Origin of the sequence: Candidatus Njordibacter sp. Uisw_056 (assembly GCF_047730085.1) — a bacterium.
GTDB lineage: Bacteria > Pseudomonadota > Gammaproteobacteria > Pseudomonadales > Balneatricaceae > Njordibacter.
The window spans coordinates 342,501-457,843 of the sequence record NZ_CP159830.1 but is presented as its reverse complement, the minus strand read 5'-3'; the positions used below and the strand labels follow the sequence as shown (position 1 = coordinate 457,843).

The window sequence follows — 115,343 nt, the reverse complement described above, 5'->3', positions numbered from 1 at the left end:
ATTATTAGTATTACTTGCAGCTCGTGCGTGTGGCTACCAGCAAGATCAACACATTACCCTTGCTGCGGTGGTTGAATTTATCCATACAGCCACATTGCTCCACGATGATGTGGTAGACACTTCCGACCTGCGAAGAGGTAAACCAACCGCAAATAATAAATGGGGCAATTCTTCAAGCGTACTCGTTGGTGATTTTTTATACTCCCGCGCCTTTCAATTGCTAGTTGCTATTGGCCAAGTAGATGTTATGGACACCTTATCCAACGCAACTAATGTGATCGCAGAAGGCGAAGTTCTGCAACTACTTAACGCCAAAAATCCAGACGTAAGCGAAGCTGACTACTTGCATGTTATTCTCGGTAAAACAGCGATGTTGTTCGAGGCAGCAAGCCAAACTGGAGCTCAATTAGCCCACGCTAGCGCTGAACAAGTAGACGCCTTGAGACGTTTTGGTCGCCACCTAGGCATTGCATTTCAGCTGATAGATGACCTTATGGATTACGCAGGTAATGAGGCTACTATGGGCAAAAATGTTGGAGATGACCTTGCTGAAGGAAAACCTACCCTACCCCTCATTCATGCCATGGCTTGCGCTACAGATGACGAACGCACGCTGATTCGTCAATCTATCCGACAAGGCAGCTGTGAACACATCGATGAGATCCAAGCCATTCTCATCCGCTGTGGGTCGCTAGACTATACCCGAGCAAAGGCCTCACAAGAAACCCAAGATGCTCTTACCTGCCTTAAAATAATTGAGGACTCTGCGTATAAAAGGTCCTTAATTGATTTATGCACCCTAGCCTTAGCCCGAGAAAACTAATAATGGTATAATGATACATTAATCAGTTATTATCCTTAGTTACCATATAGTTAGTACCTAAAAAGTTACCATACGGAAATATAATCATGAGCAGACCTTCTTCCTTTAACCGTGACGAGCTATTGTCCTGTGGCAATGGCGAGATGTTCGGCCTAGGCAACGCACGTCTGCCCGTGGGCAACATGCTTATGATGGATCGCATTACTCACATTTCTGAAACTGGCGGTAGCAACGATAAAGGCCAAATTATTGCTGAATTGGATATTCATCCGGAACTATGGTTTTTTGATTGCCATTTTCCAACTGACCCAGTGATGCCTGGCTGCCTAGGTTTAGATGCTATGTGGCAAATCGTTGGCTTTTACCTTGGCTGGAAAGGTAACAAAGGCCGTGGCCGAGCACTGGGTTGCGGTGAGGTTAAATTTTTTGGGCAAGTTTTGCCCACGGCTAAAAAAGTAACTTACAAAATTGATATCACGCGCTGTATTGAACGAAAATTAGTCATGGGCATTGCCAATGCCAGTATGGAAGTGGATGGCAGAGAAATTTATACCGCCAAAGATTTACGCGTGGGATTGTTTACTAGTACAGACGATTTTTAAGCTATTGATTGCGCCTAAGGCCCATTATTTAACTGCACATTAACGAGGTCTATTATGCGACGTGTTGTCGTTACCGGATTAGGAATTATATCTTGCATTGGACACAATCAAGATGAAGTTTTAGCGTCCCTAGAAGCAGGTAAATCAGGTATCAGTTTTCAGCCTGAATACCAAGAAATGGGATTTAAAAGCCATATTGCTGGCAGTGTTGAAATAGATTTCGCTAGCTTAATTGACCGCAAGCTTTTGCGCTTTATGGGCGACGCTGCTGCTTATGCCTATTTATCTATGCAACAAGCTATAGCTGACTCTGGGTTAACAGAAGACCAGGTGTCTAACCCCCGCACGGGGTTAATTGCTGGCTCTGGTGGAGCATCTAATGGCAACGTTGTAGAAGCTGCAGATGGTATGCGAGAAAAAGGCCTCCGTCGCGTCGGTCCTTATCGTGTTACGCGCACTATGGCTAGTACTGTGTCTGCATGCCTGGCGACACCATTTAAGATTAAAGGCTGTAATTATTCCATTACCTCTGCCTGCTCCACCAGTGCGCATTGCATTGGCAATGCTATGGAGCAGATCCAGCTTAATAAACAAGATGTCGTGTTTGCTGGTGGCGGTGAAGAGCTGCACTGGAGCCAAAGTGTGCTGTTTGATGCGATGGGGGCATTATCTAGCAAGTACAACGAAACACCAACAAAAGCATCTCGTGCTTACGACGCAAACCGCGATGGGTTCGTCATTGCAGGGGGCGGTGGTATGCTAGTACTAGAGGAGCTCGAGCATGCTAAGGCTCGTGGTGCAAAGATATACGCAGAGTTAGTTGGCTACGGCGCCACTTCAGATGGTTACGACATGGTTTCGCCCTCAGGTGAAGGCGCTATGCGCTGCATGCAACAAGCCATGAGCACCATTGATAAGCCTATTGATTACATCAATGCCCATGGTACAAGCACCCCCGCTGGTGACATACAGGAACTCAAGGCCGTGAAGGCTGTATTTGGTGACCAGTGCCCGCCGATTACTTCTACCAAATCACTTACAGGCCACTCTTTAGGTGCTGCGGGCGTGCAAGAAGCTATCTATAGCCTGTTAATGCAGGCCAACAACTTCATTGCTGCCTCTGCTAACATAGACCAATTAGATGACGGTGCAGAGGGTATGCCCGTTGTGACTAAAAAGCAGGACAATGTAAGTTTAACTACAGTGATGTCTAACAGCTTTGGTTTTGGCGGCACTAATGCGAGTTTGGTGTTTACTAAGTACGTGGCGTAACCACCCAAGTTGCCAAGCTCTGCACTTGCAAAGATTGATTGAATTACCACGCTGCGTGGTAATTCAATGTTATAGAACTAAGAAATCTCTGCTAAATTTTCTGTCATCCAACCAACCATCTGCGCATGCATCTCTTTTGTAGTCACGTCAGCAATGATAGGCTTGCCAATTCTGACATCCACTTTTCCTGCGTGTTTCAGCCATTTGTGGGGTGGGGATAAATGGCCACTATTTTGTACTATAGGTAATATGGGCACACCAGCTTGGTGAGCGAGCATGGCAGCGCCTTTGGTACAGGGGCCTAGTTTCCCCGGAGGGCAGCGGGTGCCTTCAGGAAAAATGAGTACAGAAATACCTGCACCCAAACGTTCACAGCCCTGCTGGGAAAGTTGCTTCAGTGCATTGGTTTTGCGTTTACGATCTATGGCAATAGGGTTTAGCATTGCTAGTGCCCAGCCAAAAAATGGAATGTACAACAGTTCTCGTTTAAGGACTGTGCTAACCGGCAAACCCATGGTCAGAAGATAAAATGTTTCCCAATCACCTTGGTGGTTGCAGGCCACAACCAGGGGTTGATCCTTAGGTATATTGTTTAACCCCTTTATTTCGAAGGTTACACCACAAGTTATTTTCATCCAATGCAATACTGTGCGATTACAATAACCAACGAACTTGAATCTAAAATGACGCTTTACCACTGGGGAGGTAACAACTAACAGCGTTGAAGCCACGATGGAGATGACACCTAAGCCGATATAAAACAGCACTGCTCTAAGGATTAAAATAGGCTTAGCCTCCTGTTACTGGTGGGAAAAAAGCCACTTCTGAAGACTCTGATACCAACGTACCTGGTTTAGCCATTACTTGATCGACTGCAACCAGAAGGTTTTCATTATTCAGATGTTGAGCCCAGTGAGGGTGAGTTTGTATGATACGCTCTAGGAACTGTGCTACCGTGAGGCCTCGCTCTGTATACAATTCAGTGCCAGCCACACCCAATTGTTCTTTAAGTTGTCCAAAAAAAAGCACCTTAATCATGTACTAGCTCCTGCCTGTGTATCCACCGACCAATGACCACTTTTACCACCTTGTTTTTCCATTACTCTTATGCCAGTAATAGTCATGCCGCGGTCAACTGCTTTGCACATATCATAGAGCGTTAGAGCTGCAGTAGATGCGGCACACAAAGCTTCCATTTCAACACCTGTGCGGCCATTGAGCTTGCACATGGTTTCAATACGAACACGATTTAAGTCTACTTCAGGTGTTAACTCCACGCTGACCTTTGACAGCATAAGAGGGTGGCACAAGGGGATCAAATCACTACACTTTTTTGCTGCCTGAATACCTGCTATGCGCGCTACTGCTAAAACGTCTCCTTTGTTATGTTTACCTTGAGTGATCAAGGCCAATGTTGCTGGCAACATTTCCACAAAGCCTTCTGCTCTAGCCACACGGGTGGTAATCTCTTTTTCAGACACATCCACCATGTGGGCATGACCTTCGCTGTTTAAGTGAGTTAATTCTGACATAACGTGACTTATCCTAAATCTACAGACACTTCATTAAATTGCTGTTGCCGCAATACTGGGTTGGCATACATCGCTAGAGCATATTCTTGTTGTTTGGCAGTAAGGTCTGCAAAACGCTGCTGTAAGGCATCTTCAGATGGATGAGATTGTCCGACACTCATTGCATGAGCGGCAAGGTTTGTACTATGTAGTTGATAGTTCTTGGCGATGCTTGAATCTATGGCCGTGGCAATTTCTTCTGGCGTATTAAACTGGCCTTCCAAGAGTTCACCGAAGGTAATGTGCACCTTACCTTTGTATCCTAAAATGCCCTTAACAATACTTGTCATATCTTCAAATTTAGCTTTAACGTATTCACCACTGCTCGCCAAAGCAGCCAGTTCACATGCTTTAGCTTTGTCACAAGGATCAAATTCATAGGCGATAGACACTGGAACGATGTGCAGGCTATTAATATAATCAGCGTAACTTTGACCTGACTTCTTTTTGCTCATGTAGAGCATTTTCATCACTGCTGCATCGGTGGCGTCAATGCCATCCTTGGCACGGCCTTCTCGCTGAGCGATCCATATGTTGTGCCCCGTATGGACAGATTGATCAATATAAGTCGACAAATCCATATAGGCTTTCATTTTTTCACGCACACCAGTGGCTGAACGCTTGACCACAAAACTTTTATTCAAGCGCATAATGTCGCTAACATAAGGCTTTTGCAGTAGGTTATCACCAATAGCCACACGAGCGGTCTCTAAGCCTTGTTGATCTAAACCATAACTCACCAAAGCTGCATCTATCGTAATATCACGGTGATTAGAAATAAATAGATAACCTCTACCTGGGTGTAGCTTGTCCAGCCCACTGTAGGTTAGTTCAGAGACACTGCGCTTAAGCATTTTGCCCATATATTTGGAAATCATCTTCTGCCATGACGCGACATCTGTTACATGGCGAAATTCTCGTTTTAGAGCCCACTGGATGAGTGGATTTAAAGTTGGTCCTAAAAAAGCCTTTGCACGAGGAAATTTGAAACGTCCCAAAACGTCTAATAGCTCTTTATTATTCACAAGGGCATCTATTACCGGCCTAACTTCGTCATCGTTATAGGGCCTGATGTCGTGGAACGGATCAATGTCGTTAGTCATTTTATGTAATTCTTATTATCCGCCAGTGGCGTTCATAAATCGGAGGATTTGCGGTTTCTCGTGCAAATCAAAATAATGTTTTTCTGGCTTTAAAGCCATTGACGCAATAATGGCCTGCTTTAAAGGCTCCACCTCTCCGGGCTGGCCACGCAATATAGGCATAAGATCAATGCTGTGTTCATTACCTAAACATAACAACAATCGCCCCTCTACAGTAACCCTTACACGGTTGCAGTCACCGCAAAAATTATGGCTGTGGGGGGAAATGAAGCCAATGCGGGTACCATGGTTAGGCATACTATAATAGCGAGAAGGCCCTGCCGTTTTTTTAGGGTGGTGGGTTAAAGGATAACGCTGCTCAATAATTTCACGTACATCATCGCTGGAACAATAAGTAATAGCGCGATCATGGCTTTTAATTGTGCCTAGTGGCATTTCTTCAATAAAAGCAATATCAATAGCTTTATCTCGAGCGAACTCTACTAAGTCGAGCACTTCATCATCGTTACTACCGCGCATCACCACAGCATTAATTTTTATACGTTCAAAACCTTCTTCAATCGCTGCATTAATACCCTGTAATACCTGTGGCAACTTTCCAGTGCGAGTCATGGCTTTAAACTTAGCCTCATCTAAAGAATCCAAACTTACATTTAAACGCTTTACACCCGCATTTTTAAGAGCTTTTGCATGACGGACTAATTGAGACCCATTGGTAGTGATCAGTAATTCATCTAGGCCTTTGAGGCGGCCTATATGATGTAAATTGTCGACTAAACCTCTACGAACTAGAGGTTCCCCACCAGTTAAACGTATGCGACTCACGCCCAACTCCACAAACGCACGGGCGACCAAATGAATCTCTTCAATGCTCATAATGCTTTCACGGGGCAGAAAAGTCATTTCTTCTGCCATACAATACACACACCGAAAGTCACATCGATCGGTAACGGATATACGCACGTAATCGACTTGGCGTCCAAAATCATCTATTAACTGATGTTGCATAAACTCACTCATGGCCATAATGAATGACCGTTTACAAAATAATTACAGGCTATTATACCTGCCCTTGTCCATCTCTTCTAACTTAGCGTCAGGTCTTTTTCGATTGCCATTAGTTTAAGTCGTAGTTGGCGGCTTTTAGAAGAGCTATTTGATTTATTTTACTGGCTTAAACACCTGATCGATTACCTTCACCAGCCCAGAACGCCAAGGCCTTTGGCGTATACCAAAAGTGGACAGTATTTTGCTACAGTCCAGCACGCTGTATGCAGGCCTGGGAGCGTTAGCAGGCCATTCCAGGCTTGTGACTGCCTCAATCGTTTTAGCCTGAGTAACGCCGTGTTTTTTTGCTGCAGCAAGAATGGCTTCAGCAAAACCTTTCCAGCTTGTCACTTCTGCACCACTATAATGATAGGTTCCCCAGACATTAATATCACATCCTAGCTGCTGAATGATTGCAATCAATACGCGAGCCACATCATTGGCGTAGGTAGGGCAGCCCTGTTGGTCTGAAACAGCCTTCACATGATGATGTTCTTGCAATTGCCTCAAGGTCCTTAATACAAAGTTATTACCGTAGGCACTAAATATCCACCCCACACGAAGAATAATATGTTTAGCACAGTGTTGCTTTATCGCTTTCTCTGCTGCAAGTTTGGCTTCACCAAAGCGATTGACTGGAGCCGTATAGGCGTCTTCTTTGTAAGGGACGCGCTGCAGGCCATCAAACACATAATCACTGGACAGGTGCAGTAATGGCAGGCCCAATTCATCACACGCCTGGGCCAATACTAAGGCCACATCATGGTTAGAAACGTGAGTTTTTTGTGGGTTTTCCTGAGCTAAATCGACCACCGAATAACTTGCGGTATTCACCACGTAGTCCGGCTTAGAACTGGAAATAACAGCTTGAATGGATTCTAGTTGCATGCTGTTAAGTAGATTGTCGTCAAAACCAACCACAGTCATCCCAGCATTGACTGCTCTTGTACATAGGGCAGAACCCACTTGACTGGAGGCACCAGTAACCAGAAGTTTTATAATCTTCATAGTCTACTGGCTGTCCATATAGGCTTGCAGTTGTTGATGTAGTTCTAGCTTTCGTTCTAGGCCACAAAAGCTAGCATCTATCGCATTGCAGGTGAACTGGCCTAATTCTTTTTGACTTAAGGTATGAGCGCAGGCTACTGCAGTGAAATTGTCATTCATATAGCCACCGAAATAAGCCGGATCATCCGCATTGATACCCACACTAACACCTTGGCGCAGCAAATCAACAATAGTGTGCTGCTCCATAGACTGAAAAACTTTTAGCTTGGTATTTGATAATGGACAAACAGTTAGATGCACTTTTTCTTCAATGAGCCGAGACACCAATTGAGGGTCATCAACACAACGCACTCCGTGATCAATTCGGCTTACTTGAAGAATATCTAAGGCATCTGTGATATTACTTGATGGCCCTTCTTCTCCAGCATGGGCAACCGCAAGGTAGCCTTGTTTTCGAGCAGCAGCAAATACTCTGGCAAACTTTTCTGGCGGATGTCCCACTTCTGACGAGTCCAGGCCTACGGCAACAATACTGTCTTTCCACAATTGCGCTTGCTGCAGGGTATCAAAAGCACTTGCTTCATCTAGATGCCGCAAAAAACATAGAATAAGTTGGCTACTAATACCCAATTGAGCTTCCGCATCAGCCAAGGCATTGGTAAGCCCCTTCATAACCGTATCAAAACTTATGCCTCTGGCCGTGTGGGTTTGTGGGTCAAAAAATAACTCAGCATGAAGCACGTTATCGGCCTTGCAACGCAGCATATAGGCCCAGGTTAAATCATAAAAATCCCTTTCTGTAATGAGTACTTGTGCACCCTGATAGTAGATATCTAAAAACGATTGTAAATTTGAAAAATCATAAGCTTCACGAACCTCATCAGGGTTGGCAAATGGAATTTCTATATTATTACGTTGCGCTAGTTTGAACATAAGTTCGGGTTCTAAGCTACCTTCAATGTGCAAGTGTAACTCTACTTTTGGTAAGCCAGTAATAAATTGATACAAGATAGGATTCCAATTAAACGAATATAATATGATTTCAATTCTACCATTAATTAATAACCTCAAGGAGTTTCACAAGATATATGACTGCTTTTCAGTTGCCAATGGATTGGTTAAACTGACCGTTGTGAATAAGCGCCAAAAAAACATAATAACAGGCACGAGAAGCAAATTATGAACTCACCTAAGCCTCACCCAAATAGCTATCCCAAAAATGGTGGCTGGAACAGGATGTATACTGCCACCATTTTTTCTCTCAAAGGAATGGTTTATTGTTTTAAAAATGAAGCCGGTATGCGGGAATATACTGCCATCTTTCTGGTGAGCATACCCTGTGCTATTTACCTAGGTGAATCTCCAGTAGAACGAATCCTCATGCTTGGCGCAGGTTTGTTGGTCATGTTAATGGAGTATATTAACTCTGCTTTAGAGGCCACGCTAGATCGCATTAGCACCGAACACCACGATCTAACAGGGGCCGCAAAGGATATGGGATCAGCAGCAGTGTTTGTTGCTGCTTTGTTTTTCGTTTATGTTTGGGGAGAGTTTGTTTATCGCAGTTTTGGTTAATAATTTATAACTAGGCATAAAAAAGCCCACTTGTACGCGGGCTTTTTTGCTAGCTATTTCAATCCAAACTAGAACCTAAAGTGGTCTTCATTTAAATCTTGTAATGTGCCAGCACCGGCGAGCATGGTAGTGGCATGAGTTTGAGTACGAGGTAACAAACGGGCAAAAAAGAAACGTGCAGTAAATAATTTTGCTTGGTAAAAATCTGTTTCAGAAGTCTTCCCAGCTAGCACCTCTTGCGCCACCTTTGCCGCTCGAGCAAAAAAGTATGCTTGAGTGACATAACCTGAGTACATTAAGTAATCTACGGAGGCGGCACCGACCTCATTACGATCTTTCATGGCCGCCATGCCCACCTTCATAGTCAGCTCACCCCATTCTTTATTAGCTGCCATCAGTGGCTTGATAAATTCAGCCATAGCTTCATTTTCTGCTTCTGCCTTGCAAAAGCGGTAAATTATTTTAGTGAACACTTTAAGGCTTTCACCTTGAGTCATAAGCACTTTACGACCCAGAAGATCAAGGGCTTGAATACCAGTAGTGCCTTCATAAATGGTAGCAATACGTGCATCACGTACAATCTGTTCCATGCCATATTCGCGGATATAGCCGTGGCCACCAAAACACTGAAGGCCTAAGTTGGCAGACTCTACACCCGTTTCAGTAATGAAGGCTTTAGCAATAGGTGTTAATAAAGACAATAACACGTCTGCCTCTTTACCCTCATCACTGTCACCGTTGCGACTAACTGTATCATTTAACTGAGCTAGAAAATAAACCAACATACGGCCACCCTCAGCAAAAGATTTCGCTGTTAGCAGCATTCTGCGTACATCTGGATGCACAATAATTGGGTCTGCAGCTTTTTCTGGAGCAACCGGGCCTGCCAAGGAGCGCATTTGTAAGCGTTCTTTGGTGTACTCTAAGGCCCCCTGAAAGGCACCTTCAGCTGCACAGAGCCCCTGCGCGGCTGTGCCAATTCGAGCAATATTCATAAAGGTGAACATACAGTTCAAACCTTTGTTGGCTGGACCAATAAGATAACCATTAGCCCCATCAAAGTTCATCACACAGGTGGCATTGCCATGGATACCCATTTTGTGCTCCAAGGAGCCACACTTCACTTGATTACGTTGACTAAGACTACCATCATCATTGACATCAAATTTAGGTACGATAAATAATGAAATACCTTTTGTACCTAAAGGCGCACCTGGTAGGCGGGCAAGTACGATGTGCACAATATTATCTACCATGTCGTGCTCACCAGCAGATATGAATATTTTGGTGCCAGTAATAGCATAACTACCGTCTGCTTGGAGCTCAGCTTTTGTGCGCAACAAACCTAGGTCAGTTCCACAATGAGACTCAGTCAAGCACATGGTGCCCGTCCAGCGGCCTTCAACCAGTGGCAATAGGTATTTTTGCTTTTGTTCTTCGGTACCGTGGGCTTCTATGGTGTTCATAGCACCATGGCTGAGTCCGGGATACATGCTCCAAGACCAGTTGGCCGTGCCACTGAGCTCATTAATCATGGTGCCTAAAGATTCGGGCAAGCCTTGGCCACCTACATCTGGGCTATGGGACATAGACGGCCAACCACCCTCTACGTATTGAGTGTAGGCTTGTTTAAATCCAGAAGGAGTGGTCACTACACCATCATTCCAACTACACCCTTCTTCGTCACCAGAGGCATTGATTGGCGCAAGTATATTTTCAGAAAACTTAGCCGCTTCTTCAAGAATAGCATCAATCATTTCTGCATCAATGTCTTCGCCACCTTGCAAAGTTTTATAGTGATCTGCCATGGCTAATACTTCGTGCATTACAAATTGAATATCGCGACGTGGCGCTTGATAATTAGGCATGATGACTCCATTGATTTTTAGCATGAACTTATTTATTTTCAAACACTTGTTTGAAAAATACCTTGTTTAATGCCCTTAGGTCAATTCTAAGACTTTACAGTCATCAAATCAGGGAATTAAAGAAGGTAATCACAAGGCTATCGTGTGGTGCATTAACACGCTAGTTAAGCAGCATTTCAAGGTCTAAATAGGTTTGGCAAGCTGCCATCCTTGCTGACGCTTTTTCGATATTGGCTAGGTTTGGCACCACACCTAACATGGGTGCCTGAATCCGATGTTGCAGCGTCATTATATTAGCATCTAGTTCGGCCATTTGGGGATCAATACAGTTGGCCACCCAACCGGCAAGTGTTAACCCATCTCTAGTAATTGCCTCTACAGTTAACAGCGTATGGTTAATGCAACCCAAACGCATACCTACGACTAATACAACCGGTATCCCTAAGGCTATCGCCAGGTCTGCCAAAGTTTCTCGCTCGTTCACTGGCACCCGCCAACCACCAGCACCCTCCACAAGCGTAAGGTTTGCACCTTGCATTAGCACACCGCGAGTAAACCCAGCCAGGCGATCCACTTGCAGTCTCTGGCCCTGTTGTTGAGCAGCAATATGAGGCGCAATAGGAGCTAAAAAGGCTACTGGATTAACTTGTTCATAGTACAAGGGCATGGTGCACTGAGCTAACAATTGCTCCGCATCGTTATTTCTTAAACCTTCTTTGGTCTCAATACACCCAGCTGCCACAGGCTTAACAGCTGCAGTACTCAAGCCCTGATTTCTGGCTTTAGCTAACAAAGCACAAGCCACCGTAGTTTTCCCAGCGTCAGTGTCTGTGCCTGCTATAAAAAACCGTTTTTTGATCTGCGTCATATCGCTGCCTTAGTTTTAGCCTTTATATAGTAAATTTCATAGCTGACTGGCAATTGACCCTCGTCATCACGCAAGGATTCGTAGGCCTGCACCATCTTACGTAAACGCCCTACTCCCATTAGTCCTTGCGCTGCCTGAGCGTTGTGATTACTGGCACCTAACTGCTTCAAATCCTGCGTAAGCTGCTGCACTGACTGATATTTGAGCTCAATAGTCTCACATACAATGTCTACTTCTACAAAATGGTTTTTAAGTGTATCTCTCAGAGTGTCTAGCGCAACGAATTCATTAACGTGTTGGTAATCATCTACTTGGGCCCAAGCCCATTTAAGTTGATGTAAGGTTTTCGGGCCTAGGGTAGCACAATGAAAAGCCCCCTCCTCTGCAAGGCAATGGGCTACACCAGAAAAAACGGCATCCAGGTTTTTACACCACTGGATGGCTAAAGACGAGATGACTAAATTATACTGCTGGGCGCTATTTAACAAAACATGTGGTATTTGTTGTGCATCACCGAGTTGCCAGCTTAACTTACTGCTGTGATGACGCGACCGGGCATAGGTTAGCATGCCTTCGGCGATATCTAATCCCGTTACTGCAGTAACCAAATTAATACCTGCTAACTGAGCACTCACATAACCTGTACCACTGCCAATATCGAGCACCCTACCTCGATGAAGGTCGACCCCCTTATTTAATAGCCGGTCTGCAGCAATGCGTTGCAAGCCTGCAACTTGGTCATAGGTTTTTGCCGCTTGGCTAAAGGCTTGCGCCACTTGTTGCACGCTAGGTAAAAAGTTTGAATTCGGGTTCACCTAGCCACCCCAGGATGCATAAATTTGGCCATTTTTCTACTAATGCTCTGTTGTTCTAGTAAGTAGCCGTGGCCGCCTTCAACATAATTAACCTGCACATTGTTGGGCAGTTGTAACTCATCAACCCATTGACAGGGGACCAACTCATCATTTTTAGCCAGTTCAAGGTAACAGGGCTGCCAAAGTTGGCAAAGGTGTGCGCGCTCATCTAATACTTGCAATAAGTTAAGGCCGAAGGCTTTTTGAGTTTGCACTGGCATGAGTTGGATTATTTGCGCTGCCAACAACTTTGGATTTACTGAACCTTGTGCCTGCAAACTCGCAAAACGGCGCAACGTTTTAGTAGCCAATGCCTGATAACCTTGCATAAACTGAAGCAGCATTTCGGGCACCATTGCTGTTGGCCAGCCATCACCAGTAATGAACTTAGGGTTCACAGCCATCAGTATTAAGCGCTTTATACGAGGGTCATTATGAGCCATACGAATGGCTATCTGAGCACCCAAGGACCAAGCCATTAAAGTATACTGGAGGGGAAGGTATCGTTTGGTGGCGACTATCCACTGGTCTAGTTGTTCTAACGTATTACGTTGATCTGCAACATAGGTATCTTGCCCATGCCCTGGTAAATCTAACAAAATAAGGTTGTAGCTAGATTTCAACTGCTCCAGCAAGTATTCAGGCCAACAATTATTATCATAGCCCCAGCCATGCAGTAATACCAAAGCAGGCTTGTGCGTATCTAGTTGCACTTGGATAACAGTCCCTTCTGGAAAAAGCACTTAACCCTCTACCGAGGCTAGTAAGCCTTGCTGTTGCAACTGAGCCAGTGCCTGCAGTAACTGATGGAGGTGACTTTCAGTGTGCGCAGCAGACAATGTAATCCTTAACCGGGCAGTGCCTTTTGGTACCGTTGGAGGGCGTATAGCCGTGACCAAAAGCCCCTGTTCTTTGAGCAGTTCACTCAACTGAAGTGCTCCCTGTGACGAACCGACCATAAGTGGCTGGATTGCGGTATCACTTGGCATTAAGGGTAAGCCTAAGCTTTTAGCCTGTTGCTTAAATAAACTAATGAGGTGATTGAGATGTTGTTGCCGCCAAGCCTCATCCTTTAACAGTTGCACAGCAGCGAGGCTTGCAGCCGCAATGGCTGGCGGCAGGGCAGTGGTATAAATATAATTGCGGGAGAACTGGATTAGGCTTTCGACCAGTGCATCACTACCGGCTACAAAAGCGCCATAGCTGCCTAAAGCCTTGCCAAGTGTGGCCATATAAATCGGGCATTCAGCCGTAGTCAAGTCTTGTGCGAGCGCACTACCACCACCATTAGGTCCAAGCACTCCAAAACCATGGGCATCATCAATCATCAACCATGCCTGCTGTTCATTACAGAGCTGGCTCAGGGGTTTCAACAATGCACTGTCACCGTCCATACTAAATACGGCATCGGTGGCAACCAAATGCCGTCTGGCTTCGGTACTAGTTAACTGACGTGCTAAATCGAGCATATCATTGTGTCGATACCGCTGAAATTTGGCGGAACTAAGCAGCCCACCATCCAGCAGTGACGCATGATTCAGACGGTCTTGATAGACTGCATCTTGACGATCTAAAAGGCTATTCATCACCCCAATATTAGCCATATACCCACTAGAGAATAACAACGCTCTGGGCCGTTGGGTGACTTCGGCTAACACTTCTTCTAGCTGATGATGAAGGTCTGTATGCCCCACCACAAGGTGGGACGCTCCAGCACCTACGCCATAATCTGCACACGCTTTTTGAGCGTTACTAATAAGTTGGGGATGATTGGCTAAACCTAAGTAATCATTACTACAAAACGCTAACAGGGCTTGGCCATTTATATTCAGTTCTGGGGTTTGTGGCCCCCTATGTGAAAGTCGCCTGCGGTAAAGGTGATTGAGCCTTCGCTGATTAAGATCAGCACCTAGAGTGTGTTCTAAATTGTGCATTAGAGACTAGCATCAACAAACATTTGCTCCGGCTTGGCATTTTCAATAGCCTGTTCAATAGCACCTCGATGGGCTTCGTCAGACACGTCTTGACGTTTTTCTGGGCGAATGCCCAACTTTACAAACAATGCTCTGTCTTGTTCTGCAGCTGGGTTGTCTGTAGTGAGCAGGCGCTCTCCATAAAAAATTGAATTGGCCCCTGCAAAGAAACACATGGCCTGCATTTGCTCATTCATTTGTTCCCGGCCCGCAGACAATCGCACGTGAGATTGCGGCATTAATATGCGAGCTACGGCTATGGTGCGGATAAAATCAAACGGCTCAAGGTCTTCAACTTGGTCAAGGGGAGTGCCCTCAACTTTTACCAGCATATTAATAGGGACACTTTCTGGGTGTTGCGGCATATTAACCAGCTGTTGCAGCAGGCCCACACGGTCTCGCAAATTCTCACCCATACCAACAATACCACCAGCACAGACTTTCATACCCACATCACGCACATTGCTTAAGGTATTTAGGCGATCTTGATAGGTTCTAGTTGTGATTATAGAACCATAAAACTCTGGTGACGTATCAAGGTTATGGTTGTAGTAATCTAACCCTGCATCTGCCAGTTTTTGTGCTTGATCTGGTGCTAGCATACCTAAAGTCATGCAGGTCTCAAGGCCCATAGCTTTTACTTCTTTCACCATCTCCAATACGTAAGGCATATCTTTAGCACGAGGATTCTTCCACGCAGCCCCCATACAGAAACGGGTGGCCCCTGCCGCTTTAGCCGCAACAGCCTCTTCAATTACTTCTTTTACCTTCATTAACCGTTCAACTTCTAAACCCGTATCGTTGTGAACACTTTGTGGGCAGTACTTGCAGTCTTCAGGACAGGCGCCTGTTTTTATAGAAAGCAATGTACTTACCTGCACCTCATTGGGGTCAAAATAGGCACGATGGATCGTTTGTGCCTTAAACAGAAGATCGTTTAGCGGCAAGGCGAATAGCTGAGTAATTTCATTAATACCCCAATTATGCCTCTGACCATTGTCACGCATTGGACTAAACTTAGGGTCTGTGTTCATAGAAAAGGTTGCAGTAGCAGTTGATGTCATGGCATTTCCAGCTTAGAAGGTCAGCAAGCATATTAAAAGCTAGGTGATTTTAGTCAACCAATTAACCCGTAGAGGTTTACATGTGGTCAATAATTAACCAAATAAAATCTGCTTTTCAACCACCCTGCATTCTTTGTGGCTCACACCCCCACCAACAAGACAACCTATGTGCCCAATGCCTAATTGATATGCCATGGAGCAAGCAAGGTTGTAGCCTATGCGCTGAACATATGGGGATCATGGGTCTAGATGGAGATCAAATGTGTGCCAACTGCTTGCAACAAACGCCTCCTTATACTAGAACGGTGTGTGCGTTTAATTACCTGGTGCCTATCAGCGGTTTAGTTAACCAATTCAAACATCAACATAACCTTGCTGCTGGTCGTTTATTAACATCATGCCTTAGCCAAACTCTGTTTACAAAAATAACACAAGGCCAAATTACTATTCCCCAGCTAGTCATCCCAGTGCCACTGCATAAACGAAGGTTGAGACAAAGGGGGTTCAACCAAGCACAGGTTATTGCAATGGGAATTAGCCAATCATTGAATTTAAAGATCAATACACGATTATGCCACCGTGAGGTGTATCACTCCCCCCAACAAGGGCAAAGTCGTCAACAACGGATAACGCAAATGAAAGGGGTTTTTAATATAGCCCCAGCAGAGGTGGACCAAAGGATCAATAGTATCGCTATTATTGATGACGTTATGACAACCGGGGCTACGGTCCAAGCGTTAAGCAAAAAATTAATCACCGCTTGGGGCGGCCCCTTAGACATTCAAATTTGGTGTGTTGCCAGAGCGCAACCGCCTGACATCTTGCTTGATTGGTAACCAAACTACTCGTCTTCAGTGGGTTGCTCAGGTAGGGTTTTTTCATCTTGGATGCGTTGGTAGATCTCTTCACGATGAACTGCAACATCCCGTGGGGCGTTTACACCAATACGCACTTGATTACCTTTTACACCTATCAGCGGTTTAGTTAACCAATTCAAACATCAACATAACCTTGCTGCTGGTCGTTTATTAACATCATGCCTTAGCCAAACTCTGTTTACAAAAATAACACAAGGCCAAATTACTATTCCCCAGCTAGTCATCCCAGTGCCACTGCATAAACGAAGGTTGAGACAAAGGGGGTTCAACCAAGCACAGGTTATTGCAATGGGAATTAGCCAATCATTGAATTTAAAGATCAATACACGATTATGCCACCGTGAGGTGTATCACTCCCCCCAACAAGGGCAAAGTCGTCAACAACGGATAACGCAAATGAAAGGGGTTTTTAATATAGCCCCAGCAGAGGTGGACCAAAGGATCATACGGTGTATTGACTTGGCGCAACCGACACAATGCCACTCCCAATGCCCTTTTAGCAGGTAGACCCATATTATAAGAAAAATTTCTGACGGCGTCGTAAACACCGTAAGTCAACATAATCGAGTTGATACGTTTATCGATTAAGTCCACATGGGATTTATCAGTAAAATGCGAGCGCCCTCGATTCACTAGGTATTCACAGGCTCTTGCTGGATCACGACAACTCATGTTTATTGCACACTGCTTAAAATAACAATCGAGAGTTTCTTCAACACGATCGTCTAAATTACCGATCGCTTTAAGTAAATTACCGATAACAATATTATGGAAGCCAGTTGTCTTTTCACTTAACTCAACATCTTGGTCGACGCGGTTATCTTTGTTATCTGATAAGGCGGCAGTAACATCTTCAATACGGTGGATGGGGGTAGAGCTGCGCGTGGCAATTATATGGGTAACAACAATTGCACTGGCATTGATAAAAAGATTTCGAGGAACCCCAAATTATTTAGGATGAATTTTCTTTAAATCGAGGATGTAGTCGGCGACGCTACCCTGTCCATAAGCCTCGGCAACTTCGCTATGAATACGCTCGATGATGACTAGTAGCGCTTGAGTATTTAAGGATTAATTAACCAGTTGAAAATGAAATTCAGATGCCATAATACCTTACTGTCTTATACGTTTTTAACATTATCGATTAAAATAAAAAAGTGACAAGCCACGGCAGCGCCAGCGCGCTAATTAACGTTGACAAAGCCATCGCTAAGCCTGAAAAAGCACCCATCTCAGCGCTTATCTTAAAGGCTCGCGCGGTGCCAATGCCGTGCGCGGCAACACCCACCGCTATGCCTTTAACACTGTTATCTTTGATACCTAGCAAGCTAAATAGAAGTGTACAAATTAGCGCACCGGTAACACCCGTCATCACCACTAGCGCCGCCGTGAGTGAAGGTAGTGCCCCTATTTTTTCTGCAATACCCATGGCAACGGGCGCAGTCACTGATTTAGGCGCTAAAGAGAGTTGTGTTTGGATATCGGCACCTAGCCATTTAGCAATAAAGACCGAGCTTACCGCCCCTAACACTACGCCCGTGCTAATAGCGACCATAGCTGAGAACCAAATCTTTTTGAGCTTAGAGACTTGATGATAAAGTGGAATAGCCAAGGCAACTGTGGCCGGTCCTAGCAAAAAATGAATATATTGAGCACCCGAAAAATAGAGCTGATAATCTGTTTTGGTCAGCGCTAAAAAAGATATCAATAAGGTTATCGATATGGCAACAGGATTGAGAAGCGGATTCGCATTAGACCACTCGTAAAGTTGAGACGCTGCGCAGTAAACAATCAGCGTTACTGTTAGCCATAACAGTGGGCTAGTAGAAAGGTAGACCCATACACCTTCATTTACACCGTTCATATTTTAGTTTCGCTTTGACTATCAGTATCTAATTTCAACAATCGATTAAGCAACATCATCACCCCAGCCGTTACCGCCATTGTGATTATAGAGCCTAAAACAATGGCGGCGATAATGGGCAGCCACTGATCTTCAAGTCGATCAATATGCACAATCAGACCGACACCAGCGGGAATAAACAACAGAGATAGATGGTTTAAAATAGCAGCTGCGCTATTGCTCAGCGCATCATTTTGCGGTTTTTTCTCAGCATTGTTGTTTTTGATTTTATAAAAAACTAGCAGTGATAAAAATAGTAATGACATACCAATAACGGGGCCAGGAACGCTTAAAGTGAAAAAAAGCGATAGTCCCTCACCTATTAATTGATAGATAAGCAGCAGTGTTAGGCCGTACAGAAAATTCATAATAAATCCAAAAAAACGTCACCCTAAAACTTATCAGGGCATTGTGAATAAAGATCACGGTTAATCACCCAAGGACGCTTAATCGACAAGAGGAATCGATGACAAATGATCTATACCAGGTCACATAGTATCGCTATTATTAATGACGTTATGACAACCGGGGCCACGGTCCAAGCGTTAAGCAAAAAATTAATCACCGCTTGGGGCGGCCCCTTAGATATTCAAATTTGGTGTGTTGCCAGAGCGCAACCGCCTGACATCTTGCTTGATTGGTAACCACACTACTCGTCTTCAGTGGGTTGCTCAGGTAGGGTTTTTTCATCTTGGATGCGTTGGTAGATCTCTTCACGATGAACTGCAACATCCCGTGGGGCGTTTACACCAATACGCACTTGATTACCTTTTACACCTAGCACGGTGACCGTAACTTCATCACCAACCATCAGTGTTTCACCAACACGTCGAGTTAAAATCAACATATCAAAGCTCCATTTTTCGGGCCGATAAACCAACCACAGCTGATTTTCGAACACCTTTATTATTCCTACAAAACTTGCTTTCTAGCGATGCAAATAAAACCCTAGCCATCACTAGTGTTCCACTTACCCTGTGATGATAGATGTAAATATATTATTCTTCAAGACTTTGCGGCTTATCCATTTCAAAAGTTGAATGTAAGGCCCGCACAGCTAATTCTAAATATTTTTCATCAATAACCACAGACACCTTAATTTCTGACGTAGATATCATTTGAATATTAATATTTTCTCTAGCTAAACTCTCAAACATACGGCTGGCTACACCTGCATGAGAGCGCATGCCTACCCCCACAATTGAGACCTTGGCGATTTTCTCACTACCAATGGCACCTTTTGCATTAAGGCTTTGGGCGACACCTTTTAGTGTAGTCAGTGCTAAATCATAATCGTTCCGATGAACAGTGAAGGTGAAATCTGTGAGACCTTCAGCACTCACGTTTTGCAAAATCATGTCCACTTCTACATTGGCATCGCTTATAGGGCCCAAAATTTTTGACGCCACACCAGGGACGTCAGGCACTCCAGTAACAGTAAGCTTAGCCTCATCGCGGTTAAAGGCGATGCCAGAAATAACGGGTTGTTCCATGGTATTTTCACTCTCAGTTGTAATCAGTGTTCCTGGGCCTTCTTGGAAACTATGTAGCACGCGAAGCGGAACATTGTATTTGCCAGCAAATTCTACGGCTCGTATTTGTAAAACCTTTGAACCCAAGCTAGCCATTTCCAGCATTTCTTCAAAGGTAATTTCTGTAAGACGCCTAGCGTTATCTACCACCCTTGGGTCTGTAGTATAAACCCCATCGACATCTGTATATATTTGACACTCATCAGCCTTTAAAGCAGCTGCTAGGGCTACACCAGTAGTGTCTGAACCACCTCGCCCTAGGGTCGTAATGTTGCCTTGGTCATCAACGCCTTGGAATCCTGCAACCACAACCACACGACCCTCATTAAGGTCGTTACGCATATTCTCCACGTCAATGTTTTGAATACGGGCTTTAGTGTGCGAGGAATCTGTTTGAATTTTTACCTGAGTACCGGTATAGGATCGCGCGGGACAGTCCTTTGCTGCTAACGCCATACACAGCAGGGCAATAGTGACCTGTTCGCCGGTAGAGACAAGAACATCCATTTCACGAGGTAGTGGCCTATCTTGCATCTCATTGGCCATCTGGATCAAACGATTAGTCTCTCCGCTCATCGCAGATACAACGACCACAATATCATGACCTTTATCTCGAAAGCCTTTCACTTTATCTGCTACTTGCTGGATACGCTCTACTGAACCAACAGAAGTTCCACCAAATTTTTGTACATACAACGCCATCTTCATTCCTTAATCGCATTCTAAATCGTTTGCTGCTTTACCTTGTATTTAAGCGTAACAACCTTATGCTAGGCTAGGATGCCTTGCAACCAAGCCTGAGCACTTTCTAAAGCCAAGGGGAGTTGATCTGCTTGACCACCACCTTGTGCCATATCAGGGCGACCACCACCTTTGCCAGACATGTTAGACGCTGTATGACGAATGAGATCCCCCGCTTTTACTTTACTTGTAAGATCTGGTGTTACACTGGCAACAATACTGGCTTTGTCACCTTGTGTAACTGCTAGCATCACCACACCAGAACCTAACTCGCTACTTAATTGGCCTATGGCGTCACGTAACGACTTAGGCTCCACCCCCTCAAGCTGACTAATGAGCACTTTAACGCCATTAATGTCTTGCGCTTGCGAGATGAGATTAGCACCTTGTGATGCTGCCATTTTAGCTTTTAGCTGGTCGAGTTCACGCTCTAGCAGGCGATTTTTTTCAATTAAGGCCTGCACTTTGTCAGTGACTTGTTCCCTACTTGCTTTAACGAGGCCAGAAACTGCTAAAAGTGTGTGGCCAGTATTTGCTAACCATCCACTGGCTGCTGCGCCAGTTAGAGCTTCCACTCGCCTTACTCCAGCAGCCACACCAGCTTCTGAAGTAACCACAAAAGCGCCGATATCACCTGTACGGTTGACATGGGTACCGCCACAAAGCTCTAGAGAAAATATTTGCTCATCCTGCCCCACTGTTCCAGGTTCGGTATGCGTGCTGCCCATGGTAATGACACGCACCCTGTCACCATATTTTTCACCAAATAAAGCCATGGCTCCCGCTGCTTTAGCGTCATCAATGGCCATAGTTTCTGAGGCGACGACTGTATTACCACGAATTTCTTGATTGACTATGGTTTCAATATCAGCCAACTGCGCCGTTGTAACAGGTTCAGGGTGAGAAAAGTCAAACCTAAGCCTATCTGGGTCAACTAAAGAGCCCTTTTGCGTAACATGGTCGCCTAATACTTGGCGCATCGCCTCGTGAAGAAGGTGAGTTGCAGAGTGGTTTTTTGCAGAATTAGCGCGCAAACTGCCATCTACTAAAGTTTCTACGGTATCCCCTAAACTGACCTGACCACTAATAAGCTGTCCATGGTGAATAAAGTGCTGTCCTTGTTTTTGCGTGTCTGTAACTTGAATACGGCCACCCTGCCACTCAATAACGCCATGATCTCCTGTTTGACCACCTGCCTCAGCATAAAAAGAGGTTGTATCCAAAACGATCTGGATAGCACCAGACTGGGTTACACTTTGACATAGCTCACCTTCAACAATCAGGGCCATAACCTTGCCAGTGTGAGTTAATTTTTCATAGCCTTGGAAATGGGTCTGGCCTGCTAACTCTAACTTTTGAGTATAGTCCACTACAAAACTACTAGCTGAGCGAGCACGGGCACGTTGCTCTTCCATAGCAATTTCGAAGCCGTCAATATCCATCTGCATATTCTGCTCACGAGCAATATCAGCAGTAAGATCAACTGGAAAGCCATAGGTATCGTAGAGCTTAAAAATTGTATCCCCTGGAATAATATCCCCGCTGAGCTTGGCTAGATCTTGATCGAGAATACGCATCCCCTGATCTAGGGTTTTAACAAATTGTTTCTCTTCTTTGGTAATCACTTTTTCAATATTAGCCTGTGCTGCTATCAAGTCTGGGTAGGCTTCACCCATTTCGGTGACCAAGGGTTTTACTAGTTGGTTTAAAAAGCTGCCTTTGGCGCCCAACTTATTACCATGGCGAATTGCACGCCGCATAATACGACGAAGTACATAGCCACGGCCTTCATTAGACGGCGTCACTCCGTCTAAAATCAGAAAAGATACCGAGCGAATGTGGTCCGCAATAACACGTAACGATTTGCTTTCTATATCGTCAGTGCCAATAACTTCCGCGGCAGCCTTTAATAAGTGCTGAAAAAGATCAATTTCGTAGTTTGAGTGGACATTTTGTAGAATTGCTGCAATGCGCTCTAAACCCATACCCGTATCGATTGATTGCTTTGGCAAGGGTGTCATTGTGCCGCTGGAATCGCGGTTAAACTGCATGAACACCATGTTCCAAATTTCGATATAGCGATCACCATCTTCTTCTGGAGTGCCTGGAGGGCCGCCCCAAATATCTTCACCATGATCATAAAATATTTCAGAACAGGGGCCACAAGGGCCAGTGTCACCCATAGACCAAAAGTTATCTTCGTCTAAACGGGAAAATCGCTGCTGATTGATACCAATTTCTTCAAACCAGATTTTTTCGGCTTCAGCGTCACTGTGGTGCACTGTAACCCACAGCTTATCTTCAGGAAGACCTAGCTCTACCGTTAAAAAGTTCCATGCGAACTTAATTGCGTCTTGCTTAAAATAATCACCAAAGCTGAAGTTTCCTAACATTTCAAAAAAAGTATGATGGCGGGCTGTGTAGCCCACGTTTTCAAGGTCATTATGCTTGCCACCAGCGCGCACACAGCGCTGAGAAGAAACAGCACGTTGATAGGATCGCTCTTCGTCGCCTAAAAAAACATCTTTAAACTGAACCATTCCCGCATTAGTGAATAACAAGGTCGCATCATTACCAGGCACTAAAGAACTACTAGGCACGACTTGGTGCCCCAAGTTTTGGTAATAAGTAAGGAACGCCTGACGGATAGCCGCTATTTTCATGGTCAGTCTCGCTGTTAAGACAAAAGGGCAAGTATATACTGAACCACTAATATCTTTCGACCATTGCAGACGATTTACACTCTAAATTACCTATTTATTGAACATTTTTATATAAATGGGCAGACTCACGGTTGCTTGTCTGGGTGCATATCCAAGGCATAGTAAATATGTTCTTGGGCAAAACCACGTTGGTATAAATATTTTGCTTGCTTGGATCTTTCTTTAAGACTGCTGGCCAATGCCCAACCGCAGTGCTTGCGCTTTTGCTGTAATGCCTTTTCAAACCAATCAAACTGCTGTTCCTGCATTTGCCTGAACACCAAATCACGGTCTAATCCATATTGCACACCCCATTGATAGAGCCGTGATGGACCATAACCCACATTCGCCTTTGATCGAACTAGCACTTCCGAGAAGCGCAAGTCCGATTGCAAACCCAAACGCTGAAGATCGTCAAGCAAACTTTCTAAGTCAACTATCCAACCGTTTTCGACTGCCTTAATATGAAGCTTTCGCTGCAACTCATTGCGAGATTGCTCACGACGAGCCAACAAACCTATCGCTTTATAACGTAAGGCTGAAGTTTGTTTTTTTTGCTCTGTAGCCACATTCTGATTTTGCATAACCAACAAAATTTAAAATAACAATTTAAAAGGTCAGTGGTGTAACTACATCTCCTGCTGCTTCTTTAGCTTTAGGGATACTCAAAAGAGCTTCCCTAATTTGCAGTTCAATCTCTTCCCCAATCTCTGGGTGATCTAACAAGTATTGCGCAGCATTGGCTTTACCTTGACCAATCTTGTCACCTTTATAAGCGTACCAAGCGCCGGCCTTATCCACCAAATTTTGCTTCACACCCAGATCAATAATCTCTCCCATACGGTAAATACCTTTACCGTATATGATTTGAAACTCTGCTTGCTTAAAAGGTGATGCTACTTTGTTTTTAACAACCTTAACTCGCGTTTCATTACCTACAATCTCATCGCCACTTTTTACTGCACCTATGCGACGTATATCCAAGCGGACCGAAGAGTAGAATTTTAATGCATTACCACCAGTTGTAGTTTCTGGGCTACCAAACATTACGCCAATTTTCATCCGAATTTGGTTGATAAATATTACCAAACAGTTCGCATTTTTAATATTTCCAGTAATTTTACGCATGGCCTGAGACAATAAACGCGCCTGCAATCCTACGTGATGGTCACCCATTTCGCCTTCAATTTCTGCCTTAGGTGTCAACGCGGCTACAGAGTCGATAATAATCACATCAACAGCATTTGAACGTACAAGCATGTCAGTAATTTCAAGCGCCTGCTCACCTGTGTCTGGCTGACTCACTAATAAGTCGTCAACATTAACGCCCAACTTTTCTGCATAGCTTGGGTCTAAAGCATGCTCAGCGTCAACAAAAGCACAGGTTTTACCAATTTTTTGAGCTTCAGCTATCACCTGTAGGGTCAGCGTCGTTTTACCAGAAGATTCTGGACCATAGATTTCACAAATTCGTCCAAATGGTAAACCACCTATGCCTAAAGCAATATCTAAGCCAAGTGAACCAGTAGACACTGATGGGATAGCTTCTCTAGGTTGGTCGCCCATGCGCATTACTGCACCCTTACCAAATTGGCGTTCGATTTGACCTAGCGCCGCATCGAGGGCTTTTTGTTTGTTTGCATCCATGAGGTTCACCTTGTTTTTTTGGGTCTTAAGCCCAAGCTTTGAGTCTTTTTTGACACTGTAGTTACATACAGTAACTGTTTGTATGTACAGTATTAAAACATACCTACAAAAAAGTGCAAGGCTTAATATTTAAAAAGCTATTACTACTGACTAATTAAGGCCTTTAGAGCCATACACACCGCGTCATTTTGGATTTTTTTTCGACTACCTTTAAAATGGTGAAGTTGACTAGTCACCACCAACCCGCCTTGAGACCATGCAATCCAAACACTTCCCACAGGTTTTTCTGTAGTACCTCCATCAGGCCCAGCAATGCCACTCACTGCCACACACACACTTGCAGTCATTGCCTGACAACCACCTATTGCCATGGCTTCAACCACTTCCTTACTAACCGCCCCATGGGCTTTAATTGCCTCCGCTTCAACGCCAAGTAGATTAATTTTGGCACTATTACTATAGCTAATAATACCCCCGTTAAACCATGCTGAGCTTCCAGGAAGCGAAGTCAGTGCAGCACCAATCGCACCCCCGGTGCACGACTCTGCTGTGGCTAGGGTAAGGCCCTTTTTTACAAATAAGCGGGCCACTTCAATAGCTAGATCTTCGGTTTGGGTCGGGTCTAAAACTAATTTACTTTGCATGAGCATAAACACCATTATTACAACAGTAGTATTGGCTGCTGCCAATATGGAAGTCACTATGAACCCAGATTGCACTTGAGAGCAAGTTTAAATTGCTCGAATTGGGGTGCTTCTAGTAACATGGTTCTTTTAGCTTTCGTCATCTTACCCGCGAGATTATCTTCATGGTAGTCACTAGTACAATTAGCAACCATACCCCCATGATGCATAGGTATACTATCCCTTTAAATACAACAACTTGAAAACATGCATAAAAATAATATACACCATGCCCTACACTAAAGCTGACGATACATAATACTTCTTGGACAGTAAATAGCTCAACGAGCTAAACCATACCCCCATCTCAATTGCCAGAATCATTATTTGTTTCACCCCTATTTAATAGAAACTCACTAATAGCTAATTGAACGATTGAACGATCTAATTGATGCCCTTGATTTGGCATTATTTGCACTTGGTCAGCGTCTATTAACTCACTAAACTTGCGCACCATAATCGGGCTACAGGAACCAGCATCTAATTCTCCAGAACATACAGCCAAGTAGCTAGGTTTAGCAATCCTGCCCTGCTCTAGAGCCTCTGACCAAAGTCTTTGATTCGGTGGTCTTGAGTAGAACATTTCTTCTTCTACTAACGTTAAGCCTAGCGCAGGTGACAACAGTAACACTTGGCTAGCTATTGATGACCGATCGATGAATGCAGACATTAGCAAATACGCACCATAGGAGTTAGCAATAATGCTGGTGTTAGGGCCATCAAACCTATGTAACAAATCAGGAATGGTTGATATTTGTTCCTCAAACGGCAACGATAAAAAGATGCTGTTAACTGAAAGGCCTATGCGATGAGGCTCGATGGTTTTTAGGTATGCCCCCAACCCTTCATTAGCATCGCCACCACGGCCTGTAATATAAATGACCAGTTGATCTGTACTCATATCGTTTAGACCCTGCGAGGCTTGCTGACTGACCAATTATCAGCATTATTGTAGTGATGATTATCCCTCTTTGAAAGCCACCTTTGTACCCACTGATTTGCTGCCTCAACCATGACAGGGTCTTTCGCATACTTGGTACACAGTAATTGTGGTTTGACTTGAGTAAAGACTCGCGGCAAGTCCAATCTATCTGCGCCCCAGCAAGTAGCTACCGTTTGATTAGGAGCATAAGTGCCACCCGTATGCTGCTGACAGGACATCTTAAGGAGCTTTAAATCATCTAAATTGCGAGTTAGCAGCCCATCATAACTATTTCGATGACGATTACCATAATCACGCTGAACCATATTTTAATTACTTAATTCGACCATACTTTAGAGGTATGTAACCTAATTTTGCTGAGTTATAGTGTCTATCTTTCGCTGCGCTAATGACTATGATTCGTGAGTTGTCCATATCCATTGCTATCACCTGCCCGTTGTAACCAAGCATTACCATTATTTTTTGACCATTTAAGCCATAGACATCTGTCCAAAACTGGCCAGCATAGCTCTTTGCTGTATGACCAAAAGTCGGATTTCCCCACTTTAGATCTGCCGAATCCCAACTACTAATCCTTCTATTAGTAGGTACCCGACGATTATAAATCTCTTTCAGATAACGACCCTCGCAAGTATCGCCTTGCCAATCATCCACCATAAGCTTTGCTATTCGTAAGTAATCATACCGTGTAGCTGAAATACCATATCTACCGGCTCCTTGATCAATCCTTTCTTGCATAGATGGGTTATAGGAGTTTTCTCTACCTATTCTATTTGTCGCTAGATACACTGGATTTTGAATTCTCACTTTGGCCTGATAAAAATTTTGGATGAAAGGCTCAAAGTCCGATCCGACCCGATGCATTATGTAATTAAATAAAATATCTGCAGTCAAATTGCTGTATTTAAATTTTGCGTTTTTAATAGGTTTGGAGTTTTTTAGTTCATTAATATCTTGTGTGGCGCGTTTTAACGGATCCGAGTCATGGATGTGCCGCCCTGTTTTGGTAAAACGAATAGTCATATCATCAAGGACACTTGAATCACCAGCTTTCATATTAAGAAGATTTATAATTGGCTGACCAAAATACAGCGTATTAGACATTAGCGGCCAATCGTTTATCGGTGCATCAATTGACTCAATGTACCCTTCACATATGGCGTGGCCAATTAAATATGAGGTAATACTTTTACCCATTGAATGGGATGAAAAGTATGATTTGTCATCAAAAACTATGTTAAACCGTTCAGACGGCGCCACTTCATCGTAAACAATCTCTCCGTTTTCAAAATATAAGTAGCTCAAAATTGTTTTGGTATTCATCTCCAATTCAATGTCTTTATTGCGTTCAATATTCCTATTGAATGCATAAGAAGTAGAAGCTGGTTGAATCTTATAAAACTTGTTAGCGTACCTTCGTTGAGAGTCATTTTTCACATAATAATGGGCAATGGTTGCATCGTTTGGTTGGTAATTCAGATTATCGGGTAGTTCATATGGAGAATTTTTGAATTCTTGAATTTTATTAGACTTATCAATGTCCCCGTTCGCATTGATATATTTGAAGGGTAGTACTGATTTAGATACGTTTTTCTGGGCGCTACCACATCTAAGGCTTCTACTAATAACCTCTTCAAGATACGTCGGCTCATCTGGCTTACTAAGTAGCAAACGACAAACTGTCTTGTCACTCCATCCACTCATGTCTTGGGCGCTAGCCTCTGCCGCCATTACACCTGCTAGTATGAAACACAATAAGGTGTATATTCTATATATAGTTTTATTCATGGCCTTTCCTTGTCCCTACTTTGATGCCTCTGTTCTAAAACTTAGCATACCTCACAATTGTGCTAGTGCGCATAGGACTTATAACGGCTTCAGGCATACATCTACCTAAACTTAGCCTGTGTATGCCACCAACTGTATTTTCGTAGGCATTAAGGGTGCATTAACTTCAAGCAATGTCGTTTTTGTGGGCCTGCCATACCCCCGATCGAGTATCGCAGTAGCAGCAGCAATTCGAGCTGAATCGCTCTGGCTTGTATTCATAACGCCCACGAGCGCGCTCAAGGCGTCATTGGTGTACTCGCGAGCCAACTCTGACAGGTTCAACTTAAGCTCTGAGGTTGCCTTATTACCAGCCCCTGCTGGCCTACCAGAACCTTCTCTCATTCCGCCATGTGATGCCATGTTGATTTCCTTTTGGTAAATCTATCAGGTGTATTTTACCACATTAGGTTATTCGCATACATGGCCAGCCTAGCATCTACCTCGAGCTATAGGCACCACTCTTAACCCTCCGCTCTAACATCGATTAAGCACCTTACAGCCACACTCTAAGCTGCGTTCGCTCTTCCAGCACTACATTGCTACCAATACTCACTAGCGCTGCTTAGAAATTGCTGTAAGGCTTAAATCAAAACCTTTCCGAGGAATTAAATGGTACTGTAGTCTTAGAATTAAATTGAAGATTTAGGATGGGTTATAGTGAATTGGAATATTCGGGTAGTCTTGGTACTCACTGCATTAGTAATGGCAGCAAATGCTTTGGCTCAAGACCTATCTGGTTGGTCTGATAAGACTGTATGCCGCTTAGTCGAAACTAATGGTGTCGCAGTTTACGTAGAAGAGGCTAGCAGTCGTGGCCTTGCTTGCAAAGCTCCAATTAAAGCCAAACCTACCAAACCCAAGTCTAAGAGTTCTAGTGGAATTGATACTTATGGCGGTAGTGGCTATATATTAGAAAATGAGAGTCCAAATTTTGAAAGCTTAAGGTGGTCTCTTTATAGAAAATTACATTACAGACCGCTGCAAGGTCTAAGGTTTTATTCGGTTCAAGCGTCAAATCCTTTCAACTTTGAGTTTGATCTTCGAGAGGACACATTCATAAAACAACAAATGCAAACAACCCCATTGTTGAGTTATCTATTATTTGAAGATGGAAAAATTGTAATAGATGAAATCACTCCTAAAGACAGATTTGGAGATATGTTCACAGAAAAAACTATATATCACTCAATGTCTATGGGTAAAAGTATGACTTCATACATAGCAGGTCATGCTATATGTGAGGGGAGAATCAAAAGTGTCGATTCAAGATTAGATTGGCCGATACTTCAAAATACACTTTATCATAATCAAAAATTAATTAATCTACTCAATATGGCATCGGGTGACCAAGCTTATAGTCAAAATGATGAAAGTGGTTTATCTATTCAAAGCAGGATGGCAACTGAGTTTAAAGGCTCAAAAAAATCTAACACTCGATACCATTATACAAATATGAATACAAATCTAGTACTGTCCTACCTCCTCTTTAAATATGGCGATGAAGGTTTTAAGGCACTATTTGATGATATTTTTCAGAAAAAAGCGGGGATCAAAAATGAAGTGCTTTTGAACAAAACAAATAATGCATTTAAACATGAAAACTCTCTAGGACATCAGTTTTTTATAACTCGATATGACTATCTAAGGATAGCAAAAGCGATGCTCGATGATTGGCAAAATGATACTTGTGTTGGACAATATTTAAAAACCATTCATGAAAGAAGAATACCAAAAAATGGCACTCAAGGCACTAAAGGCAGAGTTGGCTTACCTCTGAGTTATGGCGGTTTTTTTCATACTGGCTACAAAGGAATGGAAAATAGACCAGTAATGGGCATGGATGGAAATGGAGGTCAAACTATATTAATTGACTTTGAAAGAGGAAGAATTGTTGTAACACAAGCAGTTTTTGATAATATGAGATTTCCTGATAAGGCCAGTTATAATTGGGAAAAAATAGCTTATGAAACAATTAAATATGGCAAGCCAGCTTCAAAAGCAAAAGCAAAAAAGCCTACAGAAGCTGTCATCAATCCTCAGCAGCTAATTTTACATAATGAAGCCAGACGACAATCTGATAGAAAATCAAAAGCATACTGGGATGATTACTATGACAGGATTTTCTTTGGAGCTTCAGATGACAGCTCAACGATGTTTAGTGAAGACTTTGAGAATCTAGATCAGCGTGACATCCGAGTAGGTGACGAAAATCATAAATGGTACATAAAACAGGATAATGATGGTAACTCAGTCTATTGCAACAATGTAACAAATGGCTGGACTCATTTTATTTTTGGAAGTGCTAATTGGTCTGACTACTCCATTTCATACAGAATGAAATTTTCTGCTGGTAAAGGAGGTACGGCAGAAACGCACATCAGAAAGACACATGGTAGTGATTACAGGGCAAGAATTGGTTCGTATGGAGGTGTCGAAATACAGTTTGCTGGGAACGCTGACATATTTCCTGACAATATAGCTACAGGTTATGTATCAACTAAAACAGGTGAATGGCTGGACATTCAGTTAACTGCATCAGGTGACAATATAAAGTATCTCGTTGATGGTGAAGTTGTTGCTAGCGCCATAGATGATAGAGCAAAAAAAGGCTCTGGATTCTTGGCAGTCTCTGCTAATTCAGAAGTTTGCATAGATGATATTGTTGTCAATAAGATGTAAAAAAGATTGGGTGGAAATTTGGGCTTAAGCAGCTGCATCTTTTGAAACCAGTGAGTTAATGGATACCATTAACTTTATTAGCCAGCTTTAGCCTCACCCGACTACCTGAATAGTTATTAGCCCCAAGCTGTCAAAGCCCTTATCTAGCAACTTAGCCAAATATGAGTATCTGTAAAATGGTTCTGCTTTAGTTATTACCCTTACTCCACTTCACACCCGCTCTAACATCGATTAAGCACCTTACAGTCATACTGTAAGCTACGTTCGCTCATCCAGCACTACAATGCTACCAATGCCCATTAGCTCTGCTTAGAAATTGCTGTAAGGCTTTAAACCAGAACATTTCCTAGACATTAAATGGTACTGTAGCCTTAGAATTAAATTACAGATTTGAGATGGATCATAATGAATTTGAATATTCGGGTAGTCTTGGTACTCGCTGCATCATTAATGGCAACACACGCGCTGCCTCAATACATGGCGGAGTGGAGTGATGGAACAGTTTGCCGCTTAGTCGAAAGTGATGGCGGCGCAGAATATGTGGAGGAGGCAACCAGTCGTGGCCTTGACTGTCATCCCCCCATTAAATCTGCTAACGCCAAGCCGACTAAACCAAAAATCGAAGTGATAACCTATTTTGGTAATCGTGGAGACACTGATATGCCGAACAATATTGAGTGGCAGCCAAACGATGTAACACTTTCTCATTACTACAAAATGACCGATAGGTTGCGGTTTGATAGGGAGCGTACTTACACGGTAGAGCCATCTGACGACCCTGTCGTATTTGTTAAAAAAATTGAACAACATAAAGTTATAGCCCGTGAAATGGCGACTAAAACCGCGTTTAGCTATCTGTATTATGAAGATGGCGTAGTGATTTATGATGCTATGCCTCCAGAAGGCCGCTTTACAATGGCATTAGATAACAGCTCTTACTTCCAATCTCATTCAATCGGTAAAAGTATAACGTCCTATATAATTGGCCATGCCATTTGTGAAGGCTACATTAAATCTATAGATGCCCCCATAACAGATTGGCCTTTCATGGAAAACACACTTTATTATGGCCAACCTTTGATCCAACTATTAAATATGTCTGCTGGGGATGGTAACGTCATAAAGAGTGGTGAAATAAATTTTATTAAAACAGGACGGAGCGCTCATGGAAATGCTCCTCTAAGTACGGCGGCGAAAAACCCACTTGAACTGGCAAATACAAAACCGATTAGTTCTCCTAGATTTTCATACAGCGACTTAACAACGGACGTTTTGTTTAGCTACATGATGTATCGTGTAGGTTCAGACTTTGACAACTTCATGGATAACTTTTATCAAAATAAAGTTAGAATCAAACACCCAGTTTATTTAGACATGAATCCGCTAGAGGGGCGACCATATTATCAACCAACTGAAGACCGAATAGAGCAGGGTGCCGGTCGTTTTGGGGTAAGTGCCACACGATACGACTATCTCCGTATAGCAAAGGCAATGGTGGATGATTGGAAAAATGATACTTGTGAAGGTAAGTACCTAAAAAGCATTTATGATCGCCGAGTATCAACTAACCGTCGTACTGACACTTGGAACAAGAAGGATCGCAGATGGGGGGAGCCTGATTTTCACAGACTATCTAAAAGATACGGGGGGCAGTTTTGGACCGATATTGTGGGCCTTCATAGACGTCATGTCTTGGTGATGCTTGGACTTGGTGGAAGTACAGTTGCTATGGATATGGATAACTCTCGGATCGTAGTCATAAACGCAATTAAACAACATCACGTCAACATCAAAAAACTAGCCTACGAACCATTAAAATATGGTCGTATTCGTTAACCTAACTATTATTGTGGAATGCAGTGTTAAGGGTTTTGGCTTTACTCGACTGCCAGAATAGTTATTAGTACTCAAGCTGCCATAGCCCTTACCTCGCACCTTAGCCAAGTATGAGCATCTGTAAAACGCCTCACCAAATGCTTTGTCATCACCACGGTGTACCTTATAAAAACAGTGCTTTGGCACGTATGGTCTAGGATGCCCTCTAACAGACCATCGATCCTGTAACCAACCTAGCAATGCCGAAGGATGCTGTATTTTGTTAGCGTCGATTATAAGCATTACATGATAATGCTGGCTCTTTGAACGCTCCTGCTCACGTACCCATAGGTAACCAAAACGCGTGCATTTGTAGTAACTGTAGAGCCGTTTTCTGATCTTACACATGAATCTAGATAGCTCACTGTTACAAGGTGTGTATTTGTCACAGTGTAAGTCGACCCGCACCACGATTACTTTATTGTGGTGACTGAGCATTGCCTGCATTTGACCGTGCATAGCGTTCAGAATGTCCGTGAAACACGAATGTTTATTATTGCCTGTATTGATGCCATACGAGTCTGAGCCAATTATGTATGGGCTTTGGTTTGTCGTAACCATTGGTTAGTCCTGCTATAAGATAATATGAAACACCTACCAAATTACAAAATAGACGAACCAAGCCAGCCATAGCCTGATCCGCATTATTGCTAAAAATTATTGTGGTGGGATCTTTTCAGATATCTGATAGGGTCTAAAAAAATACAATGCGCAAGACAACGCAGTGCAGTTACGAATTTCCTTCTTAAAGCCCTTTTCTAAGTGGTCTTTAGTACAACCCATACATTCGGCACACTTAGCCTCGATAGCTCGTGTACGGGTAGGTGCAAGGCTATAAAAACGTGCTACAGGGTTATGATTTCGCATCAGAGCCACCCCTAAGAGCTGCAACTGACTCTATATGGATTCTTGCAGAACGACCGACATTATATTTGTGCAGCATTCCTTTTTTAACCAACCGCCAAATAGTTGGATGAGATACCTGTAAAACCTGACTGGCCTGAGAAATCGTCAGATCTTGTAGGTGGCGATACTGTTCTGGAACATTTTTTGAGCTGGTTTGATTCTTCATGATACTGCCTATTGCTTATTGGAAAAACCAATTACAACAGGCCGTTTCAGGGTTATTCGGAAACCCTGAAGATAATTTTATAAATTAATTTTTTTTGCTTTCGAGATTCGATTCCGAAACTCTCCAAAGCCAGTTTTGCGCAACTCACCTTTGTAATTTACCCATCCAATTTCTTTTTCATCATGATCAATGTATTCGATAGTTGGGTTAACAGGGCTGTCATAAACTTGCAGTTGATCTAATACCGTACGCCAAGTCGGTGGATTATCCGCGTTCAACTTATTTAGCCTATGCACACATTCAGACACAAGAACGGTAAGGTTGGTGACCTTGGCCCCAGCACCCGTTAGGTTTTTGGCTTGCATGTATCCTCGACGAGCGTAATCTCCAGCCAGATGATATATGCCATTCTCTGGCTCCATGTCCGATGCCCATCTAACATGAGCAACAAAGCCAACAGTTTCAGTAAAGTAATCTGGCTCCATTACCCTTCCACAGGGGTATAACGCTGGATAATCCCATTTTGAGTCACCTACAAAAAGACCCACCCAATTATTTATTTCTGCCTCACAATATCCCCAGTCATTTCTCATCTTCAAAATACAGTTAAAATATCTAACTTTTGTAGGATCTGGCACCCAACTGCTCAACTCTCCCATTACAAGAGCAACATCCTGTTTTTCCCGCAGCAGGATCATCTTTGCTGCTTCATCTAACGTTAGCTCATTCATGGGTTTGCCCCCCTAACCTATCAAAATGATCGCCTAAGGTAGTAAGCCACTCTCGCCGCTCTTCTTCATAGTTGTATTGATTGTATAATCCAGCAACCCCTAGCAGCTTATGGTGTAATATTTTTTCACCAATTTCGTATGGACATTTGAGCTTTGCTAAATGCGTTCTTGCAGTTTTACGAAGGTCGTTAGGTGACCAGTCAATTACTGGGCATATAGTTTGCGCTTTATAGGTTTTAGCTTTTGAGCGACCTGAATGGCTATAAACTTCAACACCAAGCACCTTTTGCTTAATATGCCCTCCCGTGCGAGATTTAAACCAATACCCACTACCCCTTCTTTTTCTAGCTATCTCCAACGCTCGACCAACTAGTGGAACAACATGATCAGCATGCGGTATTTTCATTTCATGGGACGGTATTACGATGCTCCAAGCTTCAACACCCTCGACTAACCAATCATCTCTGAGCCGACACACTTCGCCACTTCTCAAACCAGTGTATAGCGTTAACGTCAGCACATCACGCACGGTTTCAGAGTAGTTATGCATCCATGGTAGCAGCTCAGACAATTCATCATCAGTCAGTACCCTGCGCCGCTGGCCCTGCTTCAACTTACCACCAATATCAGAATTTATTGGGCAGGGGATGTTTGTGTACCCTGTATTAAATGCATATTGCCAAGCGCACTTAAGCTCGCGCCGAAAGACTCTAGCAACGTCTTTTGATCGCTTTGATATTTCAAAAATATGATTATGTATTGTAGTTTTCAGACCATCACCAACAACCACCGCAGCCAAGACACCTAGGTCTTTCTCCATTATTCGTTGTACTTCACGGGTACCCTTGGGTTGGCGGGTGTTTTCTAACTTTTCTACAATGTACCGCTCAATCATCCGTTGAAAGGTATGACCCTCAACATCACTTTTTCCAATACTTCTCTTAAGTAGTTCTTTATCTTGTTGCTGTGAAATCTTTGGATCTATGTTTGTGTCTCTAAGCTTCTTGAATTTACGATATTCTTCCCGAGCTTCTGCTAAATCCATAGAAGGATAAGAACCAAGGGTAATCTGTCTTAGTTTATTGCCTACCCTATAACGGTAATACCACGACTTCGAGCCACTCTTGTTGGCCTTTACTCTCAAACCTTCGTGAGGTGGCACGTCAGCCAAGTCAGCCATCTCCCATTTAAGACCTTTCACAGCCAAACTAGAAAGCGGCTTACGATGTTGAGGTTTGCGTGAAATCACTACTGACCGTACAATTGTATTTTGCGTCATGATATTCCTGAAACAGGACGGTTACCTGCTCTTTAGTTATTTACCTAGGATAACCCTTACTCAAGATACTAATCATTTGAGCTAAAAGCCTACACTAGAACCTACACTAAAGAATGAACCCTCTTAATACAAGCATTTACTTCATGACACTAATTGATAGTTAAAGCGATTGAATTTAATTTCAATATAAACATAGAGTTATGATTAATTAATGAATATTTCTAACAAAAACAAAGAACTAAACAAGAGCATTAACTCTAACCACACCCCCATGATGCAACAGTATTTGGGCATTAAGAGTGATCATCCCACCGATCTGGTATTTTATCGTATGGGCGACTTTTACGAAATGTTTTATGACGATGCAAAAGAGGCTTCACAGTTACTCGACATATCCTTGACGTCTAGGGGACAGTCTGCGGGGCAACCAATACCTATGTGTGGTATTCCATACCATGCGGCTGAAGGCTATATCGCCAAAATCGTCAATGCTGGTCGCTCCGTAGCGGTCGCGGAGCAAATTGGCGACCCCGCTACCAGTAAGGGACCTGTAGATAGAAAAGTGGTTCGTGTAGTTACCCCCGGAACCGTGACAGACGAAGCCTTAATGGATGCTAACCGGGATCACTTACTCACTGCCGTTTGCCAGTTAGATGACACCTTTGGCATTGCCAGCTTAGACATGAGTAGTGGGCGCTTTACTTTAGTAGAAGCCAACACTGTAGACCAATTACAGACCCAATTACAACGCTTGAGACCTGCAGAGCTGTTGTTTGAGGAGACCAGCCATGTAATTGATCACATACAAGAATGGGCCTGCCGTCGCTCACAGCCCAGCTGGAACTTCGTCTTTGACACGGCTCAACGATTACTTTGCAACCAGTTTAACACCCGTGATTTAAGCGGCTTTGGTTGCGATGGGATGAAGGCGGCTATCTGTGCTGCGGGGTGTTTGTTGAATTACGCTAAGGAATCCCAAAAAGGGGACCTGCCTCATTTACGCAACTTACAAGTAGAGCTGCCTCAAAATACTCTAATTCTTGATGGCCCGAGCCGAAAAAATTTAGAAATAGATCACAACATTAACGGGGGTGAACAATATACTCTTGCTGCAGTATTGGATACCACAGCCACACCGATGGGAGGAAGACTTTTACGTCGCTGGCTTAATAACCCTTTAAGAGACATTAGTATTCTTGAACAGCGACAAGATTTTATTAGCCATGCCATTGCTAGTGAAAACCCAGAAGATCTGCAGCGAAGCCTTAAACCGATTGGGGACATGGAGCGCATCTTGTCTCGCATCGCTCTAAGGTCTGCACGCCCTCGAGATTTATCTCGTCTTTGTGTCAGCCTCACTGCGCTGCCCAACATACAAACCTTGTTGCAGTCTTTGGAGGCTGTCAAAGCCAGATCCTTAGCTAAAAATATTAGCGAATTTGCATCGATTGTTGACTTGCTAATGGCAGCTATTGTCGACAATCCACCCGTCGTTATCCGAGATGGTGGTGTGATAGCAGAGGGTTATGATACTGAATTAGATGAACTGCGGGGCCTGAGCCAAAATGCAGGTCAATTCTTGCTTGATTTAGAAATCCAAGAGCGAGAACGCACAGGCCTATCCACCCTAAAAGTTGGCTACAATCGTGTACATGGTTATTACATTGAAATAAGTAGATTACAATCTGGCCAAGCCCCTACTGAATATGTCCGTAGACAGACTCTAAAGAACGCTGAGCGGTTTATCACCCCAGAGCTTAAAGCCTTTGAAGATAAAGCCTTAAGCAGTAAAAGCCGAAGTTTAGCCCGCGAGAAGGCCCTATATGAAGCTTTAGTAGAAGAGTTAGCCAAACACCTACCACAACTGCAGTGCTCCTCCGATGGCATTTGTGAGCTTGATGTACTGTGCTGTCTTGCTGAACGAGCTCTATGTTTAAACCTGAACCAACCAAGCTTAAAAGCCGAACCTGGCATCAGCATTACTCAGGGTAGGCACTTGGTTGTTGAGCAATTGATTACGAATCCGTTTGTGGCGAACGACACCCACTTGTCTAACACCAAGAGCATGATGATGATTACAGGCCCAAATATGGGTGGTAAGTCCACTTACATGAGGCAAGTAGCTTTAATCGTGATCATGGCCCAAATCGGCTCGTATGTGCCCGCATTAGAAGCAAAAATTGGCATTGTAGATCGAGTATTCACTCGCATGGGCAGTAGTGATGATCTTGCTGGTGGTCGCTCAACCTTTATGGTCGAGATGACAGAAACTGCTAACATTCTGAATAATGCCAGCGCTAAAAGCCTCGTTTTAATGGATGAGGTCGGCCGGGGTACTAGCACTTTTGATGGCTTGTCTTTAGCCTGGTCCTGCGCCTTAAACCTAGCAAGAGACATTGGTGCTTTAACTCTTTTTGCAACTCACTACTTTGAAATGACACAACTATCAGACCAACTAAATCAAGTAAAAAACGTGCATTTAGATGCCACAGAACATGATGACAATATTATTTTTATGCATAAAGTATTACCTGGGCCTGCAAGTCAAAGTTATGGCCTGCAAGTGGCTAAGTTAGCTGGTGTGCCGCATCAAGTAATAAGCGAAGCTCAACAAAAGCTACATTATTTAGAAAAAAACGATAGCCTGAACATTCCAAAAAATCCACTTGAAAAACCGATACAAACAGAGTTATTTAGCCAATTAGCCCACCCAATTGAATCACTTTTAGAAGCTAACAAAGCAGACGAACTGACACCTCGACAAGCACTGGACCTCATTTACCAAATGCACCAGCTCTTGCGTAGTTAGTTGATTAAAGTTTGGCATCCAACACATCTAAACTGCTAAGGCCCTCTGTTTCTAGGGTATGACGCAGGCATCGTAGTGCTCCTACTTGAATTTGGCGAACTCTTTCCCTGGGGAGTCCCATCTGTTTGCCTAAACTTTCTAGCGTACTAACACTGCGGCCTCGTAGGCCAAAACGGTGACAAATAACATCTTTTTGAAGATCGCTGAGTCGATCTAACCACTGCTCCATATTAGACATTAAGTTGGTGTCTACTACGAATTTTTCGGGGTCTTGGTTTACTGTGTCTGGTATGCTTTCTAGCAGTGTTGTGTTGCTGTTAGGGCCCAAGGTGTTATCCACCGAACCCACCCTGTCATTTAAGTTAAGCACTGCGCTAACCTGCTTTACAGGCTTGCCGAGGTAATTGGCTATTTCTTCTGGGATTGGCTCGTGGTTTAACGTTTGGGTAAGTTCTCTGGAGGCTCGCAAATAAGTATTTAATTCCTTTACCACATGGATTGGCAAACGAATAATACGTGCTTGATTCATGATCGCTCGCTCAATTGTCTGGCGAATCCACCATGTGCCGTAGGTCGAAAACCGAAAGCCTCTTTCGGGATCAAACTTCCCCACGGCGTGGATCAAACCTAAATTACCTTCTTCGATAAGGTCTAACAGAGTAAGCCCACGGTTAACATAGCGGCGTGCAATTTTAACCACAAGCCTTAAATTGCTTTCAATCATGCGATGGCGAGCTTGTTCATTACCCTTTAACGCTAGGCGAGCAAAGTATTGCTCTTCTTCAGCCGTCAATAAGGCACAAAAGCCAATCTCACCTAAATATAGATTAGTTGCGTCTTTAAAATCGGTGTCTTTATTAGCATTCTTGCCAGTAGACTTATATTTCGCATACTCCAATTCACTGCGTTGCTTATGCGCTTCTTCAAGAGATAATTTTCGCATCATTAGACCAACCTAATTCACTAGCTACCGTCATTAAAGACTGCACAGTAGTTTTGTTATGAACAAATTATAGCTCCGGCAAATACCTCAGTGGATTAACAGGCTTACCATCTTTGCGAATTTCGAAATGCAGTCTTGGATCCAATTGAGGCCCCTTGCCTACTTCCGCTATAATTTGGCCTGCATTCACAGTGGCGCCTTCAACCACCAAAATGCGGCTGTTGTAGGCATATGCACTAAGAAAGGTATTGTTATGTTTCACCACAACTAGCTTTCCGTAGCCTTGAATACCACTACCAGCATATACTATTATTCCACTAGATGCCGCTTTTACTGGTTTACCCAAGCTTGATGATAAATCGATGCCATTAAAAGCGTTACCTTTATTAGAAAAGCTTTTCAGCACCTTACCTTTTAATGGCCAAGCCCACGTAACAGACGATGGCCCAAAATATGCACTATCTTGGGGTATTTTATAGATTTTAGCTGAAGTTTTTGAAACAGGTGGCGTTTTTTTCGCTATAGATTCTGCCTCATATGTTGTTTTTTTAGCATTCACAATAGGCTTTTTAACTGATGGTTTTGCAGCAGGCTGGCTCACTAAATAATTACTATTAGTATCATTAAAGTAAATTACTTGCCCTACATAAATGGTGTAAGGAGAACTAATGCCATTCACTTTTGCTAACTTTTTATAATCCCAACCAAAACGCCAAGCAATTGCAAACATGGTGTCGCCAGGCCTCACTTGGTATGGTGCCAGAGTAGTTTTCGATCTATTACCCGCTGAAAGCTCAGCAGAAATGCTGTAACCTAGTTCCTGCACTGGAGCATATTGACTAGCACTGCAACCGGCAAGCAAAGACCCAACCGCACCAACGATACAACCCCTTGTAAACCACAATAACCCCGTGTTAGAACGCATACTTAAGCCGCCAGGTCATGCAGTTGAATACGACCAAACTTAGCTACTAGCAAACCTGCCAAGCAACAAACCGTTAAGCACCAAACAAGTTGACTATCAGTACCAGTGATTTGGCTATACACCCAGGGCATAAGGTTTTCTTGCTGCAGTGGCACTTCTAATCCTGCGCTATTTAAACGGTAGGTGACTGTGTATTTCCATGGCCACAATTTAACCACGGAGCCCATCATTAGCCCCGCCAAAAGGCTCATCACCGCTGCAGTGTAGGACTTTAACAAATAACTAATGAGCCGACTGAAGGCGATCAGGCCAAAAATACAGCCTAGCGCGAAGATAGTCATGATCTGAACATCTAATGCTGCTAGACGAGCGATCAAAAATGGATAAATGCCCAGCATTAGTAATATGAAACTACCAGAAACCCCAGGCAAAATCATAGCACTAATCGCCACGGCGCCTGCCCCCATCAACCACAAGTAACCCCAGCCAGAGAAGCCATCAACCGGCTGTAACATAGGCACAGTGGCCAAAGCCACACTGACCAAACATCCCGATACAAGCCAGCCCATCCGCAGTTGGCTTTGAGCATATAGCTCTTTTAATAACAGCAGGCTTGCAACAAGGATTAACCCAAAAAATAAACTCCACATTACCAAAGGCTGGACAAGCAAAAGCCAAGTGATTAGCTTAGACAGTAGCAATAGCGAACTTGCCATGCCAAGGCCAAGGTTAGCTAAAAATAAGCCATCAACATACTGCCAAGCCTTAGCTAACTGCCAGGTCATAATCAGCTTTAATAAATGCAGGTCAAAGTGACCAATTGCGTTTAATAAGCGGCCATAAACACCACTTAACAGAGCCACAGTGCCACCTGATATACCGGGAACTAGATCCGCAGCGCCCATAAGTAAGCCTGTAGTGAAAATTCTCCATTGCATAAGCGTGGTTTTTACCGTCATCATATTAGTCCATTAACTAAGGGCACAAAATTAGCTGCTTCTACTTTTTGTTTGCTAAAGTGGTTACCAGAACGAGTTATTTTTAATAGGCATTGGTCATCGTCACCTACGGGGATGATCATACATCCCCCCTCAGCCAGCTGCCATTGTAGTGCTTGAGGCACTGTTGACGGCGCTGCAGTGACTATAATACCGTCGAAAGGCTCACGGGCGGGCCATCCTTCGTAACCATCTCCGTGTTTATAAACCACATTATCAATATCCATTGCCTGCAAGCGGTGTCTAGCTCTATTTAGCAAGGGTTCAATGCGCTCCATAGTTAAAACTTTTGGCACCAGCTGGGCCAAGATACAGGTCTGGTATCCCGACCCGGTGCCTATTTCTAATACTTTTTTAGCAGGGCAAGAAGCTAACAAAAGTTCACTCATACGGGCAACCGTATAGGGGCGTGATAGGGTTTGATTATGGCCAATAGGTAAAGACTTATCTTCATAAGCTCTATGGGCTAGAGCTTCGTCTAAGAACAAATGGCGAGGAGTTGATCGCATCACCTCTAACACATTAACATTCTGCACACCCAGTCCTCTCAACACCTCCACTAAACGCTCTCGCGTTCGCTGAGAGGTCATACCTATGCCTTGCCTGTTAGCAACTGTTCGCTTTGGATCTGTCACACTGTAGCGCATTAAAAAGTGCCTCTAAGCCAATGAGTTACAGTATCAAAAGCCCCATGGCAGGCCATATCTGGCGATAAGGGCGTAACTGACACATAGCCATGCTCAATGGCATGAAAGTCAGTGCCTTCACTGGCATCCTTAACCTTGCCAACAGGACCTATCCAGAAACATTGATGCCCTCTTGGGTCCTTCGCATCAATTGCAGAAGCGCCAATCTCTCGGCTACCCAAGCGGGTCACTTTGATGCCTTTAATTTGGTCATAGGGCAGGTCTGGAACGTTGACATTAATAATGCAGCGCGGTGGCAGATCAAGTTTCTGTATACCTGTCATCAGCTGCCTGGCCACTTTTGCAGCAGTAGCAAAGTGAACTTTACCCACTAAAGAGACTGCCATTGCATGGTGAGCAAGATAGCGACCTTCCATTGCAGCTGCAACTGTGCCTGAATAAAGCACGTCATCGCCTAGGTTAGCCCCATGATTTATACCAGAAACTACCATATCAGGGGCAATGTCTAGAGCTCCATTAATACCCAAGTGCACACAGTCTGCAGGGGTGCCATCTATGCCAAAAAAACCATTCTCCTGAGGAATTACCCTTACTGGGCGCGAGAGGGTTAACGAATTACTAGCGCCACTCAAATCTCGGTCAGGGGCAATGACCGTCACTTGATGATCCTTTGTAAGTTGCTGTACTAGGTGCGATAGACCTTCAGCATGGACCCCATCGTCATTAGAGATCAGAAGTTGCATCGTATGATTCCTTATCTTGAGTGCTTTTTTCAGTCGTCATTAGGATTGTTCTACTTGGGCTATTTCTCGCACTAATGCAGTAGCATAACTGCCACGCATCAAATGGAAATTTAATTCCAACACTTCATCTTCACACCAGCGCCAGCTAAAGTCTTTTGGCCATAGGCGTAAACTGCGCCTTTGAGCGGTCAGGTCTAGCTCTATCAAAGCCTCTATCCAGGGCTGCCAAGGTTCTAGTGTTTGCGCTTCATACACACTTGCTGGGGTTGCCAGAAGATTACCAACACGCCCAGCCATGACACCAGTAGGCGCTAAATCTCCAGCATCAATGCGCTGCTGAACATCAGCCAAGTCAGTTGGCGCACAGGCATCGAATTGACTAAAGCCGTCACTAAACATGCAGCGCTCACCAACAGATGCAGTTAGCCAAGAGCCATCGTGTACACGGTGGCTTAAGAGCTGGTTGAATAGGTACGAGCGAATTGATGACAATGCCATGCCACGCTTAAAGCGATCTTTTATACGTTTACCCTGAACCATCGACAAAGCAAGGCTAAGATTCCCACCCTGGCGTCCAAACCGCTGATTACCAAAATAGTTAGGCGTTCCTTGCTGAGTAATGATGGACAACTTTTGTTCTAACGCCTCACTGGGTTTTATATTGCGTAAACGAACAGCAAAAAAGTTACCCTGATGCACACCCGTTTTTAGTTTCCTCTGATGTCTCACTACTTGATGTAGGTCGACCTCTGGGCTTTGTAATTGTTGCCAATCTGGGTCTACAGCTTCAGCTTTTCCTGGTAAGTGCACCCCAAACCACTGTCGCGTTATACCTCTGCGGTCTTTTAACCCCGAGTAGTTCACTTGCCTAGCCGGCACACCCGCAAGCTTAGCGATATTACGCGCTAGAAAATCTGTATTAGTATCCGTTTTAGTAATGTCTAAATACACGTGCTCTCCTTCACCACAAGGCTCATAACCGAGGTCCTCTGTGACTAAGAAATCGCTACAATGGGCTTTAATATGCGCCTTAGACTGGGGTACACCAGACGCATGGGCCCACTCAACAGGCCACTGCAGCGGCAGTAATTCTGAGCTATTCATTAATCTTCCACAAGTTGGTAAAAAGTTTCATCTGGTTTGACCATGCCAAGATCGTGCCGAGCACGTTCTTCAATAGCGGCGATCCCCTGCTTCAGGTCCAATACCTCCGCATGGAGCTGTCGATTACGCTCAGACAAAGTTGCATTAACCATTTCCTGACTCTCGATCTTTCCCTGCAGGCGCGCAACCTCAAGCAAACCAGACTGCCCCCACCAAAGGCTGTATTGCATGGCAACTAGGGCGACTAAAATTATTCCAACTAACCATTTCATAAATATATCAACAAAAAAGGGAGCTAACCTTAGCTATTATTAGCCAACGTGAGCTCCCTAGACGAGGTCAATAATTATTATTGGCCTTTGATTTCCTGACGTCCACGATAAGGGGCGTCAGCACCTAGTTCCTGCTCTATTCGTAGTAAGCGATTATACTTAGCTACTCGATCTGAGCGACACAGTGACCCCGTTTTAATTTGGCCTGCGGCAGTGGCTACAGCCAAATCAGCAATAGTTGTATCTTCTGTTTCGCCAGAGCGATGAGAAATAACAACGCTAAAACCAGCTTGCTGAGCCATCCGGATTGCTGCTAAAGTTTCGCTAAGAGTGCCGATTTGATTAAACTTGATCAAAATAGAGTTGCCAATACCTTGTTCAATGCCACGGCTCAATATTTTCGTATTAGTAACAAACAAGTCGTCACCAACTAGCTGAATACGATCACCACATTTTTGGGTAAGATCCAGCCAACCCTCCCAGTCGCTTTCATCCATTCCATCTTCAATTGAGATGATGGGGTGTTTATGGGTTAGGGCAGTTAGGTAGTCAGCAAAACCCGCTGCGTCAAAGGACTTACCTTCACCACTTAGATTATAGGTGCCGTTATCATAAAATTCTGAAGCAGCACAATCCAAAGCTAAGGTCACATCCTTGCCCAGCTCGTAGCCAGCATACGCTACTGCTTCGGCAATAACATCCAGTGCAGCTTCGTTTGAAGGTAAGTTAGGAGCAAAACCACCTTCATCACCCACAGCCGTGCTTAACCCCCTTTGGCTGAGAACTTTTTTAAGGGAGTGAAAGATTTCAGCACCACAGCGAAGCGCTTCTGAAAAATTAGGAGCATTGACTGGCTGCACCATAAACTCTTGAATATCTACGTTATTATCAGCGTGTTCGCCACCATTGATGATGTTCATCATCGGTACAGGCATGCTGTATTGCCCTGCAGTGCCGTTGAGCTCTGCAATATGTGCATATAGAGGAATACCTTTGTACACCGCTGCTGCTTTAGCTGCCGCCAAGGACACTGCAAGAATAGCATTGGCGCCCAGCACTTCTTTATTTTCTGTGCCATCCAATTCGATCATGGCCAAATCTAGGGCCTGTTGATCGGTTGCATCCATGCCTTTTAAACGCTCCAAAATAGAACCATGAATACCCGCAATAGCATTCTTGACACCTTTGCCTAAATAACGAGATTGATCACCATCTCGAAGCTCTAAAGCCTCTCTAGAACCCGTGGATGCACCAGAAGGTGCGCAGGCAGTACCAAAAGCACCACCCGCTAACAAAACATCTGCTTCAATAGTAGGGTTGCCGCGAGAGTCCAATACTTCCCTTGCCTGAATGTCGGCAATAAATTGGTCCAAAATATTCTCCTGTTAATAAGTTAGATTAAAAACTTGCTTATGCAATGGTTTACTTTTCGGCCTGAATAATCGCCGCGCCAACAAACCCCTCAAACAAACCATGCCCACTGCGAGGAGTTGAAGTAAATTCTGGGTGAAATTGACAGGCTACAAACCAAGGATGATCCTCTATTTCTATCATTTCAACTAAACTGCCATCCATCGAGCGACCGGAAACTTTTAGCCCTGCTGCTTCCAGCTGCTCAATAAAGTTATTGTTCACCTCATAACGATGACGATGACGCTCAGTGATCACTTCATGTTTATAGGATTGGTGAGCCAAAGAACCCACTTGCAAACGGCATTGTTGGGCACCTAAGCGCATCGTGCCGCCCAAGTCTGAGGATTCTGAACGCTGTTCAATTTGACCAGATTTATCTTTCCATTCAGTAATCAAACCGACCACACAATGCTCTGAACTTGCATCAAACTCACTACTATTAGCGTCCGTCCAACCCGCCACATTTCGAGCGAATTCAATCACCGCGACCTGCATACCAAGACAAATACCTAAATAGGGTATTTTGTTCTCACGGGCGTACTGTACGGTCTTTATTTTACCTTCTGTGCCTCGCTCTCCAAACCCGCCAGGCACTAATATCGCATCAACCCCCTCTAACAATGCAACCCCCTGGGTTTCAATGTCTTCAGAATCAATATAACGAGTATTAACCTTGGTATGAGATTTAATGCCTGCATGACTAATGGCTTCAATTAAAGATTTGTAGGCGTCTAATAACTCCATGTACTTGCCAACCATAGCAATAGTGACTTCACGCTGAGGATTTAGTTTGGCTTGTGCTACTGCATCCCATTCAGTTAGATCTGCTTCGTTGCAGTCCAAACCAAAACGCTCAGTAACAATAGAGTCTAAGCCTTGTGACTTTAATAAACTGGGGATGGTGTAAATGCTCTCTGCATCTGGTAATGAAATAACGGCACGCTGTTCAACGTTAGTAAACAGGGCTATTTTGCTTCGCTCTGGGGCTTCAATCGCTACTTCAGACCTGCACACTAAAATATCTGGCTGAATTCCAATAGAACGTAATTCTTTTACCGAGTGCTGAGTAGGCTTAGTTTTAGTTTCACCAGCGGTAGCAATATAAGGCACTAATGTAAGGTGCATAAAGAGTGCACGGTTAGAACCCAGTTCAAATTTCATTTGCCGGATTGCTTCTAAAAAGGGCTGAGATTCTATATCACCAACAGTTCCACCAATTTCAACTAATGCAATTTCAGCACCTTTAGAGCCTTCATATACTCGGCGCTTAATTTCATCAGTGATGTGTGGAATAATTTGAACTGTGCCACCTAAATAGTCGCCACGTCGCTCTTTGCGTAACACATGTTCATAAACGCGCCCTGCAGTAAAGTTATTCCTTTTAGACATTTTAGTATCAATAAACCGCTCATAATGGCCTAAATCTAAGTCTGTTTCAGCGCCATCTTCTGTGACAAACACCTCACCGTGTTGAAACGGGCTCATGGTGCCAGGGTCGACATTAATATATGGATCTAATTTCAACATGGTTACGTCGAGGCCCCTAGCCTCGAGGATAGCAGCCAAAGATGCCGACGCAATACCTTTACCCAAAGAAGATACAACACCGCCAGTAACGAAGATGAAACGAGTCATGAAATGCCCTATGTCTTATGTGACGCACTAGGCGCCGATGTAAACTAAAACACGTTAGACCAATCACACAAAAGCACCGCAACCATGGCGAATACATGCCCACTACTTAATCAGTGGATAGGTTCTCTAACGTTTATAAATTTTTTGACGCGGAAAATAGGACCTGTTTTCAGGATCTATTTTTCGACTTTAGATGGGAGTGTAGGATACCAGAAGAGCCCAATCGGAACAATCAAAAGCTGCATTTTAAGTCGCCCTTTGCCAGCACCAAGCAGGGGTACCTAAGTCTGTTTCAAAACCCGAATTTATCCATAAATTTGCCACCATGGCGAGCCTTCCGTTAACATAAAACAGGGGTATATAATCTCGCTCCCATGCTGGCACCTTAGCTTCTTGTAATAGTTTTTTAAGGCTCTGGCTGTGTATCCTCCCTATAGGCTTGCAACGCTCACCACCAGTTCTAAAGCGCCACTCTATAAAATCACCTTCAACTAAAGCCAAACCAACCTTAGCACCTTGGTTAAGGCTAAGAACCCCCTCGGGTAGGGCGATTAATCCCTGCAATATGGCTTGTAGCTCCATAGTAAACGCGCCACTGGTCACTGTGCTACCAGGCTCTTCAGTTCGTCGCATCAGCAATAAATGGCCTTGATTACGACGCAAGCACCAGTTACAACCCAGTTTTAGGTAGGGCTGAGCGTCTGGAGCGCTGTGGAGGAAGTCTTTATCAATACCGCGCAGTACTGCATAGTCGGGCATCGGCACTTGATTCTGAGCCAACCAATAGCGCAATAAGTTATGCCGCCTTGGTCGGCTAAGGGCTGCGACATCAGCACAGGGTAAGCACTCACCTAGTTTAGTCTCTGTGCGCATCAGTATAAAATCAGCAGAGCCTACTTCATCTAATAAAGCCTGCGTATCGCTCATTAAAGCCGTTACTGTGGCTGCACGCTGATCTAATGCTGGCCACCGGCGGCGCAGCCTTGGCATAACTTGGTTCCGTAAATAATTACGATCAAAGTGAGTATTTTGGTTGCTTGGGTCTTCACACCAAGAAAGGTGATGGTGTTTTGCGTAATCATAAAGATCTGTTTGACGAACATGCAACATTGGCCTAACTAAACGACCCAGCCCGAGCAATCGCTCCTGAGGCATCGCCCGCAGACCTGCTACTCCAGCACCACGCAGCAGCCGAAGAAATAGTGTTTCAGTTTGGTCATCCGCGTGCTGCCCTAATAAAAGCACCTCACCTAACTGGACATGTTGTTTAAAGACACTGTAGCGCGCATTGCGAGCTGCCGCTTCGAGCCCAAGCTTACGTAGCTCTTGCGGGCATAAAACAACCTTATGGCTAATACAATTTAAGCCGTAATCTTGGCATTTATTTTCAACATCTTGCTGCCATCGATCTGCTTGTGATTGCAGACTATGATTAATATGTAGGACGCGTATGGGTGGGCAATGATGATCCTGCTGAAGCAGGGTAAGCGCATGAAGTAGGCACATAGAGTCTAGCCCACCACTCACCGCAACCACCCAGCCTGTGGCTTGAAAATAGGTTTTCAAGCCACCTGCATCGGTGACTAGATGGTGATGAGTGAATGCCATGGGAGGAAGTTAGGCGCTAACGAGCGTCCTAAGAGCTTAATCCATAAGCCATTAGGCGTTTGTATCGACGATCTAAGAGTGCTTCAGTTTCCATTGATTCCAGTTCAGCTAATTGGCTAATTAATGTCGACTTGAGACTGGCTGAGACTAATTCAGCATCTCTGTGGGCGCCACCTAAAGGCTCTTTGATTACGTGATCCACCAAACCCAAGTCATATAAACGTCCAGAGGTAATCCCCATAGCATTAGCCGCGTCAGAGGCATAGTCAGCACTTTTCCAAAGAATAGAGGCACAACCTTCTGGAGAAATAACTGAGTAAGTGGAGTATTGCAACATATTCAACTGATCACATACACCAATGGCCAAAGCACCTCCAGAGCCACCTTCGCCAATAACAGTGGCAATAATGGGCGTCTTGAGGCCCGACATTTGGGCAAGATTAAATGCTATAGCCTCGCTTTGGCCGCGCTCTTCAGCATCAATTCCAGGATAGGCACCTGGCGTATCAATAAAAGTAAGGATAGGCATTTTGAAGCGTTCTGCCATAAGCATCATACGCAAGGCCTTGCGGTAACCTTCAGGCCGAGGCATGCCAAAGTTACGGGCCACTTTTTCTTTAGTGGAACGGCCTTTTTCTTGACCCATAACCATCACAGCTTTGCCATTTAAACGAGCAATACCGCATACCATAGCTTGATCATCACCAAAGTGACGATCACCATGCAATTCATCAAATTCATCAAAAAGATTCTTAATGTAATCGATAGTATGGGGTCGTTGTGGGTGGCGAGACACCTTAGATACCTGAGCTGCACTCAGATTAGAAAAAATGGATTCTGTTAAGCTAACACTTTTATCAGAAAGCTTAGCTATTTCGTCACTGATATTAAGGTCGTTGTCGTTGCCTACTAAACGCAAGGCTTCAATTTTAGCCTCAAGATCAGCAATAGGTTGTTCAAAGTCAAGATAATTTGGGTTCATAAGGCCTAGCTTTAAAGATGTGACTGACGGGTATTAAAAAATATTATAACCTATATTTTACACATTTTATAATTTGCTGTAGCGCATTTTTACCGCATCTTCACCTAAAAGATACGCTAGCTCTTGTAACATGTCATCTTCTACTTCTAGACGCCACGGCGAGGCGCAGCGAATAACCCCTCGACCAACACTGTTTTCATACTGCAATTCAAGCTTTGCTGCAGGCGTATCACCCCTTACCTGATGGGATGTTAAAATGCCAAGTAATTGTTGCAGGCCCTTACCTTGAGCAAAGTCAGGCGCTACCGATAAACACAATCCCTTAGAGAATACAGTACGCGCTTGAGGCATAGTAAGAATCTGCTGAGCACTCACTTTTAGGCCCCCAGAATAATCATCTTCTGACACCTCACCCTCGACAATAAGTAAACGATCATTTTGTAGCAACTCTCGGTACTTTTCATAACTGTCGCCAAACAGAGCCACATCTACCCTAGCCCGCCGGTCATCTAAAGTTAAAAAGGCTATCGTTTTACCACGCTTGGTTTTCATGGTTCGACTTGCTACGACTAGGCCCGCTATCCACTGCTTATCTTTTTTAGCAACAAGTTGGTCTAAACGGCATCGCAAAAAACGCCCTAACTCATGATCATAGCTATCAATAGGATGACCCGTAACATAGAGGCCCAAGGTATCTTTCTCACCTTTTAAACGCTGCTTGAGAGTTAACGGCCTAGCGGCTAAGTGCCTCTCATAAACGTGCTCCAAAGCACCTTCATCATCTACTAGTGGAACAATTTCACCAAACAGATCCATCATGCCTGCGTCCGCATTACGCTCGCTCTGATCCGCTGATTGCACGGCATCTGGTATAGCGCTATAAAGTACAGAACGCTCTTTATTAGGCACTAACGTGTCTAGTGCACCGCTGGCTACCAGCGCATCCAACACGCGTTTATTTATTTTTTTACTACCAACACGCTTGCAAAAATCAAACAGGTTGATAAAGTCCCCACCTTTTTCACGGGCCTCGATAATGGCCGCAACTGGACCTTCGCCAACTCCTTTAACCGCACCAAGGCCATACACAACCTCATTGGCAGCATTCACAGTAAACTTGAAATGGCTCGCATTTACGTCTGGCAGGTTGAGTGGCAGTTCCATGCGGCGACATTCTTCAACAAAAATAACAATTTTTTCGATATTTTGCATATCTGCTGACAACACAGCCGCCATAAATTCTGCAGGATAGTGATATTTTAGCCAGGCTGTTTGGTATGCCACTAAAGCATAAGCGGCAGAGTGAGATTTATTAAAACCATAACCAGCAAACTTTTCTACCAGATCAAAAATATTGCCTGCCAAGCCCTCATCAATGCCGTTGGCTAAACTGCCAGCTAAAAATCCTGACCGCTGTTTAGCCATCTCTTCTGGCTTTTTCTTACCCATTGCGCGGCGCAACATGTCTGCTTCACCAAGGCTATAGCCTGCCATAACCTGAGCGATTTGCATCACCTGCTCTTGGTACAAAATGATCCCGTAGGTTGGCTCTAGTATTGGCTTCAACGAATCTAATTGATAGTCTTCATGGGGCCACGCAAGCTTGGCTCGACCATGCTTTCGATTAATAAAATCGTCTACCATACCCGACTGTAATGGCCCTGGTCGAAACAGTGCTACTAGGGCAATAATATCTTCAAAACTACTGGGTAATTGGCGCTTAATGAGATCCTTCATACCCCTTGATTCCAGCTGGAATACGCCAGTCGTCTCTGCGCCCTGAAGTAACTTGTAGACTGACTCGTCTGCCAGTGGGATGGTCTCAATGGCAATGGCTGTTTCGCCCTTAACTTTTCGCCTTTGGTTGATCATGCCCATGGCCCAATCAACAACGGTGAGGGTTTTCAAGCCTAAAAAGTCAAACTTAACCAAGCCTGCATCTTCAACATCATTTTTGTCATATTGAGTGACTAAACCAGAACCATCCACATCACAATAGAGAGGTGAAAAATCGGTTAACTTAGTGGGTGCTATAACTACACCACCTGCGTGCTTTCCTACATTACGTGTCAGTCCTTCTAACTGATACGCCATGTCCATAATTTCTTGAACTTCGTCATTATTGTCAATGAACTCACGCAGGGCGTCTTCTTGTTCTACCGCTTTGCGTAGAGTTATACCCACTTCAAAAGGAATTAATTTTGATAGTTTGTCAGCCAAACCAAAAGGCTTACCTTGCACACGAGCTACGTCTCGTACCACCGCTTTGGCTGCCATGGTACCGAAGGTAATGATTTGTGATACCGCATCTTTACCATAGGTTTGAGACACATACTCAATAACACGGTCACGGTTATCCATACAAAAATCAATATCAAAATCAGGCATCGACACTCGTTCCGGATTCAAAAATCGTTCGAATAAAAGATCATATTTTAGTGGGTCTAAGTCAGTAATTTCTAACACATAGGCAACTAAAGACCCTGCACCTGAGCCACGCCCAGGGCCTACTGGAATATCATTATCCTTAGCCCAACGAATGAAATCCATAACGATAAGAAAATAACCTGGGAATCCCATTTGGCAAATAATATTTAGCTCAAAATCTAGCCTATCGTCAAATATTTTACGTTTATTATTAAATTCTGGATCTGACGGATCCAGAATAACCTGCAGGCGCTTATTCAGGCCATCACGGGAAACCTGGCCAAAGAACTCATCTATGGTCATGCCTTCGGGTACCGGAAAGTTAGGCAAAAAACACTGCCCTAGCTCAATATCTAAATTACACCGTTTAGCAATCTGTACACTGTTAGCCAGCGCAGAAGGTAGATCTGAAAACAGAGCTTGCATCTCTTCAATACTTCGCAAGTATTGCTGATTGGAGTATGCCTTAACCCTCCTGGGGTCGTCTAAAACCATACTTTGGTTAATGCACACCCTAGTTTCATGAGCTTCAAAGTCTTCTGAAGAAATAAACATTACGTCGTTGGTAGCCACTATAGGCACCTGTGTAATCTGTGCTAATTCAACGCAAAGGTGCAAACAATCTTCATCATATTGACGGCCTGTTCGCTGAACTTCCAAATAAAACCGGTCACCAAAGATCGCCGTCCAGTCGTTTAGTATTTCTTTAGCATCAGCCAAACCACGATTAATTAATGCTTGCCCAACCTCACCTTGAGCAGCACCAGATAAAACGATAAGCCCTTCGTTTTTTTCTGCCAGCCATTGCTTTTGTATAATTGCCCTACCGTCAGCCTGACCCTCTTGAAAAGAGCGTGACACCAGTTCTGTAAGATTGAGGTACCCTTTGGCATTCATGGCTAACAGGGTGATGCGAGTGGCAGCGGTGTCAGCTACAGGGCCTGCACTAATGAAAACATCACAGCCACAAATGGGTTTAATACCAGCGCTTTGGGCTGCTTTATAAAACTTAATCATGCCACACATGTTGGATTGATCTGTTAAAGCAATGGCCGGCATTTGTTCTGCTTGCAGGGTTTTCATTAATGGTTTGACACGAATCATACTGTCAATTAATGAAAACTCGGAGTGCATACGCAAATGCACAAAGGGTACAGCTTGGGTCATATTAAGTTCCAATTAAACGTCGTACGGGTGCAAAACTGCGCCGATGTTGTGGGCTTATTCCATGCTCTTCTAGCGCTTTTATATGTGCTTGAGTAGGATAACCTTTATGCCTATCTAAACCATACCACGGGTATTTTTTGTGCCATTCTAGCATTTCCCTATCACGGGTGACTTTAGCAATAATTGAGGCTGCGCCAATGGTGATCTCTTTGGCATCACCTTTGATAATGGCTTCACTTGCACAGATTAATGAAGGGCAACGATTGCCATCAATTAATGCTAAATCGGGCACCAGGCTCAAACTCTCTACGGCGCGTTTCATGGCTAGCATACTGGCTTGTAATATATTCATTTGATCTATTTCTGCGGCACTAGCTCTGCCTACACCAACACTAATGGCATGTTTATAAATTTGCTGGTACAGCTTTTCTCTCACCTTTTCGCTGATTTTTTTGGAATCTCCTAAACCTGCAATAGGCTTGCCTGGATCTAGTATAACTGCTGCGGCAACCACATCACCAAACAAGGGCCCTCGGCCTGCCTCGTCAACACCGCAAATCACACCTATCCTAGAGGTCATTTCAACCACTATTGATTCTTGGATCATATTCTGTGCCTTTGAGACACCCCTGCACCCTGCTCTGCAATCACTTCAATCACTGCCTGAGCTGCTGCAATATCTGCTCCACAAGACAATTGTTGGTGTATATTGGCAAGCTGGCCACGCTGCTTTTGAGCAACTAATGGGTCGAACAATAACTGTGTTAAATGCTTTGCAATGGGCTGCGGCTGAACTTGTTCTTGTAACAGCTCTTCAACTACTTTTTGGCCAGCTAGCAAATTAGGTAAGCTTACAAAAGGCACCTTAAGTTTACGCCTAAACAGACTGTAACTTATAGGGCTTAAGCGATAGCAGACCAGCATGGGCTTTTCAAACAGCAGCGCTTCTAAAGCCGCTGTGCCAGAGGCCACTAATACTGCATCTGCAGCTGCCAAAACTGAGTGAGACTGGCCCACTGCGAGTGTGACCTCTAAATCTGGATAAGCTCGCAATAAAGTATCTAACTGTTTTTTTCGTTGCCAGTTTGCTGCTGCTAAAACCAATTGCAATTGTGGATTTTTAGTTTGCAAAAGGCTTGCAGCTGCCAAAAAATCTTCCCCCAACTGTTTGACTTCCATAGCCCGACTGCCCGGTAAAATAGCTAGCACTTGGTGATCGTTTAGCTGCAATTCTTTTTTGGCCTGTTGCTGAGTTAGATTGCCTGGAATAACATCTGCCAAGGGGTGGCCTACAAATGTCGCAGGGATTTGATGGCGCTGGTAATAGGGTAATTCAAACGGCAGTAGGGCAAGTACTCTGTGACATGCTTTACCCACAGTAAAGACCCTTTCTTCACGCCATGCCCATACAGACGGACTAACGTAGTGCACTGTAGGTATGTTATGGGCTTTAAGTTGCGTTTCTAAGGCTAGGTTGAAGTCTGGCGCATCAATACCAATCATAGCCAGAGGGGGCTGCAGGATATAGCGTTTAATGAGACGTCTTCGAAGTAATAATAATTCTGGTAAACGCCCCAACACTTCTACCAAACCCATTACCGACAAGCGCTCTATAGGCACTAGGCTCGTGAACCCAAGGGCCATCATTTGTGGGCCACCAATACCTTCAAAGTTAAGACCTGGCTGCTGCTTTAGCAGAGCCCGCATCAAACCCGCCCCTAATATGTCTCCTGAGGCTTCACCAGCAACGATGACAATAGTGTTATTAGACATGGGTAAACCTACTAGCGAATTATGCCACGACTCGACTCTTTCAACGAGCTAATTAATACTGACAGTTCATCGTCACCGACTGACATTTCATGTAAACGCTCGATAGCAACATCAAGAGTTAGTCCTTGGCGGAAGATGATTTTATACGCTTGACGTAAAACCTTAATGGTTTCCTCACTAAATCCGCGGCGTTTTAAACCTTCGGTGTTCATCCCGTGAGGAGAAACAGAGTTACCGTTAGCCATTACAAAGGCGGGAATGTCTTTTAATACCACACTACCCGCTCCAGTCATGCAGTGAGGTCCAATATGGCAAAACTGATGCACCGCAGTAAAGCCACCCAAAATAGCATAATCACCAACCTGCACGTGTCCTGCTAACGCAACATTATTTGCAACAATAACATGATCACCTAAAATACAATCATGGGCCACATGAACATTAGCCATTAATAAATTATGGTTACCAATTTTGGTTACTCCAGAATCTTGAATAGTGCCACGATGTAACGTGCATCCTTCTCGTATTACGTTGTGATCACCAATTTTCAAGCAGGTGGGTTCGCCGTTATACTTCATATCTTGGCAAGCTTCGCCTACGGAACTGAATTGGAAAATATGATTATTACGCCCTATATATGTGGGTCCCTTAATCACCACATGGGGTTCCACTTTAGTGCCCGAACCTAGCTCAACGTCAGCTCCCACGATGCTATATGGACCAATCTCCACATCTGCGGCAATAACAGCGCTAGGATCAATAATGGCAGTTGCGTGAATCAATGGCTGAGGCACTAAACCTTCCTATCTGCACATAAAATTGTTGCCGAAGCAGCCAATTCGCCATCAACACTTGCACTGCATTCAAACTTCCAAATGCCCCGTTTTTCAGACCTAATAGAGGCCTCTAACTGGAGCCTATCTCCAGGCACCACAGGACGTTTAAAGCGCAACTTATCAGAACCCACAAAATAATAGATAGAGCCATCTTGTGGCGTTTTATCCATCGTCTTAAAACCAAGGATGCCAGCAGCTTGCGCCATAGCCTCAATGATCAAAACACCCGGCATTACCGGATGGTCTGGAAAATGTCCATTAAAGAAAGGCTCGTTAATCGTTACATTTTTGTACGCAATAATAGATTCACCTAAATTAAGCTCTGTCACCCGATCAACTAGTAAAAACGGGAATCTATGGGGCAAGTACTCTCTAATTTCTTTAACATCCATTACCATGGGGGTGCTTTCCTTATGTGGTGCTTTTGGTGTTGATCAGTTTTGCAGCTGTGCCACTTCTAATTCTAATTGTTTAAGGCGTTTAGCCATCTGGTCAAGCTGTTTAAAGCGCGTCGCATTGCGCCGCCATTTTTGATTTTTGTCTAGGCCTGTACCTGATGAATATGCCCCAGGCTCACTAATAGAGTGCGTCACTAGAGACATGGCAGTGACATGCACACCATCAGTTAGCGTTAAGTGGCCAGTGATACCACAGGCCCCAGCTATTGTACAATGCTTACCTAATTTAGTGCTCCCTGCTATGGCAGTGCACCCTGCAATGGCAGTATAGTCGCCAAGTTCTACATTATGGGCAATCTGAACTTGGTTATCCAGCTTAACACCATAGCCTATAATAGTGTTATCTAAAGCCCCTCGATCTATACTTGTTCCTGCACCAACTTCAACATGGTCACCAATAGTGACACCACCTAGCTGGGCTATTTTAACCCAGTCTGGGCCATCCTTTGCGAACCCAAAGCCATCTGCACCAATCACAGCTCCACTATGAATAGTGCAAAAATCACCTACTTCAACATCATGGTACACACTAACATTGGCTGCGATGTTGGTGCCATTGCCGATACGGGAATGAGCTCCTATAACGCTATTAGGCCCGATAGAAACCGCATTGCCAAGCCTGGCATAAGGGCCTATCACTGCGCCAGCAGCCAGATTAACTGAGCTTCCAAGAGTAGCGGTTGAGTGCACTGTGGCACTTTTATCAATACCAATAAAATCTGCTAGGGGCGCAAACTCTTGTGATAATTTGGCATAGCCTAGGTATGGGTTGTCTAACAATAAACAGTGCCCAACAAAAAGCTTTGCTTGATCAGCATTTAAAATCACTGCCCCAGCTTGGCATACATTTAGCTGACCAGCATATTTCATGTTTGCTAAAAAGCTAACTTGATGAGGTAGCGCAGATGCCAATGTAGCCAGACCAGAAACGGAGTAGTCTGCATCACCTTCTAATTTAGCACCAATGATCTCGGCGATAGCGCCTAGGGTTAAGTGACGCAATTATGGCTCCAAATTCAGCAACTCAATAACTTTAGGGGTAATGTCTATACTGGCAGTGTTATAAATGACAGACTGGCCATTAATAATTAAGGATATATTATTTTCCTCAATCAGCCGGCGCAACACCCGATCCAACGCAGGGCGCATGCTAGCCAAAAACTCTTGCTCTGCCTGTGCCTTGACATTGGCTAGGTATTGCTTAAGCTGCTTATATTCGTTCCCTAAGCCTTGAATTTCCAGCGTAATTTTCTTTACCTCATCACTGCTCATGAGATCTTTATCTGCTTCAAAACGCTGCTTTAAGGCCTGCAGCTCCAGCCCCATGGAATCGTAACGCGTGGTTTGAGGTTTAAGCTGTGCAGACAGCTGCTGGCCTAAGACAATAGCTTTTTGCGTAGCAAACATGGCCTGCTCTGCTTTAAGCACCACAATTGCCTCTGCTATTGCCCATTGAGGCGCACTTAAAGTAATAGCAAAAGCAACTGCAGTGAGTAATCTTTTCACTTTATTCATAATCATTCCTTGTGAACTTAGACTAGAACGAGCGGCCTAAAGTTATATGTGTTGATTGTGTTAGGTCGCCAGTTTTTTGTTTTAATGGCGCTGCCAAAACTAGGGTTAGCGGCCCCACCGGTGTCAACCAAGCAAGGTTGAGACCACCAGACGCTCTTAGATCACCCAGAGTAAATTCGCCAGATTTGTGTACATTGCCTACGTCAACAAACAGTGATGTACGAACCGATGGCATATCACTAAACAGTGGAAAAATTAGCTCTGCAGAAGCAGTGCTAAGAATTTGACCACCTAAAGGCTCGCTGAGGGAGTTTGTAGGCCCTAAAGAATTGTTAGCAAAACCACGTACACTACCAAAGCCACCTGCGTAATAGTTAGTAAAAAACGGTGTGGTGCTTGTAGCGCCATAAGCCCCCACAACAGCAACTTGCGCCCCTGTAGAGAAGACTAGGGATTCAGTGTAGTTAACGGGTGTAAAGTTTCGGTAGTTGTAGCTCAATTGATAGAAGTTTAGGTCACTGTTAGGCAAAGCTAGATCTAAATTAACACCATGCGAACTACCTTGGGTTGGGTACCAGAAATCATTGAGAGTATTATTATTCCAGTTTACTGAGGTTTTAAACTGCTTGTAATTTAGGCCTTCAGCATTGGTAAAATCAGTCGCTTCAACAGAAGGAGACGCCCCCAAGGTTAGGTCTATACGTTCATAGCCTACTTTGAAATCTAGGCGAGTATTATCATCTATTGGATAGCCAAAACGCAGATCCATACCTACAGTATCAGTGGCAAAATTACTCACATCAACCTTGGCATAATCTCGCTTGGTGTAATACAAATCAACGCCACGGCTTACGCCATCTATCGTATAATAGGGGTTAAGGTAGCTGAATTTATATTCATCCGTACTGCTACTAGAAGAAAAAGACGCTTGCATTTTATTACCCGTGCCTAAGAAGTTATTTTGATTGACTGAGCCGCCCCAAAAAGCGCCTTCCCCATCAGCATAGCCAACCATGACAGACCAATCCGCAGTAAGCCCTTCTTCTACGGCAAACTCAACATCCAACTGATCATCAGTGCCAACCACAGGCGTTGTTTCTACCACCACATTATTGAAGAAACCCAAACGCTGGAGACGTAATTTTGAAGCTGTGATATCTGCCATAGATGCCACCCCACCTTCCATTTGACGCACTTCACGTCGCAACACATCATCACTGGTCCGAGTATTACCTCTAAAATTTATGCGGCGCACGTAGGTTCGTTTGCCCGACCTGATTTGGTATTGCACGTCTACCGTTTTTTGCACTTCGTTCACTAACGGAACTGGCTGAACTTCAGCAAAAGCAAATCCATTATCCCCAAAGAGTTGGCGCACATCTGCAGCTGCATTAACAAGGCTCTTTCGAGAAAAAACTTGGCCTGATGATTCGCCAACAAGTCCCCATATATCAGCATCATCTACTTCATATTGGCCAGCAATGCTGACCTTACCAATTTTAAACTCCTCACCTTCCACCAAGTTGATAGTAATGAACACACTGGTTTTGTCAGGGGAAATAGCCACTTGTGTGGATTCAATGTTAAATAGCACATAGCCTTTGTTTAAATAATGTGAGCGTATATTTTCTAGGTCTGCGGTGAGCTTTTCTCTAGAGTATTGGTCATCCTTAGTAAATAATGTCCACACACCAGGTGTTTTCAGGCTCATTAAATCCATAAGTTCAGCATCGGCATAATTGTCATTGCCTATGATGTTGATATGGCTAATAGATGATGTGATGCCTTCATTAATTTTTACATTAATAGAGACTCGATTTTCACCCAACTCACTTACTACCGATTCGACTAATACCGCATATCGCCCTTGGCGATTATATTGCCGTTCTAGTTCCAGTTCTATTTGTGCCAAAGTAGCGCGTTTAAAAATCTCACCTTCCTTCAGTCCCGCAGCCTCAAGGGCCGAGCGAAGCTGCTCTGTTGCTAGAATTTTATTACCCTCTAGGCCTATAAAACCGATGGCTGGGCGCTCTTGTACAACCACCAGCAACACATTGCCTTCTTGCTCTAACTGAATGTCTTCAAAGTAGCCACTTTTGAACATGCTTCGTGTGGCATAGGCTAAGCTGCGCTCATCTGCTGTATCACCAACTTTCAGCGGCAATTGGGCGAATGCCTGACTTGAACTTAGCCTCTGCAACCCATCTATATTAATATCTTCAATGGTGAAGCTTGTAGCCATAACCACTTGCGATACTGCCAATGTGCAACTTAACAAAACGCTTAAAACAATGTGTTTCATATTTCACTAACCCAAAATAAGATTAAAGACGCATCAAGTCATTAGCCACAGCGATAATCATCACGCTAAACACTAATGCCATACCAATCCGCAAGCCGAAAGCTTGGATCCGCTCGGGAACTTTACGCCCTGTAACTACTTCTACAAGGTAATATAACAAATGCCCGCCATCCAGCATAGGAACAGGCAATAGATTTAATACGCCAAGACTGACGCTTAAGTAGGCCATAAAAGTAATGTAGGTGATGAAGCCCGATTCTGCTGAAGCCCCAGCAATTTTAGCAATGCTGATGGGGCCACTAAGATGTTCAACTGAGACTAAGCCCTGCACCATGCGACCTAAGAAGCTTAGTGTTAGCCCAGCCATTTCCAAGGCCTGCTGGCCACCTGCAAGCAAACCAGGCACTAGGCCCAGTTGTTGTTCAAACCGTATCGATTGAGGCCAAGAAATAGACGCTACACCGATGCCAATAATACCAATACGACCACCTAATTCATTTACATAGGAGCTTAACTGAACCGGCACGTCTATACGCCCAGAATTCCTCTCAAGGGTTACGCTAACTGCCATATCAGCATGGCTTTGAACAAAAGCCACAAATTCATTATAGCCTGCCATAGGTTCCTGGTTGATAGACACTATTTTGTCACCCACCCTTAACCCAGCTATTTCTGCAGCCCCTTGAGGAACGATATAATCAACTTTGATCGGCACGTTGGGACGCCAGACTGTCAACCCTAATTGAGACATTGGGCTTGCTTGTACAGACGCAGACATCCATTGCGTCACAGCAAAACTACGCTCCACCGGGGAGCCCAAGACAGGCAATGCATCGAGTTTATTTGGCAGTACCGCTTGCTGTTGCAACAGCTGCTCATCAAGCCCTTGGATCAAAAATTCTATGCTTGTTGTTTCACCGATCCTTTTCGCTAGGGCAATATTCACAGCCTCCCATGTGGGGGTTTGCTGGCCATCAATGGCTAGAATACGTTGGGGCGATTGAAACCCAGAAATGCTTTCGTCCATAGCCACAGCTACGGGGATTAACTGCGGTGTGCCAGAAACCTGAACAACAGCATACAATAACCCAGCGAACAGGAGGTTAACCAAAGGGCCCGCAGCCACGATGGCAATTCGCTTCCAGGGAGACTTTAGATCAAAGGCAACCTTTAGATCACTGTCACTAAGTGTATTGTTTCGCGAATCCATCATACTTACATAGCCACCCAGAGGTAGCCAAGCAAACACATACTCAGTGCCATCCTTGCCTATTTTTCGAAAAATAGGCCGGCCAAAGCCAACTGAAAAACGCAGTACTTTTACGCCACACCAGCGCGCCACAAAAAAATGCCCGGCCTCATGCACAGTTACGAGCACCGCCAAGGCAAACACGGTGGTTAAGATAGTCATTACCATTGCGCCATTAAATCCTTATTGACTAATTAAAATAAGACACAGAGCAAATACAGGAGCAGCGGCCGTGAGACTATCAATACGATCCATAATTCCACCATGTCCTGGCAGTATTGAGCCACTGTCCTTAATACCGCACTGACGTTTAAACATGCTTTCCGTTAAGTCTCCAATTACAGAAGCAAACAATAGGACCATAGCCAGTAAATAGATACCAAAGGAAAGGTCTTGGGAAAAATAAAGGTGCTTCTGAGTGAACATGGAGACTAAAAGCACTGTAACAGTGGCGCCACCGATGCCTGCCCAAGATTTTGCAGGGCTTACTCGCGGCATAAGCTTGCGTTTACCGAATCGTTTTCCAGCGAAGTAAGCCCCCGTATCTGCACCCCACACTATGAGAAACATATACACGATTAACCAAGGGCCCTGACTCAGTTCGCGGATATATACGATAGCAGCCCATGTAGGCACAAGCACTAAGAAGCCCACTACGCCCTTACTCAAACGCCCACACCATAGGGCGCAAGCTCTGGGGTACAACACCACTAATACGGTGGCAGCTAGCCACCACAAGGCCGCTACCAGAAATATAATTTTCTCATAGTGAGGTAGCAGTTTTTGGACAAGCACAATAGCGAAGAGCACAGACAACACATACACTGTACGCTGACTACGGCTCACAAGACGCATCATTGCAGTCCACTCCCAAGCCGCCATAAGCACGACAAGAGCCACAAACAAAGCAAAGGCTTGTGGTGATAAAAAAAATACTGCTGTTAAAGTCAGTGGCGCAATCACCAAAGCCGTAGCAATTCTAGATTTCAACATATTATTATTTTACTTTGTATCAAAAGAGCCAACCACTGCGTGATTAAACATTTGATTTTTGTTCTACTAATTGAGCACCAGTTTGGCCAAATCTCCTTTGTCTTTGTCCAAATTGAACCAACGTATCCACCATTTTTTGATGTTTGAATTCCGGCCAAAGTGTGTCCACAAATACAAATTCTGCATAGGCCATTTGCCACAACAAAAAATTACTTATGCGCTGTTCACCACTTGTGCGTATACATAAATCAACTCCTGGCAAGTCTCCTAAACAAAGGTACTTACCAAAATCATCTTCGCTTACAGAGTCGGGGGAGACACCATTGTCCTTAATTTCTGAGGCCAGTTTTTTAGCCGCTTCTAGAATATCCCACCGACCACCGTAGTTGGCCGCAATACTGAGTTGTAACCCAGTGTTTGCCATCGTTTTTGTTTCGGCCGCCACGATTAGTTTCTGTAACTCAGCACTCAACCCATGCGTATTTCCAATAATTCGCAAACGAATATTATTGTCGTGTAGCTTATCCACTTCACGCTTTAAAACATAGACAAACAAGTCCATCAAAGCTTTAACTTCAAGAGGTGGCCTCCGCCAATTTTCACTACTAAACGCAAATAGGGTAAGCGCTGGGATTTCATAATGCACAGCCGTCTCAATCACCGCTCTTACTGCATCAACACCAGCCTTATGGCCTGCTACGCCAGAAAGGCTATGGTTTTTAGCCCAGCGGTTATTACCATCCATGATAATGGCAATATGCTCAGGCAGTGCTTCTAGCTTACGAGCCAGAATGGTTTGGCGCGGGTCGGTCATGCATTAATCCTTAATGTGAGCCTTATCAGAAACAATGATGCAGGTTAAACCTCCATCAAATCCTTTTCTTTTGCTGCTAAAGCCGCTTCAATAGTAGCCACGTGCGCATCAGTAACCTTTTGCACCATGTCTTCACCACGGCGCGCATCATCCTCTGAAATATCTTTATCTTTTAACAGCTCTTTAATATCGCTATTCGCATCACGGCGAATACTGCGTACAGAAACGCGGGCTTTTTCAGCTTCTTCTCGAGCTCCCCGAATAAAACTTTTACGGGTTTCTTCCGTAAGCGCTGGCATAGGCACACGAATCAAATCACCAGAAGTAGATGGGTTTAGCCCCAGATTAGCCTTCATGATCGCCTTTTCTATCTCTGGCACCATAGGTTTCTCCCAAGGAGAAACAGCCAAACAGCGACCATCTTCAACAGAGATGTTAGCTAATTGGTTCAGGGGCGTATCACTACCATAATAAGACACCATTACACTGTCTAATATACTTGGGTGAGCTCGCCCAGTGCGGATGCGCTTAAACGCTTCGCTTAGGGCCGAAATACTTTTGTCCATACGCTCATTGGCATCTTGCTGAATTTCATTAATCATTATTTTCTCCGCCCTCAGGCAATGTCACATTCACCAGTGTACCTTCGTGGCCACCGACCACCAAATTAACTAAGGCCCCTGGCTTGTTCATATTAAACACTCGAACTGGCATCTCTTGGTCGCGACACAAACACATGGCTGTTAGGTCCATAATGCCTAATTGCTTTTCAATGGCTTCGTCAAAAGTGATGTACTCATACTTTACAGCATTTGGGTTTTTAACTGGGTCTGAATCGTAAACCCCGTCCACTTTAGTAGCTTTAAGCACTACATCAGCTTCAATTTCTATTCCACGTAATGAAGCAGCAGAATCCGTAGTAAAAAACGGGTTACCCGTGCCTGCAGAAAAAATGACCACATTACCTTGTGACAAGTACAACATAGCGTTACGACGATCATAATGATCCACTACTCCACTCATAGGAATGGCAGACATTACTCGGGTGGTAATGTTGGAGCGCTCTAGGGCATCGCGCATCGCCAAAGCATTCATTACCGTAGCTAACATGCCCATATGATCGCCAGTTACCCGATCCATTCCAGCCTCACTGAGGGCCGCTCCCCGGAACAAGTTACCACCGCCAATCACCAGACCCACTTGTACGCCAATACCCACCAGCTGACCAACTTCTAGGGCCATACGATCTAAAACTTTAGGATCGATACCAAAGTTCTCGCTCCCCATCAATGCTTCGCCGCTGAGCTTGAGCAAAATCCGTTTATAGCGGGGTTGACGCTTATCCGACATTGGCATTTATTTTCTCCAAAACATTAGTATGCAACAGCTATATTATTACTCATAATATATAGCCCTGACAAAACAATAAGATAGTGACGCATTAACAGCTCAAGGGCAAGTTGTGCACTTGGCTTAAGTCAAAAAAAAACGCCGCCACAGTGGAACATCCTCTGTGGCGGCGCTTCATGCAGACTGATAAGGCTTAACCCTTTAGCTGCTGTGCTACTTCGGTAGCAAAGTCAACATGCTCCACTTCAATTCCTTCACCTACTTCTAGGCGATTAAAGGCAGTAACAGAGGCATTAACAGCACTTAGCAAGTCGCTAATTTTTTGATCTGGATTTTTGACAAAGGGTTGTTCTGTTAAGCTATTTTCAGCCAAGAACTTGTTGATACGACCCATCATCATCTTATCAACGATCGCATCTGGCTTACCAGCCATATCAGGCTGCGCCTTAATGATATCTTTTTCTTTTTCGACTTCTTCAGCAGTCATATCATCGCGACTAACGACACGCGGGTTGATAGCGGTAACGTGCATGGCAATATCTTTGGCCAGCTCACGATCACCTGCAGTAAGCAAAATCAAAGTAGCAATTTTACTATTGCTGTGAACATAAGCGCCAACATTAGCACCCTCAAGCATAACTATACGGCGAGGAGTGATATTTTCACCAATCTTTTGCACTAAAGCTTCGCGAGCATCAGACAGTTCGCCTTGCATTAACACAGCCATATCATCTTGCTTAGCTGAAAATGCTGCTTCAGTTACCTTAGCAGCAAAGGCCAAAAAGCCTTCATCACGAGCAGCAAAGTCTGTTTCTGAATTCACTTCAACCAACACACCGAAAGAATTGTCATCAGCAACTTTTGCAAGCACAACACCTTCAGCAGCTGTACGGCCCGCTTTTTTAGCCGCTTTTAAGCCACTAGATTTACGCAAATCTTCGATTGCCTGGTCAATGTCACCTTCAGAAGCAACAAGAGCCTTTTTACAATCCATCATGCCCAAGCTAGTACGCTCACGCAATTCTTTAACCATAGATGCAGTAATTGCAGCCATTAGAAAATCCTCAATTTGGGTTTTCAACGCCACACAGGACGCCGTTAAAAAAAAGGGAGCCTAGCTCCCTTTTGTATATTTGCCTAGCTAAACCAAGAGTTTAGGCTTATTCGGCAGCAACTTCAGCTACTACAGCTTCTTCTTCAGCAACTTCTACAAATTCGCCAGCAACAGAGGTGCCATCGTCTTTACCAGCTGCACAAGCATCGGCCATAGCAGAAACGTAGATCTCGATAGCGCGCAAAGCATCATCATTAGCAGGAATTACATAATCGATGCCATCTGGGTTACTGTTGGTATCAACGATACCAATAACTGGGATACCAAGCTTGTTAGCTTCGTTAATCGCAATACGTTCGTGCTCAACGTCTACCACAAACAAAGCGTCTGGAAGGCCACCCATGTCCTTGATACCGCCAATAGCGCGCTCAAGTTTTTCCATTTCACGTTGACGCATCAACGCTTCTTTCTTAGTCAACTGCTCAGAAGTACCGTCGTTAAACTGCGTCTCTAGGGTGCGAAAACGATTAATTGACTGACGGATAGTCTTGTAGTTAGTCAACATACCACCCAACCAGCGATGGTTGACATAAGGCATTCCAACCCGACTAGCATGTTCTTTAATCAACTTACCTGCCGCACGCTTAGTACCAACGAACAATACTTTGTTCTTGTTAGAAGCCATGTTCTCAACGATCGCAAGAGCTTCGTTCAAAGCAGGTAGGGTTTGGTCTAGGTTGATGATGTGAATCTTGTTACGAGCGCCAAAGATATACTGGCCCATTTTTGGGTTCCAGTAACGTGTTTGGTGTCCGAAGTGGGCGCCTGCTTTAAGCAGGTCACGCATACTTACTTTAGTCATTTTAATTTCCTTTGTACGGGTTAGGCCTCCATAAACCCTCGTCTTGCAGATTCTTTAATAGAATAAAAGCAAGAACCATAGTTCGATCAGAAGCCTTAAAGCAGACCCCCAACACCCAGAACCATGTGCCGGTTTATGTGTGACGTTATAGTTAAGCTCTAAAATCGAGGTCTTTCTAACGAAAGGAACAAGAACGAATTTAGGCGCGCAATTTATACCATAACTAGCGGGAAATATCAAAAGTAATCGCCGGCATTAGCTCATTTATATCGCTCTTAAGCTGCAACTAACCCCGAAGGCTCCAGGTTGCACCTTTTAAGCACAACGCAGGGCGACATTTCCATTCATTCATGGGTGCATAGGCTCTTTATTTTTATCACTAATTGAAAATCGTTTGAGATAAACTATTGGCCTAAAATCACCAAAATTTCAGGGTTTTAGGGCGACGATATAAAAATTTTACTTCAAGGCCATGAACTTGACGATGTCTGGTATAATCAGAAGTCAAATATTGGTTTACTGTCCTTATAGCCTTTCTGGCATAAAAGCATTGAGAAACACATGAACATATTGATTAAAGACACAGCTGCCATTGAAAAGATGCGCATTGCTGGCCGCTTGGCGGCAGAAGTGTTAGAGATGATCCACCCATATGTGAAAGCGGGCGTAACCACCAACACGCTTGATCAAATCTGCCATGACTATATTGTGGATGTGCAAAAAGCAATTCCTGCACCATTAAACTACCACGGCTTCCCCAAGTCTATTTGCACCTCAGTTAACCAAGTCGTTTGTCACGGCATCCCAAATGATAAAGCCTTGAAGCAGGGTGATCTTTTAAATATAGACATTACCGTAATTAAAGAGGGTTATCACGGCGATACCAGCCGCATGTTTGCTATTGGCCCTGTTGCACCCCACGTTGAACGCTTAGTCGCCATTACCCAAGAATGCCTCTATAAGGGTATTGCTTTGGTAAAGCCAGGCGCCCACTTAGGTGATATAGGCCACGTGATCCAGGTGCATGCCGAAGCAAATCATTATTCCATCGTGCAAGAGTATTGCGGCCATGGCATTGGTGTAGGCTTTCATGAAGATCCCCAAGTACTCCATTATGGCAGGCCAAATACTGGTGTTGAGCTAAAAGAAGGTATGATTTTTACCATTGAACCTATGCTTAATGCGGGCAAACGTCACGTTAAACTTAATAAAAATGATGGCTGGACTGTGACGACTGCAGACAAGCGTTTGTCTGCTCAGTTTGAGCACACAATTTTGGTTACTTCAGACGGCTACGAAAACCTTACCATTCGTAAAGAAGAGATGACGTAATAGTGTCCTTGGTTAGTAAGCGACTGCGCGACCAACTCATTGATCATGAACAGCTGCAACAGCAACTGATTAGCCAGCCTGCAGCCCACGTATTAAAAGCTGCTTTAAATGCAGGCCAAAGCCAGCTTGATGACATTTTTAATGAACATAAAGAAACTCGTATTTACGAGCTGATCCATGCTCGGGCTTGGCTTGTGGACCAGGTGCTTTGCCTAGCATGGCAGCAGTATTTGTGGCCGGATGAAGCAGCTCTGGTAGCTGTGGGTGGTTATGGCCGAGGTGAATTACACCCACAGTCAGACATCGATTTACTGATTCTAATTGGTAACGATGTTGAAGAATCACTCTGGCACAGCTGCACCCAAGAATTTATCACTTTTATCTGGGATTTAGGCCTACAAATTGGTTCTAGTGTGCGTACCTTAGATGATTGTTACACCCAAGCTAAAGATGACATCACTATCGCAACCAGCCTTTTAGAATCTCACACTATTATAGGTAAAGCTGGATTACGCAAAAAAGTATTTGATTGGGTTATTTCTGAGAACGCTTGGAGCGATGAGTCTTTTTATAAGGCTCGCATTAAAACCCAGCAGCAAAGACATCTGCGTACTAACGACACTGAATACAATCTCGAACCCAACATCAAAAATTCCTCTGGGGGGTTGCGTGATATTCAAACCATTGGCTGGATAGGCAAGCGTCATTTTGGTCTGCGCTATATGGCTCAACTTTCTGGGCACAGTTACCTCAACCAAGGTGAGCTAGACTCTCTCAAAGAGGGGACTAATTACCTTTGGACTATTCGCTATGCTCTACACCTAATATCCAAGCGACCAGAAGACCGCTTGCTGTTTGACCATCAACGCACCTTGGCTGCTTTTTTTGGCTATGAAGATAATGATGACGCATTAGCTGTTGAGCAGTTTATGCACCGTTATTACCGCACGGCAATGCACTTAGCAGAGCTTAATCAAACGTTACTTCAGTTGTTTGATCAAGCAATCCTGCATGCGCATGATCAAGACACCGTAGTATCGATCAGTCGACGCTTTGAGCTACGTAATGGCCTTTTGCAGGCCTGTTATCCAAGCGTATTTTTACGCCAACCATTTGCCATTATGGAAGCCTTTGTTATTTTAGCTCAACATCCTCAATGCACTGCCATTGGGGCGGAGTGTAAGCGATTAATTCAAGCCCACCGCCACCTTATTGATGACAAGTATCGCCGAGATATACGCGTTAACAGCCTCTTTATGGAGTTACTTCGTTCGCCCCATCGCATGTCTCACACTTTACTAGAAATGCAGCGCCAAGGGGTACTAGGGGATTACCTGCCTAGTTTCAGCAAGATTGTAGGTCGAATGCAGCATGACCTTTATCACATTTATACCGTTGATGCCCACACCATGAAGGTGGTGAAAAAAATGCGTGAACTGTTGCTGCCAAAAGAGCAAGAGCGTTTTCCAGTAGCGGGTCGCCTAGTACATGAACTACCCAAGATTGAACTTTTATACATTGCCGGACTTTACCACGACATCGGCAAAGGCAGCGGCCGTGACCATTCTGTTGTTGGAGCAGAAGAAGTTCGGCATTTTTGTAAACAGCATCAACTAGGAGAGTGGGACACAGAGCTGGTTAGCTGGTTAGTACGTAATCACTTACTCATGTCTATGACAGCGCAAAAACGTGACATTGGTAACCCAGATATCATTCATGAATTTGCTACAAAAATGGGTGACGAGCTGCACTTAAATTACCTTTATGTGCTCACTGTGTGTGACATCAACGCTACCAACCCAGCACTTTGGAACAACTGGCGAGCATCACTTTTACGCCAACTTTACACCGCTACCAATCGTGTTCTTCGCTTGGGTTTAGACGTGCCCGTAGATCATCGTGCACTGATAGAACAAAGCCAAACCGATGCGCGTAAATTGTTGCAAGAACAACGATTTAATCCTGCCTCTGTAATGCGCTTATGGAAGAATTTGGGTGATGATTACTTTATTAGAGAAAACGCCAAAACCATCGCGTGGCATACCCGCACTATTTTAAACCATCAAGTTGATGGGCCTTTAGTAGCCATTAGTGAAACGTCATTCAGCGCCTTTGAAGGAGGCACGCAAGTATTCGTTTACACCCAAGACAAAGCCAACTTATTTGCTGCTTTGTGTGCCATTCTTGGACAACTTCACCTAGACATTCAAGATGCACGCATCATCACTACCGAAGACGGTTATAGTATGGACACCTTTGTGGTGCTGGATAACAGTGGCAACACTATTAATCAAACTCCTGCGTTACTGGAACAACTGAAGCAGCGCCTCACCCAAGCACTGCAATACCCCGCCCAGTTTGCTTATATCGTGCAGCAACGACAACCTAGAATTCATAAACTCTTCAATCAATCTGCTTCTGTTAGTTTAAGCAACCCGAAGGGCCGCAGCTGGACGCGACTGGAGTTGTCCAGCGCAGATAGGCCAGGGTTATTGGCTCAAGTAGGTCTAGTGTTCATGCGCTTGGGTATCAGCATTCAAAAAGCTAAAATCCAATCCATCGGCGGGCAAGTAGAAGACGTGTTTTTTATTACTCTGGCTAATGGCGAGCGCATTGTTGACGAACAGCTGTTAAAAACTCTCGAACACGACGTTTGTAGAGCCATGGATAAATAAGGCGAATAAAGCAAAGCTTCTAAAATAAAAATAACAGTTGAGGCTATAGCGATTCTTGATTCAGGCCTCAACTATTAAATCTGCAGTTTAAAGATAGCCTATAGTGTTACGATAATTGACAGTTTGTTGCGCTGAATTTTACCTTTTTAGCAACGCAGCTGATGAGTGTCCTTAAACCTTGCTTGATGCCTTTAATAAATTTACCAAGTGTTGTGGGGCTAAGAGCAATATTTTAACCCCCAGGGCCGCCCATAGGCTATTAGTGTCTAATCCTAAATAGCCAATCCAGCCTCATTTCTGGTATTATTTCGTCTTGATTTTTAGGGCCACCTGCAGCTCTCCTATATTTTTTTGGAAACCACTTTGACTCAAGTACAAATGCACGGCATTAATAATTGCGACACCATTAAAAAAGCTAAAAAGTGGCTCACCGACGCAGGTATCGAATTCAGTTTCCGAGACTATAAGAAACACCCCGTCACAGTTGCAGAGCTCGAAGACTGGGCGTCAAAAGTGGGCTGGGAAGTATTGCTCAATAAGCGCGGCACCACATGGCGTAAATTGCCAGCAACACAGCAGAGCAACGTCAACGAGGCAACTGTATTTGAGCTGCTTTGTGACAACCCTAGCATGATAAAACGACCTCTGCTTTTAATGCACAGTGAACAAAGTGATGCCCAAATTCAGGCCTTTGTGGGTTTCAAACCCCAACAATACGCTACTATTTTTAAACAGTAAGTTTTACACACTATTTATTGGAGAGTTCCATGAACCACTTTAGTTTTGCCTTTGGTATTGGCAGCCAATCTAGCCAAGGAGATTGGCTAGAGGTTTTTTACCCACAACCAGTATTAAACCCTGGTACGAACTTAATTTCTGCCGTTGCCAGCGTTTTAGGCAGCCATTTAACGACTGGCAATCACACTGTGAAAGTGGATGCCGAACAGACCAATCAGCTAGCCGAAGCGTGTACCATTGCTGGTGAAACAGACCAAGCTAAGTGGTTAACCCAGGCTGCCGATAAAGGCCAGCCAATGGTGATCACATTACTAGAGACCGATACTGGCCCGCAGAGTACGCCTGAGGTGTACCTTAAGCTTCAACTACTCTCTAATGGGCTTAAGCAACCTAACTCCATGGATCTTAACGGTATTTTTGGCCTATTACCTAACGTGGCCTGGACCAATGAAGGCGCAATTGCCATTGACGACTTAACTCAACGCCAGATGGATGCTCGTTTACGGGGTGAGTGGTTGCACGTTAATGCCGTAGACAAGTTCCCACGCATGGCCGATTACGCCGTACCAAAAGGTATTCGCATTGGTGATGCGTCCCGTGTACGCTTAGGCGCCCATGTGGCCGAAGGTACCACTGTAATGCATGAAGGGTTTATTAACTTTAATGCAGGAACCTTGGGCCACGGCATGATTGAAGGCCGCATCTCAGCGGGTGTTACTGTAGGCCATAATAGTGATTTAGGGGGCGGTTGTTCCACCATGGGTACGCTCTCTGGTGGTGGGAAAATTGTCAACTCAGTAGGTAAAGATAGCCTTATTGGTGCTAACGCTGGCATGGGGATTCCCATAGGTGACCGCTGTATTATTGAAGCTGGCTTATACATTACCGGGGGTTCAAAAGTGGCTTTACTCGATAGCAGCAATGAATTAGTAGATACAGTTAAGGCGGCAAGCCTAGCGGGTAAGCCAGACTTGTTGTTCCGTCGCAATTCGCTCAATGGACGCATTGAAGTAAAGCCAAACGGTACTGCTGTAGAACTTAACGCTGACTTACATAGCAATAACTAAGATGAATCAACTGATGCCACTGTCACCCACTATAACTTTAGCCCAGCAACTTATGAGCCGCGCCTCTGTCACTCCAGAGGATAAAGGCTGCCAAGAATTAATGATCGCTCGCCTTGAAGCCATCGGCTTTACTATTGAGCGCATGCGCTTTGGCGCTGTGGATAACTTTTGGGCCCGCCGCGGCACAAAAAAGCCCCTTTTGGCCTTTGCCGGCCATACGGACGTAGTGCCAAGTGGGCCAGTGGATCAGTGGCACACTCCACCTTTTGAGCCCACACTCAAAGATGGGTTTCTTTACGGGCGAGGCGCTGCAGACATGAAAGGCAGTCTAGCGTCGTGGGTGGTTGCTCTTGAAGAGTTTATTAGCTTACACCCGGACCATGTGGGTAGCTTGGCCTTACTCATCACCAGTGACGAAGAGGGCCCTTTTGTAGATGGCACCACCCGGGTGATTGACACCCTGGAAGCCCGCAACGAAAAAATAGATTGGTGTATTGTCGGTGAACCTTCCTCTACCAGCACCTTGGGCGATGTTATTAAAAATGGTCGCCGTGGTTCTTTAACCGCTGCAATTACTGCCAAAGGTATTCAAGGCCATGTTGCCTACCCACATTTGGTAGACAACCCTATCCATAAGGTTGCACCTGCATTAGCTGAGCTAGCATCAACTAAGTGGGATGATGGTAATGAGTTTTTCCCACCCACCAGCTTTCAAATTGCCAATATTAACGGTGGTACTGGTGCATCTAATGTTGTGCCTGGTCATGTGGAGGTGATGTGTAATTTTCGTTACTCAACCGAGCTTACTGCAGACGATTTGACAGCTAAGTTGGAAACCATTTTGGATAATCATAAGGTAGATTATGATATTGTATGGACCTATAACGGCCTGCCCTTTTTAACCGATTCGGGCGCTTTGGTAGACGCCTGTCGTGATGCTATTAAAGCAACCACTGGCACAGACGCTGAACTGTCTACAGCTGGAGGAACTTCTGACGGCAGGTTTATAGCACCCACTGGAGCCCAAGTGGTTGAGCTAGGGCCTTGTAACGGTACGATTCACAAACTAAACGAATGTGTCAAAGTGACTGATTTAGAGCAGCTAACAAAGGTATACCTTGGCGTGCTTACCCGCTTGATGGTGCAGGAGTTGTAACCATGATGCAAACCGATATTGAAATTTATATCAAATCTGCAAGCCCAGAAGCTATAAAACTATGGCTAGAAATCTGCACATCTAGGTTAGACGTACAAAGCTCTAATGCTAAACGTCAAGCTTATTGGGCCACCTTTGCTGACGCTAACAACCAACAAGCAGAATTTGAAATAATTGTACTGAACAAAGTTCAAAGCAACTTTAGTAGTGTTTGGTTTAACACTAAAAATACGCCCTGGGCTAATGACAAGGCTTGCGCCCAAGAAGCCTTTGAGCACTTCCAATCCACTGTGCGCTGTGTGGTGTCTAGCTGGCAAGAAGGTGACGCCCCAGACCAATGGTTAAGCATTGATGCCCAGGGAGAAAGCACCATTGATTGGCTTTAACTTATAACCTGTGGGCTGGTAATATTTTACCCACTGCCGAACCAAAGCCAATACGATAACCCTGGCCTTGGCAGTGACCTCGAAGTGTTAAAGTGTCTCCATCTTCTACAAACCTGCGCTCCTCACCATTCGCCAAGGGTAGAGGATTTTGTCCATTCCATGTGAGTTCAAGCAAGCTACCAAGAGAATTCTTGGCGCTACCACTGATCGTTCCAGAACCTAATAAATCTCCAGTTTGCATAGCGCAACCACTACTCGAATGGTGTGTAAGCTGCTGAGCGCTAGACCAATACATAGCCCTAAAGTTAGTTTGGCTAATGGTTTGAGATAGGCTCGACACTTGGGTCTGTATGTCTACCTGTAATTCAACATTGTAATTGCCTGGCTGGGTTTGGGCAAGGTAACCCAGGGGCTTAGGATGCTGTTCTGGGCCATGAACGCAAAAAGGCTGCAACGCTTCTTGCGTCACAACCCAAGGCGAAATTGTAGTCGCAAAAGCTTTAGCCTGAAACGGTCCTAATGGCTGATATTCCCAAACCTGCACATCACGGGCACTCCAATCATTAAGCAACACAAATCCAAAAATGTTAGCTTGGGCTTGGTCAACAGTGAGTGGGGTTCCCATCTCATTCGGAGTACCTACTATGGCTCCCATTTCTAACTCTATATCTAGTTTTTGAGTGGGGCCAAAATGAGGCTTGTTATTTGTAACCAGTTTTAACTGACCTAAAGGCCTACGCACATCAGTACCACTCACAACCACAGTACTGGCCCGTCCATTGTAACCAATGGGAATGTGTAACCAGTTAGGCATTAATGCATTTTCTGGATCTCGGAACATAGTGCCTACATTGGTGGCATGCTCCTTGGATGCATAAAAGTCCGTATAACCCTCCACCTTAATGGGTAACAACAGGGTTGCCGTGTTTTGTGGCACCAATGCCAAACTCACTTTTTGCTGCAAAACTAAATTCTGGGTGCTTAATAACTGTGACAAAATTCGGCGGCACCTTGTCCACATGTCGCTCCCTTGAGCCATAAATTTGTTTATATTTGCCTGATCAAAAAGGCTAGGGTCTATATCTAACAACCCAGATTTTGCTAATACATAAAGATCTACAATGTCGTCGCCAATGGCTACGCCAACGTGTGGTTGGTTATTCTGGGCAGAGGTAAATGCGCCAAATGGTAGATTTTGAATCGGGAAATCTGTGTCTGCATTGTTAGCGCTGGTTAACCAACTAATAAGACTTGGATCATGTGTTGCATTAAGCATACAAAAAACCTTTATTGGTGCATCCAGCGCGCATGGCTAGGAGCTTGTTTTGTTTCCGCCCATTCATTGAGCATATCCCACTTCACTTTATGCAGACGTTTATTCATTGTGGGCGTACTTGTATTTAGTGCTAATTCTAAACGATGGCCGTTTGGATCAAAGAAGTAAATAGATTGAAAAATAGTGTGGTTAGTGGGGCCAACGACATTGATACCATCTGCTTCTAGCGCAGCTTTGGTTTTAACAAGGTCGTCCATGGTCTCTACTTCTAAAGCTAGGTGTTGGCACCAAGCAGGTGTGTTTTGATCCAGCTGCATACAGGGCTGCGTAGGTAATTCAAAAAAAGCCAATACATTGCCCTGGCCTGCATCTAAGAACACATGCATGTATGGATCTGGCTCTTTTGTTGATGGCACTTCATTTTCTGCAATAGCTAAAATAAAATTCATATTCAGGTACTTGCCATACCATTTGACAGTTTTCTTGGCGTCCTTACACCGGTACGCCACATGATGGATCTGCTTTACTTTCATTTGAAACTCCATTTTTCTGCAAGGTCATGACCCTAAAAAAGAGCTTAGATTACACCGTGGTGCATCTGCTCACGTTCTATAGACTCAAACAATGCTTGGAAGTTACCTTCACCAAAGCCATCGTCCTGTTTACGTTGAATAAATTCAAAAAACACTGGCCCAAGAACCTTTTGTGAAAATATTTGTAGAAGTAACTTAGGCTCACCATCGCCAGTGCTGCCATCTAGCAGGATGCCCCGGGTTTGTAATTCTGGTGTAGGTTCACCATGGCCCGGTAAACGCCCCTCTAACATTTCGTAATAAGAGTTCCTAGGTGCAGTCATAAACGGCACACCCTTGGCTTTAAGTCTGTCCCAGCAGACCAAAAGGTCATCACAAATTAAGGCTATATGTTGAATTCCTTCACCATTAAATTCCATTAAAAACTCTTCAATCTGACCTGAGCCACCGGCAGCTTCCTCATTTAAAGGGATGCGGATCTTGCCATCCGGTGCCGACATGGCGCGAGAAGTAAGGCCCGTATATTCGCCTTTTATATCAAAATACCGCAACTCCCTAAAGCCAAAAAGCCTTTCGTAGAAATCGCCCCAATGCTGCATACGACCGCGGTATACGTTATGAGTTAAGTGATCAATTTCGAAAAAACCACAGCCTTTTGGATTACGATCCACTCCTTCAATAAACTCAAAATCGATGTCGTAAATTGAATCACCTTCCTTAAAGCGATCGATCAAGTATATTGGCGCGCCACCAATGCCCTTAATCGCCGGTAAGCGCAGCTCCATCGGCCCTACGGGAATATCAATTGGCTGTGCGCCTAAAGACAAAGCATGCTCATAGGATGCTTTAGCATTGGTTACTCTAAAAGCCATACCACACGCTGAAGGCCCATGTTCTTCGGCAAAAAATGCCGCCAAACTATTAGATTCACTGTTAATAATAAAGTTGATGCCCCCCTGACGATAGAGGCTTACCATTTTAGAACGGTGGTTAGCGACATGACTGAACCCCATCATTTCAAAAATAGGCTCTAAAACACCTGCTTTTGGCGAAGCAAATTCAACAAACTCAAAACCACATAAGCCTGCAGGGTTAGCAAATAAATCATTCATTAACAGTTCCAATAAATTAATAATTCGCCATATAGTTACATAAGTAACTATATACTACAAGTTCTTTAATTTCCCTTTTGGTAAAGAAGATTGGATAAAGGTTTTGTATATTTCGCTGTTTTATGCAAAAGTCAGTCTTTGATTTTAGGACATATACTATGCTTACCTCTGAACAACTCAAAGATTACGACCAACAAGGTTACCTTGTTATTAACGATTTTATATCACCTGCCCAGCGCCAAGTGTTAATGCAGCGAGCAGCAGACCTCATTGAGGCATTTGAACCACCAAAAAAACGTTCCATCTTCACAACTGATGAACAAGAACGCTCCAGCGATGATTACTTTTTAGAATCAGGCAGTGCTATTAGGTTTTTCTTTGAAGAGAAAGCGATTGATAGTGATGGCCAATTTACTGTGTCCAAACACCAATCCATCAACAAGATAGGCCATGCCCAACACCAGTTAGATCCAGTGTATAAAGCCATGGTTGAAGAGTTAGATTTTGTTGCAGTGGGCCGTGAACTGGGCATCAAAAAGCCCCGTGCTATTCAGTCTATGCACATCTTTAAGCAGCCCAGTATTGGCGGGGAAGTAGGCCTGCATCAAGACTCTACATTTTTGTATACAGAACCTAAAAGTTGTATTGGATTTTGGCTTGCATTAGAAGATGCTACCATCGAAAATGGCTGTTTACAGGGGTTGCCGGGAGGTCACAAAATTGCCTTAAAGCAACGCTTTAAGTTATTAAAAAATGGGGGTACTGAATTTGAACCTTTAGACGATAAACCATGGCCAGATCAACCATTAAAATTATTAGAGGTACCTGCGGGTACACTCATCATCCTGCACGGCCAACTACCCCACTACAGTGCCGCCAACACCTCTAACCGCTCTCGCCAAGCCTTTACCTTACATTTAGTAGACGAGGAGTGTCATTACCCTGCCGATAACTGGCTGCAGCCCATCGCCTCGTTATAAAGTAAGCACCCGCATGGCTAAACCCAGCAATATAACGCCACTAATTTTGTCGATAGTGGCCGATTTTGACTGCAGTTTTTCAAGCACTTGTGAGTGAGATAAAGCCAGTGCCACGATAATATACCAACCGGCATCAATCACTGATGCCGTTCCCATCATAATAAGTTTGTCTGCCAAAACCAACTCGGCAGAAACAAATTGTGAAAAAAGCGCAATAAAGAAAAATGCAAGCTTTGGGTTCAATAGCGACACCATCAATCCGTCTCTGGCCGCTTCGCTAATAGGTGCCTTAACAGGCTCAACTTGCATTGGTCCAGCACCCTTGGACCTTAGCGCTTTAATACCCATCCACATTAAATACAGAGCCCCGGCATAAGTAAGTAGCTGATACACCAGAGGCCATTCCACCACCAATACCGCAAGCCCCCAAACTGTAAGTAAAGCCCAAATAGCAACGCCTGCTGCATGGCTTATCGCTGTTACCATCCCATGGGCACGGCCATTACTGATGGTATGTCTTAACACCACTGCTAAACTCGGCCCAGGAGACATGGCCCCTAAGCAGCAGATAGCCAGAAGAGAAAACCAAGTTGCTAATGTCATATCCTTACCCTAAATAATCCTTACTCTTTGATTTATTATAGCCTGGCTTCTTTTGCGCAACCACACTAACAGGTCATCAAAAACTTGCTCTTTTTCAGGCTCATTAATCATTTCATGACGACCGTTGGCATAGAGTTTATAAGTGACGTCTATAGACCCAGCTCGCTTCAAGGCTTTTTGCAAAGAAACTACATATTCTCCTTGCTTACCCACAGGGTCTTGGCCTCCTGAAAATAAATAAATAGGTAACTCAGAATCAATTTGAGCCATAGATTCTGGTTCATGAACCTCAGCTAGGCCATGCATCCAATCAAACCAAAATTGATTGCTGATAGGATGTCCTGCAAAGGGGTCTGCGATATAAGCATCAACTACTGCATGATCAGAGCTGATCCAATCTTTAGGCGTACGAACAGGTTTAAAGGCGTTATTAAAGTAACCAAAGGTTAACCAGTCTAATAATTTACTATGGGCCAAAGGGCCTTTGCGCCAAAGCTCAAATAGAATGGGGACCAAACCCATGCGATACAGCCAAGGGGGTCTATAACTGCCAGCAGATAATACTAAACTTTGCAGTATAGGTTTCAACTTTCTAGCGTATCGCTGGGCCACACGCGTTGCCACAAAAGTACCCATGCTATGGCCATAGAGGGTTAATGGCTGATCCCACTGGTCCTGCAAGTGCGAAATAATAGTCATCTGGTCAGCAATGATTTTATTCCAGCCATCATGATCTGCAGGGTGACCTAATCCTTGCGCACTAGCGCAAGTTAAGCCATGTCCACGGTAATCACCGGCACTAACGTGGTAGCCAGCAGCATTAAGCGCTTTTGCTAATTGCTCGTACCTAGCGCCATGTTCACTTACACCGTGCATAATATGCACCCACCCACCCGCGTCATTAGCAGGCCAAAGGTGAACCTTTAAAACCACACCAACTTCGTCTTGAGCGTTAATGCTGATGATTTTATGTTTTTCCTGCTCCATTTTTAGAACCCACTTTAAAGAGAAATATCTGCTACTAAAATACCATAGAGCGGCCGCTGCCATTGTAGGCCCCGGGTGCAGCTATAGACTCTAGGGTCAGTCCTCTAATAAGAATATTAGCTAATACCAAAATCGAAAGCGAAGAGCTCTCGTCTCCAGCAGCCAGCCCTAGTTAAATCTAACGCTAACATCTCATCACTATAACCCAACTTAGATAATATGTGGCCATCTAACTCATCACTAAAAGAGGTCTTTGACGCAGCTAAACGCTGCTTAAAGTCATCACTTTTAAAGGTAAACTGATGAGCTTCTTGGTCATATACACACACTAGATGCTTACACGGTTGTAAAACCTGGCGATTATCTTCTTGTGGAAAACCGCAGGCAGGGCAACATAAGGCTGCCACCGAAGCAGCTTGGTAAACTGAGGCATAAGATACACGGCTGGTAAATAGGGCACTGGATAAGTTCATAAGGTAAGCTTCCATGAATCAATTTCAACAATATTACTATAGTACTAGCCTTTACTCGGTGCTTGGTTGAAGCTTTCGCCCGAAACATGAACCAAACTAATACAGCAAGGTGGATTGCACAAAATAAACTTCGGCCTCATAATAACGTAAGCGTTACGTTTGTCTGAATAATTAAGGAAAATAAATTCATGAGAAAATTAAGCCACGTATTAACTATCGTAAGTATGGCTGTTTGTTTAGCTACACCCATCACAAGCCTTGCAGCGAGCAATCAAGCTCACGTCGGCTTCACGAACACCAGCGGAGCCACCTACGTTAACAGCACCCGCTACACCACGGGAGGAACTGGGACAAACATTGGCAGTAACCTAGCAATTAGTGAACAGTTGGGACTCATGCTGGGATACCGCACAGCCACAGTAAATTCTTCTAGCAATATCAGCTACACAAATATAGGTATGCGTTACCGCATGGACGCCAATACGTCTACCTATTTCAGCGCTAATAAGGTGTCTGTAGCCGACAATAGTGAAACATTATATATGCTTGGTGCTATTCACCATATTAGCCTAGGTGCCGCTTCACACTTAGCACTCAAAGCGGGTACTAGCAGTTCGAACCTTTGGGATGACTTAGAATTTGGTGTTGATTTTAGCTTGCCTATTATGGATGCTTTAGTACTAAACCTAGGGTATATCTCAACAGTTACTAGCTTAGGTAAGACGAGTACTAAAGCGACTTCTTCTGGCTTTAGCCTAAGCATTAACTCACGCTTTTAAATTACACGCTGCAGTATGGACTAATTAAACAACTCCATTACCCGACGCTTAAACTCGTTGGGTTTTTTGTGTCAAAGCGAGCAAGTCCTAAGGGGGCCTCAAACTGCAGCTCTTTGACGCCACAGGCAACGTCATAAACCCACTGCACACTATTTATTCACAGACGCCGCAATACCTTTCCCGCACTGCATAATTAACAACGGTGTATTACAAAGCCTGCATCTTGTATTAGCTTGGCTTCTTCAAATATGGGGCCCCAATGGCCTTTAAAGCCATGCTGCAATATAGCATATGCTCAGTTGGTGCTAGCAGCAAAGCTGCCATCAAGCTTTTGCCTAATGGCGCTAAACAACAGAACTTCTTGCCTGCAGCTAACAACATTCTGCATGGCAAAAACAACTTTTCAAATGGTCATTAACCATACCAATGGACTGCATGTAGGCATACATCCCAATAGGCCCAACAAACTTAAAGCCACGTTTTTTTAGGTCTTTAGCAATGAGCACAGAAAGGTCAGTTTGGGCAGGAACATTGTCATTGTGTTCAAATTGATTAACCCTAGTTACGCCGCCAACAAACCCCCAAATATAAGCATCGAAGCTACCAAAGTCTTGTTGAATCTTAATGAATTTTTCAGCATTGTTTACCACGCTTTGAACTTTCAAGCGGTTGCGGATAATGCCTTTATCTTGCAGCGCTTGAGCAACGTCATATTCTGTGAATGCTGCCAACCTAACCACATCATATTGACAAAAAACACGTTTGTAATGGTGCCGGCGTTTAAGAATTGTAAGCCACGACAACCCTGCTTGGGCACCTTCCAACACAAGCTGCTCAAATAGGCGCCTATCATCATGCACCACACGGCCCCACTCTTGATCATGGTAGGTTAAATACTGCTCATCATTAGTGGGCCAACTACATCGATTAACATGGGTTTTTAGCATATATAGTCCGTGTTCATTATTTGTTGTTGGCCATTGAATACTTAGGCTTGCGGCGAAATAAAATGATACCTAACTGACCATCGGTCATTAATAGTATTTACTTCTCATTTAAAAAGAAACCACTAGCCATAAAACATTTTTAGCGGCTTACCTAAGGTATCAGACACTGCCTATTAAACACCTTAATCTGTCTGGAAACGGCACTGGTTTGTGCTATCATCGTATTCAATTAAAATCATCGATTTAACCCATGACTCAACACTTTATATTATTCCTTGGCAATATAATTAGCGCCATTTGTGTGCTGCCGGTGCAAACTGGACGTTTCACACAGGCTACGAAATATGATGTTCCAGGCAAGGCTCAGTAACGTGAGTAACCGTCGCTTTAAAGCTCACAACTACCCTAATGCCAGCTTAGTAAAACGCCTGTTGGCTATGATGTACGATAGCTTGTTAATTATGGCCGTGTGGATGCTTGTTGGTTACGTATTTATCGCTTTTAATGATGGTGAAGCGGTATCTGGCCCATTATTTAATAGCACTGTGTTTCTTGTGACTTTTTTATTCTTCGCTTTATTTTGGACTCGGTCTGGGCAAACCTTGGGCATGCTTGCATGGCGTTTACGCATAGAGTCCGATCAGGGCCAGCCGTTAAGCGCTAGACAAGCTTTATTACGCTTTATGGGCGCACTATTTTCCGCCCTTGCATTCGGCTTAGGTTATTGGTGGATCATATTTGATAGTAACAAATTGGGCTGGCATGACCGCTGGTCTAACAGTCGTGTGGTGCAGCTGCCCAAACATTAGAATTAGCCTGCTTTACGCAAAAGCCAGGCACCTCCAGCAACACATGCTAGGATGGGTATTAGGTAGGCCAGAAGAGGGGTGAAGCCAAACACACTGCTGGCTGGGCCCAATACTTCCTGAGCATAATTAAATGCCAACCCCACTAAAACACCCACCAACACTCTTTGGCCTAATGTCACAGATCGGGTAGAACCAAACACAAAGGAAATAGCTACAAAAACTAATGCCAATGTTGCCAGCGGTTGTAGTATTTTTTTCCAGAAGGCTAATTCGTAAGGAGCGGCTTCTAACCCACTTTGGTTTAAATACGCACTATATTGCACTAGATCATCAATCGCTAAGTGCTGTGGATCCATACTCAAAATAGACAGCAGGTTTGGCTTTAAAGAAACAGGCCAAAGCATGGTTTTTTGCCCTTGCTGGATCACCTCTTGGTTTTCTACCCACACTTTTTGTAACTGCTTTAAGGTCCACTGCTGGTCTTCATAAACGCCTTTTTCAGCCATCAAGGTTTGCTGCCAATTTTGGTCAGCAAAACGGTAACGAGAGACCCCCTGCAGCACGCCATCAGACCTTACAGATCGCACAAAGATATAATCATTACCTTCACGCAACCAAAAGCCCTTGGTGGACTCTACTCCCTTATACTGAGACTGTTTAACCTCTGCCATTTGCTGGCTAACTGGGGCAACAAACTCCCCTAATATAGCGGCTGCAATCACAAATACGGAAACAGCCTGCATGACAGACCAAACAATACGCCGCAAAGAAATACCTGCTGCACGCATCACTGTAAGCTCACTATTATTAGCTAACGCGCCCAAGCCTACTAAACAACCTACTAGAACGGTGAGAGGCATAAATTCATAGACCCTTCTAGGCACAGTTAACGCAATATAACTGAGCACCTGTTTAAAGCTTGCTCCTTTGTTTAGTGCGTCTAATTCACTGCCCAGAACAGTCAGTAAATCTAACCCTAGAATGATGAGTAATACAATGGCCACTGCAGCCCATATATGACGTGCAATATATAGATCAAGTAGGCGCATTAACCTTACCTCTCCTAACCAGCTGTCTATACCACTGCCGCCCAAATAATAAAAATAATCCTGATATCAAGAACGTAATATGTAACAACCATATTTTAATGTCCGCATTAACTACTGCTCTGGTCATGTCATCACGCAAACTCATTAACACCGACAAATATACCAAATAAATAAGAATTGCTGGCAGTAGCCTAGCAAAGCGTCCTTTGCGAGGATTAATTTGGCCTAAAGCAATCGCCACAAAACTCACAATAAGGGTCATCAAAGGTAGTGAAATACGCCAATAAAGCTGGGCCTTATGGTCTGGGTTAGCAGAACCAAAAAGCATTAGCGTAGGAAGAGTAAAACCACGGGTGATGTTTATTTGTAACTCTTGAGTAAACAAGCGTACTGCCAATTCGTCAAATTTAGTTACCGTATAATCCAATCTCCCTGGCTGGCCTTCTGTTCTTGATCCTTCTTTAAGCAGCAAATAACGCGCTTGATAGGTTTCATTAAAGACTTGCCGGGCTGAAGTTGCCTTTATTAAAACTGGCGGTGCAGTTGCCATAGGCCTATTAAACACAAACACATTAAGTAACTGCTGACGATCGTCACTCATGGATTCAGCATAAATAACCTGGCGTTCAATATTACCTTGGAAGCGGCCAGGAACTATACTTTCAAATTCTGAGGTGTGGGACTGTTGATACAGAATTTCCTCAACGTTACGCGACGCCTGTGGAGCAAGCCAAAGGCTTAAAATGGCAACCAGTACTGCTAATATTGATAGCGGCACCAAAACAATTTGAACTAATTGACGCTGGCTAACACCATTAGCAAATAGCACTGTAAGTTCGTTATCGACGCTTAGCTTTCCTAAGGTGAGCAACACTCCCAAAAAGCCACCCAAGGGGAGTAGTGTGCTTAAATATGCCGGTAACAAATTAAAAATAATTTCTACCACAGCTTCAGCGTCAAGCTCGCCCGTGACCGCTTTACTTAGGTAATGAGCAAAGCGACTGCTGGATATAATTAGCAGCAATACCAGACTCACTGCTAACGCAGTGATCATCACTTCTTTGTTGATGTAGCGGGTAATTAAGGACAATTAACTAACTTCTTAACAGACTAATAGCTTACTAGTGCTAACAATATCACTAAGTGTATCAGATTTTCGACAAAACAAAGATTTTAGCCACATTAACGCCATACATCCCTAGAGACAAAGCCCAATTTGGCGTAAAATTTTGGTTAACGCCTTGAACTTCAAAAGGCTATTCATTTGTAACATTGTCAGGAGACACCATGGAATTTTCTTTACAACAGGACGCCTCTCAACTTGATACTGCGTCTAGCGTTATTTTGCCTTTGGCTGATTTAACCGGAGGCATTAGCACCTTAACTACCGACAGCCTCAAGGCTGCTGACAACTTACTAAGTGGTGCCATTTCCCATGCCATCGCTAGTGGCGATTTATCAAGTAAGTTCAAAAGCAGCCAATTATTCCTTAATGCAGGCCCTGGTCCAGACCGTATTTTAGTCATCGGCACCGGAACACCAGAGCAACTCAGTGGTAGAAAGTACCGCCAGTTAGTGCAAGCGGCATGGTCACAAATAAGCAGTAACCCAGGCCATAGTGTACTGAACCAACTAACCACTGCAGACACAAAAAGCTTAGACCTTAACAGTAAAGTGCGCCTTAGCGTTGAGGCCTTAGTTCAGGCCTGTTATCGTTTTGATCAATTTAAAACTAATAACAAAAACATTGTGCCTATCCCAAACATGGTTTTATTGGCTCAAACGAGTTCACAAGCTCAGCTAGACCAATCGACAGCCACCGCTCAAGCAATGGACTTGTGTCGCGACCTAGGCAATCTTCCTGGTAATGTATGTACTCCTAGTTTCTTGGCAGAGCAAGGTCACAAATTAGCAGCAGGTTCAGACAAAGTTATAACCCAAGTGCTGGAAGAGGCAGAAATGGAAAGCCTAGGCATGCATTCCCTACTGTCAGTGGGCAAGGGTAGCGCTGAGCCCTCAAAACTAATCGTAATCAATTACCAAGGTGGGGAAGAAGGCACTCAACCTCACGTGTTAGTTGGTAAAGGTATTACCTTTGATTCCGGTGGCATCAGTATTAAGCCAGGTGCAGCGATGGATGAGATGAAGTACGACATGTGTGGCGCAGCAAGTGTTATGGGTGCCATGCAAGCAATTATCAATATGGGTCTCAAAGCCAACGTAGTAGCTATTGTGGCCAGTGCAGAAAACATGCCCTCAAGTACAGCGTCTAAGCCCGGAGATATCTACACCACAATGTCTGGCAAAACTGTGGAAGTGCTTAATACAGACGCTGAAGGCCGTCTCGTTTTATGTGATGCTTTAACTTATGCTGAACGCTTTAACCCTAAAACTGTGGTTGATGTTGCCACCCTTACAGGCGCTTGCATCATGGCTCTAGGCCACCATACAAGTGCAGTATTGAGTAATGATGACCAATTTGCCAAAGGCTTAATGAAGGCAGGTAACCAAGCTTTTGATAGTGTTTGGCAATTACCGATGGGTGAAGAGTATCAGGAACAGTTAGACAGCAATTTTGCAGACCTAGGAAATATCGGTGGTCGTGCTGCAGGCACTATTACAGCGGCGTGTTTCTTGTCACGCTTTACCGAAAGCTACACATGGGCGCATTTAGATATAGCTGGCACTGCTTGGGTTTCAGGCGCCAAAAAAGGCGCCACAGGACGCTGTGTGCCGCTGCTAGTTCAGCACTTAGTTAATCAGGTATAGTTGTGAGTAGAGCAGATTTCTACCAGCTTAAATCTAATGATCCGGCCAGCCGCTATCCGCTGCTGTGTCGGCTGTTAGAAAAGTGCCTTGGGGTTGGACAGCAGGTCTATATTATTTGCCGCGATGAAGCGGAGGCTCTGCACCTAAATCAGTACATTTGGGCCTTTAAACCTGATTCTTTCATTCCTCACATTTGCGCACACGAAGAAGCCCAAGCGATTGTGGTTCTGGGTCACACCTCAACACCAGCTGCAGCCCAGCCTCATCACCATGAAATATGCATTAACCTAAGCCAAGCGTTAGCGCCTGAAAAATTTGATCGCATTATTGAACTTGTAGTACAAGAAACAGAAATGTTACAAACAGCTAGAGATCACTATGCCAAATATAACGAGCTGGGCCGAACTATGCAGTACCACAAACTCTAACTTGAATGATGTCTGTCTGAGATTAAACTAATCATTTCAAACATAATAGCTATAGCAACCATGGCAGTAATTTGATGAGGGCTGTCTTTGGTGGGCATTAAACACACCACCTCCCCACCAATAATATTCATACCCCGTGTTGCCTGCAATAATTGCATAACTTGGCCCATCATAAAGCCTTGACAACCCGCCTCTATATTAGAGACTCCTGGTGCTATAGAAGGGTCTAAGCAATCTAAGTCGAAGGTAATATAAACCGGCCTGTCACCAATACGTTCACAGATAATATCGATACTTTGCTAGGCACCTATTTGTTTGTAACGGCCCATAGTGATCACGTCATGGCCATGTTCATAGCTAGGTTTTAACCAGTCTTCGGTGCGTGTATTGCCTCGAATGCCTATTTGCACACTATGGTGTGCATCAACATTACCCTGCTGCACTAGATATGAGGCCCAATGGGCTACTGATTTTTTGGCACCAAGAAAGTGTTTCATATTATTAAAACAGAACGTTTACCCCAAGAGTATGAGTGACATCAACTTTTTTACAGACAAAAAAACGCCGCTAAAAGCGGCGTTTTCTGTAATGTTATTTTCTTAACGAATTAAGAAGGAACAACATTGTTGGCACAAGGGCCTTTTTGGCCTTGGCCAACTTCGAATTCTACGGCTTGGCCGTCGTTCAAAGTGGCGTAACCGCCGCCATTGCGGATTTCAGAGTGATGTACGAATAAATCTTTTCCGCCATCTTCTGGAGTGATGAAACCGAAACCTTTATCGGCGTTAAACCACTTCACTGTACCTTTGCTCATATTCTTACTCTTTGCTACTAAATTAATTTGACAAACCGCCTTCATCTGCGCGGTTTATCAAACAGATATTATCTGTTAGTGCGCAAATTACGGTCTGGATCTTCACACTTCACTCTAAAGCTAGTGCGGTGCACAGTCTAGCATTAGATTAAGCGAGATGTCAAACTGAACCGCCCTTTGCTTAAGCGGGCACACTAGCGATTCTGCTCAAGCCAATCGTAGAGCTCGTGCTCAAAAGCCTTAAATAGCTTCAATTTTTGCCACTTGTTGCTGCAATGTAGTAGCGGAAGTTTGAGCATCGCTTAACTTGGCTCGCTCTTTTTCAATCACTTGCGCAGGGGCTTTATCAACAAACTTGGCGTTTCCTAACTTACCACCAAGCCGTTTGATTTCTCCTTGCAACCTACCCAGTTCTTTATTTAGCCGCGCAAGCTCTGCATCTTTATCAATGAGTCCTGCCATAGGCACTAACACTTCCAGCGCGCCTACCAGAGCTGTTGCACTTAAAGGCGCTTCAGCAGCCCCATCTAGCCACGTAATAGACTCCAACTTAGCCAGCTTGATGAGAAACTGACTGTTAGTAGTAAGTCGCTTCTGGTCTGCAGCATCACCTTGTTTTAACAGCACAGGAACAGGTTTACCGGGGGAGATATTCATTTCACCACGGATATTACGCACACCATCAATAATGCCACGCACCCAATTTAAATCGGCCTCAGCCATTTCATCAATTTTGCTTTCGTCAGCAACTGGGTATGGCTGAAGCATAATACTCTCGCCCTCTACACCTGCAAGAACTTTAAGTTTCTGCCAAATCTCTTCAGTAATATATGGCATCAAGGGGTGGGCTAAACGCAACACCGCCTCTAAAACACCAACTAAAGTACGCCGAGTACCCCTTAACTGAGCTTGAGTTGCATTATCGTCCCATAGCACAGGCTTAGATAGCTCTAGGTACCAATCGCAGTATTCGCTCCAGATAAAGTGGTATAGAGCCTCTGCAGCGTGATCAAAACGATACACCCCCATAGATTCAACCACTTTTAGTTGCGCTTTTTGCAACCTTGATAGAATCCAGCGATCTGCAAGACTCAGCTCAGCTTCACCACCTGCTTGGCCACAGTCTTGCTCTTCACAGTTCATCAAAACATAGTTAGTAGCGTTCCAAATCTTATTGCAAAAGTTGCGGTTACCTTCAATACGGCCCAAATCAAACTTAATGTCTCGACCAGTTGACGCTAATGAGCACAAAGTAAAACGCAGAGCATCAGTGCCATAAGAGGCAATGCCGTCAGGAAAATGTTTTAAGGTTTGCTTTTCTATCTTCTTAGCCAACTGTGGCTGCATCATGTTGCCCGTGCGTTTCTCTAATAAAGTCTCTAGATCAATGCCGTCAATTAGGTCCAATGGATCGATCACATTGCCCTTAGATTTAGACATTTTCTCACCATCTTGATCCCTCACTAAACCGTGTACATAGACAGTTTTAAAAGGTACTTCGGCTTCACCAGTCTCGTCTTTGGTTAGGTGCATAGTCATCATGATCATGCGCGCTACCCAAAAGAAAATAATATCAAAGCCAGTTACCAACACATCGGTTGGGTGATACTTAGCCAAGGCTTCAGTAGAGTTGGGCCAACCTAAAGTGCCAAAGGTCCACAGACCAGAGGAGAACCAAGTATCCAGCACATCTTCATCTTGCTTAAGATTGATATCACCTAAATTATGTTTGTTACGAACCTCTTCCTCACTGCGGCCGACATAAAAACTACCTTCATCATCGTACCATGCAGGAATTCTGTGCCCCCACCAAAGTTGACGTGAGATACACCAGTCTTGGATGTCCCGCATCCAGGAAAAGTAGGTGTTTTCCCATTGCTTAGGCACAAATTCAATGCGACCGTCTTCTACCGCTGCAATTGCGGGCTCGGCTAAAGGCTTGGTGCTGACAAACCACTGATCTGTTAACAAGGGTTCAATAACAAGGCCTGAACGATCTCCACGGGGCACCTTTAGGCCATGATCTTCAACTTCTTCTAGCAAACCTGCTGCATCAAGGTCTGCAACAATTTGATCTCGTGCCAGATAACGGTCTAAACCACGATAAGCTGAAGGAATGGTTTCATCATGCTCTAAGACTACTTTACCGGCAGTTGTATACACTTGGGGTATTTGCACAATGGCCGCATCGTGGTCTAGCACGTTAATCATGCCCAAATCATGACGCTGGCCCATGGCATAGTCGTTAAAGTCGTGGGCTGGGGTTATTTTTACGCAGCCCGTGCCAAAGTCCATATCCACATAATCATCAGCGATTACAGGAATCAAACGGTCCACTAACGGCAAGGCTATAAACTGGCCAATAAGGTGCTGGTAACGCTCATCTTTAGGGTGAACTGCAACCGCAGCATCGCCCAGCATAGTCTCTGGGCGGGTGGTAGCAACAACTAAATAATCTTTACCATCCGCAGTGGTGGCGCCCGCCGCTAAGGGGTAACGCAGGTGCCACATATGGCCCTTTTCATCCGTAGAAATAACTTCTAAATCGGAAATTGCGGTGTGTAATTTTGGGTCCCAGTTAACTAATCGTTTACCCCGATAAATTAAGCCATCATCGTACAAGCGAACAAAGGCCTCTTGCACCGCCGTATAAAAGCCCTCATCCATGGTGAAACGTTCACGACTCCAGTCTACGCTTGCGCCCATGCGACGTAACTGGCGAGTAATAGTGCCACCTGACTCTGCTTTCCAGTCCCATACTTTTTCTAAAAATTTATCTCGACCTAAATCATGTCGTGTTTTACCTTCCTCAGCTTGGATTTTGCGCTCTACTAACATTTGTGTCGCAATGCCAGCGTGGTCAGTACCCACTTGCCATAACGTATCATGCCCTTGCATACGCTTATACCGCGTTAGGGCATCCATAATAGTATCTTGAAAAGCATGTCCCATATGCAAACTACCCGTAACATTGGGAGGTGGAATAACAATGCTATAGGGTGTACCTTCACCGGAAGGGGCAAAGTAGTTGTTGTCTTCCCATTGCTGGTACCATTGCTGTTCGATGGCGGTAGGGTTGTATGTCTTTTCCATGAGGTTAGGCAAGCGCTCTAAAATAACTGGTTATGAGGTGGTTTAATGCGGGCTAACACAGCCCCACATTTTGGGGCTGTTAAAAACTAGGCTAGTGATTGCAGCCTGGACCGTGAATATGGCCATTGGTAAGCTCGTCTTCAGAAGCTTCTCGGATGCCCATAATTTCCACATCAAAATTCAATGTTTCACCAGCAAGGTCATGGTTGCCGTCCACACTAACCATGTCGCCTTCAACAGCAGTAATTGTAACCACCTGTTGCTGACCTGAGTCGCCCTCCGCGTGAAACTGCATACCTACCTCTAGGTTATCAATGCCAGAGAACATTTCACGGTCTACTTGTTGAACCATTTCTTCCATATACTCTCCATAACCTAAATGAGGAGGCACTTCCACCTGCAACTTATCACCCAACTCCTTGCCTTCAAGCGCCTCTTCTAAACCTTGTACAATGTTATTTGCACCATGTAAGTAAGGTAAGGGCTCACCTTCGCGTGAGGTATCAACCAGTTCGCCAGCACCATTCGTAAGTGTGTAATGGAAGCTAACTACGCTGTTTTCGGCAATTTTCATTCATGACTCCAAGGTGCCCTTAATACTTTAATTAGGGCTTATAAAATTAAACACCACTCATGTCTATGAGTGACCTGATATAATACCGCAAAAATCACTCCTAGGCCCGTATTTCCATGCATTTTACCATTCACGATACCCCAGGCGTTATTCACTTTATGAGGCTACTTTCTTGGCTAGTATTAAAACTTTGTGGCTGGAAAGTGGTTAACGTGGCACCTGCTACTGGTAGCTACCTCATTATCGCAGCCCCACATACCTCTAACTGGGACTTCCCACTTGGCATTGCCATAGCATTTCACTTACGCTTAAAAGTATATTTTATCGCTAAACACACTCTATTTAATGGCTTTGCAGGGCCTATTATGCGCTGGCTAGGGGGCGTGCCATTAAATCGTAGCGCCAGTACGAATTTTGTAGACGCCTCAGTTGAAATTTATGCCAACAGCGAAAATTTGATTTTCGCCATAGCCCCAGAAGGCACACGCTCTAGTGTAGGGCGCTGGAAAACAGGCTTTTATCATATGGCTAAGGGAGCTAACGTACCGCTCGCTTTGGCTTATTTTGATTTTTCTAAACGCGTTGGTGGTATAGGAAAAATGCTCAATACAACGGAAAATATAGATGCAGATATGCAAGCTATTGCCGACTTTTATGAGCCTATAATGGGAAAATACCCGAACAATTTTAACCCAGACATTACTGGCACCAAAAAAACTGTTTAAAGCTGGGCTTTTAGCACAACAAACTTGGGGTGGGCACCTATTTGCTCTACTCGCTTAAACCAACGCTTAAGCTTAGCGTGATAACCTAAGTGTCGATTACCGACCACCCAAAGCTCACCTTCGTTAGTAAGCACCTGTGCAGATTGGGCAAACATACGCATGGCAATTTGATCACCTATTACCCTTTCTTGGTGAAACGGCGGGTTGCATAGGATTAAGTCCGCAGATTGTGGATAGATGTCTGTTAAACAATCATTTGCTCTAAACTCACACTGATCTTCCACGCTATTATTGATTGCATTAATGCTTGCCGAAGCAACTGCCATATAGGATTCATCAACCCCAACAACCTTACATTGAGGCCATTTTTTGGCGGCCATAATAGCTTGAACGCCATTACCGCAACCTAAATCAATCACCTGCATATAAGGCCCTTGAGGAAACTGATCTAATAATACCTGTGCTCCAGGGTCTAACTTGGTGCGACTAAATACACCACTAAAGTGCTGCAAGCACAGCCCTAGCGATGGCAGGCTCCAATGGGTTTCCTCTGCCTTTGGGCTCTGACCCAAGATCATTGAATTATTTTTTGCAAAGATTAACCGTGCCTTTTTGCGCGCCAAACTGGTGGTTAGTGGCCCTAGTAAAGACTCGAGAAGCTGGTAAACCGCGTTATCTAGGTGCTTAACCATCAAAGGCATTATAATTAAAGCGCCTGGGGCCAATTGTGGCAGCATCCTTTGTAATTGATCGCGCAGCAATGCATGACTTTTAGGTAAGCGTAATATGACAATTTGAAACGGGCCTTGCGGAGTGTTGTGGGCCTGCACAAAATGTGCCACCGGCAATCCGTTAGCGCAGGCATTATATTGCAACCCAAGATGGGCAATATGAGAATCACTCCACAAGGTTGGCAATGCACCACCTAAAGCACATAGTGCTTTGGTGGTTGCACAGGTAATGGCGCCAAAGGCTTCATTGACAACCAGCACATTGCTGCTTGGATTCAACAAAGCCTCTAACTGCAAGTAGTCTAACGCTAAAAGATCAGCTTGATCAAAAGCCTGAAGCGTTTCTTTTTTTGCAAGTGGCACACGATTTATTACCAACTCACCAAAGGCACTCATCATTAAAGGTTGTATCATAGTATGTACTTTTAAGGTGCCAAACGATCAATAAGCCACTCGTTACCCATTTGCTGATATCGAAACCGGTCATGCAAACGGCTGGGCTGACCTTGCCAGAATTCAAACTTGGTAGGCTGAAGGCAAAAACCTACCCAAGGCTGAGGCCTATCTACCAAACCACCTTGGGTTTTCTCATCCAACTTTGCTACATTTTGCTCAAGGTCTCCCAGCCCTGAAACCACTTGGCTTTGGGGTGTAGCTGCGGCACTAAGCTGGCTAGCCCTGGGGCGACTGTTAAAATACGCATCAGCAGTCGCCTCTGACACCAGCGAAACAGTGCCAGAAATGCGCACTTGGCGCTCTAACGGTTGCCAATAAAAAAGCACCGAGGCATTTGGGTTTTGGTCGATATCATGGCCTTTTTGGCTGCGTCTATCTGAGTACCAAACTAGGCCATTTTCATTGTAACTCTTCATTAGTACAATACGTGCACTTGGCATACCCGATGATGAAACCGTAGCCAACGCCATGGACGTGGCATCCAGTGGGCAAGCACGCTCAGCTTCACCCAGCCAGAACGAAAATTGCTGCCATGGATCTGCAGCTAGGCTTTGGCGACGTAAACCTGCAGCCTCGTACTCACGTCGATAATCTTTATAGTTCTGAGAGGACATATCGCTTTCCTAAAAACAGTTAATAGTAAACAGGCTGTTATTATATGCTGCTGCAGCCAGGTCTGAAACTATTGTAGGCAAAGCTAGCAAAAAATGACCTAATTTTCTTTTCCAACCTGACGTAAAAATGCGTAAAGTGTTGCCACACCAGCCACTTGAGTTATCAAAACCATTAGTTTTAATGTAAAATCCTCAGACAATTTTATTCGCTTTACCAACGGACGGTATACGCCGTTTAAAAAAGGTCATTTTTCATGAGCTACAAGTCCTACATTTTTCGTTTTTTGACGAAAGTATTACTTCCAATTGCAATTATTGCAGCGGCCGGATATGGGTTTACTTACCTTAAGAATTCTAAGCCAAAAGCACCTGCCAAACCCGTTACTGAACAAGTGTGGGGGGTTTCAAGCCAATTGGTGGAATTACAAGACATTGCGCCAGAAGTTACACTCTATGGTGCAGTAGAGGCCAGCGAGACAGCTCAATTAACGGCGACGGTTAGCGCTTTTGTTACGCAAGTCAATGTGGGCCGTGGAGACAGCGTAAGCAAGGGACAGAAGTTAGTCGGTTTAGACGATAGCGAATTACGTTTGACGCTGGCTCAACGAAAAGCCAGCCTCCAAGATATTGAAGCCCGCATTAAGAGCGAAATAAACAGCAACAAAACCAACCAAAAAGCGTTAGTGATCGAGCAGCAATTGCAGGCCATCAACCAAAAGAACTTTGAACGTCAACAACAACTAGTGGCCAAAAAAGTTGCTCCTACTTCGCGCCTAGAAGACGCTACTCGTGCCCTGCAGCAACAGCAATTAGCGCTACTTAATCGAGAAAACACCATTGCAGATCACCCAAATCGCATTGCTCAGCTCGAGTCACAGGTGACTCAGAGTAAAATTCAATTACAGTTTGCTGAGCTGGACTTAAAGCGCACTGACATATTGGCACCCTTTGACGGTCGTATTTTAAGTGTCGACACTTCATCAGGAAACCGCGTCCGCAACGGCGACCGTGTGGTTAAGCTTTATAACGTTAAAAGCCTCGAAGTCCGCAGCCAAATCCCTGCCCGATACCTGCCAATGATGCAACCCGCTGGCTCTGGCAAAGGTTTGGAAGCTAGCATTACTCATCTCGGTCAATCTTACCAGTTAACATTAGATCGCTTATCAGCAGAAGCGTCTTCTAGCCAAGGAGGCATTGATGCTTTCTTTCGGCTAGCTGGTAGTCAAAATATTGAAGTGGGCAAAAATCTGCAGGTTAAAGTTAAACTGCCGACGCAGGCCAATGTTGTAGCCTTGCCTGAATTAGCAATTTATGGTCAAAGCCGAATCTACCGCATTGTTGAACAACGCCTCGAAGCGTTAAATGTTAGTCGTGTAGGGGACTGGACTAGCCCCAATGGTCAGCGCTTAACCTTGGTACGAAGCGCCCAATTGCGCAGTGGTGACAATATCTTGATCACACAACTCCCCAACGCCGTTACCGGCTTATTAGTCGAAATGCGCTAAGCAGGAGCACAAGCACATGATGCAATCATTCATTAGCCTCTTTGCCAATCACAGAGTAGCCCCTAACCTTCTGATGTTGTTATTGTTTTTATCAGGGGCCTATGGGTTAAAGCAGCTCAATACGCAGTTTTTTCCAACGTTCGCCGTTGATGTTGTCCAGGTTTTTGTTGGCTGGCCGGGTGCGGCGGCAGAAGATGTTCAAAGCAGCATCACTATTCCCCTTGAGCAAGAGCTTAAGAACGTTGCCAATGTGACTAAAGTGAGTTCTAGCACATCACGCGGTGGCGTACGTCTTTATCTAGAGGTTGATAGTAGTGCAGATTTTACAGAAACCACGAATTCGATCAAACAACGTGTAGATGCTGTAGGAAACCTACCTGCAGAATCTGAAACCCCCAGTATTGAACAGTTTGTGATGTATGAAAACGTGGGTACTGTGCTGATTACAGCAGCAGGGCCAGTGGAGGAGCTCACAGGTTTAGCCCGTCAGGCAGAGCGTGAATTATTAGCCAAAGGCATTAGTAAGATCACCTTTACCGGCTTACCAGAGCAAGAGATTGCCATTCAAGTCGAACCCAGCACAATACACGACCTAGGCTTGTCACTGCGCAATATAGCGGGGCTTATTAATAACCAAAGCAAAGATGTGATGGCTGGCACAGCTGGACGCTCGGACGGATCAAAACAATTACGTGCCATTGGCAAAGTGTCAGATGTTAGCAGCTTTGAGCAGCTGCCTCTGCTCACTGGAGACAACGCCCAACTGCTTCGTTTAGGTGACGTAGCAGACATAAGCCTGCGCGCCAAAGAAGATCAAAGCACCATCAGTTATAAAGGTAATCCTGGCATTCAGCTGACGATCATGCGTAGCAAAAATGACGACACGATTAAGACAGCTGCCATTATGAACAAATGGGTACTGGACGCTCGAGAACGATTCCCCAAAGGGGTAGATATTATTGTCTACGACGAAAGGTGGCTTTTATTGAAGGCACGTATCACTTTGTTAATTAACAATGGTGCCTACGGTTTACTTTTTGTAGTGGGGTTATTGTTTATATTTCTTAACTCAAGGGTCGCATTTTGGGTGGCCATGGGCATTCCAGCTTCATTGCTGGCGACTTGGGGAGTCATGTACTTCATCGGTGGCTCCGTAAACATGATTAGCCTATTTGGCATGATCATGGCTTTGGGTATTATTGTAGATGATGCAATAGTAGTGGGGGAAGATACTCTGTCGCACTTTCAACAAGGAGAGCCCCCTCTGCAAGCTGCCTTAGGTGGTGCGCAACGAATGATGGGGCCCATTACAGCCTCTTCGTTAACAACCATAGCGGCTTTTTTACCACTCCTGTTAATTAGTGGAACCATAGGCAGCATCCTAGCTGACATCCCTATTGTGGTTATTTGTGTCATTTTAGTATCGCTGGTCGAGTGTTTTTTGATCCTGCCAGGTCATCTTCACCATGCCCTCAAGAACCAGATGAACAAAAAGCCTTCGCGCTTGCGCACTGGCTTTGACCGGGGTTTCGAAAACTTTAAAAATAACATGTTTCGGCCTGCTATTAACTTTGCCATAGATTTTCGCTTAGTCACTTTTAGCCTAGCTATCACAGCGTTAGTGTTGGCTGTAGGTTTATTAGTGGGCGGCCGGATTCAGTTTGCTTTTTTCCCTAGTGTAGACGGTGACAATATCCGAGCTAATGTGCAGTTTAGTAGCGGCACTCCAGCAAGTGAAGTGGCCGCTTACCTAGTCCAGGTAGAGAACGCTTTACTTGAAACTGAAGCCGAACTAGGTGGTAACATGATTAGTGAGCGAATTAGTTATTTTGGTACTAATAAGCTACCTACGGCTGGCATATCTAGCACTGAACAAGTTGCACTTTTAGAAGTAGAACTTGACAGTTCACAACTGAGACTTACTTCAAACGCCGAATTTATTGAGGTATGGAATAAAAAAATACCCAAGGTACCTGGATTAGAAAAAATCATTATCGACCAGCCAGCCGCTGGCCCACCAGGCAAACCGATTGAAGCCAATATCACTGGCGCTAGCGCCGAAGTAATGAAACAGGTTGCCCTAGAAATACAGACAGCTTTAAAAGTCTTTACGGGTGTTCAAAACATTAATGACAACCTCCCGTATGGTATGGAACAACTCATCTTTACCTTAACTCCACAGGCGACAACCTTAGGGTTCACAAGTGCAGACATTGGCCGGCAACTAAGGTACGCGTTTGATGGTGTAACCTTACAAAGTTTTTACCTTGGTGCAGACGAAATTGACGTGCGTTTGATGCTCAAAGACCAAGACCGCAATAGCCTTGCAACTTTGTATGCCCTGCCAATTATTCTTCCATCAGGCGGCACTGTGCCCTTGTTAGAGCTGGTAGAGTTTAGCTCTAGACGAGGTATTGATCAGTTCAGTAGTGAAAATGGTCAGCTTACAGTTTCTGTAAAAGCAGACGTTGATGTAGGTGCAACTAACGCCAACGTGGTTATAGCGGCTTTGAAGAAAGATACTATCCCAGACCTTGAACGCCAATATGGCGTTAAGATCAGTTTTGGTGGCGCTAGAGCCGATGAACGAGACACATTAGGTGACATGCTAACCGGCTTGGTATTGGCACTTTTCCTTATTTATATTGTTTTGGCTTGGGTGTTTGCGTCCTACACCTGGCCTGTTGCAGTAATGTTTACCATACCATTTGGTTTAACGGGTGCCGTTTTAGGCCACCTTGTTATGGATAGAGACCTGACCATCTTGTCGTTATTTGGGCTGTTTGGTTTATCAGGTATCGTCATTAACAACAGTATTGTACTGCTGTCTTTCTATAAGGGCTTCCGCGAACAAGGCATTGCGCCTAAAGAAGCCATTGTAGAAGCAGCATGCCAACGCTTAAGGGCGGTGCTATTAACCTCGATGACGACCATCGCAGGCTTGACGCCTATTTTATTTGAAGAGTCATTGCAGGCACAATTCCTAATTCCAATGGCAATATCTATCGTCTTTGGTTTAGCGCTTGGCACCCTACTCATTCTATTTGTAGTCCCTTCAATGATATTAATGCTAGAGAATTTAGGCGCCATCGTTACGGGTAAGAAACGCAGTACTTAAGCTACAGTGGTTAAAACAAACGCAACTGCTGCTGTGTGATTGGGGCTTTTATTTTTAGTCCCAATCCTAGTAAACGCACTCCTTGGGCTTGCTGCTGTGGCTGGCCACTCTCAAAAGCCAGGTGCAGTAGGGTCTTAAAAAAGTCTAAGTTGATGTCTGTGCTGGCTTGCTCTCGAGTTAATTGTGAAAAATCTGCAAACTTCAACTTCACGACCAGCCCTGACACTGCGTAGTGGTAAGAGAGTTTTTTCCAGCGTTCCATAAGCTGCTCATACAAGGGGGACAGGGCATCACGGCAGTCCTCTAAGTTGGTTAGATCTTGGCTGTATGTATTTTCTACAGATACAGACTTTCGCACCCGACTCGTTTGCACTGGCCGATGGTCCTCTCCAAACCTTCGCAACGCTAAAATTTGCCCCATACGGCCAAACTTTTGTTCTAATTCTAATTCACTAAACGGCCTAAGGTCGGCGCAAGTGTGGATACCCTGAGCAGCTAACTTAGCAGCGCTGACTGGGCCAATACCGGGTATTTTTTTAACGGACAGTTGAGCACTAAACCCATCTAACTCATCAGGCTTCACTACGAATAAACCATTAGGTTTACGCCAATCACTGGCTACCTTGGCAATAAACTTGTTAGGTGCTACGCCTGCAGAAATAGTAATCCCTACTTCTGCTTCAACATCAGCCCGAATCTGCTGAGCGATGCGGGTTGCACTGCCATCAAATAGCGTAGATTCACTCACGTCTATAAACGCTTCATCTAATGACAACGGCTCTATAGTGTCCGAATAACGCTGAAAAATAGCCATGATTTGATGCGATACAGCTTGGTACAATGCCATACGCCCAGGCAATATCAACAACTCTGGGCAGGCCCGCAATGCTTGGGACGATGGCATAGCAGAGTGAATGCCAAATTTACGTGCAGGATAGTTACACGTTGCTATTACTCCTCTGCTATTCGCGGCTCCACCAATAGCGATCGGTCGGTTGCGATAACTTGGCATTTCACGCATTTCCACAGCCGCATAAAAACAATCACAATCGCAATGAATTATTTTTCTATTCACCTATACGTCGCCCTTATAAATTACTGTATATGCAACCAGTATTTTACCTATAATAATGCAGAGATCAAGTCTCCCTATAAGCCTGCTAGCACTGGCGCAGTTAAAGCTATATTATGGCGGTTGATTATTTTGGCCTTAGCGAGATTGATATGGACCAACAAACACAAACAGAACTTGAAGCAGCAGCCTTTCGTAGCTTGGTTAAACACTTAGATAAACGTAAGGATGTGCAGAATATAGACCTAATGATATTGGCAGGATTCTGTCGCAACTGTATGAGTAAGTGGCTTATGGCTGCAGCTGAGGATCAGGGGGTTGGCATGGATTATGACCAAGCCCGTGAGCATGTTTATTGTATGCCCTATAGTGAATGGAAAGGCCAACATCAGTTGCCAGCAACTGAAGCACAAATAGCCGCTTTTTCAGCCATAGAAAAATCCAAGAACAAAGCCAAGGTATAGTGTGATGAGCGCCTTATCAGCATCTACTGAAACTCCCTTGCTCATGCAAACACTTGAAGAAAAGGTAACACTATTGATAAGCGAAAGCTTGATAAACACCCTAGAAATTGCTCAATTGCAGAAGGAAAATGCACGCCTCATTACTCAGCTAGGGGAAGAGGATATCTCCACAGCAAAGCTTTTTCATCCCTAGTAGAGTTCTGCTGCCTATGAATATCCTCGCCTTTTTGCGCAAGAATGCCTGGTTGACAGGTTTGGTTATATTTTTTATTGTCGTCTTTTTACTCAACAATACACAGAAGCTAACATTCGATGGTGTTCAGACTGAGCAATTGAAGCCCGAAAGCACTCCCCCTGCCCCTGAATTCTCAAAGACTAAAAAACCTGACATAGTGGCTAAAGATGACAAGAAGTCCGACTACTCTATAGACTCTAAGGGGCAAACAAGCATCCAGCCAATTACAATTCCTCGGGCAGTTTCAAGCGCCAATGTAGCAGCCCGTATAAGTCATGCGATTGAATCAAGCTTGAGGCCAAAAGTAGAGCCGTTACCTGATTTTTCGGGCATTGTTGATGTTAAAACAAAAAAGGCTCGTTTTTTCGATTATTTAGGCCAGTTAGCCAGAACAGCAAATAGCAAAATAGTTCAGATTCGTAAAGAAATTCAACGGATGCAGCCTCACCGACTCACCAAACAGCAGGTTCAGCGGCTTAATCGTTTGTCAAAAAATCATAAGATTAAAACTAAAGTAGCTGCAGAGCAAATTGATTTATTATTACGCAAGATTGACACAGTGCCAGCAGCCTTGGTGTTGGCTCAAGCAGCCAATGAGAGCGCTTGGGGTACATCTCGCTTCGCTATTCAGGGCAATAATCTTTTTGGACAATGGTGTTTTAGCTTAGGCTGCGGTTTGATCCCAAGTGGCCGCCCTGAGGGGGAAATTTACGAAGTTCGTAAATTTAAAAACCCACAAGAATCAGTAGATGCCTATATTCGTAACTTAAATTCCCATGCTAGTTATATCGGCTTGCGCCACATTCGTGAATGTCTAATTAATAATGACCAAATCGTTACTGCCCGAGCCTTATCTGCAGGATTAATTAGCTACTCGTCTCGGGGAGTAGACTACATTGATGATATTCGCTCCATGATTAGAATCAATCAACTGGAACCATGGCAGAAGTCTTGGTGGGGTAACAGCGATCAGCACCCTTGCAGTGAGTTAGTGCAGCTTATACGGCCTATCATTATTACTGAAGACCCTATTCACGGTATTACTATTCCAGGGGAGCCCTAACATGTCCAGACTTGTTTATTCCACAGACCAGGGGCGACTTTGCCCTGAATGTGGCTATACTCAGTGCCAATGTAACGATGATAGCAGCACAGTGGGTGATGGTAACGTGCGCATTAAGCTAGAAACCAAAGGTCGCAAGGGTAAAGGTGTTACTACCATTACTGGCATCCCCTTAGCTGAGGTAGAATTAAAGAAGTTACTTAAGGAGCTTAAACAAAAAACCAGTTCTGGTGGCTCTGTAAAAGGCCACACCCTTGAATTACAGGGTGACCATCGCGATATATTAATCATATTATTGGCCAACCAAGGTTGGCCTTCTGTTAAAAAGGCAGGTGGGTGATGAGTTTAGAGTGGCTTTTAATGCCTTTAGTTTTAGGTTTAATATATTGGTGGGACACTAGTGCTGCTAAGGATCGGGCACGTTCAACTGCTAAATACCAGTGCGAGCAACAAGACGTACAATTGCTTGATGACACTGTAGCACTTAAAAAAACCCGTTTAAAGCGAGACAACAAAGGACATATATCGCCGTTAAGGCAATTTACGTTTGAATTTAGCAGCGATGGAGAGCAAAGAACCCAAGGAGAATTGCATTTATTAGGTAAGAAGGTCATCCACTTGCACTTGGAAGCGCATCGAATACACTAGATTACGTCACAGACCTAGAGTTTAGCCACCACTCTGCTAGAATGGGCGCTATCGTGTTTATGTCACTCATTTTGGGGAATTGTTAGTTGTCGAATCTACCAGTCATTATTGGTTTTGGCGGAATAAATGCCGCTGGTCGAACCTCCTCCCACCATGGTTATCGGCGCCTCGTTGTTGATCATTTAGATACGCAAAGCCGGCTAGACACAATGACAGACCTAGCCACTCTAACCAACAAGGCTACCTTCTCCAATGGCCTTTACTATATACCTGGCCAAGAACAAGGGTTAACCCAAGCCCAGTTATCTGAACAGCTATGCGAACAACTAAAACAAGCTACCCTGATACGCCCTATACGAGCTGAAGCCTACGACATCCACCAATTAGTATTAAACAAGGCTGCTGAAATTAAACCTGCATCTGGTGACTGCACCTGTATTCGAATGCGTAGGCGTCACTTACCCTCTAGCCTACCTGATAATTGGCACGTGAGTACGGTAGACAAAGACACTGTAGAAGTCACCATTACTGGCACTTTCTCAGCCATCCTACCAGACACTAGGCGCGCACCCGTAAGCGCAGCAGGGCAACTACCTGATGGCTTCGATCCTGGCTCTTTATATCAGTCTCGTAACCATCCCCGTAATTTACAAATGACTGTATTTGGCGCATCTGACGCCCTTAGTTCTACCGGCATTGCTTGGCAAATGATGCAAGACCATATTGCGCCAGACCGCATTGCTGTATATGCCAGCAACTCAATTGGTCAGTTAGATGAAGCAGGTTTTGGTGGCTTACTAAAAAATCCAAGTACTGGTAAGCGCATCACCTCAAAGCAAATGCCATTAGGTTATGGGCAAATGCCGGCTGACTTCGTTAATGCCTATTTACTGGGTAGTGTTGGAGCTGTGGGTTCTGCCTTAGGCGCATGCGCTACGTTTTTATACAATCTACGAAATGCTGTTGAAGACATTAAAAGCGGCCGCCGAGATCTTGTCATCGTTGGCGGCAGTGATGCCCCCATTACCCCTGAAGTAATGGAAGGTTTCCGCACCATGGGTGCTTTAGCTGAAGACCATGAGGTGTGTGCCTTAGATTCTAGCGACAAGCCAGACCTACGCCGAACCTCCCGCCCATTCTCCAGTAACTGTGGCTTCACTATGGGAGAAGCCTCCCAGTGGCTGGTACTTACAAGTGATAATTTGGCCCTCAAACTTGGGGCGCAAATCCATGGTGCAGTGCCAGGGGTATTTGTTAACGCTGATGGCCATAAAAAATCTATATCAGCTCCTGGCATAGGTAATTACATTACTTTGGCCAAAGCAGCAGCCCTTACAGAAAGCATGCTTGGCTCCGAGTCATTGCGCCAACGCTCTTGCGTGCAGGCCCACGGAACAAGTACACCGCAAAATCGCATCACCGAGTCTCATGTCATTAATGAAACTGCAAAAGCATTTGGTATTAATAACTGGAAGGTAGCTGCTGTTAAAGCTTACCTTGGTCATTCGCAGGGCACTGCAGGAGGAGACCAACTCGTTGTTTCTTTAGGCGTATGGCGTTATGGGATTTTACCTGGGATCGCCACCATAGATCATGTTGCCAGCGATGTGCATGACAGCCACTTAACTATTCAAGCTGCGCACCATGAAGTGGGAACAGAGGGTATTGATACTGTGCTGCTGAATTCTAAAGGGTTTGGTGGTAATAATGCGAGCGCTGTACTAATGGGGCCCCATGTAGCTAACCAGCTCATGGTGAAAAAACATGGTGCTAAAGCGATGCAGCAGATGCGCCTAGCACAAGAAGCCCACACCCAAGTTGCAAACGAGTATGATTTACAAAGTATGCGAGGCCTATCTAAGCCGACTTATAAGTTTGGCCATAACGTATTAACCGGTGACGATTTACTCATAAACCGCAACGAGATTCATATACCAGGCTATGCGAAAGTTGTGAACCTGTCTGTAGGTAATCCATTTGAAGATATGTGCTAACACTTGAAACCTCAGTACATACTTAAACCCAACTATGCTCACTATTTCAGTCTTAGAACGTCTAATGTATTAGCGATGGTCTGAGAGGCAATCTCAGATATGGGCTCTAACCGAAGCTGTGCTAAAACAGCCAACACTCTTGGTAACATGTCTGGCCTATTAGGTTGGCCCTGCTCCTGCCCTGCCATTGGCATATCTGGCGCATCTGTCTCTAGCACAATATCTGTGAGTGGCAATGCTTTTACTAACCGTCTCATTGCCTGAGCTCTGTCATAGGTTAAGGTGCCACCAAAGCCTATTTTAAACCCTAACTGGGTAAACTTTTCAGCTTGCTGCAAGCTGCCGCTAAACCCATGAACAATGCCCCCTTGGTCAAATTTTAATTGGCGTAACAACTGACCTAAGCGATCATTAGCTTTTCGACTATGCACAATCAGCGGCAGTTTGGCGTGCTGGGCTAGCTTTACCTGCGCTATAAACCAATGCTCTTGATGAACTATGGAAAAACCCTCTAAATTTGTGTCTAAAGCAAAATCTAAGCCAATTTCACCCACCGCAACCGGAGTATGATGGGCAAGGGCGTCAGCCAAATCTGAAAGGTGTTGTTGGGTGTGCCTATCACTAAAATATGGATGAAGCCCAAGGGCTAAGTGCCAGCGTGGATGAACTTCACAAAGGGATATTTGTCGTGAAAAAGAGGCGTGATGGGTTCCAGGAACCACTAGCTGACCAACCCCTTGGGCAATACAAGATTGCCATAATTCGGGTTGCAGAGCTTGTAAGCAAGGGTGGTCCCAATGACAATGACTGTCGATCAGCTGGTGCATTAGCCCCTCCTTTTAAAACTGTGATTAGTGCTCTCGAGTAGCCCGGAACCGAATATCAGGCCAGCGTTCTTCTGTTAAACTAAGGTTGACTCGACTGGGTGCCAAGTAAGTTAAGTGCCCGCCACCATCAATAGCCAAATTTTCTGCAGCCTTGCGCTTAAATTCATCAAGCATTTTAGTATCGGTACACTCTACCCAGCGGGCAGTATTTACACTAATAGGCTCATAGATACATTCCACTTTGTACTCATCCTGCAGACGGTATGCAACTACTTCAAACTGCAACACACCTACAGCACCCACAATAAGGTCATTGTTTTTACCTGGCATAAATAACTGCGTTGAACCTTCTTCTGATAGCTGCTGCAGACCCTTTTTCAATTGCTTCATCTTTAATGGGTCCTTAAGGCGCACTCGACGAAAAAGTTCTGGGGCAAAGTGAGGAATACCCGCGAACTTAAGGTTTTCGCCAGCAGTAAAGGTATCTCCAATCTGAATAGTACCGTGGTTGTGTAATCCAATAATATCACCAGGCCAAGCCTGCTCAACATTCGAACGCTCGCCTGCCATAAAGGTCACAGCGTCGGCTACCTTTACATCTTTACCTATACGTACATGGCGCATTTTCATACCGCGCTCATAGCTACCGGAACAAATACGCATAAAGGCAATACGGTCTCGGTGCTTAGGGTCCATATTGGCTTGTATTTTAAAGACAAACCCAGTGAATTTAGGCTCCACTGATTGAACCACACGCTCACCTGCGTCTCGAAACTTTGGAGCTGGGGCCCACTCAACAAAGTAGTCTAGCATTTCACGTATGCCAAAATTAGATAAAGCCGTACCAAAGAAAACGGGGGTAAGCTTGCCTTCTAGGAACAATTTCATATCAAATTTATGACTAGCACCGCGCACTAATTCAATTTCTTCTTTTAGCTCGTCTAGCAACTCTCCCAATATTTCTGTGGCCTCATCAGACTCTAATCCTTTAATTTGGATATCATCAGGGATGGTATGGCCTTGACCTGGGGTAAATAAGTGAAGGGTGTCCGTGTAGAGATTGTAAACGCCCTTAAAGCGTTTACCCATGCTAATAGGCCAAGTAATAGGTGCGCAAGCAATGTTAAGTACATCTTCTACTTCATCTAAAACTTCTATTTGCTCCCGGACTTCACGGTCCATTTTGTTGATGAAGGTAAAAATTGGCGTGTCTCTTAAACGACACACTTCCATCAGCTTAACCGTACGATCTTCCACACCTTTAGCGCCATCAATCACCATCAATACTGAATCGACCGCAGTCAAGGTACGATAAGTGTCTTCAGAGAAGTCTTCGTGCCCTGGCGTATCTAAAAGGTTAACTGTACGTTCCTTATAAGGGAACTGCATGACCGAAGAAGTCACCGAGATACCTCGCTGCTGCTCCATCGCCATCCAGTCTGAGGTGGCTTTTTTATCACCCTTCTTTCCCTTTACCGACCCTGCTGTTTGAATGGCTTGTCCAAACAACAATAGTTTCTCGGTGATGGTGGTTTTACCTGCGTCGGGGTGAGAGATAATGGCAAAGGTTCTTCGCGTTGCCACTTCTTCTGCAATCAAATTGGACATAGTTGATACAATCTATAGGGATATAGGATGGCACATGCGTGTGTACCTAGAATGGGGCCTATTGTCGCTGATTAACACCTTTTCCTCAATATAAAACACAAGGTAACTGGTCAAAAAACAACCAATACCTGATCAGATCATTGAGAAAAGTTGTTATTTTGCGTATAATACGCGCGTTTTGAAAGCTTCCCTATTATTAGGAAATATCATGTTCGATCTCGCAAGCCGTGCTCCGGCTAATGCAAAAAATGACATACTCTCTGGCCTTACGGTCGCTTTAGCACTAGTACCTGAAGCCGTTGCTTTTGCTTTTGTAGCAGGTGTAGATCCTTTAGTAGGCTTATATGCAGCCTTTATGGTGGGTTTAATAACCGCAGTTATTGGTGGCCGCCCTGGAATGATTTCTGGAGCTACAGGAGCCTTGGCCGTCGTTATGGTGGCCTTGGTTGCCGACCATGGCGTTGAATACCTCTTTATTACTGTAGTATTAATGGGCATTTTACAAGTTTTGGCTGGTGTTCTAAGGCTGGGCAAGTTTATCCGGATGGTACCTCATCCAGTGATGTTAGGTTTTGTTAATGGCTTGGCGATCGTTATATTTTTAGCGCAGTTGAGCCAGTTCAAATTCATTGACGATAATGGCAACTTACAATGGTTAGAAGGCACCCAGCTGTATTTGTTAGTCGGATTAATTGCTCTTACAATGGCTATCATTCACTTTTTACCTAAATTCACTCGCGCGGTTCCATCATCCTTAGCAGCTATTTTGGTGGTGACTTTATTAGCCGTTGGTATGAATTTAGACACCCGTTCGGTTGGCGATATTGCCTCCATTGCCGGCGGTCTGCCAAGCTTCCACCTTCCTCAAGTGCCCTATAATTTAGAAACACTTATTATTATCTTACCTTACGCTATCATCTTAGCGGCCATTGGCTTAATCGAATCGCTGCTAACCCTCACTTTGGTTGACGAAATTACAGGAACACGTGGCCGTGGTAACAAGGAATGTATTGGCCAAGGTATTGCTAACACTGCAACAGGGTTGTTCGGCGGTATGGGTGGTTGCGCCATGATTGGGCAGAGCATGATCAACGTAAACTCTGGTGGCCGTGGTCGCCTTTCTGGCATCAGCGCTGCCTTATTTTTGCTAGCCTTCATCCTAGTGGCCTCGCCTCTTATCGAGATGATCCCTGTGGCTGCCCTAATAGGCGTTATGTTCATTGTGGTAGTGGGTACCTTTGAATGGTCTAGCTTCCGCATTTTAGGAAAGATCCCCAAATCTGATGCCTTCGTTTTAGTCTTGGTTTCTGGCGTTACGGTCATCACCGATCTTGCAATCGCAGTGGTGGTGGGTGTTATTTGCTCAGCACTAGTATTTGCTTGGAAGCATGCAAAACATACGCAGGTCACCCATAAAGACGCTGATGGCAGCCGCATCTATTATCTGCGGGGCCCAATCTTTTTTGGTTCAGTGCAAAACTTCTTAGAGCTGTTTGACCCAAGCCAAGACCCAAACGATGTAATCATCGATTTTGAGCGCTCACGAGTAGCTGATCACTCTGGCCTAGAAGCCATTGATACCCTAGCTGAAAGATACTCCCGAGCTGGTAAAACCTTACACCTTCGCCATCTTAGCTCAGATTGTAAGTTACTACTCTCTAAGGCAGGTAACATGGTTGAACTCAATGTGATTGAAGACCCAGACTATAAGGTTGCTACAGACACGTTAGGCTAAATACCCAAGCGTCTTCGCGTACACCATCAACGCCAGGGTAATAACCTTGGCGTTTTTGTATGCACACGAAGCCCATCGACTGATACAGATGCACAGCGGCACCGTTAGAGGGTCGTACCTCTAAAAACACTGTTCCTACTCCTTGAGCCACTAAACCATCAACGAGCCCTTGTAACAACTGCCGCCCTAACCCCCGCCCTCTAAAGGACTGTTCTACTGTGATATGTTGTACGTCCCCCTGGTCAAAGACATGACTTGCTACGGCATAGGCTATCACCTGGCCTGTTGCTTCATCGAAACCCACTTTAGCCAAATAAGCCCCTTTTATCATGCCTGTTAAAACATCTTCTAAGGCTTTTTTTGACCATACGGGATCACCAGGCCCTTTGTAAAGGTGCATTATTTGATCAATATCGTCCTTAACTAAAGCACGAATATACATCATTTGTTAGACCGTTTTGGGTGAGTTAATGAGCGGTTGTAAGTGCTTCCAGGTTTCTTCTTTAAGGCTGGGCACTGCTAATAGCTGATGTAAGCTATGGCTATACACCAACTGAATAGGTTGTTCAGACAATTCTATTTGGCTACATTCACCCAAACTCATTTCAGGGTTAAGCAACTGTATTGCTGCAGGCCCCATTACCAATAGTTTGCTACATGAATTATCTTTTAACAATTTAACGATGCTATATTTAAGTCCACTTTGTGCTCCCATTAGTGAATGGTCACCATGGGGGCCGGGCACCAGCGGCCAGTTAAATTCCATGGAGGCAGAAGGCATCACCTGCAGTGTAGTTTCCGTTAATGCAGGCCTTAAGGTATTGACTATGGCTGTTTGTAACCGCTGTATAGGGCTACTCATAGCTGCGCCTTCTTGCACTGGTATATCGTTTACTACCAATACCCCATTACTATACCAAGATAGCCCTAAGTGCAGCGGCGCAAGTCGGTCTGTTTGGGTGCCCCTCATTAGCGGTGAGCGCACATTTTCAGTTACTGACAAGACTGGGTCAACTGTTGGCGCCTGGGAAAGATACTGGCTACTCACTGTGGCCGTGAGTGACCCTAAGGCTTCAGCTACCGCTGTGGCTTGAGTTTGGGGATTAATAGCGTGTTGTTTGCTAGGCATCTCACCGTGCAGGGGCAAAGAGGGCACTATAGGTGGCTCTGGTGTTGGGTAGGAAAGTTCTTCCACTAAAGATGGGGCATTAATCACCTGCACCACTAATGCCTGCCAGTGCACATGGTTAACCTGGCTACCTACTAGCGGCTTGGTAGGCAGCCAACTGGTAACATTAAGTGCCTGCAGGTATTGCAAACGTTGAACTTCTTCAAGTACAGGAAACATAGGCATAATTTACTCTACTGCTGTATTAAACTTGTGGATGGCGTTTTTCGGTGTCACCATCCAAGGTAGTTAAGGCATGGGGATAAGATTTAGCAGAACAGATAACCTCTTTATCTGCACTTAACTCATTAACAATGTGGCCTGAATTTTTCTGCGTATATTGGCGTCAAAAATAATGACATTGTCATTTTTAGGCATAACAAAAGCTCCACATTAACTCATTTTTAGCATAGATTAAGGTGGAAATATGGTTCAGAATGAAGCACATTTAATACCTGTTAATATAGCGCCTGACCCTGTCTCTGGCAACACACAAAAGGACACAAACACTATGCAAGGCAACGATACCTACTCATTTGACACAATTGTTGATCGTCACAATACACACTCTTCAAAGTGGGACAAATATAAACAGCAGGATATCATTCCCTTGTGGGTTGCCGATACCGATTTTAAAGTGGCACCTGTAATTCAACGTGCCTTAGAAGATCGTATGGAGCATGGTGTATTTGGCTATACCTCAACAGATGACCAATACAACCAAGTAGTGGCTGACTATTATCAAAAAAAATATGGCTGCCATGTAGATGCCAATTGGGTGGTTTGGGTGCCCGGCATAGTAGCCAGCTTAAGCCTTGCGATACGCAGCCTTTCAACGCAACACCAACAGGTGCTTACCCCTGATATAGTCTATCCATATTTCCACACCACTCCTGCCGCAGCAGGAAAGCAAGCTAACCATTTGACCATGACCTATGCTCAAAATAGGGTGCGTATAGACATAGATGCGTTAGAAAATCGCAATGCTCAAAGCGCTAGAGTGATGTTATTCTGTAACCCACAAAACCCAGGTGGAGCAATATATACGCGTGATGAATTGCGCCGTATTGATGATTACTGTGAAGCTAACAACTTAGTGTTGGTGTCTGATGAAATCCATGCGGATATCATTTTAGATAAACATAAAAAACACGTTCCCTATTTAGATGTTAGTGCACACGCTCTTAATAATTCCATTGTTTTAGGGGCTGCAAGTAAAGCCTTTAATGTAGCTGGCCTTGCCTGCTCGTGGGCGGTCATTGCTAATGATGACTTACGCCAAGCATTTAAAGATGAAATGCATGGCATTATTTCTGAGATCAATCCGTTTGGTTATACCGCAACACTTGCCGCCCTCAGCCAAGGCGATGATTGGTTGGCTGCTATGAATAGCTACTTATGTGATAATCGTGATTATTTACTAGAAGAACTTAACGCTATTAAAGGGCTGCAGATGCTACCTTTAGAGTCTACTTTTTTAGCCTGGGTAGACGTCTCTGAACTCAAACTTGAAGACCCTTGCGCTTTTTTTGAAGCAGCAGGTGTGGGCTTATCTCCAGGTAGTAACTTTAATGACACAAACTTTTTACGGCTTAATTTTGGTTGCGCTAGATCAGTATTAGAAGAAGCAGTAAAGCGTATTAAAGCCGCCTTAATTTAAGCTTTCGTAGGCCAGAAATTCATGTTGCTGTAACCCTAGTGCAGCAGCATGAATGTCTTGTGAATGCGTGGATTCAAGAGCAAGTCGGTGTTGCGTAAACTTATGTTTAGCTTTTTTGTCGAGTTTTTTCCATTGCTCTTTAATTGGCATATGTTCAGTTTCGTTAAATATTAGAGCGATCACCTGATACTCTTCTCGCATTAATAAATCGGACTCAACGTGGTCTAATAACTGTTTTAAACGAATGCAACCTTCAATTAGTTCACATTGCTTATCAGCCATTGCCCTAGTAATTACATCGATACTTTTTACTCGGTGGGTATATTGTTTCTTTAGCATTGCTTGCATATCTTCAATACGTTGTTGGTTAACTTTTGAAGCGTTGCGCTGACGAGTAAAAATCCTAATGATTACCACAACCATGGCGATGCAAAACATTACGAGTAGTAGTATTAACGTATTTATGGACATGCTCTTATAGTCTCAGTTAATGAGTGTTTATTGTAACATGCTGGGTGAGTGCATAGCTGCGCTGTCGGCACTGATTTAGGCGTAACTCATTGCCTTTTCTACGCGCAATAAAAAACCCCTAGTCTGATTAAGGCTAGGGGTTTTTTAGTACTGAATGAGGTGCTTGGCGATGACCTACTCTCACATGGGGAAACCCCACACTACCATCGGCGCTAAAACGTTTCACTTCTGAGTTCGGAATGGGGTCAGGTGGTTCCATCTCGCTATGGTCGCCAAGCAATAAAAAGGTGAATGAAGATCGTTAAATCGCCATCCTTGAATTTGTGATATGTCTTCGTTTAGGTATTACACAACTTGCGCTTACCGAGGGCTTACCCATCGTACTTCTATCGTAAACTTAATTGTTTGTACTTCATACTCACACACTCTCATGCGTTCATATTAGCTTGTACAACGCTTTTGGCGTTATATGGTCAAGCCTCACGAGCAATTAGTATTGGTTAGCTCAACACGTTACCGCGCTTACACACCCAACCTATCAACGTCCTAGTCTTGAACGGCTCTTTAGGGAGTTAAACTCCTGTGAGATCTCATCTTGAAGGGGGCTTCCCGCTTAGATGCTTTCAGCGGTTATCCTGTCCGAACGTAGCTACCCGGCAATGCCACTGGCGTGACAACCGGAACACCAGAGGTTCGTTCACTCCGGTCCTCTCGTACTAGGAGCAACTCTTCTCAAATCTCAAACGTCCACGGCAGATAGGGACCGAACTGTCTCACGACGTTCTAAACCCAGCTCGCGTACCACTTTAAATGGCGAACAGCCATACCCTTGGGACCGGCTTCAGCCCCAGGATGTGATGAGCCGACATCGAGGTGCCAAACACCGCCGTCGATGTGAACTCTTGGGCGGTATCAGCCTGTTATCCCCGGAGTACCTTTTATCCGTTGAGCGATGGCCCTTCCATTCAGAACCACCGGATCACTATGACCTACTTTCGTATCTGCTCGACGCGTCTGTCTCGCAGTTAAGCATGCTTATGCCATTGCACTAACCTCATGATTTCCGACCATGATTAGCATACCTTCGTGCTCCTCCGTTACTCTTTGGGAGGAGACCGCCCCAGTCAAACTACCCACCACACAGTGTCCTCGATCCGGATTACGGACCTGAGTTAGAACCTCAAACATACCAGGGTGGTATTTCAAGTTTGGCTCCACGATGACTAGCGTCACCGCTTCAAAGCCTCCCACCTATCCTACACAAATAGGTTCAAAGTTCACTGTGAAGCTATAGTAAAGGTTCACGGGGTCTTTCCGTCTAGCCGCGGATACACTGCATCTTAACAGCGATTTCAATTTCACTGAGTCTCGGGTGGAGACAGTGTGGCCGTCGTTACGCCATTCGTGCAGGTCGGAACTTACCCGACAAGGAATTTCGCTACCTTAGGACCGTTATAGTTACGGCCGCCGTTTACCGGGGCTTCGATCAAAAGCTTCGCTTGCGCTAACCTCATCAATTAACCTTCCGGCACCGGGCAGGCGTCACACCGTATACGTCCACTTTCGTGTTTGCACAGTGCTGTGTTTTTAATAAACAGTCGCAGCCACCTGGTATCTTCGGCCGCCATCAGCTTAAGGAGCAAGTCCCATCACCAACAGCGGCGTACCTTCTCCCGAAGTTACGGTACCATTTTGCCTAGTTCCTTCACCCGAGTTCTCTCAAGCGCCTTGGTATTCTCTACCTGACCACCTGTGTCGGTTTGGGGTACGGTCACTCAATATCTGATGCTTAGAAGCTTTTCCTGGAAGCATGGCATCAACCACTTCAGTCCTAATGGACCTCGTCATCACGCCTCAGCCTTAAAGAATCCCGGATTTTCCTAAGATTCAAGCCTACACGCTTAAACGCGGACAACCAACGCCGCGCTGGACTAGCCTTCTCCGTCCCTCCTTCGCAATATTGAGTGGTGCAGGAATATTAACCTGCTTTCCATCGACTACGCTCTTCAGCCTCGCCTTAGGTGCCGACTCACCCTACCCTGATTAGCATTGGATAGGAAACCTTGGTCTTCCGGCGGGGGAGCTTTTCACTCCCCTTATCGTTACTCATGTCAGCATTCGCACTTCTGATACCTCCAGGATGCCTCTCAGCTTTCCCTTCAACGGCCTACAGAACGCTCCTCTACCACGCATGTAAACATGCGTCCGTAGCTTCGGTGTATAGTTTGAGCCCCGTTATATCTTCCGCGCAGGCCGATTCGACTAGTGAGCTATTACGCTTTCTTTAAAGGATGGCTGCTTCTAAGCCAACCTCCTAGCTGTCTAAACCTTCCCACATCGTTTCCCACTTAACTATAACTTTGGGACCTTAGCTGACGGTCTGGGTTGTTTCCCTTTCCACGACGGACGTTAGCACCCGCCGTGTGTCTCCCGTGATTGCACTCATTGGTATTCGGAGTTTGCATCGGGTTGGTAAGTCGGGATGACCCCCTAGCCGAAACAGTGCTCTACCCCCAATGGTGAGACACGAGGCGCTACCTAAATAGCTTTCGAGGAGAACCAGCTATCTCCGGGCTTGATTAGCCTTTCACTCCGACCCACAGCTCATCCCCGCATTTTTCAACATACGTGGGTTCGGTCCTCCAGTTGATGTTACTCAACCTTCAACCTGGCCATGGGTAGATCGCCCGGTTTCGGGTCTAATCCTAGCAACTGTACGCCCTATTAAGACTCGGTTTCCCTACGCCTCCCCTATTCGGTTAAGCTTGCTACTAAAATTAAGTCGCTGACCCATTATACAAAAGGTACGCAGTCACCGAATAAATCGGCTCCCACTGCTTGTACGTACACGGTTTCAGGATCTATTTCACTCCCCTCACAGGGGTTCTTTTCGCCTTTCCCTCACGGTACTGGTTCACTATCGGTCAGTCAGGAGTATTTAGCCTTGGAGGATGGTCCCCCCATGTTCAGTCAAGATTTCTCGTGTCCCGACCTACTCGTTTTCATCTAAAATGCCTTTTCGCGTACGGGGCTATCACCCACTATGGCGTAACTTTCCAGCTACTTCCGCTAAAACATAATAAACTTAAGGGCTAATCCCCGTTCGCTCGCCGCTACTTGGGGAATCTCAATTGATTTCTTTTCCTCGGGGTACTTAGATGTTTCAGTTCTCCCGGTTCGCCCCATATACCTATGTATTCAGTATATGGTACCCAGCTTACACTGGGTGGGTTTCCCCATTCGGATATCTCTGGATCATAGGTTGTTTACCACCTCCCCAAAACTTTTCGCAGGTTACCACGTCCTTCATCGCCTCTGACTGCCTAGGCATCCACCGTGCACGCTTATTCACTTGACCATATAACCCAAAAGGGTCGCAGTAGTTCTGACAAACTACTTTCAATCAAGCTTACGATAAACCCTTAACTCGCTAAAGTAAGGGCCTTCGGATAAGTCACTCGATAAAACACAAATTCGATCACCTGGAAATTGATTAACAGATGATCGTGTATTTACCTAAACTTTGTTACAACGTGATCGCTAGAAGACGCTGCAACATTTTTGCCTAAACACGACCGCTGGTGACGACGTGTTTAAGCGAAGATCAATGCCGTGGCTCGGGGCCACGTCATCAATCCATATCACAAATCCATATTTTTAAAGAGCA

The 115,343-nt window shown here is 44.5% G+C and carries 108 protein-coding genes, 2 rRNA genes and 1 pseudogene (1 of these 111 only partly in view); 30 read left to right on the top strand and 81 right to left on the bottom strand.

The genetic code is table 11. From position 1 onward, the window contains the following. From ABXT60_RS02245 to fabB, 3 genes are all read left to right on the top strand, one after another. Nucleotides 1-823, top strand: the 3' portion of a protein-coding gene (locus ABXT60_RS02245; protein WP_443631156.1) for a polyprenyl synthetase family protein. Its footprint begins 146 nt before the window's first position; 823 of the gene's 969 nt are visible here — the last part of the coding sequence; its start codon lies off the left edge, out of view; it ends in the stop codon at nucleotides 821-823. Nucleotides 824-909: 86 nt separating this feature from the next. After that, a complete protein-coding gene (gene fabA, locus ABXT60_RS02240; RefSeq protein WP_443631155.1) occupies nucleotides 910-1,425 on the top strand; it encodes a 3-hydroxyacyl-[acyl-carrier-protein] dehydratase FabA in 516 nt (171 codons plus the stop codon). A 54-nt stretch (nucleotides 1,426-1,479) separates the two neighbouring features. Continuing rightward, nucleotides 1,480-2,697: a beta-ketoacyl-ACP synthase I gene (gene fabB / locus ABXT60_RS02235; protein ID WP_443631154.1), complete on the top strand. Its 1,218-nt coding sequence runs from the start codon at nucleotides 1,480-1,482 to the stop codon at nucleotides 2,695-2,697. 77 nt (nucleotides 2,698-2,774) lie between these two features. Here the strand turns inward: fabB and ABXT60_RS02230 are convergent, their stop codons facing one another. The 7 genes from ABXT60_RS02230 to ABXT60_RS02200 all read right to left on the bottom strand — a co-directional run bounded on the left by ABXT60_RS02230 (nucleotide 2,775) and on the right by ABXT60_RS02200 (nucleotide 8,434). Then, nucleotides 2,775-3,428: a lysophospholipid acyltransferase family protein gene (locus ABXT60_RS02230; RefSeq protein WP_443631153.1), complete on the bottom strand. Its 654-nt coding sequence runs from the start codon at nucleotides 3,426-3,428 to the stop codon at nucleotides 2,775-2,777. A gap of 58 nt (nucleotides 3,429-3,486) precedes the next feature. Continuing rightward, nucleotides 3,487-3,735, bottom strand: coding sequence for a MoaD/ThiS family protein (locus ABXT60_RS02225; RefSeq protein WP_443631152.1), 249 nt, complete (start codon nucleotides 3,733-3,735; stop codon nucleotides 3,487-3,489). After that, nucleotides 3,732-4,229, bottom strand: coding sequence for a cyclic pyranopterin monophosphate synthase MoaC (gene moaC, locus ABXT60_RS02220; protein WP_443631151.1), 498 nt, complete (start codon nucleotides 4,227-4,229; stop codon nucleotides 3,732-3,734). The genes ABXT60_RS02225 and moaC overlap by 4 nt, the downstream gene beginning before the upstream one ends. A gap of 8 nt (nucleotides 4,230-4,237) precedes the next feature. Then, nucleotides 4,238-5,371 carry a 1-acyl-sn-glycerol-3-phosphate acyltransferase gene (locus ABXT60_RS02215; RefSeq protein WP_443631150.1) on the bottom strand — a complete coding sequence of 378 codons (1,134 nt, stop codon included), beginning with the start codon at nucleotides 5,369-5,371 and terminating at the stop codon, nucleotides 4,238-4,240. Nucleotides 5,372-5,386: 15 nt separating this feature from the next. Then, complete coding sequence (gene moaA / locus ABXT60_RS02210) at nucleotides 5,387-6,379, bottom strand: GTP 3',8-cyclase MoaA (RefSeq protein WP_443631149.1); 993 nt, start codon at nucleotides 6,377-6,379, stop codon at nucleotides 5,387-5,389. A gap of 153 nt (nucleotides 6,380-6,532) precedes the next feature. Then, nucleotides 6,533-7,426: a dTDP-4-dehydrorhamnose reductase gene (rfbD, locus tag ABXT60_RS02205; protein ID WP_443631148.1), complete on the bottom strand. Its 894-nt coding sequence runs from the start codon at nucleotides 7,424-7,426 to the stop codon at nucleotides 6,533-6,535. A gap of 3 nt (nucleotides 7,427-7,429) precedes the next feature. After that, complete coding sequence (locus ABXT60_RS02200; protein WP_443631147.1) at nucleotides 7,430-8,434, bottom strand: adenosine deaminase; 1,005 nt, start codon at nucleotides 8,432-8,434, stop codon at nucleotides 7,430-7,432. 171 nt (nucleotides 8,435-8,605) lie between these two features. Here ABXT60_RS02200 and ABXT60_RS02195 point away from each other — a divergent pair, with 171 nt between their 5' ends. Then, nucleotides 8,606-9,001, top strand: a complete 396-nt coding sequence (locus tag ABXT60_RS02195; RefSeq protein WP_046484369.1) for a diacylglycerol kinase — start codon at nucleotides 8,606-8,608, stop codon at nucleotides 8,999-9,001. A 68-nt stretch (nucleotides 9,002-9,069) separates the two neighbouring features. On the opposite strand, the gene ABXT60_RS02190 is transcribed toward ABXT60_RS02195, so the two are convergent. The 6 genes from ABXT60_RS02190 to bioB all read right to left on the bottom strand — a co-directional run bounded on the left by ABXT60_RS02190 (nucleotide 9,070) and on the right by bioB (nucleotide 15,571). Next, the gene (locus ABXT60_RS02190) at nucleotides 9,070-10,869 is read right to left on the bottom strand and encodes an acyl-CoA dehydrogenase C-terminal domain-containing protein (protein WP_443631146.1); all 1,800 of its coding nucleotides are present in this window, start codon (nucleotides 10,867-10,869) and stop codon (nucleotides 9,070-9,072) included. A 160-nt stretch (nucleotides 10,870-11,029) separates the two neighbouring features. After that, nucleotides 11,030-11,737 (bottom strand): dethiobiotin synthase, encoded by a 708-nt coding sequence (bioD, locus tag ABXT60_RS02185; RefSeq protein ID WP_443631145.1) that lies wholly within the window; start codon nucleotides 11,735-11,737, stop codon nucleotides 11,030-11,032. Next, nucleotides 11,734-12,552, bottom strand: coding sequence for a malonyl-ACP O-methyltransferase BioC (gene bioC / locus ABXT60_RS02180; RefSeq protein ID WP_443631144.1), 819 nt, complete (start codon nucleotides 12,550-12,552; stop codon nucleotides 11,734-11,736). Before bioC ends, bioD begins: the two co-directional genes overlap by 4 nt. Continuing rightward, nucleotides 12,549-13,304, bottom strand: coding sequence for an alpha/beta fold hydrolase (locus ABXT60_RS02175; protein ID WP_443631143.1), 756 nt, complete (start codon nucleotides 13,302-13,304; stop codon nucleotides 12,549-12,551). The genes bioC and ABXT60_RS02175 overlap by 4 nt, the downstream gene beginning before the upstream one ends. Before the next feature lie 30 nt (nucleotides 13,305-13,334). After that, on the bottom strand, nucleotides 13,335-14,525 hold the full coding sequence (gene bioF, locus ABXT60_RS02170) for an 8-amino-7-oxononanoate synthase (protein WP_443631142.1): 1,191 nt from the start codon (nucleotides 14,523-14,525) through the stop codon (nucleotides 13,335-13,337). Continuing rightward, nucleotides 14,525-15,571, bottom strand: a complete 1,047-nt coding sequence (gene bioB, locus ABXT60_RS02165; protein WP_443632061.1) for a biotin synthase BioB — start codon at nucleotides 15,569-15,571, stop codon at nucleotides 14,525-14,527. Before bioB ends, bioF begins: the two co-directional genes overlap by 1 nt. 137 nt (nucleotides 15,572-15,708) lie before the next feature. On the opposite strand from bioB, the gene ABXT60_RS02160 reads away from it, so the two are divergent. Then, nucleotides 15,709-16,464, top strand: a complete 756-nt coding sequence (locus ABXT60_RS02160) for a ComF family protein (RefSeq protein WP_443631141.1) — start codon at nucleotides 15,709-15,711, stop codon at nucleotides 16,462-16,464. A gap of 5 nt (nucleotides 16,465-16,469) precedes the next feature. On the opposite strand, the gene ABXT60_RS02155 is transcribed toward ABXT60_RS02160, so the two are convergent. From ABXT60_RS02155 to ABXT60_RS02095, 13 genes and pseudogenes are all read right to left on the bottom strand, one after another. Beyond that, a complete protein-coding gene (locus ABXT60_RS02155; RefSeq protein ID WP_443631140.1) occupies nucleotides 16,470-16,625 on the bottom strand; it encodes a carbon storage regulator in 156 nt (51 codons plus the stop codon). Between the two features lie 211 nt (nucleotides 16,626-16,836). Further along, nucleotides 16,837-17,439, bottom strand: a pseudogene (locus ABXT60_RS02150) (glutaminase); the annotation flags it as partial. Between the two features lie 211 nt (nucleotides 17,440-17,650). Next, a complete protein-coding gene (locus ABXT60_RS02145) occupies nucleotides 17,651-18,370 on the bottom strand; it encodes an LrgB family protein (RefSeq protein WP_443631139.1) in 720 nt (239 codons plus the stop codon). After that, nucleotides 18,367-18,777: a CidA/LrgA family protein gene (locus ABXT60_RS02140; protein ID WP_443631138.1), complete on the bottom strand. Its 411-nt coding sequence runs from the start codon at nucleotides 18,775-18,777 to the stop codon at nucleotides 18,367-18,369. Before ABXT60_RS02140 ends, ABXT60_RS02145 begins: the two co-directional genes overlap by 4 nt. Nucleotides 18,778-19,058: 281 nt before the next feature. Next, the gene (csrA, locus tag ABXT60_RS02135; RefSeq protein WP_443631137.1) at nucleotides 19,059-19,256 is read right to left on the bottom strand and encodes a carbon storage regulator CsrA; all 198 of its coding nucleotides are present in this window, start codon (nucleotides 19,254-19,256) and stop codon (nucleotides 19,059-19,061) included. 151 nt (nucleotides 19,257-19,407) lie between these two features. Continuing rightward, nucleotides 19,408-20,643 carry an aspartate kinase gene (locus ABXT60_RS02130; RefSeq protein ID WP_443631136.1) on the bottom strand — a complete coding sequence of 412 codons (1,236 nt, stop codon included), beginning with the start codon at nucleotides 20,641-20,643 and terminating at the stop codon, nucleotides 19,408-19,410. A 68-nt stretch (nucleotides 20,644-20,711) separates the two neighbouring features. After that, complete coding sequence (gene alaS / locus ABXT60_RS02125) at nucleotides 20,712-23,345, bottom strand: alanine--tRNA ligase (protein ID WP_443631135.1); 2,634 nt, start codon at nucleotides 23,343-23,345, stop codon at nucleotides 20,712-20,714. 125 nt (nucleotides 23,346-23,470) lie between these two features. After that, complete coding sequence (locus ABXT60_RS02120; protein ID WP_443631134.1) at nucleotides 23,471-23,968, bottom strand: regulatory protein RecX; 498 nt, start codon at nucleotides 23,966-23,968, stop codon at nucleotides 23,471-23,473. A 25-nt stretch (nucleotides 23,969-23,993) separates the two neighbouring features. After that, nucleotides 23,994-25,031, bottom strand: coding sequence for a recombinase RecA (recA, locus tag ABXT60_RS02115; protein WP_443631133.1), 1,038 nt, complete (start codon nucleotides 25,029-25,031; stop codon nucleotides 23,994-23,996). Nucleotides 25,032-25,174: 143 nt separating this feature from the next. Continuing rightward, the gene (locus ABXT60_RS02110; protein WP_443631132.1) at nucleotides 25,175-25,675 is read right to left on the bottom strand and encodes a CinA family protein; all 501 of its coding nucleotides are present in this window, start codon (nucleotides 25,673-25,675) and stop codon (nucleotides 25,175-25,177) included. A 346-nt stretch (nucleotides 25,676-26,021) separates the two neighbouring features. Beyond that, nucleotides 26,022-26,615 carry a hypothetical protein gene (locus tag ABXT60_RS02105; protein ID WP_443631131.1) on the bottom strand — a complete coding sequence of 198 codons (594 nt, stop codon included), beginning with the start codon at nucleotides 26,613-26,615 and terminating at the stop codon, nucleotides 26,022-26,024. 354 nt (nucleotides 26,616-26,969) lie between these two features. Then, entirely contained in the window at nucleotides 26,970-28,445 is a 1,476-nt protein-coding gene (locus ABXT60_RS02100; protein ID WP_443631130.1) for a hypothetical protein, read from the bottom strand. Nucleotides 28,446-28,556: 111 nt separating this feature from the next. Beyond that, the gene (locus ABXT60_RS02095; RefSeq protein WP_443631129.1) at nucleotides 28,557-28,847 is read right to left on the bottom strand and encodes a hypothetical protein; all 291 of its coding nucleotides are present in this window, start codon (nucleotides 28,845-28,847) and stop codon (nucleotides 28,557-28,559) included. A 297-nt stretch (nucleotides 28,848-29,144) separates the two neighbouring features. On the opposite strand from ABXT60_RS02095, the gene ABXT60_RS02090 reads away from it, so the two are divergent. Continuing rightward, on the top strand, nucleotides 29,145-31,166 hold the full coding sequence (locus ABXT60_RS02090) for a hypothetical protein (RefSeq protein ID WP_443631128.1): 2,022 nt from the start codon (nucleotides 29,145-29,147) through the stop codon (nucleotides 31,164-31,166). Nucleotides 31,167-31,571: 405 nt separating this feature from the next. Then, nucleotides 31,572-33,002: a hypothetical protein gene (locus ABXT60_RS02085; RefSeq protein WP_443631127.1), complete on the top strand. Its 1,431-nt coding sequence runs from the start codon at nucleotides 31,572-31,574 to the stop codon at nucleotides 33,000-33,002. On the opposite strand, the gene ABXT60_RS02080 is transcribed toward ABXT60_RS02085, so the two are convergent. From ABXT60_RS02080 to ABXT60_RS02060, 5 genes are all read right to left on the bottom strand, one after another. Continuing rightward, entirely contained in the window at nucleotides 32,979-33,479 is a 501-nt protein-coding gene (locus ABXT60_RS02080) for a YagK/YfjJ domain-containing protein (protein WP_443632060.1), read from the bottom strand. The two genes, ABXT60_RS02085 and ABXT60_RS02080, sit on opposite strands and share 24 nt — an antisense overlap. A gap of 219 nt (nucleotides 33,480-33,698) precedes the next feature. Beyond that, nucleotides 33,699-33,908, bottom strand: coding sequence for a hypothetical protein (locus ABXT60_RS02075; protein ID WP_443631126.1), 210 nt, complete (start codon nucleotides 33,906-33,908; stop codon nucleotides 33,699-33,701). Beyond that, nucleotides 33,895-34,113 carry a helix-turn-helix domain-containing protein gene (locus tag ABXT60_RS02070; RefSeq protein WP_443631125.1) on the bottom strand — a complete coding sequence of 73 codons (219 nt, stop codon included), beginning with the start codon at nucleotides 34,111-34,113 and terminating at the stop codon, nucleotides 33,895-33,897. The genes ABXT60_RS02075 and ABXT60_RS02070 overlap by 14 nt, the downstream gene beginning before the upstream one ends. Before the next feature lie 77 nt (nucleotides 34,114-34,190). Further along, nucleotides 34,191-34,844, bottom strand: a complete 654-nt coding sequence (locus ABXT60_RS02065) for a hypothetical protein (protein ID WP_443631124.1) — start codon at nucleotides 34,842-34,844, stop codon at nucleotides 34,191-34,193. Further along, complete coding sequence (locus tag ABXT60_RS02060; RefSeq protein ID WP_443631123.1) at nucleotides 34,837-36,123, bottom strand: tyrosine-type recombinase/integrase; 1,287 nt, start codon at nucleotides 36,121-36,123, stop codon at nucleotides 34,837-34,839. Before ABXT60_RS02060 ends, ABXT60_RS02065 begins: the two co-directional genes overlap by 8 nt. Nucleotides 36,124-36,334: 211 nt before the next feature. Between ABXT60_RS02060 and mutS the strand changes: the two genes are divergently transcribed. Beyond that, nucleotides 36,335-38,932, top strand: coding sequence for a DNA mismatch repair protein MutS (mutS, locus tag ABXT60_RS02055; protein WP_443631122.1), 2,598 nt, complete (start codon nucleotides 36,335-36,337; stop codon nucleotides 38,930-38,932). A 4-nt stretch (nucleotides 38,933-38,936) separates the two neighbouring features. Here the strand turns inward: mutS and rpoS are convergent, their stop codons facing one another. The 26 genes from rpoS to rpsB all read right to left on the bottom strand — a co-directional run bounded on the left by rpoS (nucleotide 38,937) and on the right by rpsB (nucleotide 67,002). Further along, nucleotides 38,937-39,878, bottom strand: a complete 942-nt coding sequence (gene rpoS, locus ABXT60_RS02050; protein ID WP_443631121.1) for an RNA polymerase sigma factor RpoS — start codon at nucleotides 39,876-39,878, stop codon at nucleotides 38,937-38,939. Between the two features lie 64 nt (nucleotides 39,879-39,942). Continuing rightward, complete coding sequence (locus tag ABXT60_RS02045; RefSeq protein ID WP_443631120.1) at nucleotides 39,943-40,800, bottom strand: peptidoglycan DD-metalloendopeptidase family protein; 858 nt, start codon at nucleotides 40,798-40,800, stop codon at nucleotides 39,943-39,945. A 2-nt stretch (nucleotides 40,801-40,802) separates the two neighbouring features. Then, a complete protein-coding gene (locus ABXT60_RS02040) occupies nucleotides 40,803-41,762 on the bottom strand; it encodes a DUF368 domain-containing protein (RefSeq protein ID WP_443631119.1) in 960 nt (319 codons plus the stop codon). Then, the gene (locus tag ABXT60_RS02035; protein ID WP_443631118.1) at nucleotides 41,759-42,445 is read right to left on the bottom strand and encodes a protein-L-isoaspartate(D-aspartate) O-methyltransferase; all 687 of its coding nucleotides are present in this window, start codon (nucleotides 42,443-42,445) and stop codon (nucleotides 41,759-41,761) included. Before ABXT60_RS02035 ends, ABXT60_RS02040 begins: the two co-directional genes overlap by 4 nt. Further along, nucleotides 42,445-43,188, bottom strand: coding sequence for a 5'/3'-nucleotidase SurE (gene surE / locus ABXT60_RS02030; protein WP_443631117.1), 744 nt, complete (start codon nucleotides 43,186-43,188; stop codon nucleotides 42,445-42,447). Before surE ends, ABXT60_RS02035 begins: the two co-directional genes overlap by 1 nt. 39 nt (nucleotides 43,189-43,227) lie before the next feature. Then, nucleotides 43,228-44,292, bottom strand: coding sequence for a tRNA pseudouridine(13) synthase TruD (gene truD / locus ABXT60_RS02025; protein WP_443631116.1), 1,065 nt, complete (start codon nucleotides 44,290-44,292; stop codon nucleotides 43,228-43,230). Further along, complete coding sequence (gene ftsB / locus ABXT60_RS02020) at nucleotides 44,292-44,564, bottom strand: cell division protein FtsB (protein ID WP_443631115.1); 273 nt, start codon at nucleotides 44,562-44,564, stop codon at nucleotides 44,292-44,294. Before ftsB ends, truD begins: the two co-directional genes overlap by 1 nt. 77 nt (nucleotides 44,565-44,641) lie before the next feature. After that, nucleotides 44,642-45,937 (bottom strand): phosphopyruvate hydratase, encoded by a 1,296-nt coding sequence (eno, locus tag ABXT60_RS02015; RefSeq protein WP_443631114.1) that lies wholly within the window; start codon nucleotides 45,935-45,937, stop codon nucleotides 44,642-44,644. A gap of 49 nt (nucleotides 45,938-45,986) precedes the next feature. Next, a complete protein-coding gene (locus ABXT60_RS02010; RefSeq protein WP_443631113.1) occupies nucleotides 45,987-47,612 on the bottom strand; it encodes a CTP synthase in 1,626 nt (541 codons plus the stop codon). A gap of 246 nt (nucleotides 47,613-47,858) precedes the next feature. Continuing rightward, nucleotides 47,859-49,220, bottom strand: a complete 1,362-nt coding sequence (gene tilS / locus ABXT60_RS02005; RefSeq protein WP_443631112.1) for a tRNA lysidine(34) synthetase TilS — start codon at nucleotides 49,218-49,220, stop codon at nucleotides 47,859-47,861. A gap of 28 nt (nucleotides 49,221-49,248) precedes the next feature. Beyond that, entirely contained in the window at nucleotides 49,249-50,202 is a 954-nt protein-coding gene (locus tag ABXT60_RS02000) for an acetyl-CoA carboxylase carboxyltransferase subunit alpha (RefSeq protein WP_443631111.1), read from the bottom strand. 66 nt (nucleotides 50,203-50,268) lie between these two features. Continuing rightward, nucleotides 50,269-53,796, bottom strand: coding sequence for a DNA polymerase III subunit alpha (gene dnaE / locus ABXT60_RS01995; RefSeq protein ID WP_443631110.1), 3,528 nt, complete (start codon nucleotides 53,794-53,796; stop codon nucleotides 50,269-50,271). Between the two features lies 1 nt (nucleotide 53,797). Next, nucleotides 53,798-54,403 (bottom strand): ribonuclease HII, encoded by a 606-nt coding sequence (gene rnhB / locus ABXT60_RS01990; protein WP_443631109.1) that lies wholly within the window; start codon nucleotides 54,401-54,403, stop codon nucleotides 53,798-53,800. Continuing rightward, nucleotides 54,400-55,569, bottom strand: coding sequence for a lipid-A-disaccharide synthase (lpxB, locus tag ABXT60_RS01985; protein ID WP_443631108.1), 1,170 nt, complete (start codon nucleotides 55,567-55,569; stop codon nucleotides 54,400-54,402). Before lpxB ends, rnhB begins: the two co-directional genes overlap by 4 nt. An 11-nt stretch (nucleotides 55,570-55,580) precedes the next feature. Beyond that, complete coding sequence (gene lpxA, locus ABXT60_RS01980) at nucleotides 55,581-56,351, bottom strand: acyl-ACP--UDP-N-acetylglucosamine O-acyltransferase (protein WP_443632059.1); 771 nt, start codon at nucleotides 56,349-56,351, stop codon at nucleotides 55,581-55,583. A gap of 11 nt (nucleotides 56,352-56,362) precedes the next feature. Beyond that, the gene (gene fabZ / locus ABXT60_RS01975) at nucleotides 56,363-56,803 is read right to left on the bottom strand and encodes a 3-hydroxyacyl-ACP dehydratase FabZ (RefSeq protein ID WP_443631107.1); all 441 of its coding nucleotides are present in this window, start codon (nucleotides 56,801-56,803) and stop codon (nucleotides 56,363-56,365) included. A gap of 36 nt (nucleotides 56,804-56,839) precedes the next feature. Further along, nucleotides 56,840-57,865: a UDP-3-O-(3-hydroxymyristoyl)glucosamine N-acyltransferase gene (lpxD, locus tag ABXT60_RS01970; protein ID WP_443631106.1), complete on the bottom strand. Its 1,026-nt coding sequence runs from the start codon at nucleotides 57,863-57,865 to the stop codon at nucleotides 56,840-56,842. Next, nucleotides 57,866-58,378 (bottom strand): OmpH family outer membrane protein, encoded by a 513-nt coding sequence (locus tag ABXT60_RS01965; RefSeq protein ID WP_443631105.1) that lies wholly within the window; start codon nucleotides 58,376-58,378, stop codon nucleotides 57,866-57,868. A gap of 22 nt (nucleotides 58,379-58,400) precedes the next feature. After that, nucleotides 58,401-60,680: an outer membrane protein assembly factor BamA gene (bamA, locus tag ABXT60_RS01960; RefSeq protein WP_443631104.1), complete on the bottom strand. Its 2,280-nt coding sequence runs from the start codon at nucleotides 60,678-60,680 to the stop codon at nucleotides 58,401-58,403. A gap of 22 nt (nucleotides 60,681-60,702) precedes the next feature. Continuing rightward, nucleotides 60,703-62,091, bottom strand: coding sequence for an RIP metalloprotease RseP (rseP, locus tag ABXT60_RS01955; RefSeq protein ID WP_443631103.1), 1,389 nt, complete (start codon nucleotides 62,089-62,091; stop codon nucleotides 60,703-60,705). A 21-nt stretch (nucleotides 62,092-62,112) separates the two neighbouring features. After that, nucleotides 62,113-62,922, bottom strand: a complete 810-nt coding sequence (locus tag ABXT60_RS01950; protein ID WP_443631102.1) for a phosphatidate cytidylyltransferase — start codon at nucleotides 62,920-62,922, stop codon at nucleotides 62,113-62,115. Between the two features lie 43 nt (nucleotides 62,923-62,965). Beyond that, the gene (uppS, locus tag ABXT60_RS01945; protein ID WP_443631101.1) at nucleotides 62,966-63,736 is read right to left on the bottom strand and encodes a polyprenyl diphosphate synthase; all 771 of its coding nucleotides are present in this window, start codon (nucleotides 63,734-63,736) and stop codon (nucleotides 62,966-62,968) included. Nucleotides 63,737-63,780: 44 nt separating this feature from the next. Further along, nucleotides 63,781-64,338 (bottom strand): ribosome recycling factor, encoded by a 558-nt coding sequence (gene frr / locus ABXT60_RS01940; RefSeq protein WP_443631100.1) that lies wholly within the window; start codon nucleotides 64,336-64,338, stop codon nucleotides 63,781-63,783. After that, entirely contained in the window at nucleotides 64,331-65,092 is a 762-nt protein-coding gene (gene pyrH / locus ABXT60_RS01935; RefSeq protein WP_443631099.1) for a UMP kinase, read from the bottom strand. Before pyrH ends, frr begins: the two co-directional genes overlap by 8 nt. A 187-nt stretch (nucleotides 65,093-65,279) precedes the next feature. Continuing rightward, entirely contained in the window at nucleotides 65,280-66,140 is an 861-nt protein-coding gene (gene tsf, locus ABXT60_RS01930) for a translation elongation factor Ts (RefSeq protein ID WP_443631098.1), read from the bottom strand. A 106-nt stretch (nucleotides 66,141-66,246) separates the two neighbouring features. After that, nucleotides 66,247-67,002, bottom strand: coding sequence for a 30S ribosomal protein S2 (gene rpsB, locus ABXT60_RS01925; protein WP_443631097.1), 756 nt, complete (start codon nucleotides 67,000-67,002; stop codon nucleotides 66,247-66,249). 561 nt (nucleotides 67,003-67,563) lie between these two features. Between rpsB and map the strand changes: the two genes are divergently transcribed. The 6 genes from map to ABXT60_RS01895 all read left to right on the top strand — a co-directional run bounded on the left by map (nucleotide 67,564) and on the right by ABXT60_RS01895 (nucleotide 74,356). Beyond that, nucleotides 67,564-68,334 (top strand): type I methionyl aminopeptidase, encoded by a 771-nt coding sequence (gene map, locus ABXT60_RS01920; protein ID WP_443631096.1) that lies wholly within the window; start codon nucleotides 67,564-67,566, stop codon nucleotides 68,332-68,334. Between the two features lie 2 nt (nucleotides 68,335-68,336). Beyond that, nucleotides 68,337-71,009 (top strand): [protein-PII] uridylyltransferase, encoded by a 2,673-nt coding sequence (gene glnD, locus ABXT60_RS01915; RefSeq protein ID WP_443631095.1) that lies wholly within the window; start codon nucleotides 68,337-68,339, stop codon nucleotides 71,007-71,009. A 363-nt stretch (nucleotides 71,010-71,372) separates the two neighbouring features. Next, on the top strand, nucleotides 71,373-71,747 hold the full coding sequence (locus ABXT60_RS01910; protein WP_443631094.1) for a Spx/MgsR family RNA polymerase-binding regulatory protein: 375 nt from the start codon (nucleotides 71,373-71,375) through the stop codon (nucleotides 71,745-71,747). Nucleotides 71,748-71,776: 29 nt separating this feature from the next. Then, nucleotides 71,777-72,814 (top strand): 2,3,4,5-tetrahydropyridine-2,6-dicarboxylate N-succinyltransferase, encoded by a 1,038-nt coding sequence (gene dapD / locus ABXT60_RS01905; RefSeq protein WP_443631093.1) that lies wholly within the window; start codon nucleotides 71,777-71,779, stop codon nucleotides 72,812-72,814. A 1-nt stretch (nucleotide 72,815) separates the two neighbouring features. Continuing rightward, nucleotides 72,816-73,970, top strand: coding sequence for a succinyl-diaminopimelate desuccinylase (dapE, locus tag ABXT60_RS01900; RefSeq protein WP_443631092.1), 1,155 nt, complete (start codon nucleotides 72,816-72,818; stop codon nucleotides 73,968-73,970). A 2-nt stretch (nucleotides 73,971-73,972) separates the two neighbouring features. Then, nucleotides 73,973-74,356 (top strand): hypothetical protein, encoded by a 384-nt coding sequence (locus ABXT60_RS01895; RefSeq protein WP_443631091.1) that lies wholly within the window; start codon nucleotides 73,973-73,975, stop codon nucleotides 74,354-74,356. A gap of 1 nt (nucleotide 74,357) precedes the next feature. On the opposite strand, the gene fahA is transcribed toward ABXT60_RS01895, so the two are convergent. Genes fahA through hppD form a run of 3 tightly spaced genes read right to left on the bottom strand, consistent with a single transcriptional unit; the run spans nucleotide 74,358 to nucleotide 77,277 of the window. Beyond that, complete coding sequence (gene fahA / locus ABXT60_RS01890; protein WP_443631090.1) at nucleotides 74,358-75,632, bottom strand: fumarylacetoacetase; 1,275 nt, start codon at nucleotides 75,630-75,632, stop codon at nucleotides 74,358-74,360. Between the two features lie 11 nt (nucleotides 75,633-75,643). After that, nucleotides 75,644-76,165 (bottom strand): VOC family protein, encoded by a 522-nt coding sequence (locus tag ABXT60_RS01885; RefSeq protein ID WP_046484431.1) that lies wholly within the window; start codon nucleotides 76,163-76,165, stop codon nucleotides 75,644-75,646. 44 nt (nucleotides 76,166-76,209) lie between these two features. Further along, nucleotides 76,210-77,277, bottom strand: a complete 1,068-nt coding sequence (gene hppD / locus ABXT60_RS01880) for a 4-hydroxyphenylpyruvate dioxygenase (RefSeq protein WP_443631089.1) — start codon at nucleotides 77,275-77,277, stop codon at nucleotides 76,210-76,212. 158 nt (nucleotides 77,278-77,435) lie between these two features. On the opposite strand from hppD, the gene ABXT60_RS01875 reads away from it, so the two are divergent. Then, nucleotides 77,436-78,257, top strand: coding sequence for a phytanoyl-CoA dioxygenase family protein (locus tag ABXT60_RS01875; protein ID WP_443631088.1), 822 nt, complete (start codon nucleotides 77,436-77,438; stop codon nucleotides 78,255-78,257). Here the strand turns inward: ABXT60_RS01875 and ABXT60_RS01870 are convergent. The 3 genes from ABXT60_RS01870 to ABXT60_RS01860 all read right to left on the bottom strand — a co-directional run bounded on the left by ABXT60_RS01870 (nucleotide 78,252) and on the right by ABXT60_RS01860 (nucleotide 80,320). Next, nucleotides 78,252-78,860, bottom strand: coding sequence for a LysE family translocator (locus ABXT60_RS01870; RefSeq protein ID WP_443631087.1), 609 nt, complete (start codon nucleotides 78,858-78,860; stop codon nucleotides 78,252-78,254). The genes ABXT60_RS01875 and ABXT60_RS01870 overlap by 6 nt on opposite strands. 9 nt (nucleotides 78,861-78,869) lie before the next feature. Beyond that, nucleotides 78,870-79,847: an alpha/beta fold hydrolase gene (locus tag ABXT60_RS01865; RefSeq protein WP_443631086.1), complete on the bottom strand. Its 978-nt coding sequence runs from the start codon at nucleotides 79,845-79,847 to the stop codon at nucleotides 78,870-78,872. Nucleotides 79,848-79,963: 116 nt separating this feature from the next. Continuing rightward, nucleotides 79,964-80,320, bottom strand: coding sequence for a hypothetical protein (locus ABXT60_RS01860; RefSeq protein ID WP_443631085.1), 357 nt, complete (start codon nucleotides 80,318-80,320; stop codon nucleotides 79,964-79,966). A gap of 188 nt (nucleotides 80,321-80,508) precedes the next feature. Here ABXT60_RS01860 and ABXT60_RS01855 point away from each other — a divergent pair, with 188 nt between their 5' ends. After that, a complete protein-coding gene (locus ABXT60_RS01855) occupies nucleotides 80,509-81,099 on the top strand; it encodes a hypothetical protein (RefSeq protein WP_443631084.1) in 591 nt (196 codons plus the stop codon). Nucleotides 81,100-81,470: 371 nt separating this feature from the next. Here ABXT60_RS01855 and ABXT60_RS01850 read toward each other — a convergent pair whose 3' ends face one another. Continuing rightward, on the bottom strand, nucleotides 81,471-82,046 hold the full coding sequence (locus tag ABXT60_RS01850) for a DNA-3-methyladenine glycosylase I (protein WP_443631083.1): 576 nt from the start codon (nucleotides 82,044-82,046) through the stop codon (nucleotides 81,471-81,473). Nucleotides 82,047-82,417: 371 nt separating this feature from the next. Here ABXT60_RS01850 and ABXT60_RS01845 point away from each other — a divergent pair, with 371 nt between their 5' ends. After that, nucleotides 82,418-82,855 (top strand): RDD family protein, encoded by a 438-nt coding sequence (locus ABXT60_RS01845; RefSeq protein ID WP_443631082.1) that lies wholly within the window; start codon nucleotides 82,418-82,420, stop codon nucleotides 82,853-82,855. A gap of 2 nt (nucleotides 82,856-82,857) precedes the next feature. On the opposite strand, the gene lptG is transcribed toward ABXT60_RS01845, so the two are convergent. Together lptG and lptF are read right to left on the bottom strand one after the other, a co-directional pair. Next, nucleotides 82,858-83,904: an LPS export ABC transporter permease LptG gene (gene lptG / locus ABXT60_RS01840; protein ID WP_443631081.1), complete on the bottom strand. Its 1,047-nt coding sequence runs from the start codon at nucleotides 83,902-83,904 to the stop codon at nucleotides 82,858-82,860. Further along, nucleotides 83,891-84,994: an LPS export ABC transporter permease LptF gene (gene lptF / locus ABXT60_RS01835; protein WP_443631080.1), complete on the bottom strand. Its 1,104-nt coding sequence runs from the start codon at nucleotides 84,992-84,994 to the stop codon at nucleotides 83,891-83,893. The genes lptG and lptF overlap by 14 nt, the downstream gene beginning before the upstream one ends. A gap of 197 nt (nucleotides 84,995-85,191) precedes the next feature. On the opposite strand from lptF, the gene ABXT60_RS01830 reads away from it, so the two are divergent. Beyond that, nucleotides 85,192-86,673 (top strand): leucyl aminopeptidase, encoded by a 1,482-nt coding sequence (locus tag ABXT60_RS01830; RefSeq protein ID WP_443631079.1) that lies wholly within the window; start codon nucleotides 85,192-85,194, stop codon nucleotides 86,671-86,673. 2 nt (nucleotides 86,674-86,675) lie between these two features. Then, nucleotides 86,676-87,101 (top strand): DNA polymerase III subunit chi, encoded by a 426-nt coding sequence (locus tag ABXT60_RS01825; protein WP_443631078.1) that lies wholly within the window; start codon nucleotides 86,676-86,678, stop codon nucleotides 87,099-87,101. On the opposite strand, the gene ABXT60_RS01820 is transcribed toward ABXT60_RS01825, so the two are convergent. From ABXT60_RS01820 to ABXT60_RS01800, 5 genes are all read right to left on the bottom strand, one after another. After that, nucleotides 87,098-87,385: an arginase family protein gene (locus ABXT60_RS01820; protein WP_443632058.1), complete on the bottom strand. Its 288-nt coding sequence runs from the start codon at nucleotides 87,383-87,385 to the stop codon at nucleotides 87,098-87,100. The genes ABXT60_RS01825 and ABXT60_RS01820 overlap by 4 nt on opposite strands. 15 nt (nucleotides 87,386-87,400) lie before the next feature. Continuing rightward, nucleotides 87,401-87,598, bottom strand: coding sequence for a hypothetical protein (locus ABXT60_RS01815; protein WP_443631077.1), 198 nt, complete (start codon nucleotides 87,596-87,598; stop codon nucleotides 87,401-87,403). 110 nt (nucleotides 87,599-87,708) lie between these two features. Then, complete coding sequence (locus tag ABXT60_RS01810) at nucleotides 87,709-87,915, bottom strand: cold-shock protein (RefSeq protein ID WP_046484454.1); 207 nt, start codon at nucleotides 87,913-87,915, stop codon at nucleotides 87,709-87,711. Nucleotides 87,916-88,155: 240 nt separating this feature from the next. After that, complete coding sequence (locus tag ABXT60_RS01805; RefSeq protein WP_443631076.1) at nucleotides 88,156-91,008, bottom strand: valine--tRNA ligase; 2,853 nt, start codon at nucleotides 91,006-91,008, stop codon at nucleotides 88,156-88,158. Nucleotides 91,009-91,099: 91 nt separating this feature from the next. Then, a complete protein-coding gene (locus ABXT60_RS01800; RefSeq protein ID WP_046484457.1) occupies nucleotides 91,100-91,582 on the bottom strand; it encodes an FKBP-type peptidyl-prolyl cis-trans isomerase in 483 nt (160 codons plus the stop codon). A 116-nt stretch (nucleotides 91,583-91,698) separates the two neighbouring features. Here ABXT60_RS01800 and ABXT60_RS01795 point away from each other — a divergent pair, with 116 nt between their 5' ends. After that, entirely contained in the window at nucleotides 91,699-92,307 is a 609-nt protein-coding gene (locus ABXT60_RS01795) for a lysophospholipid acyltransferase family protein (RefSeq protein ID WP_443631075.1), read from the top strand. Here ABXT60_RS01795 and ABXT60_RS01790 read toward each other — a convergent pair. Beyond that, complete coding sequence (locus tag ABXT60_RS01790; RefSeq protein ID WP_443631074.1) at nucleotides 92,304-93,452, bottom strand: methyltransferase; 1,149 nt, start codon at nucleotides 93,450-93,452, stop codon at nucleotides 92,304-92,306. The genes ABXT60_RS01795 and ABXT60_RS01790 overlap by 4 nt on opposite strands. Nucleotides 93,453-93,463: 11 nt before the next feature. Next, nucleotides 93,464-94,108 carry a pyridoxamine 5'-phosphate oxidase gene (gene pdxH, locus ABXT60_RS01785; RefSeq protein WP_443631073.1) on the bottom strand — a complete coding sequence of 215 codons (645 nt, stop codon included), beginning with the start codon at nucleotides 94,106-94,108 and terminating at the stop codon, nucleotides 93,464-93,466. 254 nt (nucleotides 94,109-94,362) lie between these two features. Here pdxH and ABXT60_RS01780 point away from each other — a divergent pair, with 254 nt between their 5' ends. Next, nucleotides 94,363-95,613, top strand: a complete 1,251-nt coding sequence (locus ABXT60_RS01780; RefSeq protein WP_443631072.1) for an efflux RND transporter periplasmic adaptor subunit — start codon at nucleotides 94,363-94,365, stop codon at nucleotides 95,611-95,613. Between the two features lie 16 nt (nucleotides 95,614-95,629). Further along, entirely contained in the window at nucleotides 95,630-98,731 is a 3,102-nt protein-coding gene (locus ABXT60_RS01775; protein WP_443631071.1) for an efflux RND transporter permease subunit, read from the top strand. 10 nt (nucleotides 98,732-98,741) lie between these two features. On the opposite strand, the gene dinB is transcribed toward ABXT60_RS01775, so the two are convergent. After that, a complete protein-coding gene (gene dinB / locus ABXT60_RS01770) occupies nucleotides 98,742-99,806 on the bottom strand; it encodes a DNA polymerase IV (RefSeq protein ID WP_443631070.1) in 1,065 nt (354 codons plus the stop codon). A gap of 113 nt (nucleotides 99,807-99,919) precedes the next feature. On the opposite strand from dinB, the gene ABXT60_RS01765 reads away from it, so the two are divergent. The 6 genes from ABXT60_RS01765 to ABXT60_RS01740 all read left to right on the top strand — a co-directional run bounded on the left by ABXT60_RS01765 (nucleotide 99,920) and on the right by ABXT60_RS01740 (nucleotide 104,207). After that, nucleotides 99,920-100,267, top strand: coding sequence for a DUF1244 domain-containing protein (locus ABXT60_RS01765; protein ID WP_443631069.1), 348 nt, complete (start codon nucleotides 99,920-99,922; stop codon nucleotides 100,265-100,267). A 4-nt stretch (nucleotides 100,268-100,271) separates the two neighbouring features. After that, on the top strand, nucleotides 100,272-100,460 hold the full coding sequence (locus tag ABXT60_RS01760) for a hypothetical protein (RefSeq protein WP_443631068.1): 189 nt from the start codon (nucleotides 100,272-100,274) through the stop codon (nucleotides 100,458-100,460). A gap of 16 nt (nucleotides 100,461-100,476) precedes the next feature. After that, nucleotides 100,477-101,565, top strand: a complete 1,089-nt coding sequence (locus ABXT60_RS01755; protein ID WP_443631067.1) for a glucosaminidase domain-containing protein — start codon at nucleotides 100,477-100,479, stop codon at nucleotides 101,563-101,565. Nucleotide 101,566: 1 nt separating this feature from the next. Further along, nucleotides 101,567-101,905, top strand: a complete 339-nt coding sequence (locus ABXT60_RS01750; RefSeq protein WP_443631066.1) for a translation initiation factor — start codon at nucleotides 101,567-101,569, stop codon at nucleotides 101,903-101,905. Beyond that, nucleotides 101,905-102,213: a DUF3301 domain-containing protein gene (locus ABXT60_RS01745; RefSeq protein ID WP_443631065.1), complete on the top strand. Its 309-nt coding sequence runs from the start codon at nucleotides 101,905-101,907 to the stop codon at nucleotides 102,211-102,213. The genes ABXT60_RS01750 and ABXT60_RS01745 overlap by 1 nt, the downstream gene beginning before the upstream one ends. Nucleotides 102,214-102,299: 86 nt before the next feature. Continuing rightward, on the top strand, nucleotides 102,300-104,207 hold the full coding sequence (locus ABXT60_RS01740; protein ID WP_443631064.1) for a beta-ketoacyl synthase: 1,908 nt from the start codon (nucleotides 102,300-102,302) through the stop codon (nucleotides 104,205-104,207). 41 nt (nucleotides 104,208-104,248) lie between these two features. Here the strand turns inward: ABXT60_RS01740 and ABXT60_RS01735 are convergent, their stop codons facing one another. Beyond that, nucleotides 104,249-105,034 (bottom strand): TatD family hydrolase, encoded by a 786-nt coding sequence (locus ABXT60_RS01735; RefSeq protein ID WP_443631063.1) that lies wholly within the window; start codon nucleotides 105,032-105,034, stop codon nucleotides 104,249-104,251. A gap of 24 nt (nucleotides 105,035-105,058) precedes the next feature. Beyond that, the gene (locus tag ABXT60_RS01730) at nucleotides 105,059-106,642 is read right to left on the bottom strand and encodes a peptide chain release factor 3 (RefSeq protein WP_443631062.1); all 1,584 of its coding nucleotides are present in this window, start codon (nucleotides 106,640-106,642) and stop codon (nucleotides 105,059-105,061) included. A gap of 208 nt (nucleotides 106,643-106,850) precedes the next feature. Between ABXT60_RS01730 and ABXT60_RS01725 the strand changes: the two genes are divergently transcribed. Beyond that, nucleotides 106,851-108,377 carry a SulP family inorganic anion transporter gene (locus ABXT60_RS01725; protein ID WP_443631061.1) on the top strand — a complete coding sequence of 509 codons (1,527 nt, stop codon included), beginning with the start codon at nucleotides 106,851-106,853 and terminating at the stop codon, nucleotides 108,375-108,377. On the opposite strand, the gene rimI is transcribed toward ABXT60_RS01725, so the two are convergent. Together rimI and ABXT60_RS01715 are read right to left on the bottom strand one after the other, a co-directional pair. Beyond that, nucleotides 108,358-108,822 carry a ribosomal protein S18-alanine N-acetyltransferase gene (rimI, locus tag ABXT60_RS01720; RefSeq protein WP_443631060.1) on the bottom strand — a complete coding sequence of 155 codons (465 nt, stop codon included), beginning with the start codon at nucleotides 108,820-108,822 and terminating at the stop codon, nucleotides 108,358-108,360. The genes ABXT60_RS01725 and rimI overlap by 20 nt on opposite strands. Before the next feature lie 3 nt (nucleotides 108,823-108,825). Next, on the bottom strand, nucleotides 108,826-109,731 hold the full coding sequence (locus ABXT60_RS01715; protein WP_443631059.1) for a hypothetical protein: 906 nt from the start codon (nucleotides 109,729-109,731) through the stop codon (nucleotides 108,826-108,828). A gap of 241 nt (nucleotides 109,732-109,972) precedes the next feature. On the opposite strand from ABXT60_RS01715, the gene ABXT60_RS01710 reads away from it, so the two are divergent. Continuing rightward, nucleotides 109,973-111,205 carry a MalY/PatB family protein gene (locus tag ABXT60_RS01710; protein WP_443631058.1) on the top strand — a complete coding sequence of 411 codons (1,233 nt, stop codon included), beginning with the start codon at nucleotides 109,973-109,975 and terminating at the stop codon, nucleotides 111,203-111,205. Here the strand turns inward: ABXT60_RS01710 and ABXT60_RS01705 are convergent. From ABXT60_RS01705 to ABXT60_RS01695, 3 genes are all read right to left on the bottom strand, one after another. Beyond that, nucleotides 111,197-111,676 (bottom strand): DUF2489 domain-containing protein, encoded by a 480-nt coding sequence (locus ABXT60_RS01705; RefSeq protein WP_443631057.1) that lies wholly within the window; start codon nucleotides 111,674-111,676, stop codon nucleotides 111,197-111,199. The genes ABXT60_RS01710 and ABXT60_RS01705 overlap by 9 nt on opposite strands. Before the next feature lie 161 nt (nucleotides 111,677-111,837). Continuing rightward, nucleotides 111,838-111,953, bottom strand: a 5S ribosomal RNA gene (gene rrf / locus ABXT60_RS01700). Between the two features lie 192 nt (nucleotides 111,954-112,145). Beyond that, nucleotides 112,146-115,034, bottom strand: a 23S ribosomal RNA gene (locus ABXT60_RS01695). Between the last annotated feature and the right edge of the window lie 309 nt (nucleotides 115,035-115,343).

What these genes read in the sequence shown, in the direction of transcription:
- fabA (WP_443631155.1), top strand. Translation starts at nt 910, where the DNA reads ATGAGCAGACCTTCTTCCTTTAACCGTGACGAGCTATTGTCCTGTGGC.
- fabB (WP_443631154.1), top strand. Translation starts at nt 1,480, where the DNA reads ATGCGACGTGTTGTCGTTACCGGATTAGGAATTATATCTTGCATTGGA.
- ABXT60_RS02225 (WP_443631152.1), bottom strand. Translation starts at nt 3,735, where the DNA reads ATGATTAAGGTGCTTTTTTTTGGACAACTTAAAGAACAATTGGGTGTG.
- moaC (WP_443631151.1), bottom strand. Translation starts at nt 4,229, where the DNA reads ATGTCAGAATTAACTCACTTAAACAGCGAAGGTCATGCCCACATGGTG.
- ABXT60_RS02215 (WP_443631150.1), bottom strand. Translation starts at nt 5,371, where the DNA reads ATGACTAACGACATTGATCCGTTCCACGACATCAGGCCCTATAACGAT.
- moaA (WP_443631149.1), bottom strand. Translation starts at nt 6,379, where the DNA reads ATGCAACATCAGTTAATAGATGATTTTGGACGCCAAGTCGATTACGTG.
- rfbD (WP_443631148.1), bottom strand. Translation starts at nt 7,426, where the DNA reads ATGAAGATTATAAAACTTCTGGTTACTGGTGCCTCCAGTCAAGTGGGT.
- ABXT60_RS02195 (WP_046484369.1), top strand. Translation starts at nt 8,606, where the DNA reads ATGAACTCACCTAAGCCTCACCCAAATAGCTATCCCAAAAATGGTGGC.
- ABXT60_RS02190 (WP_443631146.1), bottom strand. Translation starts at nt 10,869, where the DNA reads ATGCCTAATTATCAAGCGCCACGTCGCGATATTCAATTTGTAATGCAC.
- bioD (WP_443631145.1), bottom strand. Translation starts at nt 11,737, where the DNA reads ATGACGCAGATCAAAAAACGGTTTTTTATAGCAGGCACAGACACTGAC.
- bioF (WP_443631142.1), bottom strand. Translation starts at nt 14,525, where the DNA reads ATGCACAATTTAGAACACACTCTAGGTGCTGATCTTAATCAGCGAAGG.
- bioB (WP_443632061.1), bottom strand. Translation starts at nt 15,571, where the DNA reads ATGCGTGACAATGGTCAGAGGCATAATTGGGGTATTAATGAAATTACT.
- ABXT60_RS02160 (WP_443631141.1), top strand. Translation starts at nt 15,709, where the DNA reads ATGTGGTCAATAATTAACCAAATAAAATCTGCTTTTCAACCACCCTGC.
- ABXT60_RS02145 (WP_443631139.1), bottom strand. Translation starts at nt 18,370, where the DNA reads ATGAACGGTGTAAATGAAGGTGTATGGGTCTACCTTTCTACTAGCCCA.
- ABXT60_RS02140 (WP_443631138.1), bottom strand. Translation starts at nt 18,777, where the DNA reads ATGAATTTTCTGTACGGCCTAACACTGCTGCTTATCTATCAATTAATA.
- csrA (WP_443631137.1), bottom strand. Translation starts at nt 19,256, where the DNA reads ATGTTGATTTTAACTCGACGTGTTGGTGAAACACTGATGGTTGGTGAT.
- ABXT60_RS02130 (WP_443631136.1), bottom strand. Translation starts at nt 20,643, where the DNA reads ATGGCGTTGTATGTACAAAAATTTGGTGGAACTTCTGTTGGTTCAGTA.
- alaS (WP_443631135.1), bottom strand. Translation starts at nt 23,345, where the DNA reads ATGAAAATAGCGGCTATCCGTCAGGCGTTCCTTACTTATTACCAAAAC.
- ABXT60_RS02120 (WP_443631134.1), bottom strand. Translation starts at nt 23,968, where the DNA reads ATGCAAAATCAGAATGTGGCTACAGAGCAAAAAAAACAAACTTCAGCC.
- recA (WP_443631133.1), bottom strand. Translation starts at nt 25,031, where the DNA reads ATGGATGCAAACAAACAAAAAGCCCTCGATGCGGCGCTAGGTCAAATC.
- ABXT60_RS02110 (WP_443631132.1), bottom strand. Translation starts at nt 25,675, where the DNA reads ATGCAAAGTAAATTAGTTTTAGACCCGACCCAAACCGAAGATCTAGCT.
- ABXT60_RS02105 (WP_443631131.1), bottom strand. Translation starts at nt 26,615, where the DNA reads ATGAGTACAGATCAACTGGTCATTTATATTACAGGCCGTGGTGGCGAT.
- ABXT60_RS02100 (WP_443631130.1), bottom strand. Translation starts at nt 28,445, where the DNA reads ATGAATAAAACTATATATAGAATATACACCTTATTGTGTTTCATACTA.
- ABXT60_RS02095 (WP_443631129.1), bottom strand. Translation starts at nt 28,847, where the DNA reads ATGGCATCACATGGCGGAATGAGAGAAGGTTCTGGTAGGCCAGCAGGG.
- ABXT60_RS02085 (WP_443631127.1), top strand. Translation starts at nt 31,572, where the DNA reads ATGAATTTGAATATTCGGGTAGTCTTGGTACTCGCTGCATCATTAATG.
- ABXT60_RS02080 (WP_443632060.1), bottom strand. Translation starts at nt 33,479, where the DNA reads ATGCTCAGTCACCACAATAAAGTAATCGTGGTGCGGGTCGACTTACAC.
- ABXT60_RS02075 (WP_443631126.1), bottom strand. Translation starts at nt 33,908, where the DNA reads ATGCGAAATCATAACCCTGTAGCACGTTTTTATAGCCTTGCACCTACC.
- ABXT60_RS02070 (WP_443631125.1), bottom strand. Translation starts at nt 34,113, where the DNA reads ATGAAGAATCAAACCAGCTCAAAAAATGTTCCAGAACAGTATCGCCAC.
- ABXT60_RS02065 (WP_443631124.1), bottom strand. Translation starts at nt 34,844, where the DNA reads ATGAATGAGCTAACGTTAGATGAAGCAGCAAAGATGATCCTGCTGCGG.
- ABXT60_RS02060 (WP_443631123.1), bottom strand. Translation starts at nt 36,123, where the DNA reads ATGACGCAAAATACAATTGTACGGTCAGTAGTGATTTCACGCAAACCT.
- mutS (WP_443631122.1), top strand. Translation starts at nt 36,335, where the DNA reads ATGAATATTTCTAACAAAAACAAAGAACTAAACAAGAGCATTAACTCT.
- rpoS (WP_443631121.1), bottom strand. Translation starts at nt 39,878, where the DNA reads ATGATGCGAAAATTATCTCTTGAAGAAGCGCATAAGCAACGCAGTGAA.
- ABXT60_RS02045 (WP_443631120.1), bottom strand. Translation starts at nt 40,800, where the DNA reads ATGCGTTCTAACACGGGGTTATTGTGGTTTACAAGGGGTTGTATCGTT.
- ABXT60_RS02040 (WP_443631119.1), bottom strand. Translation starts at nt 41,762, where the DNA reads ATGATGACGGTAAAAACCACGCTTATGCAATGGAGAATTTTCACTACA.
- ABXT60_RS02035 (WP_443631118.1), bottom strand. Translation starts at nt 42,445, where the DNA reads ATGCGCTACAGTGTGACAGATCCAAAGCGAACAGTTGCTAACAGGCAA.
- surE (WP_443631117.1), bottom strand. Translation starts at nt 43,188, where the DNA reads ATGCAACTTCTGATCTCTAATGACGATGGGGTCCATGCTGAAGGTCTA.
- truD (WP_443631116.1), bottom strand. Translation starts at nt 44,292, where the DNA reads ATGAATAGCTCAGAATTACTGCCGCTGCAGTGGCCTGTTGAGTGGGCC.
- ftsB (WP_443631115.1), bottom strand. Translation starts at nt 44,564, where the DNA reads ATGAAATGGTTAGTTGGAATAATTTTAGTCGCCCTAGTTGCCATGCAA.
- ABXT60_RS02010 (WP_443631113.1), bottom strand. Translation starts at nt 47,612, where the DNA reads ATGACTCGTTTCATCTTCGTTACTGGCGGTGTTGTATCTTCTTTGGGT.
- tilS (WP_443631112.1), bottom strand. Translation starts at nt 49,220, where the DNA reads ATGGCATTCACTCATCACCATCTAGTCACCGATGCAGGTGGCTTGAAA.
- ABXT60_RS02000 (WP_443631111.1), bottom strand. Translation starts at nt 50,202, where the DNA reads ATGAACCCAAATTATCTTGACTTTGAACAACCTATTGCTGATCTTGAG.
- dnaE (WP_443631110.1), bottom strand. Translation starts at nt 53,796, where the DNA reads ATGACCCAAGCTGTACCCTTTGTGCATTTGCGTATGCACTCCGAGTTT.
- rnhB (WP_443631109.1), bottom strand. Translation starts at nt 54,403, where the DNA reads ATGATCCAAGAATCAATAGTGGTTGAAATGACCTCTAGGATAGGTGTG.
- lpxB (WP_443631108.1), bottom strand. Translation starts at nt 55,569, where the DNA reads ATGTCTAATAACACTATTGTCATCGTTGCTGGTGAAGCCTCAGGAGAC.
- fabZ (WP_443631107.1), bottom strand. Translation starts at nt 56,803, where the DNA reads ATGGTAATGGATGTTAAAGAAATTAGAGAGTACTTGCCCCATAGATTC.
- ABXT60_RS01965 (WP_443631105.1), bottom strand. Translation starts at nt 58,378, where the DNA reads ATGAATAAAGTGAAAAGATTACTCACTGCAGTTGCTTTTGCTATTACT.
- bamA (WP_443631104.1), bottom strand. Translation starts at nt 60,680, where the DNA reads ATGAAACACATTGTTTTAAGCGTTTTGTTAAGTTGCACATTGGCAGTA.
- rseP (WP_443631103.1), bottom strand. Translation starts at nt 62,091, where the DNA reads ATGACTATCTTAACCACCGTGTTTGCCTTGGCGGTGCTCGTAACTGTG.
- ABXT60_RS01950 (WP_443631102.1), bottom strand. Translation starts at nt 62,922, where the DNA reads ATGTTGAAATCTAGAATTGCTACGGCTTTGGTGATTGCGCCACTGACT.
- uppS (WP_443631101.1), bottom strand. Translation starts at nt 63,736, where the DNA reads ATGACCGACCCGCGCCAAACCATTCTGGCTCGTAAGCTAGAAGCACTG.
- frr (WP_443631100.1), bottom strand. Translation starts at nt 64,338, where the DNA reads ATGATTAATGAAATTCAGCAAGATGCCAATGAGCGTATGGACAAAAGT.
- pyrH (WP_443631099.1), bottom strand. Translation starts at nt 65,092, where the DNA reads ATGCCAATGTCGGATAAGCGTCAACCCCGCTATAAACGGATTTTGCTC.
- tsf (WP_443631098.1), bottom strand. Translation starts at nt 66,140, where the DNA reads ATGGCTGCAATTACTGCATCTATGGTTAAAGAATTGCGTGAGCGTACT.
- rpsB (WP_443631097.1), bottom strand. Translation starts at nt 67,002, where the DNA reads ATGACTAAAGTAAGTATGCGTGACCTGCTTAAAGCAGGCGCCCACTTC.
- map (WP_443631096.1), top strand. Translation starts at nt 67,564, where the DNA reads ATGAACATATTGATTAAAGACACAGCTGCCATTGAAAAGATGCGCATT.
- dapD (WP_443631093.1), top strand. Translation starts at nt 71,777, where the DNA reads ATGAACCACTTTAGTTTTGCCTTTGGTATTGGCAGCCAATCTAGCCAA.
- dapE (WP_443631092.1), top strand. Translation starts at nt 72,816, where the DNA reads ATGAATCAACTGATGCCACTGTCACCCACTATAACTTTAGCCCAGCAA.
- ABXT60_RS01895 (WP_443631091.1), top strand. Translation starts at nt 73,973, where the DNA reads ATGATGCAAACCGATATTGAAATTTATATCAAATCTGCAAGCCCAGAA.
- fahA (WP_443631090.1), bottom strand. Translation starts at nt 75,632, where the DNA reads ATGCTTAATGCAACACATGATCCAAGTCTTATTAGTTGGTTAACCAGC.
- ABXT60_RS01885 (WP_046484431.1), bottom strand. Translation starts at nt 76,165, where the DNA reads ATGAAAGTAAAGCAGATCCATCATGTGGCGTACCGGTGTAAGGACGCC.
- hppD (WP_443631089.1), bottom strand. Translation starts at nt 77,277, where the DNA reads ATGAATGATTTATTTGCTAACCCTGCAGGCTTATGTGGTTTTGAGTTT.
- ABXT60_RS01875 (WP_443631088.1), top strand. Translation starts at nt 77,436, where the DNA reads ATGCTTACCTCTGAACAACTCAAAGATTACGACCAACAAGGTTACCTT.
- ABXT60_RS01870 (WP_443631087.1), bottom strand. Translation starts at nt 78,860, where the DNA reads ATGACATTAGCAACTTGGTTTTCTCTTCTGGCTATCTGCTGCTTAGGG.
- ABXT60_RS01865 (WP_443631086.1), bottom strand. Translation starts at nt 79,847, where the DNA reads ATGGAGCAGGAAAAACATAAAATCATCAGCATTAACGCTCAAGACGAA.
- ABXT60_RS01860 (WP_443631085.1), bottom strand. Translation starts at nt 80,320, where the DNA reads ATGAACTTATCCAGTGCCCTATTTACCAGCCGTGTATCTTATGCCTCA.
- ABXT60_RS01855 (WP_443631084.1), top strand. Translation starts at nt 80,509, where the DNA reads ATGAGAAAATTAAGCCACGTATTAACTATCGTAAGTATGGCTGTTTGT.
- ABXT60_RS01850 (WP_443631083.1), bottom strand. Translation starts at nt 82,046, where the DNA reads ATGCTAAAAACCCATGTTAATCGATGTAGTTGGCCCACTAATGATGAG.
- lptG (WP_443631081.1), bottom strand. Translation starts at nt 83,904, where the DNA reads ATGCGCCTACTTGATCTATATATTGCACGTCATATATGGGCTGCAGTG.
- ABXT60_RS01830 (WP_443631079.1), top strand. Translation starts at nt 85,192, where the DNA reads ATGGAATTTTCTTTACAACAGGACGCCTCTCAACTTGATACTGCGTCT.
- ABXT60_RS01815 (WP_443631077.1), bottom strand. Translation starts at nt 87,598, where the DNA reads ATGAAACACTTTCTTGGTGCCAAAAAATCAGTAGCCCATTGGGCCTCA.
- ABXT60_RS01810 (WP_046484454.1), bottom strand. Translation starts at nt 87,915, where the DNA reads ATGAGCAAAGGTACAGTGAAGTGGTTTAACGCCGATAAAGGTTTCGGT.
- ABXT60_RS01805 (WP_443631076.1), bottom strand. Translation starts at nt 91,008, where the DNA reads ATGGAAAAGACATACAACCCTACCGCCATCGAACAGCAATGGTACCAG.
- ABXT60_RS01800 (WP_046484457.1), bottom strand. Translation starts at nt 91,582, where the DNA reads ATGAAAATTGCCGAAAACAGCGTAGTTAGCTTCCATTACACACTTACG.
- ABXT60_RS01795 (WP_443631075.1), top strand. Translation starts at nt 91,699, where the DNA reads ATGCATTTTACCATTCACGATACCCCAGGCGTTATTCACTTTATGAGG.
- ABXT60_RS01790 (WP_443631074.1), bottom strand. Translation starts at nt 93,452, where the DNA reads ATGATACAACCTTTAATGATGAGTGCCTTTGGTGAGTTGGTAATAAAT.
- pdxH (WP_443631073.1), bottom strand. Translation starts at nt 94,108, where the DNA reads ATGTCCTCTCAGAACTATAAAGATTATCGACGTGAGTACGAGGCTGCA.
- ABXT60_RS01780 (WP_443631072.1), top strand. Translation starts at nt 94,363, where the DNA reads ATGAGCTACAAGTCCTACATTTTTCGTTTTTTGACGAAAGTATTACTT.
- ABXT60_RS01775 (WP_443631071.1), top strand. Translation starts at nt 95,630, where the DNA reads ATGATGCAATCATTCATTAGCCTCTTTGCCAATCACAGAGTAGCCCCT.
- ABXT60_RS01765 (WP_443631069.1), top strand. Translation starts at nt 99,920, where the DNA reads ATGGCGGTTGATTATTTTGGCCTTAGCGAGATTGATATGGACCAACAA.
- ABXT60_RS01760 (WP_443631068.1), top strand. Translation starts at nt 100,272, where the DNA reads ATGAGCGCCTTATCAGCATCTACTGAAACTCCCTTGCTCATGCAAACA.
- ABXT60_RS01755 (WP_443631067.1), top strand. Translation starts at nt 100,477, where the DNA reads ATGAATATCCTCGCCTTTTTGCGCAAGAATGCCTGGTTGACAGGTTTG.
- ABXT60_RS01750 (WP_443631066.1), top strand. Translation starts at nt 101,567, where the DNA reads ATGTCCAGACTTGTTTATTCCACAGACCAGGGGCGACTTTGCCCTGAA.
- ABXT60_RS01745 (WP_443631065.1), top strand. Translation starts at nt 101,905, where the DNA reads ATGAGTTTAGAGTGGCTTTTAATGCCTTTAGTTTTAGGTTTAATATAT.
- ABXT60_RS01735 (WP_443631063.1), bottom strand. Translation starts at nt 105,034, where the DNA reads ATGCACCAGCTGATCGACAGTCATTGTCATTGGGACCACCCTTGCTTA.
- ABXT60_RS01730 (WP_443631062.1), bottom strand. Translation starts at nt 106,642, where the DNA reads ATGTCCAATTTGATTGCAGAAGAAGTGGCAACGCGAAGAACCTTTGCC.
- ABXT60_RS01725 (WP_443631061.1), top strand. Translation starts at nt 106,851, where the DNA reads ATGTTCGATCTCGCAAGCCGTGCTCCGGCTAATGCAAAAAATGACATA.
- rimI (WP_443631060.1), bottom strand. Translation starts at nt 108,822, where the DNA reads ATGATGTATATTCGTGCTTTAGTTAAGGACGATATTGATCAAATAATG.
- ABXT60_RS01715 (WP_443631059.1), bottom strand. Translation starts at nt 109,731, where the DNA reads ATGCCTATGTTTCCTGTACTTGAAGAAGTTCAACGTTTGCAATACCTG.
- ABXT60_RS01710 (WP_443631058.1), top strand. Translation starts at nt 109,973, where the DNA reads ATGGTTCAGAATGAAGCACATTTAATACCTGTTAATATAGCGCCTGAC.
- ABXT60_RS01705 (WP_443631057.1), bottom strand. Translation starts at nt 111,676, where the DNA reads ATGTCCATAAATACGTTAATACTACTACTCGTAATGTTTTGCATCGCC.